The following is a 110948-nucleotide window of genomic DNA, read 5'->3' as shown; positions in this document are numbered from 1 at the left end:
TCTACGTCCGTCAGAAGGTTCATCAGGGGGCTTCCGCTATCGAATTATTCTGAGGCTACCATCTTTCCCTGATGACGAATCGCTCGCTGGCCAACGCTTTTCCTAACCGAGCGGGCCGGCCACCACACGCAGTGCAAGCGCCAGCAGCATCACGCCCGTGATGCGATGTATCCAATGTGCCCGCGCCTGAAGCCAGGGCAGGACGCGGGAGTGGGTCAACGACACGGCCACCAGCACGTACCAGGCGCCGTCGATGATCATCGCAGTCAACACGATCACCGCCTTGGCGGTCACGGACATGTCCGGCGTGACGAACTGACTGAGCAGGGCAATAAAGAACAGGATCAGCTTGGGATTGCCCAACGCAACCAGCATGCCTTCGCGCGCCGCCTGGCGGCGTGTGGTCGCCACCCCAGCGGCTTCCAACGCCGCCGCCCGGCCAGCGCGTAGCGCCTTGATGCCAAGCCAGGCGAGATAGGCCGCCCCGGCCCAGGTTATGGCCTGGAACAGCGTGGGAAAGCGCACGATGAGCGCACCGAGGCCCAGCACCGTGAGCAAGGCATAAAATCCCACGCCCAGGGCATGGGACAGCGCCGCCACGATACCGGGCGCCCGGCCACCGCCCAGGGTATGACGCAGCACCAGCGCCAGACTGGGGCCCGGCGACATTGCCCCCATGGCACATACAGCCACGAGTGACATCCAGAGTGAAAGCGGCATTCCCCTGCTCCTTTTCGACGATACTCGACGGCGCCGCCGTCACCTCAACGGTGGAACTGCCCTTCCCGCTCGGGCTGCCACAGGATCGCATCGATGCGCAGGCGAGCCTGGGTGCCACCCGGCAGCGGCCAATCGATCACATCACCGATGCGCAGCCCGATCAGCCCGGCACCGATGGGCGCCATGACCGAGATGCCATCCTCGACCGTCTCGAGCGAATGCGGGTAGACCAGGGTACGTATCATCTGCCGATCACGTGTCAGGTCGGTGAACTGGACCTGACTGTTCATGCTGACCACATCCTCGGGGATGTCTTCCGGATCGATTACCTCGCCGCGTTCGAGCTCCTCTTCCAGGCAGTCGGCCACGAAGCGATCCTTGTCGCCGGCCTGATCGATCAGGCGCTGCAACCGCTCGGCATCCAGGCGGTTGATGATGATGGGGGGACGAGACGACATACAACCTCCTTGGCACCGGCAGCGAGGTGCGCTGCCGGCCATGCAACAAAAACAGCCCTTCGCCCCATGGGGGGAGAAGGACTGTGACTCTCACTATCATAAGGCCATGCTCACGAATTGTCAGGCCCGGGCATCCGCTGCGGGAAGCTATCTGTGCGGGCGACGCCCGGACGTGGCCAGCACGACGATACCCACCACCGTCAGGGCCAAACCCACGAACGCTGCCGGATTCCATGCCTGCCAGCCGTACAACGCCATTGCCAGACCGAGTGCCACCAGCACCCCGGCGAATGTTTTCACGCCCATTCCGTAGTCCCTCAGCTCCAAGTATAGGCCTCAGCATGCAGCGGATAGGGAGGTACATCAAGGAAAGCGCAGATAGCGAAGCACACCTGGCGGCACTTCGCTCAGCTCCGACTGGCTTGCCATTGGCCTGCATGGCACCAGGCCGAACGCCACGGGTCCCTCAGTCAGCAGTGGTACGCATGCCAGGCCCTCTACGATTGCCACTTGCCCGGCTGACGATCGAGAGCTCTGAGAGCGCAGAAGGCAGGGATTCGTCGATATAGCTTGCGTCGAACTTGATGAGCTGCGCCAGAGCTTCTGGGTTGGGCAGCGTTATATGCTGCCGGTGGCGGACGACCAGCCCCTCCTTGCGCAGTATCGTGAATGTCCGGCTCACGTGTACCGGGCTCAGCCCCAGCGCGTCACCCATCTGCTCCTGAGATATCGGGATGAAAAACCCATTGTCCTCAACGGCCCCGATCCGCTTGAGTCGCAGGTAGAGCTCATAGAGGAAATGCGCTAACCGCTCGTGAGCGGCATGCCGGCCAAGATAGACCAGGCGTTCGGTGAGCAGCGCCTGCTGGCGCACCGCCGTAGCCATGATACCGACGGCCAGGGCCGAACTCCCAAAGAGCTCAAGCAGCTGCTGGTACGAGAAGGGGCATACGACTCCCTCGTTGATCATGGCCACACCGGCCAGCCGGCGGGAGAAGCCGAAATCGCGCATGCCGATGATATCGCCGGGAAGGTAGAACTTGAGGATCTGCTTCGAGCCGTTTTCCAGATTACGGTAGGAGTATGCCCAGCCCTCCTTGACCACGCAGAACAGATCCGCATCCGCATCCTCATGCCACAGCACCTCGCCGGCTGACATGCGCCTGGTATTGAGCTGAAGGCTCAGCAACAGCGCCTTGTCTTCAGGTGTAAGCACCCCCTGGAGGCTAAGACCCCGCATTACTACAGTATCGAGGAGATTCACCTTGCTACCTCTCAGGCCAATGCAAATCAGACTATACTAATTTACATTTTAGGAATAATAGTTTTACCCAAGGTCTAACTATTATGAGTAGCCTTTCAGTTTCTTGCCAGCCGCTTGGTTGCGCTTTGCCTTTTTAGGAGGAGATTCTGGCGATCGGGCACGAGCCGACAAGGGAGGGATGTCATGCCTTCGGTCAGCACAACGCGAAACAGCCGCCCATAGGCGACTGTTTCAATAACCATTTTTCGATGGTACCGGCGGTCGGACTCGAACCGACAAGGGCTTGCACCCGGCGGATTTTGAATCCGTATTTCGACAACCAAAGGCCGCGCTTGCTACGGGCTTTTGTCCATAAATCAATAGCTTGAGATTTTACACTGGTTACATACAACACGTGGGTTCGCTACGATCTGCGACCAAACTGCGACCACATTGAGCCAGCCACTGCAGCGGACCCTCGTCCGCTGCGGAGGTGACGGAGCTATGTCCCAGGCCATTTTCACAATTGATCCACCACGAAGGGATTATGAGTGCAACCAAGCTGAATCGCCCCGGGTTTCGTAGACACCTCCAGGCCTTATACTGAAGGCAGCCAGGAGGTCCCATGAGCCGTCAACGATACACTGAAGAATTCAAGATCGAAGCCGTCAAGCAGGTGACAGAGCGGGGCCATCCCGTCACCGAGGTAGCTGCCCGCCTGGGCGTGTCCGGCCACAGCCTATATTAGTGGATGAAGCGTAATGCCAAGCCCGCGGAGCAACGGCAGCAGGACGATGATCTTCAAGCAGAGAACCGGCGGTTGAGGACTGAGCTGATCCGCACAGCCCCTGGCAGCGAGGTTCCAACGAGAACACCAACGGGCTGTTGCGGCAGTACCTACCGAAGGGAACGGATCTGTCAGTCTACAGCCAGGAAGAACTCGACGAGATCGCTGACTCGCTGAACACGCGGCCGCGCAGGACACTGGACTGGCGCACGCCGCTGGAAGTTTACGCCGAGGTGCTCAAAAAGTCGGTCGCTGGCCCGAGCACTTTTCAATAGCGTTGTGCTTGGAACTTGAGACCGCCATAGCTGTTTTTATGTAAACACTTTATGGTACTAGCTTATATCAAAGTACCGGTATCGCCATGCAGACACTCACGATGGTCCTGGTCGAAGACGACCCCGGCGATGCCGGCCTGATCCGCTATGCGCTGAAATACAGCGGGACAGGTCACGCGCTTTCCTGGGTCACCTCGCTGAGCGCCCTGGCCGAGCATCTCGAAGCGAGTGACGCGCCTGACGTCGTTCTGCTCGACCTGAACCTGCCCGACTCAACGGGCATGGCGACCGTGGAGGGCTGCAAGTCGCTGGTGGGCGATATCCCCATCGTCGTCCTGACCGGCCACGACGATATGGCATTCTCTCTTCAGACGCTGGAGGCCGGCGCCCAGGACTATCTGATCAAGGGCAACCTGGATGCAGACAGCCTGCTGCGCAGCGTACGCTACGCCATCAGCCGGGCCCGGCTGGAGCAGCGGCTAAGGCTTTCAGAGGCGCGCATGGCCGCGGCCATCGAAGGGGCCAACCTCGGCCTCTGGGACTGGCTGCTGCCTGAGCGGCAGTTCGTGTCGCTCAACGAGCAGTGGCTGGCCATGCTGGGATTCTCGGCCGACGAGATCACGTTGCCCCAGCCCGTGGACGCCTGGTTGGAGCGCCTGCACTCTGACGATCGCTCCCATTTCAATGCGGCCCTGGCGGCGCATCTGGAGCAGCGCGTTCCTAATATTCAGTGCGAGGTGCGGATGCGCCACCGGAAGGGCCACTGGGTCTGGGTCATGGTCTCCGGCCACATGGCTAGCCGCACCCCGGACGGCAGCCCACAGCGTCTAGTCGGCGTGCAACAGGATATCAGCGAGCGCCGAGCCATGGCCGAACGCCTGGAGGCACAGGCTATGACAGATGCCCTGACTGGCCTGCCCAATCGGCGCCACTTCATGCAGGCCATGGACTACCAGTACGGGCGCATCAGACGCCACCCCGAGCTGTCGGTCTGCGTGCTAATGCTGGATATCGATCACTTCAAACGCGTCAACGACACCTACGGCCATGCCGGCGGCGATGTGGTGCTAAGCGCCTTTGCCGAAGCGATCACTGGCCAGCTGCGGGAAACCGACATCGCGGGCCGCTTGGGAGGCGAGGAGTTCGCCGTCGTGCTGCCGGAGACGGACGCCGTCGGCGGCCGTCGCGTCGCGGAAAAGCTACGCCAGGCGGTCGAGGCGATGCGCGTGACGCTCGAGGACGGCACCGTGGTGCAGATCACCACCAGCCTGGGGCTGACGCTGATGCAAGCCGACGATACTCGCCCGGACGGTGCCCTGGCACGGGCCGATGGCGCGCTCTATCGCGCCAAGCGAGAGGGACGCAACCAGGTCGTTGCCTGCCCGAACATACCAGAAGGGCAACCGATGCGGCCCATGGGAGACGCCTGATGCGCCGGTGTATTCTCAAGCTGTGTCTGACGTTGCTGCTGGCCTTGAGTGCCGTGCCCCCCGCCATTGCCGACGATGCGGTGACTCTGGGTGTCTTTGCCTACCGCGAGGCGGAAGAGGTAGAAGCGCGCTTTTCCCCGCTGACCGAGGTGATGTCGGCGGCGCTGGAGGGTCGCGAGGTGCGTCTCGAGGTGCTCGACCTCGAAGCCCTGGACGCCGCGGTCGATGCGGGGCGACTCGATTTCGTACTGACCAATCCGCGCCACGCCCTCAGCCTGCGCGCCGAGCGCCGGGTGGGGGGTGAGCTGGTTACTCTACTCAGACACGAGCAGGATCATGAGCTGGCCTATCTTGCCGGCGTGGTGCTCGCTCGGCGAGACGCTGGAATTCATGACCTCGAAGCGCTAAAGGGACAAACAATCGCCATTCCGGGGCAACGCTTCCTGGGTGGCTTCATGGCCCAGGCCCATGAGCTGTATCAGCGGGGGATCGCCCCCTATGGATTTGCGGAGTACCGCGAGCTGAGCGCCCACGACGCGGTGATGCGGGCGCTGCTCGACGGCGAGGTAGTAGCGGGCTTCGTGCGTAGTGGCATTCTCGAGGACTGGCAGCGCCGCGGCCACGACGTCTCGTCCCTCGAGGTGGTCTCGCCCAGGCAGCATGATGGCTTTCCCCTGGCGCACTCCACCGGGCTCTACCCGGAGTGGCCGCTCACCGCCCTGGCGCACGTGCCGGAAGACGACGTGCGCCGCGTGGCCGGTGCCCTGCTCGGCTGGGAAGGGGTAGCCGGCGACGGTGAGGGCCTGCGCTTTGCCCCGCCCAAGGATTACCTGGCGGTGGAGCAGGCGGCTCGCGCACTGCGCATTACCCCCTTTGCCGTCGAACCGCGCTCCCTGTTGGCCGAGCTGCACGACCGCTACGGCCTGCTTGTATGGCTCGTGCCCATCCTTTCCATCGCTCTGCTGGCGGCTATGGTCGGGTTGATTCTCCTTTATCGTCGTCAGTCGCTGCTGAACCGACACCTGGAGCAGGAGCGCCAGGCGCTAGAGCAGATTCTCTGGGGCACAGCGGCGGGCACCTGGCAGTGGAATGTCCAGACGGGCGAGACCCGCTTCAACGCGCGCTGGGCCGAGATGGTGGGCTATCACCTGGAAGAGATCTCGCCCACTACCATCGAGACCTGGATGGCCTTCTGCCACGACGATGATCTTGCACGTTCCAACGCACAGCTGGAGGCCCACTTTGCCGGCCAGCGTGACCGCTACGATATCGAGGTGCGTATGCGCCACCGTGACGGGCATTGGATCTGGGTGCAGGATCGGGGCCGCGTCATTTCTTGGGATGAGGCGGGCGAGCCGCTGTGGATGGCCGGGACCCATACCGATATCACGCCCCGCAAGGAGGCCGAGCTCAGGGCCGCCGAACTGATAGCGCAGATGCGCAAGCATGCGGCGCTGCTGCCTGGCGCGCTGTACCAGTACTGGCAGCACCCCGACGGCCGCCGCGCTTTCCCCTATGCCAGCGACGGCATCGAGGCCATCTACGGCGTGCTGCCCGAGGCGATCCGCGAGGATGCCGCCCCTGTCTTTGCCGTGCTGGCCTCCGACGACGTGCCACAGGTGGCCGAGACCATCGCCCGCTCCGAGCGCGAGCTGACTCTCTGGCGTGCCACCTTTCGTGCCAATCATCCTGAAAAAGGCACGATCTGGGTAGAGGGCATCGCTATGCCCGAGCGGCTGGAAGATGGCAGCACCATATGGCATGGCTACCTGCGCGACGTGACCGGCGAACATGCCACTCAGCGGCAGCTCATGGCGTCTCGTGAAGCGTTGGAGCGCTCCAATCAGGAGCTGGAGCAGTTCGCCTACGCCGCCTCCCACGACCTTCGCCAGCCGCTGCGCATGGTGACCAGCTATGCACAACTGCTGGAGCGCCACCTGGCGGATAAGCTCGACGACGACGGCAGGACCATGCTGCACTACATGCGCGACGGCGCCCAGCGCATGGACGGCATGCTGCTGTCGCTGCTCGACTACTCCCGGGTCGGCCGCAAGGGGCAGCCCCTGCAGCCCATGGCCCTGCGCGATGCCCTCGACGAGGCGCTGCACTTTCTCGCGCCCGAGATCCGCGAGGCCGAAGCCCAGGTCGAGGTGACGGGGGAATGGCCCCGCGTGGTGGCAAGCCCCGACGAGATGACGCGACTGTTCCAGAACCTGCTGAGCAACGCCATCAAGTACCGCGCCCCCGACCAGGCGCCCGAGATCACCGTGGCCGTCGAGGCGCTGCCCGAGTCGGCGGGCTGGCAGGTGAACATCCGCGACAACGGTATCGGCATCGCCGCCGACCAGCAGGGGCGGCTGTTCCAGGTCTTCCAGCGCCTGCATACCCGGGAGCAGTACGCGGGCACGGGCGTCGGCCTGGCCATCTGCCGCAAGATCGTCGAGCGCCACGGTGGCGAGATTCGTCTCGAATCACCCGGCGAGGGGCAGGGCAGCACGGTGATCCTGACGCTGCCAGCGCGCGCCGAGGCGTCGACCGCGGAGGGCAGCGACCATGGCTAGGCGTGACGCGTTTCGCCGGCTGGCCGGCGTGGCGGTGCTGGCCGGGACACTGCTGAGCCCGGCGGCCCAGGCAGAGCCCGGCTTCAGTGATTTCTTCGTATCGCACCCCACGCCCATGTGGATGATCGAGGTGGCGAGCGGCGATATCGTACGCGCCAATCCGGCCGCGCAAGACTTCTACGGCTATGACGACCTGACCGCGCTCAATATCCGCGATATCAATCTGCTCTCGCAATCGCAGATCGAACAGGAGATAGCACGGGCCGCCACCGCCGAGCGCAACCATCTCTTCATGCGCCACCGCCTGGCCGACGATAGCGTCAAGGTGATGGGCATCTATACGCAGCGTATGGACTATCGCGGCCAGGAGGTGTTGGTCTCCTCGCTCTACGACACCAGCGAGTTCGAGCGCAGCGCCGAGCGCCACTATATCGCCCAGGTGGAGGAGCAGGTCGACCTGCAGACGGCCCAGCTGCGCAACGCCAAGCGCCGTCAGGCGTGGCTGGCCTGGGGCGCCGCCCTGGCGCAGGGTGTGGCCATCGTCATCCTGCTGAGCGTGCTTGTCCGCCTGCGCCGGGCCCAGGCGGACAAGCGGCGCCTGATCGAGGAGCTCTCCTTTCGCAACCGCGAGCTCGAGCGACTGAGCCACGCTATGGCCCACCTCTTTCAGGAGCCCAGCCGGCGCCTAATCAGCTTTGCCCAGCAGCTGCAGCGCCGGCTGGGCGACAGCGACGACGACAGCACCCGGATAGCGGTAGACTTCATCGCATCGCAGTCGCGCAGGCTCAGCGCCCTGGTGGGCGACATGCAGCGCTACCTCAGCCTTGACCGCATGCCCTTCGAGCCGAGGCGCATTTCGCCCGGGGAGATACTCGACGATGTCTATCGGCGCAACGAGGCGCTGACGGAACTGCGCCAGGCCCAGGCGATGACGGTGGCATCGCCGCTGCCCGACGTCCACTTTGAGCCCAAGCGCTTGGCGCTGGTCTTTGGCGTGCTGCTGCACAACGCCTGGCAATATCGCGACGCCGAGCGCCCGCTGCGGGTCACGGTCAGCGCCACGCGGCTGAATCAGCGCATACGGTTCGCCGTCGAGGATAACGGCAGGGGCATCGCGCCCGAATACCGCGACCAGGCGCTGGAGATGTTTGCACGGCTGGTGCCCAACAGCGAGCAGACGCCGGGCACCGGCATGGGGCTGGCCCTAGTGACCAAAGCGCTGCGCTGCGTGCAGGGCAGCGTTTACATAGAGCCGGGGCCGCAGGGCGGTACCCGCGTAGTGTTCGATTTACCCACAGCCGAGTAGCGTATGTCCGAGAGCAAAAACTTCGTGGTACTGCTGGTGGAAGATGAGCCAGCCGACGTGCATCTGACCCGGCTGGCTTTCAGGGAGGGAAAGCTGCTGGTTGACGTGCACGACGTGTCAGACGGCGTCGAGGCGCTGGCGTTCCTGCAGCGAGAAGGGAAATACCAGGACGCGCCGCGTCCCGACCTGATTCTTCTGGATCTGAACATGCCCCGAATGGATGGCAAGACCTTTCTTCAGCGCTTCAAGACACTAGAGAGCCTGCGCCGCATCCCGGTGGTCATCCTGACCACCTCGGAGGCCGAAAGCGACATCGTCGACTCCTACGATCTGGGCGCTGCCGGCTTTATCGTCAAGCCGGTGGACATCGACCAGTTCATCGCTTCCATCCAGTCGCTGGAAGAGTACTGGCTGACGCTGGTCAGGCGCGCGGACGCTTAGCCTGATCAGGCCGTCAGCCAGCTGCTGGTGTTATGCAAGATTATGGCCCTTCTTGTTTCCGGCTTGGTCATGTAGAGGCCTGATGCCGACCTCTCCTCGAGACCTTGGTTTGGCAGATCCTCCAGTGTGGGCCGGCATGTAAAGAAAACCAAGGTTTGCTTATCACCAGCCGTGCTGAGTTTGTGGTTTCGCCGAAACGGCCGCTCCTGGCCGAAACCAGCCAATCAAAAAAATAAATGCCAGTGGTGATGCCGGTGCTGCCTCTATGGGCAGCACCGGCGCTATGACGTAGCCCACGGGTAGTGATCGCCAGGCAGAAGCCACTATAGATCTCCCTGCTCTGCCAGCGATACGCAATTATCGATGCCGACCACGATATGGTCGATAACCCGCACCTCGACCAGTCCCAGCGCTTCCTTCAGGCGCTGGGTAATGCGCCGGTCGGCATCGCTGGGCTCAGGGTTACCACTTGGGTGGTTGTGGACCAGGATGAGGGCAGCGGCGTTGTGCGCCAGAGCCTGCTTGACCACCTCACGTGGGTAGACGCTGGCCGCGTCGATGGTGCCGCGGAACAGCTCCTCGAAGCAGATCACGCGATGCTGGCTGTCGAGGAAGATGGCACTGAACACCTCATGCTCGTAGTCCTGCAGCAGGATCTGCAGGTATTCGAACGCCAGCGCTGGCTGGGTGATCTTGCGCCCCCTGGCCAGGCGACGACGGGCGAAGGCTTTGGCGATACTCAGCAGCTCCGCTTCGGTCACCGTATCGGTAATGCGATAGGTACCAGCGGTTTCGCCGGCACTCAGCTTGCGATGGTTCATGGTGTCTCTCCTCAGGCCGCCATCACTTGCGCCATGCGGCGCTCCATTTCTTCGTAGAACGCCTCGACCCGCTCGGCGATGGTCTTGATCAGCGCCTCGTCACGGTAGGCCCGCTTCACGAATAGCGGCATCCCCGGCCAGTAGCTGACGAAATCGATCCATTCCCGTTCACTGACCCACAGGCCGCCTTGGCATTGGGCCACGTGCTCCTGCGGTAGCTCACCCTCGAGTAATAGCTCGATCTGGTACTTGGGCAGCTTGGTCTTGATCTCGGCCAGGCCGTTGCTGTCCACCAGGCAGTCCGGCGAGTAGCCCACCCCGTGGTTGAGGATGATGCCGACCTGCTCGAGGCGAGGCAGGCCAGTCGCTTCCTGGTAGAGCTCGCGGGCTACCGGCTCGAGTTCGTGGCCACGCCGGGTGTGAGCATTACCCTGGAAGGCATCGCTGGGCTCACCGGTGATGCGCTCACCGATCAGCTGATGCATGTAGCTGATGGCGCCGGTACCGAAGCCTCCCGGTCCCTTGCCCTTGACCAGCAGGGTCTTCAGCTCGGACATGGTGACGATGCCGAGACGGGCGGCATGCCACTCGGGCGTGCCCTGGTCCAGTGTCAGGATCTGCATGACGATCTCCTTGATGACATGACGGCATAGCGGCGAGGGTTACCCCTCGCCGGTGGCTCAGTGACGTGGGTGATTGGGCAGTGCCCGCTTCTGCAGGGAGGCACGCAGTTTGTCGAAGTCGCTGCGGGGGACCCGCTCGACGTCGCCGTACTTGCCGACGAACCACTCTTGGGTAGTGACGGGACAGGCAGTGATCAGCTGCTTGAGCTGACTCGCCTGGAACGGCGTGACCACCTTCACCGGGGGTGCGGCGCCATGACCGTTGTCGTCCTGGCCGCGGGTGGTGATGTTGAGCAGTGCACACAGCACGTAGCGCTTGCCGTAGCTGGTGGAGGAGCCGAAGGCCTGGACGGCGTTCTTGTTACCGCTGACATCAGCCGGCAGCAGCATGCTGGTCTCCTCGCGGTGACCGTCCTGGTGCATCAATACGCCAGTCACCTGGATGCCCCGTTCCTGGGTCTGAATACGGAAGCTCACCGCAAAGCCGTGGCGCTGCATGATCGGCCGCACGGTATCGACGATATCCTCCAGCGTGGCGTAGGCGCCGTTGTTGCCCTGGCCGCGCTCGGCGATGCTCGGCATCTCCGTCTGCATCGCTGCCATGGCGGCGCTGTAGGCCATTAGCGCCTGGCGATCGAGGACACGCTCCTGCATCTGCAGCAGTCGCTCCATCTTGTCGATATCGACCTCGGGGTTGAGGGCGGCACGCTCGATCACCTGGATGATCGCGGTACTCTCCTGCAGTGGCGGGTCCGTCGGCACCTGGCCGTTGTGCCCAGATGGCTTAGGGGAAGGCGTTGGTTGAGTGGTGGTTGCCATGTTGGCCTCCTTACAGGTAGCGGTTGATGACCTCGTGGAGCTGCTCGGCAGGGACCGGCTCCAACGACACGACCACGCGGTAGACCCGGCCCTCGGCCAGCACGTGGGTATGGGTTTCACGTTCATTAGCCCCCAGCAGCTGGCGAGTCAGCTGGGTTAGGGCGCGGCAGATCTCGAATGACAATCGCGATGACATGAGTCCTCCAGAAACAGAAACGCCCGGCCTTGGTGGGGCCGGGCGCTATGCCGTGATGGGATTGGGATGGATGAAGATCAGGCGACCAGCGCCATGGCCGACGCCAGGGCCTTGTCCTTGAGGCTCGCCCCCTGACCGAACCAGGCGGAGTCCATGCGGTAGTCGTTGCTGCGGGCGCGCTTCTCGTGGTCGACGTACTCGGTGATGGCGTTGAGCAGGCCCCAGGCGGTGCCCTGGGCCGTGCAGAGCTGCGAGCCCCGCCCTTCGCCGTGGTAGAGCTTCTGGACGCGGTTGAGCGCGCGGACGTTGGGCAGCTTGGAGGGATCGTCCAGCGGCTCCTCGGCGTTGCAGATCACCGACTGGAAGTAGGTCTTGATTTCCTCCTGGCTGACCTTGCGCTCGGCCAGGGTCCTCATGCGGTACATGAAGTCGTCCCACTGCGAGACCGAGATACCCAGCTGCTGCTTGACTCGCTGCGGGTTGAACTCGGTGCTGTGCGGCACCTTCACGCCCTGGGCCATGCCGTCGACGGCGATGGTCAGGGTGTTGTTGCATACCACCCGTACCGACGTGGGTGTTGCCACCGTCGCAAGCGACCCGTCACAGGACGTGGCCAGCAGCAGGTAGGCGTTGACCTGGTCCTGGCCCTTGATCGCACTGCCCAGCCCACTGCGGGCCAAGGCCCAGAACTTGCGTCCACCCTTGAGCACTCCGGCCGTCTCCAGCTCATAGCCGGCGTACTCGGTCAGGTCGCGGTAGAACTCCAGCACCTCCTCGGGCTGGACTACCTTGTAGCGCTGCGAGACCACCGACAGTGGTGCCCGGGTATCCGAGCGATAGAGGACCTTCTGCTCCGAGAAGGAATGGATGCTGCCGAGGTGGCCGGCGCCATCGGCGATGAAGCGTACCGGGGAGGATTCGATGTGCCAGTCCATGCCGGCCTGTTGCCGCCAAACCTCCAGCGGTTGATGACGCGACAGCTGTTGCCCCAGGCCGTGCCAGGGGGTGTCGCCGACGTAAGCCATTTGCTCGATCAGATGTGCCATGGGTATAGCTCCTTGAAACGTGGTGATCACGGCATAGCAGCCCGCCACCCAAGGGCAGCGGGCCATGCTCGCGAGAGATGAGGAAAAACAGGAATGAGCGTAGGGATCAGTCCGCCACGAGGCGGAAACTGTGGCCGCAATCGCCGCACTGATGGTTGTCGAGCACCTTGTCGTCAAGCTGTGCGCCGAGACGTGCGCCGGTAACGCCGCCAGCGGCACAGCCGATCAGGCCGCCCAGGACAGCGCCAGTGATACTACCGACACTGATCCCGACAGGACCGGCCATTGCCCCCACGATGGCGCCCGTCTTGGCACCGCTGAGTGCTCCAGCCGATCCTGAGGCCATTCCGGCGGCAGCGCCGGTAACACCGCATACCTTGCGGCCGTGGTGTCGGGACATGACGTGATGTGAGCCACAGCTTGGGCAGCTTGTGGGCATGGCAGTACCTCCATGATGAACGCTGAGAACCCAGTCGTCTGGGGCTTCATCGTGGTAGTACAGGGCTGAGATTTTTTTGAATCGAGCCGGTGAGCAGGTAGTTGGCAACCCAGTGGTCTGCCTTGTCTACGACACTAACTTTTTCAATGACTTACTCGGAAAATTCCTGGCATTCACTGGGCGTTGGCTCTTCAGCCTCCGGTATGCTCCCCTCTGGGCGTGCTAGGCCATTTGGCTTTGTATGTTATTAGATAAACATTAGATATAACCATGGGTTCTATAAGGGGTGTTTAATAGCTATAAAGACAATGGGCTCACGTAGTAAGAGCCCAATAGGCAGCATCAGAGAGGCACCATAGATTGGGAGGGGAGATCCCCAAAAGGATCGAATCGACCTTCCAGTCTTTGACAGCATCACGTAGCCAACGAGACCTCGAAGTGGCCAGGCCTCTTGGAGATGGCCTGCCACGCCTCCCGGCGGTGACGTAAATTTCTACATGCCTCGGCGATGGTACGAGCGAAACGCTCCAACACCATCATAGAGAGGCAATCCCCATGTACGATGATGCTAACGACGACACCCTGAGCGAAGCGGAAATGCTGGCCATCTGCCAAGGCATGAGCAGCACCGTGCTGGAGACTTCCGCCTTAGGGCAGGAGATCGCCACGCTTTCCCACCACCTCTGGCGACAGGACTTGATCGAGGTGGATCGGCAGCTGAAATGCTTGGCCACCACAGGTACGCTGCTGCAGAGTGAACGGCTGATTCTGCCAGATGGATACGGCAGTGATGTCGTGGTGCTGGCACCGGACGCTCTGCTGGACACGCTGACGACGCTCTATACGGTGCTGGTGACGATGTTCCAGGAGACTGACATCGGTCAGCACTATCGGCCTAGCCCTCACGCCCAGCGTTTCCTTTGGGCGTTTGCGAGCTGTGCCTACCTGCGTGAGGCAGGATTCCATCAGCCACCGCCCATGAGCCGACAGGTAGCAGAGCAGACGGTCGTCGACCTCAATCAGCGACTGACGGCCTGGTACCAATGCATGAAGCAGCCGGACTTTGCCTACGAGTGCAACCGGAACCGCCGCAATAGCCGTAACAACTACCAGAGTCTCCGGGATCTGATGGATGCCCTATTCGCCTGCTATAGCCGCCTGACGGTACTGCGAGTAGATCTGAGCTATACCGAGATGGATGGGCCGTATATCAACTATGAGACGGCGCGCTACCATCGTGAACAGCTGTGCCGGATGTTTCACTCCCACGCGCTCTTTGATCACCTGCTTGGCTATGCTTGGAAGCTGGAATGGCGTCCTCAGAAAGGATTTCATTACCATTTCCTGTTCTTCTTCGATGGGCATCAGGTACAGGAAGACATTAACCAGGCTCGGCTTATCGGCGAGCTTTGGGTGCGCTCGATCACAGGAGGACAAGGGCATTTTTTCAACTGCAATCGCAATGCAGAGAACGTCTATCACTACAACGCCCTGGGGCGCATCAACTACCACGACTACAAAAAGCAGCGCGGCCTAGACTACATCGCTCGGTACCTGACAAAGATCGATGAGTACGCCGCCATGCTGGTCACTGGTCGTACATTCCAGACCAGCCCAACGCCAACCTTGCCCGACGGACCACGCCCAGGTCGACCTAGGAAGTTCTCAGCCGCCTAGGCCGAGCATCAGCGTCGGCACGTCATACACCTGCCCGCTGACCATTCATCTTGATGGTTATTCGCTCATGGTATGAGTCGTCACGGCAGTCACGGGAATAAGCCGGTGATTCCGTCTTGCGGCGGATAATGCCGGGCTACTTTCTCCCCGCTTTTCTACTGGGCCCGCCGTGATCATGGTAGGCCTTTTCGTCAATCCATTGGAGTAAAACGATGTCCATTTTCCCCCCGAAACATCATCCCAGCGATCCGCCTGAAGAGTCACGTCATCACGACGATAGTAGCAGGCCGCCCCTATTATCCTGGCAGGCAATCAGCAAGGCTGAGTGGGAAGCCCAGCAGCAGACTATCCATGCGCGCGATCCTGTCATCGAGCCATCGCCTCCAATCTGGCATACCCCACCATCGTATCCGCCCACGGTGGATAAACGCTTGGCTGAGATGGAGCGGAATGAGCCCAAACGACGGCTGATAAGTGATGCCAAGGAGCTGGCCAAGATCCGTAAGATCACCCAGGCGCAAATGGCCGAGGAGATGGGGGTGCCCCATCGCACCCTGGAGGAGTGGCTGCAATTCCGGCGCATGCCAAAAGCCCCGGGCACGACACTCCTGCAGCGGTGGGTAGCGGCGCATTCAAGGGCAGAGTAACGCACTCTTCTCCAAACCTGCCGAGTGTCAGCGGACGCCTAGGCTCAGCTAAAAGCAGGGTTACGCCGAACAGCAAGCAACGGAAAAAGAATAACAAACAGCCCGTTAATGCCAAATCGGTATTGATCACTTTTTGTCCAGAAACACCACCAGCAAGCCTTGCGAGGCGAGCGGGAAGCGCTTCGGCCCCTGATACCCGGCTAATTTGGCTACGAATAGCCTAAATAACCGCGCCAGAGGGGGCTGACTGCCCCAAAGCCACACTTGTAGATAGCAAGCCACCAAATATGTCAACCACTCTGCTTGATAACTTTCTCTCCGCAAGCAGAGCGGCATCCTTGCCGTTAGGAACGCGTCATTCTCTGCCCTGCCATCGGACGCGGTCAGGTGGCAAAACAACCCAAACAGGAGAGAGTGACAATGAACTACACCTTCCAGCCAGCGCTGCCAGCCCCCGGTCAATTCGATGCCCAGAGACTCGCTCCTACCTTGCTGTGGCGAGCCTCAAATGACCTACACCAGCACTGCCAGGTGTCGATGGAGCTCACTGTCCTGACCCTGCTGGCAGGCATCAGCATGGCAGCGCAAGGCCGCTACGACCTGAAGATGCCCTACGGAGCGATCAAGCCCACTTCGATCAACGCTCTGGCCGTGGCAGGCTCCGGTGAGGGCAAATCCCCTCTTTACGACAAAGTGCTGCACCCCATCCAAGATGAGCAGCGCAAGCAGCGTCGGGAGTGGCGCAAACGGCTGGATGCCTACCAGGGGGAGTTGGAGGAGTGGCGCACCGAGGAGAAGGTGCTGACCCAGGCGATCTACCGCAAACAGACCAAAGGCGGTACAGCGGAGCGTGACCGTCAATTGCTGCGAGAGCTGCATCAGCGTCGGCCCGAGCCTCCCCGCGAGTTTCGGCTTCTGTATGAGGACACCACTCCCGAAGCCCTCTTCTCGGGCCTGGAAAAAGCCACCCCTAGCGCCGCTCTGGCCACCGACGAGGCAGAAGTCTTCTTTAAGGGCGCGATGAACAGGGCACGCAGCCACATCAACTCCCTGTGGAGTGGCGGCAGCACGGTCATCACGCGGGCCACCAAAGAGGATATCGTGCTGGACGATGCGCGCCTGATGCTACTGCTGATGGTGCAGCCCGGCATACTTGAAACATACTTGGAGAACCAGGGACAACAGGCAAGGGATTCCGGCATGCTCGCTCGCTTCCTCGTCTGCGCCCCGCCGTCTGTTCGTGGTCAGCGGTTCTATTCGCTGCAAACCGCCTCCGCACGGGAGGCCTGGGAGCAGGCCGAGGCGCGCCTGGCCACCTTGACACGCGAAAACCTGATTCTGGCCCAAGCCCCGAACATGCCGCGTGAGGTGCTGGAGTTTACCGAGGAGGGAGCCGCCTGCTGGGTACAGGTGGCCAACGAGATCGAGCGACAAATGGGTCCTGGCGGGTATTTCGAAGCCTGCCCCGATCATGGCTCAAAGCTCGCGGAGAACGTGGCTCGCGTGGCAGCACTGATTCACCTGCTTGAGGATGAGGAAGAGGGAATCAGCGCCGAGACGGTGCAGATGGCGACCGACCTGTGCCTCTACTATTCCGGCAGCTTCCGGCAAGTGTTCATGCCGCCCCCTCAGGAAGAGCAGGATGCCTTCCGCTTGAACGAGTGGATCAATGAGCAACGGCAGTTCAACTGGCGGCTCGTGCGTTACAACGATGCACGACAGCGCGGCCCACGGCCGCTGCGTGATAAGAAACGCCTTAAGGCGGCGCTGGATGTGCTTATCGCCCAGCAGCAGGTGGTAGTGTTTACTCACCATCGAACGCGCTTTATCGACCTAATGCCTTGGATGGGGCCGCCGGACATGAGCACGCTCTGACCCGACTCCTTTGCCTTGCCGCCCGCCGGGGCGGCAAGCACTCTCTCCGTCAAGAGGCTGACTCAGGCTCCCGCAGTACCACTTGCCACACCGACGCCTTGGGCAACCGATCCAGGCAGGCCTGGAGGTCTTCAACGCGATCCATTGCACGGATCAGCTCCATCGCCTCAGCGGGCAGCGCCCCAAACCGCTCTTCTAGCAAGTAAACCAACGTCCCCTGCACTCCCTCAACAAAGCCGCGGGTATGTATCAGCTCTGACCCGATACGATCGGCCTCCTCACTGCGGAAGGCATCGCGCCGTTGTCGCAGCTGACGAGCCATCACACGCCGATGAATGTGTCGATCGCTGACGTCCTGGCCAGCTTTTAAGAGCTTAAGCAATAGCGTATGGATATCGGCTTGAAGATCGCCAAGAGAGGAGATGTTCAGGATCTCAAATTTGTCGTTGAATTTATAAATTCGCACAGCCCACTCATGCGCGACGGCCTCGGTTCTACTCTGGGTACGCTTAAACGCATCAGCATTTTTATACAGCATGCTCTTGACCATCACGGCCAATAGCGCCTGCTTATCCTGCTCCGACGCGGGCCGGGCGCGAGTGTGCCCGCCTTTGCGCGCCCGCTGACTGTAGTGTTTGCCTTCAAGGTTCTTCAGGATGTCCAGCGCGGCCAGGTGCCGCTGTGCTTCCAGCAGGGACAACTGCATGCGCTGAAAAGCATGCTGCAGACTGCTGTCAAATGCTCCCATACCGGGGACCGTCAGCGAAGAAAAAACCTTTTGGTATTCGTACACCACTGCCACCGCCTGGCACAGCGCGAGATCCGCATGGCGTTCACGTTGCTTATCGATGGCCACTTTCCCCTGGCGCAGTGAGATAGGCTCCATCGCTTCCTCAGGCCGAAAGCTCCCGCTCTCCATGTCAGCAAATAGTTCGCCAATGCGAACATCTCGCTCCTGAGCATCCGACATGCCCAGATGCTCAAAAACCCGCTCCACCACCTGGCAGGCGTGCCCATTTAATTCGTTACCGGCCCACCGCATGGCCACGGCAGTGTCCGCAAGCGCACGACGCCTACGCTCGCTCATGAGCGACTCTACTGGCTTATCCGACATCACATTGATCTCTATCTATACCCCCCCCAAGGATACCATCGCTCACCCAGGTCCTTTCCAATCTCTAGGTCGACACACCAGAAATCCAGCATTGCAACCTCGATTCATGCCCCGACGCCTTTCCCAGATAAAAACGACACCTGAAAAAAACGAATAAAAACAACATGCTGCACACAAAAACCAAAACCACATTGGGATAAATAAGTCAACGAATCTGCTTAGATAGATTTTCTCATCTAGCAGACAGCAAGATTGAGCTATGCCGCTCGGACGATGATTTGGCCATCAAGCCAGCCAATGGGGAGAGCAGCAATGGCCGAAGCACTACTACGACCCGAGCAGGTAGCTGAATGGCTGGGTATGAGCCCGAGCTGGGTGTACGGCAACAAGCATCGCATAGGCTTCGTTCAGATCGGCAGTGCGGTTCGCTTTGAGCGGAGCGCAGTGGAGAGGTACGCTGAGAGCTGCAAGCGCGGCCCTCTGCCTGAGGATCGCGAAACATGGGAATCACAGTCAGATACAGGGAAAAGAGGAACCGGTGGGTGGTCACGGAAACGTACCAGGGTCACCGATATCAACGAACGTTTGCGGGGAATCGAGAGGGGGAGCGCCAGGCGCGGGAATACGCAGCGAAGCGTCAGGCAGAGCTGAACGAAGCGGCTTTCCAGGGTGAAGCGATGGGGCGCCAACCGCGGCGCACCTTCATCGAGGGGCTTGAACGATGGATCGACGAGTACGACGTGGCCAGTCAGGCGAAGGCCATCCGCCCGGTGGCTCGCTACATGGGCGACCGGGTACAGCTCGGAATGGACAGCGTCGATAAGGCTCGCGAGATGGCCCGAGACCTTCGCAAGCAGGGGCGCGCGCAGAGCACCATCAACAATCATCTGCAGGTGGTCAAGCGGGTGCTGAACCTTGCCTATCGGGAATGGGGATGGCTGGATCGCCCCCTGGGCGACAAGATCCGCAAGAAGATGCCTAAGAACGAACGGCATGTGTACCTGACCATCGAGCAGGTAAGTCAGCTCCTGCAAGCCATCCCCGATCACTCGATTGTGGAGAAGCGGGTGATCGCCCTGGCAGCGCTCACCGGGCTACGTCAGGGTGAGCTGCTGGCTCTGGACCCTCAGAACGTCCAAGGTGGTCGCATTCTGCTGCGACCAGACCAGACGAAGAGCGGCAAGGCACGGGTGGTACCGGTACCAGAGGACGCCCGGGCATGGCTGGAGGAGCTGCCGTTCGCTACGACCTATCATCGGTTGCGAACGGTGTGGGAACATGCTCGCCAGTCCGTGGGGCGGCCCGACCTGCGCTTCCACGACCTGCGCCACAGCTATGCCAGCATGCTGGCCCAGGCCGGTGAGAGCATGACCACGGTGCGCGATCTGCTGGGGCATTCCAGCCTGATCGTCACCAGCCGCTACTCGCACGTGTTCGATGCGGGACTGGACGATATCGGCTCCCGCCTGCCGAGCTTGAGCGGGGCCTTCTGCGACCAAACTGCGACCACACACTAGAAATAGGGAGGGTAGAAACACAAACAGCCGCTCGTAAGCGACTGTTTTTCAAGTGGTACCGGCGGTCGGACTCGAACCGACAAGGGCTTGCACCCGGCGGATTTTGAATCCGCTGCGTCTACCAATTCCGCCACGCCGGCAGCGCCGAGCATTATACGTGGCCGGTGCGGCAGGTCAATCGGCAAGACCTGACGCGAGGGCCGTTTTTCGGTATCCTTGCCCGCTGTTTCCGGCTGCCCCGCGGCCGCCCCGATCGACCTCTTCTCGGATCCGACCTGCATGCAGCTCGCCGACTTCCACTATGAGCTCCCCGAAGAGCTGATTGCCCGCTACCCGTCCGAGCGGCGCAGCGACTGTCGTCTGCTATGTGTCGACGGCGAAACGGGTGGGCTTGCTCATCGCCACTTCACCGACCTGGTCGAGCTGCTCGAACCGGGCGACCTGCTGGTATTCAACGACACCCGGGTGATTCCGGCGCGCCTGCATGGCTACAAGGCCAGTGGCGGCAAGGTGGAGATGCTGCTGGAACGCCCGCTGGATGCACAGCGGGGGCTGGCCCACATTCGCGCCAGCAAGTCACCCAAGCCCGGTACCGAGCTGATCTTCGAGGGCGATATTCGAGCCGTGGTCGAAGGGCGCCGCGAGGCGCTGTTCGAGCTACGCTTCCTCGGCGAGACGCCGCTGATCGAGCTGCTGGAGCGCCATGGCCACATGCCGCTGCCGCCCTACATCGATCGTGAGGACGAGCTTGCCGACCGCGACCGCTATCAGACCGTCTACGCCCGTCGCGACGGCGCCGTGGCAGCCCCCACCGCCGGGCTGCATTTCGACGAGCCGCTGCTGGAGCGCCTGGCAGCGAAGGGGGTCGACAGTGCCTTCGTCACCCTGCACGTGGGTGCCGGCACCTTCCAGCCAGTGCGCACGGAGGACATCCGCGAGCACAAGATGCACAGCGAGTGGATCGAGGTGGGCGAAGCGGCCTGCGCCAAGGTACGCGCTGCCCAGGCGGCCGGGCGCCGAGTGATTGCCGTGGGCACCACCAGCGTGCGTTGCCTGGAGAGTGCCTGCGCCAAGAGCGCCGACGGCCGCATCGCGCCCTACAGCGGCGAGACCGACATCTATATCTACCCCGGCTACGAGTGGCGCTGCGTGGATGCGCTGATCACCAACTTCCATCTACCCGAGTCGACGCTGCTGATGCTGGTCTCCTCGTTCACCGGCTATGAGACCACCATGGCGGCCTATCGCGAGGCCGTGGCCGAACGCTACGCCTTCTTCAGCTATGGGGATGCCATGCTGTTGACCCGCAAGCGTTCCTGAGCCGCAAGCGCTCCTCGAACCCAGAATTCCTGACCCGCAGGGCCCGATGCCAGCGGCGCCTTGCAGAGAGAAGAGAACTTCATGCGTAACGAAAGCTTCATGTCCTTCGAGCGGCTCGCCAGCGATGGCCGAGCGCGGCGCGGGCGCCTCACCTTTCCCCGCGGCACGGTGGAGACCCCGGCCTTCATGCCGGTGGGTACCTACGGCACGGTCAAGGGCATGACGCCCGCTTCGGTGGAAGAGATCGGTGCCGAAATCATCCTCGGCAACACCTTCCACCTGTGGCTGCGCCCGGGTACCGAGGTGATCGAGGCCCACGGCGACCTGCACGACTTCGCCCAGTGGCACAAGCCGATCCTCACCGATTCCGGCGGCTTCCAGGTCTTCTCGCTGGGCGAGATGCGCAAGATCACCGAACAGGGCGTGCACTTCCGCTCTCCGGTGGATGGCGCCAAGGTGTTCATGGGCCCCGAGGAGTCGATGGCGGTGCAGCGCTCGCTGGGCTCCGACGTGGTGATGATCTTCGACGAATGCACCCCCTACCCGGCCACCGAGAAGGAAGCCGAGGTTTCCATGGAGCGCTCGCTGCGCTGGGCCAAGCGCTCTCGCGATGCCCATGGCGACTCCCCCTCGGCGCTGTTCGGCATCATCCAGGGCGGCATGTACCCGGAACTGCGCCGACGCTCGCTGGAAGGGCTGATGGAGATCGGCTTCGACGGCCTGGCCATCGGCGGGCTCTCCGTGGGCGAGCCCAAGGAAGAGATGATCAAGGTGCTGAACTATTTGCCCGGCTGGATGCCTGAGGAGTATCCACGCTACCTGATGGGGGTGGGCAAGCCCGAGGACCTGGTGGAGGGCGTGCGCCGTGGCGTCGACATGTTCGACTGCGTGATGCCGACACGCAACGCGCGCAATGGCCACCTGTTCACCGCCGCCGGTACGATCAAGATCCGCAACGCCAAGCACCGCCATGACACTCGCCCGCTGGAAGACGACTGCGACTGCTATACCTGCCAGAACTTCTCCCGCAGCTACCTGCACCACCTGGACCGCTGCGGTGAAATGCTCGGCTCGATGCTCAATACCATCCACAACTTGCGCTATTATCAGCGCCTGATGAGCGGTTTGCGCGGTGCCATCGAAGCGGGTACATTGGCTGACTTCGTGGCAGGCTACTATGCGCAGCGGGGGCTGCCGGTACCTGACGCACCAGATTGAACGACCGGCTGGTCGCCTGGATCGCTGAGCGCACCGGCCGTCTGCAGCACTCTCATTCGCTACCCAACTTACCTTCAGGAGATACGCTTCTCATGCTGGATTTCTTCATCTCTCCGGCCATGGCCCAGGATGCCGGCGCCGCAGGCGGCGGTATGGCCCAGATCATCATGCTGGTCGGTTTCGTGCTGATCTTCTACTTCCTGCTGTGGCGTCCCCAGGCCAAGCGGGCCAAGCAGCACCGCGAACTGGTCGGCGGCCTGTCCAAGGGCGACGAGGTAGTGATCGGCGGTGGCCTGGTGGGTCGCATTACCAAGGTGGGTGACGAATTCATCTCCCTGGAAGTGGCCGACAACACCGAAGTCAACGTGCAGAAGAATGCAGTGGCCAACGTACTGCCCAAGGGCACCATCAAGTCCATCTGACGTCGACGCTCCTCGCCCTTGCCGTTGGCTCTTACCGAGCCGGGTAACGGCGGGGGTCGCCTGGCGGCCGGATGCTCCTCGACCCCGCGGGTCGGGACATGCGGCCGCACTGCCGTCCTGTAGCCTTTTTTACGCAACCTAGGCAGGGCTCCCATGCTCAACCGTTATCCCTTATGGAAGTATCTGCTGATACTCATCGTGCTGCTCGGCGGCATCGTCTACTCGCTGCCCAACCTCTACCCCGAGGACCCGGCAGTGCAGATCAGCAGCGTCCAGGGCGATACCACCCTGGACGACACTCAGCTCGAACAAGTGCAGCAGACCCTGCGCGATGCCGGCATCGGCATCAGGGCCATCGAGCGCGAGGACACCAGCGTTCTGATCCGCCTCGATGACGCCGATCACCAGCTGCGCACTCGCGACCTGCTGAGCGAACAGCTCGGCGACGACTTCGTGGTGGCGCTCAATCTGGCAGAGTCCACGCCTGCGTGGCTGCAGAGCCTCGCTGCCACCCCCATGACCCTCGGCCTGGATCTACGCGGTGGCGTGCACTTCCTGCTCGAAGTGGACATGGACGCCGCCGTGACCCAGCGCCTGGAGGTCAATGCCAGCGCCATGCGCGAGCAGCTGCGCAGCGAGCGCATTCGCTACCGCGGCACGGATATCGACGGCCGCACCCTTACCATCACCTTCACCAATGACGAGGATCGCGACACGGCACGCCGGCTGATCAGCCGCGAGTTCCGCGACTTCGATTTCTCCAGCGAGGAGGAAGGGCGCGCTTCGCTGCTGGTGATGACGCTGACCGACCAGGCGGTCAACGAGATCCAGGACTACGCCATCAACCAGAACCTTACCACCCTGCGCAACCGGGTGGACGAGCTGGGCGTGGCAGAGCCGCTGGTGCAGCGCCAGGGGCCGGACCGCATCGTGGTCGAATTGCCCGGCGTACAGGACACCGTGGCCGCCAAGCGCGTGGTAGGTGCCACCGCCAACCTCGAGTTCCGCCTCGAGGCGCGCCCGGACACCCCCGACGCCGAGACCGAGACCTTCACCTTCCGCAACGACCCCAATCGCACCGCCGACCTGATGCGCGACGTGATCATCACCGGCGATAGCGTCTCCAGCGCCAACCGCAGCTTCGACGAGAACGGCCGTCCTCAGGTCAACATCAACCTTGACGGCACCGGCGGCACGCTGATGAACCGCGCCACCCGCACCAACATCGGCCGTAACATGGCGGTGCTGTTCATCGAGCACAAGACTCGCGACCGGGTAGTGATGGAGGACGGTGAAGAAGTCACCATTCGCGAGCCCTATACCGAACGCGGCCTGATCAGCCTGGCCACCATCCAGAGTGCGCTGGGTAACAGCTTCCGCATTACCGGGCTCGATTCCCCCACCGAGGCGGGCGAACTGGCCCTGCTGCTGCGCTCCGGCTCGCTGGCGGCACCGATCTACTTCGTCCAGGAACGCACCATCGGCCCGAGCCTGGGTGCCGAGAACATTGCCCGCGGGGTGATGTCTGTGCAGATCGGCCTGGTGCTGGTCGTGCTGTTCATGCTGATTCGCTACAAGGTATTCGGCATCTTCGCCAACGTGGCGCTGGCGCTGAACCTGACGCTGCTGATCGCCGCCATGTCACTGCTTGGCGCCACCCTGACCCTGCCGGGTATCGCCGGTATCGTGCTGACACTGGGTATGGCGGTGGACGCCAACGTGCTGATATTCGAGCGAATACGCGAGGAACTGAGGGGAGGCCTGTCGATACAGCAGGCGATCCACGCCGGCTACGAGCGCGCCTTCAGTTCGATCGTCGACGCCAACATTACCACCCTGCTGGTGGCGGTCATCCTGTTCTCGATCGGCACCGGCCCGGTCAAGGGCTTCGCCGTGACCCTGTCGCTGGGGATTATGACCTCGTTGTTCACGGCTCTGCTGGTGACCCGCTCGATGGTGAATCTCACCTATGGCGGCAAACCGGTCAAGAAGCTGTGGATCTAACGCTCACCAATCCGAGGTGGTTATGAAGACCCTCATCAACCGACAGTTCGACTTCATGGGCAAGCGCCGGGTCGCCTTCGCGATCTCGGCGGTGCTTATCGTGGCGTCGATCGTCTCGCTGCTGTTCCAGCAGCTCAACCTGGGGCTGGACTTCACCGGCGGCACGCTGGTCGAAGTCCGTTACGGCGTGGCTCCTTCGCTTGACGCCATTCGCCAGATCCTCGAGCAGGCCGGCTTCCGCGACGTTGCGGTGCAAACCTTTGGCGCCTCCACCGAGGTACTGATTCGCCTGCAGCAGGACTTCGACCCCGACGTCGGCGAGCAGGTGGTCGGCCTGCTGCGCGCCGAAGGCGATGCCGTGGAGCTGGTACGCGCCGAGTTCGTCGGCGCCCAGGTCGGCGAGCAGCTGCGCGACCAGAGCGGCCTGGGGCTGCTGGTGGCACTGGGCGTGGTGATGCTCTACGTCGCCTTCCGCTTCCAGTACAAGTTCGCCCTCGGCGCCGTGCTGGCGCTGTTCCACGACGTGATCATCGTGGTCGGCATCTTCTCGCTGTTCCAGTTCGACTTCGACCTCACCGTAATGGCGGCTCTGCTGGCGGTGATCGGCTATTCGCTCAACGATACCATCGTCGTCTACGACCGCATCCGCGAGACGATCCGCACCTCGCGAATCGACGACATGCCGGCGATATTCAATGAAGCGATCAACCTCACCCTGTCCCGCACGCTGGCAACGTCTGGTACCACCTTGCTGGTGCTGATGGCGCTGCTGCTGCTGGGCGGCGACATGATCCACTACTTCTCCATCGCCCTTATCCTCGGTGTGCTGGTGGGTACCTTCTCCTCCATCTACGTGGCGGCGGCCCTACTGCTGGCCGTGAAGCTGGAGCGCAAGGACCTCATTCCGCCGAAGAAGGAAGACCTGGAAGAAGGCGAGGAGGAGCTGCCGTAAGGTAGTGATCCCTGGCCAGAACGAAACCGCCCCCGCAGCGATGCTGCGGGGGCGGTTTCCTTTCAGGCCGGAGTGACGCTAGAAATGCGGCTTGAGCTGCTGCACCAGGGCCTTGTACAGGCGCGGGCCGGCGGCCATCAGCTGGCCTTCGGGCTCGACGCTGGGCTGGCCGTCGGGCGTGCCCATCAGCGCGCCAGCCTCCTTGAGCAACAGCGTGCCGACCAGGCGGTCCTGCTCCTCCAGACCCAGTACGAAGGCAGCATCGACGCGTCCCGAGGCCAACTCGGCTATGTCGAGCAGGCCACTACCCGTGGCCAGCTGCGTGTCGACCTGAGGGCCGAGCTGCTCGATCAAGGTGAGGTAGGCAGGCAGGTGGCGGGAACGCTGCCAGCTCTCGGGCAGGCTCATGGCGACGCGAGATCCCAGGATCGTGCTGGTCTTGGGCACACGGATACGCTTGCCGTTGTGCTGGGCACCGCGGCCGCGGCTGGTCAGGTATTCATTGTCGCTGTAGGGGCAGATCACCACCGCATGCTCCGGGCGACCCTTTACCAGGCATACCACCGACAGGGCAAAGCCGCTGCCGGCAACGCCCAGGCTGGAGTAGCCATGAAAGGGCTCGATACGCCATTCGATGTCGCGGCCCTCGCCTTCGCCGGCGCGGTGGGGCGTGAAACGGCCGATGACCCCGTGCTGGGGGTAGCCGCGGCTGAGCTGACGAACGATCAGCGTCTCGGCATTACGAGCGGTGTCTTCCAGCAAGCGCTCAATATTGTGTTCCTCGTGAGCATTCTCGATGCGCTCACGTATGCGCAGAAACTGTTCGGCGGCGCTGCGCGTGGCGCGCAGGGCGAATTGGACCATCGGATGCATGATCGGGCCTTGGAGCGTCGGTGATGTTAAAGAACAGGCTAGTTCGAACGTCGAGCCCGGGTCGAGCAGGGAGTACGGTCGAACGCGTGGCGCGCATCCTAGCAGAATCACGGCAGATGCGCCATTGGCAACCTCAGGCATGCTAGACTCACCCGTCCAAAGATTCCTCAATGCTAAAGGCAGTCCCGCATGCTCGAGCGCATTCGTATCGTGCTGATCGGCACCAGTCACCCCGGCAATATCGGTGCGACAGCCCGCGCCATGCACAACATGGGGCTTGGCGACCTGGCCCTGGTGGCGCCTCGCTGTCAGCCGCTGACCAGCGAGAGCATCTCGCGAGCGTCCGGGGCGGATCATATCGTCCACGCCGCTCCCGTGGTGGAGACCCTGGAGGAAGCGGTGGCCGACTGCACCCTGGCGGTAGGCGCCAGCGCTCGCTCGCGCACCCTGCCCTGGCCGATGATCACGCCGCGTGCGCTGGGAGAACGACTGCCGACGGAGCTCGCCGGCTCCGAGTCGCGGGTGGCACTGGTGTTCGGCCGCGAAGACAGTGGGCTCACCAATGCCGAACTGCAACGCTGCCACGCCCATGTTCACATCCCCACCAACTCGGACTTCAGCTCGCTCAACCTGGCTGCGGCAGTTCAGGTACTGGCCTACGAGTGCCGCCTGGCCTGGCTCGAAGCCGACAGCAGCGATGCCGGGCAGGAAGACGAACCGCATCAGCCGCTGGCCAGCCACGGGGAGCTGGAGGGCTACTTCGCCCACCTCGAGCGGACCCTGATTACCATCGGCTTTCACGACCCGGCGCTGCCGCGCCAGCTGATGGCCCGGCTGAGACGCTTCACCCTGCGCGCCCGCCCCGAGCGCATGGAACTCAATATCCTGCGTGGCATACTGACGGCAACGGAGAAGTCCGCCGGGGGAAGCACTCCGGAAGGCGGGCGCCAGCGCGACAACCGGCAAGCTTGAGTGCATGACGTCTGCCGCCGGGGCACGCATGCCCTTGCAAGGGAGCCTCGGTGCCCCCATATGGATGCATCACCGTTTCGAACTGCTTGCGCAACAGCCAGGCCGCTTCATCGCCACCAAGGACCGCTGCATGTTTCAACGACTGCGCGAGGACATCAATAGCGTTTTCGCCCGCGACCCGGCGGCACGCAACTTCCTGGAAGTACTGACCAACTACCCAGGACTGCATGCCCTGCTGCTGCATCGCATGGCCCACTGGCTGTGGGAGAAACGGCTCAAGTGGCTGGCGCGCACCCTGTCGACCTTCTCGCGCTGGCTGACCGGCATCGAGATCCACCCCGGGGCAAGGATTGGCCGACGCTTCTTCATCGATCACGGCATGGGCGTGGTGATCGGCGAGACCGCCGAGGTCGGCGACGATGTCACGCTCTATCAGGGCGTGACCCTGGGAGGAACCAGCTGGCACAAGGGCAAGCGCCATCCCACCCTGGAGGATGGCGTCATCGTCGGCGCGGGGGCCAAGATTCTCGGCCCATTTAGCGTCGGTGCGGGCGCCAAGGTCGGCTCCAATGCCGTGGTAACCAAGGAGGTACCTGCCGGCGCCACGGTGGTTGGCATTCCCGGCAAGATCGTCAAGCGCGCCGACCCGGACACTGCCGAGGCGCTGGAGGTCGACCCGGAGCGCCGCGAGGCAATGCGCCGCAAGTTCGGTTTCGATGCCTACGGCGTGAGCGAGGACATGCCCGATCCAGTGGCCCGCTCGATCCAGGCCATGCTCGACCACATGCATGCGGTGGACGAACGCATCGAGCGCATGTGCGGCACGCTGCGCAAGCTCGATGCCAGCTACCGTGAGGGCAAGCTGCCCGAACTGCGCGACGAGGACTTTGCCGACATCCTCTCCGACGTCGATGCCTGCTGCGGCCCCAAGGCCGGCTCCGGCACGGAGCATGATACAGGTCAAGGCCGGCAGGATGACCCGCGGGAGAATGGTTGACCTTCGCGCTCGGGCTTTACCATAATGGCGTATTGTTTTCTGGCCCGTCGCCTGCGATGAGCCCACGCCGATCGCAGCCCAGCCAGAGGGGCCGAGATCCGCTTCCCGATGCGCCTGAAGAGCCCGCCATGCGTTTGACTACCAAGGGACGCTACGCCGTCACCGCCATGCTCGACCTGACCCTCAACGCTGACAAGGGAGCCATCTCCCTGGCCGACATCTCGCGTCGCCAGGAAATATCGCTGCCGTACCTGGAACAGCTCTTCGCGCGTCTGCGACGTGCCGGCCTAGTCAACAGCGTTCGCGGGCCCGGGGGCGGCTACCTGCTGGCGTTGCCTGCCGAGGATATCTCGGTGTCACGGGTGATCGATGCCGTGGACGAATCCGTCGACGCCACCCGCTGCCAGGGGCTGTCGGATTGCCAGCAGGGCGACACCTGCCTGACCCACCACCTGTGGTGCGAGCTGTCCGATCAGATCCGCGGCTTTCTTGACAGCACCACCCTGGGCCAGCTGGCCAGGCATGGCGACGTCCGCCGCATCGCCGAACGCCAGCATGGCCGCCACTCCCATAACACCATCCTGACCTCTTCGCCCTGACCCTGCCGGAGGTACAGCCTGGAGACTCTCGCGAGACAATGAGCGCCCTCGTCTATCTCGACTATGCCGCCACCACCCCGGTCGACCCTCGCGTCGCCGAGGTCATGCAGCGCTATCTGACCCTTGACGGCACCTTTGCCAACCCCGCCTCGCGCAGCCACATGCTTGGCTGGCAGGCAGAGCAGGCCGTGGAAAGCGCACGCCGTCAGGTGGCCGACCTGATCGCGGCCGACCCGCGGGAGATCGTCTGGACCAGCGGCGCCACCGAGGCCGACAACCTGGCGCTGATCGGCTTCATGCGGGCCAACCGTGAGCGTGGTCAGCACCTGGTGACCTCGATCGTCGAGCACAAGGCGGTGGTGGATACCGCCTCGGCTCTGGAGAGGGAAGGCTTCGAGGTCACCTGGCTGACGCCGGGGGCCGACGGCCGCATCACCCCCGAACAGCTGCGCGAGGCAATGCGCCCCGATACCGCGCTGGTTTCACTGATGGCAGTCAACAATGAACTGGGCTGCATCCATGACCTGGCGGCGCTGTCGGAAGTCGCCCATGCCGGCGGCGCGGCGTTTCATGTCGACGCCGCCCAGGGGGTGGGGCGCATCGACCTTGACGTGGGCCGCCTGGGCATCGACCTGATGTCACTTTCAGGCCACAAGACATACGGCCCCAAGGGTATCGGCGTGCTGTATGTGCGGCGCAGCCAGGAGATCCGCATCGAGCCATTGATTCACGGCGGCGGCCATGAGCGCGGCATGCGCTCCGGCACCCTGGCCACCCACCAGATCGCCGGCATGGGCGAGGCCTTTGCCCTGGCCGAAGCCGAGGCCGAGGCCGACCAGGCACGTATCCTCGGGCTACGGAACCGCATGCTCGACGGACTGTCAGACCTGAGTGGCATTTACTCGAATACGCCGATTGACGTGGCGGTGCCCAACATCCTCAATCTGGCTTTCGAGGGCGTGGATGGTGAATCGCTGCTGATGGCGCTACGCAACATTGCCGTGTCGACCGGATCGGCGTGCAACTCTGCCAGCGTCGAGCCATCCTATGTATTGAAAGGGATCGGGGTGCCGCGCGCGCTGGCACTGGCTTCGCTACGCTTCAGCTTCGGCCGCTTCACCACCGAGGCCGACATAGACGCCGCGCTGCAAGCCTTGCATCATGCCCTTCCGGGCCTTCGCCGCTAGTTGCCGCCCGGCCACATTCGCTGCAGGAGAATCACCATGGCGAAAATTTCGATTACCAGTGCTGCCGCCCAGCAGATCCAGCATGCGCTTGACGAGCGCGGCCACGGCCTGGGGCTGCGGGTCTCGGTGAAGCCCAGCGGCTGCTCTGGCTACAGCTACGTACTCGACTTCGCCGACGAGGCCGCCAACGACGATGCGGTATTCGAAGCGCATGGCGCCACCGTCTTCGTCGCTCCCGAGGCGCTGGAGATGCTCGACGGCAGCGAGGTCGACTTTGTCTCGGAGGGGCTTAACCGCTTCTTCCGTTTCAACAACCCCAACGTGAAGGATCAGTGTGGGTGCGGTGAGAGCTTCACCGTGTGACGTCCTCCAGTCGGGTCGACGATTGTTCAACACCTCCCGGCAGCGGTATACTCTCGGCCCATTGATGCTTCCGCCGCCCTGGCGCTAGCCCCGGGCTTGCAGCACCGAGCGCATCAGAGATCCCTCAGCGCCGCGCCGTACCGACTCCCCTGCGAGCGGCTGCGGCGTGGCGCTGTACCATTCGATTCATTCGTTCATCACATCAACGAAGAGGCCCTCATGGCAACCGAACGCACCCTGTCCATCATCAAGCCCGACGCCGTCGCCAAGAACGCCATCGGCGAGATCATCTCCCGCTTCGAGAAGGCCGGCCTCAAGGTGGTTGCGGCCAAGATGCTGCACCTCTCCGAAGAGCAGGCCGGCGGCTTCTACGCCGAGCACAAGGAGCGCCCCTTCTTCAAGGACCTGGTGGGCTTCATGACCTCCGGCCCGGTGGTCGTCCAGGTGCTGGAAGGCGAAGATGCCATTGCCAAGAACCGTGACCTGATGGGTGCCACCAACCCCAAGGAAGCCGCCCCGGGCACCATCCGCGCCGACTTCGCCGAGACCATCGACGCCAACGCCGTGCACGGCTCCGACTCGCCGGCCTCCGCCGAGCGTGAAGTGGCCTATTTCTTCAGCGCCGATGAGATTTGCCCGCGCTGAGGAAACGCTGATTTATCGCGGCACTCGCGACATGCATCAGCCTGCTTTCCTTGGCAGCTCAAACTCCGAGCGGGGCCCTGCCCCGCTCTCGCCCTGCCCAACCTGCGTGACACCATGACCGCTACCACCGCCCAACGTACCAACCTGCTCGGCATGTCTCGCGAGGAGATGGAAGCCTTTTTCCTCTCCATCGGCGAGAAGAAGTTCCGCGCAGCCCAGGTGATGAAGTGGATTCATCACGAGGGCTGCGACGACTTCGAGGCCATGACCAACCTCTCCAAGGCGCTGCGTCAGCGGCTCGCCGAGGTGGCCGAGATTCGCGGCCCCGGCGTGGTCTATGAAGGCACCTCCAGCGACGGCACCCGCAAGTGGGTACTGGAGGTCGAGGACGGCAGCTATGTGGAGACGGTGCTGATCCCTGCCGACAACGGCAAGCGCCGCACGCTCTGCGTGTCGTCCCAGGTGGGCTGCTCGCTCGACTGCAGCTTCTGCTCCACGGGCAAGCAGGGCTTCCAGCGCAACCTCACCGCCGCCGAGATCATCGGCCAGGTATGGGTCGCCCAGCGCAGCGTGGGCCCGCGCAAGGACACCGCCAACCGGCCGGTGACCAACGTGGTGATGATGGGCATGGGCGAGCCGCTGCTCAATTACGACAATGTCGTCCCAGCCATGAAGCTGATGCTAGACGACAACGGCTACGGCCTTTCGAAGCGTCGCGTGACGCTGTCGACCTCCGGCGTAGTGCCGATGCTCGACAAGCTTGGCGACGAGCTCGACGTGAGCCTGGCCATCTCCTTGCACGCCGCCACCGACGAGCTGCGCAACGAGCTGGTGCCGCTCAACCGCAAGTACAATATCCGCATGTTGCTGGACGCCTGCCACCGCTACCTGGCCAAGTGCGACGACACGCGGATGGTCACCGTGGAGTACACGGTGATCAAGGACGTCAACGACCAGCAGGAGCACGCCACGCAGCTCGCCGAGCTGCTTCGCGAGCTGCCATGCAAGATCAACCTGATCCCGTTCAACCCGTTTCCCCACTCGGGCTACGAGAAGCCGTCGCGCAATCAGGTCATGCGCTTCCAGCAATGGCTCTACGAGCTGGGTTACACGGCACCGATTCGCAGCACCCGGGGTGACGATATCGATGCCGCCTGCGGCCAACTGGTGGGCCGGGTCAAGGACAGAACCCGGCGTCACGAGCGCTATATTCGCTCGATTCAGATCGACGCCGATTGAACGGGGTGCCGCCTTGACTTCAACTCGTCACGGCGCTTTGATGGACAGGCTTTTTTTTCCTGACCCACGGGTCCAGGGCGCCAGGCACGAGATGCCGACAGCTCGACAGCTTCAACCTTGAGGATGCCATGACGCGCTTCCCCCATTCGCAAAGCCGAAGCATGCCGCTGGTCGTCATGGTGGTTCTGTCGTGGTGGCTGTCCGGCTGCGCCGCCCAGCCCGAGCAGCAGACCGACACGGATCCCAGCGAGGCATTGACCCAGCTCGGCATGGCCTACCTCGAGCGTGACAACCTCCCGCGCGCCATGTCGGCGCTCAATCGCGCCCTGGAGCGCGCGCCGGACAATGCCGAGGCGCTGCAGGCGATGGCCATCGTCTATCAGCGTCAGGGCGAGATGCAGCAGGCCGAGGAGATGTTCGAGCGCGCCATCGCCGCTGCCCCGAACAACAGTCGCGCGCGCAACAACTATGCCGTCTTCCTTTACGAACATGGCAAGGTCAGGCGCGCCTGCGAGCAGCTCGAAGCCGCTTCCCTGGATACCCGCTACGCCAACCGCGCCCAGCTATTCACCAATCTGGGTCAGTGCCACTGGGAGCTGGGCGAGATCGACAAGGCGCGCCACAGCCTGGAGCGCGCTCGCAGCCTGGATCCACGCAACCCCCGGAGCTATTTCTCGCTGGCGGAGCTGGAGCTGGAACAGGGCAATCCCGATCGTGCCAGGCAGCAGTTGGAAGCTTTCGTAGGCCTTGCCGGCATGACGCCGGAGGCCCAGGCGCTGGCCCGGCAGATCGCCGCCAGTACCCCGAACATGACCGCCACGCCCGGTACCGACACCTCGCGTGACGCACCCTGATCAACGCTTTCATATGAAGGATGCTCAGCCATGAGCGACAACAACGATACCGATGCCGCCGGTTTCTCCTCCCCGGGTTCTCCCGGTGAGATGCTCCGCCGTGAGCGTGAGACGCAAGGCTTGTCCCTCGAGGAGGTCGCAACGGCGCTGAATCTCCGCCCTGCCGTCGTTGAAGGCCTGGAGGCGGACAACTATGAGCAGGTGCCGGTCGCTGCCTATCGCCGCGGCTACCTGCGCGCCTATGCGCGGCTGCTTGGCACGGATGACGGCCCGATACTGCAAGCCTATGCCAACCTCCACGGCAGCCAGGAAACCGAACAGCGCGTCACCCCGGTACAGGTCAAGCGGCCGCCTTCACGCATCGGTGCCTTGCTGTTCAAGCTGGTCACCCTGCTGGTGATCGCCGGCTTGATCGGCCTGACCCTGGTGTGGTGGCAGAGCCGCGACGGTAACGAGCCGCCGGACGTCGACCGCAGCGCTCCCGTCGAGGTCGAGACCCTGGATGGCACCACCACTCTCGAAGAGGAGCCGGCCGCCGAGGTCGAAGAGGCCTTGCCGCCGGTTCCGCTGGAGGGCGTCGACCCGATCGACGATCAAGCCGCACCCGGGCTCGGCGAAGTCGACCCCACCGGAGCCGAATTGATCGCGGGCATGGGTGGGGAAGCCCCGCTCGTGGAGGACGAAGCCAGTATCGAGGCAGCCGCCGAGCAGCCGATCGTGGAGGAGGACGAGCCGGAGGTAGCCGAAGTTCCGCCACCCGCCGACCGTACCGTGCTGGAGCTGACCTTCAACGAACAGTCCTGGACCGAGATCTTCGATGCCAACAATCAGCGGATTTTCGTGGGCCTCCAGGAACCCGGCACCACGGCGACCGTCGAAGGAGAGCCTCCGTTCCGCCTGACCATCGGCAATGCCACTGGCGTCGAGCTGAGCTGGGCCGGCGAGGCAGTCGACCTGAGCGCGCGCGCCGGGGCCAACAACGTCGCCCGTTTCACCTTGGGAGAGTGACATGCATTCCCCTTCGCCCATCGTTCGCCGCAAGTCACGCCAGATTCACGTCGGCCAGGTGCCGGTCGGCGGCGATGCACCGATCTCGGTGCAGAGCATGACCAATACCGACACCCTGGACGTGGCCGCCACCGTGGGTCAGATCGCTCGCCTGGAAGCGGCAGGCGCCGATATCGTCCGCGTCTCGGTGCCCTCCATGGAGGCCGCCGAGGCTTTCGGCAGCATCAAGCAGCAGGTCAACGTACCGCTGGTGGCCGACATCCACTTCGACTACAAGATTGCCCTGCGCGTCGCCGAGCTCGGCGTCGACTGCCTGCGCATCAACCCCGGCAACATCGGCAAGGAGGAGCGGGTACGGGCCGTGGTCAGCGCCGCTCGCGACAACGGCATTCCGATTCGCATCGGGGTCAATGCCGGCTCGCTGGAGAAGGAGCTGCAGCGCAAGTACGGCGAACCCACGCCGGAGGCGCTGGTGGAGTCGGCCATGCGCCACATCGACCACCTCGACCGCCTCGACTTCCAGGACTACAAGGTCAGCGTCAAGGCCAGCGACGTATTCATGGCCGTAGCCGCCTACCGCCAGTTGGCCAAGCTCATCGAGCAACCCCTGCATCTCGGCATTACCGAGGCCGGGGGCCTGCGCTCGGGCACCGTCAAGTCCTCCATTGGCCTCGGCATGCTGCTGATGGACGGCATCGGCGATACCATTCGCGTCTCGCTGGCCGCCGACCCCGTGGAGGAGATCAAGGTCGGCTACGACATGCTCAAGAGCCTGCGCCTGCGCAGCAAGGGCATCAACTTCATTGCCTGCCCCAGCTGCTCGCGCCAGAACTTCGACGTGATCGGCACCATGAACGCCCTCGAGGAGCGCCTCGAGGACATCATGACGCCGCTGGACGTCTCGGTGATCGGCTGCATCGTCAATGGTCCCGGGGAAGCCAAGGAGAGCGACATCGGCCTGACCGGCGGCAGCCCCAACAACCTGATCTACATCGACGGCAAGCCGGCCACCAAGCTGACCAACGAGCATCTGGTCGACGAACTCGAGGCCCTGATCCGCGAAAAGGTGCGCGAGAAGGAAGCGGCCGAGAAGGACGTGATCGCCCGCGGTGCCTGAAGCGCCGTCGACCATTCAAGGAGCAGCAGTTGAGCAAGCCCGAAAGCAGCAAGAAGAAAATCCAGGCCATCCGTGGCATGAACGACCTGTTACCGGGCCAATCCGCCCTGTGGCAGTACTTCGAGGGCACGGTCCAGGCACTGATGCAGCGCTATGGCTACGCCGAGATCCGCACGCCGATCGTCGAGCAGACCGCGCTGTTCGCCCGCTCCATCGGCGAGGTGACCGACATCGTCGAGAAGGAGATGTACACCTTCGAGGATCGCAACGGCGACAGCCTGACCCTGCGCCCGGAGGGGACCGCGAGCTGCGTGCGCGCCGCCATGGAACACGGCCTGCTGCACAACCAGACCCAGCGGCTGTGGTACCAGGGGCCGATGTTCCGCCACGAGCGCCCGCAGAAGGGCCGCTACCGACAGTTCCACCAGGTGGGCCTGGAGGCCTTCGGCCTGGATGGGCCTGACATCGATGCCGAGGTGATCCTGCTCTCGGCGCGGCTGTGGAAGGAGCTCGGCCTGCTCGACCACGTCACCCTTGAGCTCAACTCGCTGGGCTCCAACGAGGCCCGTGCCGCCTATCGCGACAAGCTGGTGGCCTATTTCGAGCAGCATCGCGACCAGCTCGACGAAGACTCCCTGCGCCGCCTGTCGAGCAACCCGCTGCGCATCCTCGACTCCAAGAATCCGGACATGGCTCCGATGCTGGCCGATGCGCCCAAGCTGATGGATCATCTCGATGCGGCCTCCCGCGAGCACTTCGAGGCGCTTACCGCCCTGCTCGAGGCTGCCGGCATCGACTACGTGATCAATCCGCGACTGGTGCGCGGGCTCGACTACTACTGCCGTACCGTCTTCGAGTGGACCACCACCGCGCTGGGCAGCCAGGGCACCGTGTGCGCCGGGGGGCGCTACGATGGCCTGGTAGAGCAGCTCGGCGGCAAGCCGACCCCGGCGGTGGGCTTCGCCATGGGCATCGAGCGCCTGATCCTGCTGCTCGACACGCTGGAGCTGGTACCCCAGGCCGCCCTTGGCGAGCTGGACCTTTACGTCTTGCCCATGGATGATGGCGCCACTGCCCAGGCCATGCTGCTCGCCGAGCAGGTAAGAAGTGAACTGCCCGAACTGCGCCTGCAGCTGCACTGCGGCGGCGGCAGCTTCAAGAGCCGCATCAAGAAGGCCGACAAGAGCGGTGCCCGGATGGCCCTGCTGCTGGGGGAGGACGAGCTGGCCGAAGGTCGCGTCACGCTCAAGTTCCTGCGTGAAGAGCGCGACCAGCTGAGCCTGGCCCAGGACGCTCTGGCCAAGACCCTCGCCAACCTGGCGAGTGACGTGCGCGCCTGACCGAACCGTATTTTGCTGTGAAAGGAGACCGCCCGTGGCGGAGCTGAGAACCGAAGAAGAGCAGCTGGATGCCATCAAGCGCTGGTGGAAGGAGAACGGCACCTCGCTGATCGCCGGCGTGGCCATCGCCGTTGCCGGCGTGGTGGGCTGGAACGCCTGGCAGAACTATCAGGAGAACCAGGCACAGTCGGCCTCCATGCGCTACCAGCACCTGGTCAGCCTGACCGATGGTGGCAACATCGATGAGGCCCGTAGCCTGGTCGTCGAAATCACCGACAATCATGGCCGCACGCTCTACGCCGATCTTGCCCGCCTGATCGACGCCCGCCTCGCCGTGGATACCGGTGACCTGGATGAAGCCCAGCGAGTTCTCGAGGGCGTGATCGACTCCAGCAATCGCGAGTACGTCCAGGGCCTGGCACGCCTGCGCCTGGCCCGGCTTCAGATAGCCGAGGGTAACGCCGAGACAGCCCTCGACACGCTGGCTCGGGACATCCCGGCGGCCCTGGCCGCACAGCAAGCGGACCTGCGCGGCGACGCAATGAAGGCACTGGGTCGGGAAGACGAAGCCCGCCAGGCCTGGCAGGAAGCGCTTGCCGTCGCCGAACAACGTGATCAGCCGATCTATGGCGTCCAGCTCAAGCTCGACGACCTGGGAGCCGAAGAGGTCTCACTATGAAGACGACACTCGCCCGCAAATCCAGCCTTGCTCTGCTGGCAACCCTGGCCCTCGGCCTGCTGGCCGGCTGTGCCAACAAGGCGGAGCCGCGCTACCCCCCCAAGGAGCTCCAGCGCTTCGAAGCAAGTGCCGAACTCGCCACCGACTGGCGTCAGCGGGTCGGCCAAGGCCTCGGCCGTGCCACCTATCCCATTGCTCCCTCGCTCGAGGGCGACGTCGTCTTTGCCGCCGACGAGCGCGGAAGGGTCATGGCCTTCAATGCCCGCAGCGGTGAGCGCCGCTGGCAAACCGACCTCGACGTGGGCGTCTCCAGCGGCCTGACCGCCGCCGCCGGCCAGGTCTATCTCGGTACGCGCAACGGCGAGGTACTGGCCCTGAGCCAGGCCGACGGCGACGTGACCTGGCGCGCCCGCGTCTCCAGCGAGGTGCTCGCACCACCGCAGCCCAACCAGCAGCTGCTGGTGGTGCAAAGCGTGGACGGTACCGTCACCGCGCTGGACCGGCGCTCCGGTGAGGAGCGCTGGGTACACACGGTGACCGAACCGTCGCTGACGCTGCGCGGCACCGGCACGCCATCCGTCATCGACCCGGTCACCTTCGCCGGCTTCGCCAACGGTCGCCTGGTCACCCTCGACAACCGCAGCGGCCAACCGCTGTGGGAGCGCCGCATCGCCGTGCCTCGCGGCCGCAGCGAAATCGACCGCATGGTAGACCTCAGCGGTCAGCCGGTCCTGACACCGGACGGACGGCTGTTCGTGACCAGCTACAACGGTCGCCTGGTCGCCCTGGAGGCGCCGACTGGCGATGTCCTGTGGGAGAGCGAGCTTTCCAGCTACCACACGCCGGTGCTGGTGGGCGACCGCCTGTTCACCGTCAATGAGGCAAGCCACGTGATCGCCTTCGACGCTCGCACCGGCGAGGAGCTGTGGCGCAGCAGCGATCTCGAGGGCCGCTGGCTGACCTCCCCGGCCTTTGCCGACGGCAGCCTGGTGGTGGGTGATTTCGAAGGCTATCTGCACCTGATCGATGCCCAGACCGGCCGCTTCACCGCGCGGACCCGTGTCGACAGCTCCGGGATCAGCGTGCGTCCGATCACCGACTTCCGCCGCATCTATGTGCTGGCCAACAATGGCCGCCTGGAAGCCCTGGAAATCAAGCGATGACCCCTGTGATTGCCCTGGTCGGCCGCCCCAACGTGGGCAAGTCGACCCTGTTCAACCGCCTGACCCGCTCACGCGATGCGCTGGTGGCGGACTTCCCCGGGCTGACCCGTGACCGCAAGTACGGCAACGGGCTGCTCGGCGGCAAGGCCTACACGGTCATCGACACCGGCGGCATCAGCGGCGACGAGGAGGGCATCGACGCGGCCATGGCCGAGCAGTCGCTGGCCGCCATCGACGAGGCCGACATCGTGCTGTTCATGGTCGATGCCCGCGCCGGCCTCAACGTGGCCGACGAGGCCATCGCCAACCACCTAAGGGTCAACCAGAAGAAGACCTGGCTGGTGGTCAACAAGACCGATGGGCTGGAAGAGAACGCGGCCATGGCCGACTTCTGGCAGCTCGGCATGGGCGACCCGCACCCCATCGCCGCCGCCCACGGCCGCAATGTCACCACGCTGATCGAGGAGGTGCTCGCGCCCTTCCCCGAGCGCGACGACAGCATTCCCGCAGACACCGGCACCAAGGGCATCCGCATCGGGGTGATCGGCCGCCCCAACGTCGGCAAGTCGACGTTGGTCAATCGCCTGCTCGGCGAGGAGCGCGTGGTGGTGTTCGACGAGGCGGGCACCACCCGCGATGCCATCGAGATTCCCTTCGAGCGGCGCGGCAAGCCTTACGTGCTGATCGACACGGCAGGGGTGCGGCGGCGCAAGAACGTGCGCGAGATTGCCGAGAAGTTCTCCATCATCAAGACGCTGGAGGCAATCAAGGAGTGCCATGTCGCGATCATGGTGCTCGACGCGCGCAGCGGCCTGGTGGAACAGGACCTGCACCTGCTCGACTATGTGCTGACCACCGGCCGCGCCCTGGTACTGGCGGTCAACAAGTGGGACGGCCTCGAACAGGAAGCCAAGGAGAAGATGCGCGCCGAGATCAAGCGTCGCCTGGGCTTTGCCGACTATGCCGACCTGCACTTCATCTCGGCGCTGCACGGCACCGGCGTGGGCGACCTCTACCCCTCCATCGAGCGCGCCTTCGCCTCGGCCAACAGCCACTGGTCGACCAATCGACTCACTACCCTGCTGCAGGACGCCGTCAGCCAGCATCCGCCGCCCCTGGTGCACGGACGTCGGATCAAGCTGCGCATGGCGCACCAGGGTGGCAGCAACCCGCCGATCATCGTGGTCCACGGCAACCAGACCGAGGCGCTGCCAGAGGCCTACAAACGCTTCCTGACCAATACCTTCCGCAAGGTGCTCAATGTTCGCGGCACGCCGATCCGCTTCGAGTTCCGCTCCGGACGCAACCCGTTCGATCCGTTGGCCGACGCCAGCGACCGGGAGAAGGCCAAGCAGCGCGAGCTGGGCCGCACCCGCGCCGCCCGCAACAAACGCCGCTGACGCCTGTCCAAGCGCTCGACCGCCAGGTTGAGCGCCAGTTCCCTGCCTCCAAGGGATCGTGCTGGTCTAGCCTGCCGGCAGTTTCCCCAGACTCGCCACGTTCCACAGGAGGAACCCAATGTTCCTGAGTCGCGCGCTGTCGTTCGCCCTTCCGCGTCGCCGCTGGCGCCTGTTCGCTCCGCTTGGCCTGGCCATGCTGCTCACCGGCTGCCTGGCAATGCCGCAGACCGGGCTGTTTGCCTTCCGTCTGGCGGTCACTTCGCTGGGCGTGGAAGAGGTACGCATCGGCCCCTATTCGATCCAGGCGGGCCTCGACACCAGCGACGTCGCCTCGCTGATCGCCTCCAGCCTGGGTACGGGCAGCCTGCCGGTGCAGGCGACCCTGGCCATGGGCCTGTCGCTGCCTGTCGGCATGCCGGCGGTGGAGATGTCGGGGTTCCGCTGGACCCTGGACGTACCCGGCGCCGAGCCGGTCAGCGGCAACTATCAGCAGGACGTCACCCTGACCTCAGGTGACGATACGCGCCTGCGCCTGCCGGTCGCCTTCGACGTGCTGGCCACCGACCACCGCCGCCTGGGCCCCATGGTGGAACTGGCCACGCAATTGGCCAGTCAGGGTGAGCTGCCCGCCGGCAGTGAGCTGGCCATTACCCCGGGCAGCCTGCGTGGCCTCGGCGTGACCCTGCCGGCCGGGCTGTGGACCCCGACACTGCGTTTCGCCGTTGGCCAGGATGGGGAGCTGACCCCACAGCGCTGATCCCGGCACGCCGGACCGACTCGCAACTGGCGCCACCTATCCCCCGTGCAGTCGCCGGCGACCCACCCACTGGCAGGCGAACTGCCAGGCACCGCGGCCGCTGCGTCCACCGCGCAAGGTGGCGTAGCGGATCGCCTCGGCGCGGGCCTCAGGGTTCCAGTCCTTGGCGCTGCCGAGCTGGGTGACCCAGTGGCAGCATGCCTCGAGGTAAGTATCCTGATTGAACGGGTAGAAGCCGAGCCACAGGCCGAAGCGGTCGGAGAGAGAGATCTTCTCCTCCACTGCATCGCCGTGGTGAAGCTCCTCACCCACCAGGCGCGAGCCCTCGTTGTCGGCCATCGATTCCGGCAACAGGTGGCGACGGTTGGAGGTGGCATAGAGCAGCACGTTGGGGGGCGGGCCGGTGAGCGCGCCGTCGAGTACGCTCTTGAGCGCCTTGTAGGCGTCGTCATGGCCCTCGAAGGAGAGATCGTCGCAATAGACCACGAAACGATGCGGCTGCTCGCGCAGCTGTTCTACCAGCATGGGCAGCCCGGCAAGGTCGTGACGGTCGACCTGCACCAGGCGCAGCCCCTCCGCCGCCAGGCTGTTGAGCAGCGCCCGGATCAGCGACGACTTGCCGCTACCGCGCGAACCCCACAGCAGCGCATGGTTGGCCGGCAGCTTCTGCAGAAAAGCCCGGGTATTGTCGACTAGCGCCAGCTTCTGTCGCTCGATGCCCAGCAGGTCGTCGAGCGACAGGGAGTCCCGAGGTGGCACCGGCAACAGGCGACCACCGAGGAGATGTCGCTGCCACAGCGCGGCGACATCCCGATCCCAATCCACCTCCTGCGGGGCAGGCGGCAACCAGTGCTCCACATGATCCAGCAGGCGGCCAAGGCGTCTGCTCAGTTCGTCGTCCATCGCTTTCTCCTAGGACTTCAGGGGTTAATGGTTGACCTGCTGGGGGTTCGGGGTATCTTGTGGCGAACTGACACGCCCGCCCAGGGTCTCAAGGGACTGAACAAGAGAGGATAAAGAAAATGCGCTGGATTCGCTTGATCACCGTGGCCACCCTGGCCCTGACCCTTACCGCCTGCGCTACCTCGCCGACCGGACGCCAGCAGCTTACGCTGATGTCGGATGCCCAGCTCAACGAGATGGGCCAGGAAGCCTTCTCGCAGTACCAGCAGGATCTGCCCCAGGCAGGCCAGGCCTACCAGCGCTACGCCCAGTGTATCGCCGAAGCGCTGATCGAGGTGCTGCCGGAGCGTGAGCGCGATCAGGACTGGCAGATTCTCGTGTTCGAATCCGAGCAGGCCAACGCCTTTGCTCTGCCCGGAGGCTACATGGGCATCAACACCGGACTGCTCCGCGTGGCGCAAAACCAGGATCAGGTCGCCGCCGTGGTAGGCCACGAGATCGGTCATGTACTGGCTCGCCACGCCAATGAGCGGGTGTCCACCCAGACCTCGACCCAGTTGGCCCTTTCGGTGCTAGGCTCCGCCGCCGGCATGCAGGGCCCTGGCGGCGAGCAGCTGATGGGAGCGCTCGGCCTCGGCGCCCAGTACGGTATACTGCTGCCTTTCTCGCGCCGCCACGAAACCGAAGCCGATATCATCGGCGTGCGACTGATGGCAGATGCCGGCTTCGACCCGCGTGCCAGCCTCGAGCTGTGGGAAAACATGAGCGCCGAGGGCGGCGCCCGCCCACCGGCGTGGATGTCGACCCACCCCAGCCATGGCCAACGCACCCAGGTGCTGGAGTCCGAGATACCGGGTGCCCTGGCACGCTACGAAGAGGCCCGCGGGGCGGGGCGGCAGCCGAATTGTCCGCGCCCCTAAACGAACCCCAAGCCCTACCTCACTATTGGAAGACTGATGTTAAGACTCGGACTGCTGCTGTTGATCCTGCCCGTCATCGTGCTGATGGGCCTCTACTTCTGGGAACTCAGCAGCGTACGCGAATGCACCCTCATCCAAGAGGGCTACTGGGACTACATCGACGGTGTCTGCCGCAACACGCCCCAGCCCTTCGTGCCCTGGGTGGAGCGTCAGCCCTGGCTGGTCAACGGCGGCATGCTGCTGTCTGTGCTCGGGGTCTTCATGTGCATGGCGGGGCTCTACGTCAAGCGACGCTGAAGGCAAGCACCGCGTACGGCGGCTACGACCGTACGCGGTTTCCCCTGCTACTCGTAGAGATAGCACGCCACCGAGTGCTCGCGGGCGATCAGCCGACGCTGGGGTGATACCTGGGCCTCGAAGCGCACCACCAGTTGCCCCTCCGTATCCCGCTCGACCGTGGCGGCATCGGCCAGGGAGGGATGCTTGCCCCCCATCACTGCCATCAGCTCGTGCTCGGCCTCCTCGGGATTGTCATTGCGCACCTGGATGTACACATCGAGCCCGGCCACCTCGGCGCTGCCCAGATGCTCGAGTTCATGGCCGGCGATGCGCCACTCGCTCATCGCCGTGACCACGTCGCGCCCCTCCCAGCCGCAGTGAGGCATGGCCCGGGGGCAGCGGGTATGAAAGTGGCAGCCGTTGGGCGGCACCACCGCGCTGGGTATCTCCCCGGCGCTCTCCAGCGGCGGCTTGACCACCCCCGGGTCCGGCTCGGGGCTCGCCTCCAGCAACAGCTGGGTATAGGGGTGCTTGCGCTCGCGCACCACCTGTTCGGTGGGCCCCACCTCGACGATCTCGCCCAGGTACATGATCGCCGTGCGATCCGCCACGTAGCGGATCGTCGGCAGGTCGTGGCTGACATAGACGAAGGAGATGCCCAGCTCATTGCGAAAGCGGTGCATCAGATTGAGCACCCCGGCACGAATCGAGACGTCGAGCATCGACACCGGCTCGTCGGCGACGATGAAGCGCGGCTCCAGCACGATGGCCCGGGCGATGGCGACCCGCTGACGCTGACCGCCGGAGAGCTCGTGGGGGAAGCGCTCGGCGTAGACTTCGGCCGGCTTGAGCCCGGCCCGCTCCAGCGCCTCGACCACCTGTTGCCGCAGCGCCTCGCCTTCGGCCAGGCGATGGATGATCAGCGGCTCGGCGACGATGTCGAAGATGGTGAAGCGCGGGTTGAGGGTCTGGTAAGGGTCCTGAAAGATCATCTGCGCCCGGCGCCGGAACGTCTTCAGCTCGCTCCCGGTCAGCTTGGCGATGTCGCTCCCCTCAAAGCGGATCTCACCGTCGGTGATATCGAGCAGCCGCACCAGCATCTCGCCGGTGGTGGTCTTGCCCGACCCCGACTCGCCGGCCAGGCCCAGGATCTCGCCCTCGCGCAGGTCGAAGGAGATGCCGTCGACGGCATGTACCTTGCGATCCTTGTTGCGCCCGCGCAGGCTATCGAGGAAGCCCTGCTCCACCGGAAAGTGTTTCTTGAGCTCCTTGACCTCGAGCATCAGGGGCGTCTCGGCATCGATGTGTTCGATGCTGCCGGCGCCCTGCACCGGCTCGTTGAGCCGCTCGCCCACCACCGCCCAGGTCTCGTTGAGCGCCGCCTTGACGCGAAAGGCCGCGGCCTGACCCGGGTAGTGGCAGGCCGACTGGCGATCCGGGCCCACGCTGTGCAGCGGCGGCGTCTCCCGCACGCAGCGCTCGGTGGCAAACGGGCAGCGCTCGGCGAAGCGGCATCCGGCCGGCGGATGCAGCAGGTCGGGCGGGCTGCCGGGAATCGAGATCAGCTCGCGCTGGGCCCCCTCCAGGGTCGGGAAGGCGTTGGTCAGGCCCATGGTGTAGGGGTGGAACGGGGTGCCGAACACCTCCCGCACCGGCCCGGTCTCCATGATATGGCCGCCGTACATCACCGCCACCCGGTCGCAGGTCTGAACCACCACCGAGATGTCGTGGGTGATGAACAGAAGCCCCATGCCGCGCTCGCGGCGCAGCTTGGAGAGCCGCGCCAGGATCTGCGCCTGGGTCACCACGTCGAGGGCGGTGGTCGGCTCGTCGGCGATGATCAGCTTCGGGTCCAGCGCCAGGGCCATGGCGATCACCGCGCGCTGCTTCATGCCACCGCTCATCTCGTGGGGATAGGCGGAGAGCCGACCCGGGTCGATGCCCACTGCGCGGAACAGCTCCTCGGCGTGGGCCCAGGCGGCCTTGCGGTCGATCTTGATGTGGGCGTTCATCGCCTCGAGGATCTGGTCGCCCACGGTGTAGACCGGGTCCAGCGCGTTCATTGCCGCCTGGGAGATCCAGGCGATCTCCTTCCAGCGCACCTTGCGCATGCTCTCGTCGTCGAGCCCCACCAGGTCACGCCCGTCGAAGTCGATGCGCCCCCGCGGCACCTCGCCGTTGGGCGGCAACAGCCGCAGCATCGCCTTGGCCGCGGTGGTCTTGCCGCAGCCCGACTCACCCACCAGCCCCAGCGCCTCGCCGGGACGAAGGTCGAAGTGAATGCCGTCGACGGCCTGCACCGGACCCGCGCCGGTGCGGTAGTGAATGGCCAGGTCCTCGACCTTCAGCAGTCGTTGATCGGTCATCGGCGTGCCCTCAGACGTGGGTTGGCGACCAGCTCCAGCGAGCGGGAGATGAAGAACACGGAGAGCACCGTGATCATGATGAACAGCCCCGGCGGCAGGTTCCACCACCAGGCGTCGCGCCAGGCGCCGGAGAGCCGCGCGTTGTGCAGGATGCCACCCCAGGAGATCGACTGGGGCGGCCCCAGGCCGAGGAAGGAGAGCGTGGCCTCGGCGATGATCGACACGCCGACGATGATGGCGAGCTCGAGGAACACCAGCGGCATCACGTTGGGGAAGATATGCAGGTACATGATGCGCAGGTCCGAGGCCCCCGCCACCCGCGCTGCCTTGACGAAGGGCCGCTCACGCAGGCTGAGCACCTGGGAGCGGATCAGTCGCGCCACGGTGCGCCAGGTGAGCAGCGACACGGCGAGGATGACGATCAGCAGGCTCGGCTCGAACAGCAGCACCAGAATCAGCGCGAAGGGCTCGAAGGGGATGCCGTACATGACGTCGACGGTACGCATCAGCACGGTCTCGGTACGCCCGCGGAAGTAGCCGGCGATCAGCCCCACGTTGGCACCGATCAGCACCACCAGGGCGGCGCCGATGAAGCCCACCAGCAACGCGATGCGCGAGCCGTGGACGTTCTGGCTGTAGAGATCGCGGCCGAGGTGGTCGGTACCGAACCAGTGCTCCCCGGAGGGCGGCGCCAGGCGGTTGACGAAGCGGTCCGAGCCCAGCGCGAAGTAGCCCTCCTCGGTGACCATCAGCGCGCGCAGATGGCGCTCCTCCTCGCTCGGCACCAGCTGCCACTCGTCCGCCTCGCGCTCGAACACGATACCGCTGCGGCCCACGGCGAAGGCGTGGCCCTCGTCGGTGACCCAGCCGGCGCGCATGGCGCGGGAGTCGGGCGCACTCTGGCTCTCCCAGCCGTCGTCGACGGCGCTGCGTGAGAGCAGCGTGCCGCGTTCGCCGACGATCAGGCCATGGCCGCTGTCGGCCAGGTGGATGTGGTTGAGGTCGCGGTTGGTGGGCATGCGCTCCAGCGACAGGCTGTCGTCCTCCGGGTCGAGGCGCAGGGTGAGGCCGCGCTCGCCCACCAGCCAGGCGCTGCCGTCCACGTCCAGCGCCACCGAATTGAGCGTCATGCCCCGCCCCAGCGGGCTTTCCAGCGCCTCGAACTCGCCGGAGACGGTGTCGAGACGCAGGATCGTCTCGTCGACGCCCACCAGCAGCGCCGTGGTGTCATCGAGCCAGGCCACCCCGGTCAGGGCACTGGCTACCGGCGCCTCGAGCGTCTGCCACTCGCCGCCTGCCGCGGCATCCTCGAGCAGGGCGACGCTGCCGCCCACGCCCACCGCCAGCGCGGCGCCGCCGGGACCGATGGCAACATCGATCAGGGTGGCGGCCAGCGGCGCCTCGAGCTCGGTCCACTCGCCGTCGAGATAGCGCCAGGCGGCACCGTCGCGGCCCACGGCCAGGCCGACGCCGTCGCGATAATCCGCCGCATTGAGGGTACGCTCGCCGAGGGCGGGCCGCTGCACCCAGTGCGCGCGCTCGCCGTCGACGCTGCGCGCCAGCAGCGAACCCTCTTCACGCTCGTTGACCGCCAGCGGCTCGTGGGTGGAGAGGAATGGCGCAAACAGCGCCATGCAGATGATCGACAGCAGCACCACGACCCCGATCAGGGAGAGGCGGTCGCCGATCATCGCACGCAGCGGTTCCTGCGCGCTCTTGAGTACTCGGGTTCCGATCATTTGAAGCTCACCCTCGGGTCAAGCAAGGTGTAGAGAATGTCCACCAGCAGGTTGAGGGTGACCACGAAGGCCGCCATCACCAGGAAGCTGGCCTGGGCCAGGGGGAAGTCGGAGGTGCGCACCGAGTTGAGGATCTCGCGCCCCAGCCCCGGCCAGGAGAACACCACCTCCACCACCACCTGGCCACCCGCGGCCAGGCCCACGGTCACCGCCAGCTGGGTCACCACCGGCAGCAGCGCATTGCGCGCGGCGTGGGCGTAGAGGATGCGTCGCTCGGGGAGGCCCTTGGCGCGGGCCATCTCGATGAAGTCCTCGCCGTAGACCTCGAGCATGGTGTTGCGCATGATCAGCAGCGGTGAGCCCAGGTAGTAGAGCGCCACCACCATCATCGGCAGGATCAGGTGATGCAGGAAATCGAGGGTGAAGATCTTGTCGAAAAAGCCGGTGGCCTCGTAGGGCAGCGTGCGCATGCCGCTGGTGGGCAACCAGCCCAGCGCAATGCCGAACACCAGAATGGCGATCATCCCGGTCCAGAACATCGGCGCCGAACGGAACATCAGACCGACGAAGATGCCGCTGGTGTCGGTGCGGCTGCCGCGACGCCAGGAGAGCCAGGCACCCAGCGGGGCTCCGATGGCATAGGCCAGTACGATCGCCGGCAGCATCAGCACCATGGTATTGCCCAGCCGTTCCCAGATGATGTCGGCTACCGGCGCCCGGTAGTGGAACGAGTAGCCGAAGTCGCCCTGGAGGATGTTGGCCAGGTAGATGAAGTACTGCTCCCAGATCGGCCGGTCGAGGCCGAAGCTGGCGCGGATGCGCTCGCGCTCCTCGGGACTCAGGCCCTCGGTGATCAGGGCGGCGGTGGGATCGGGCAGCCCCAGGCGGAACAGGAAGAACAGCAGCGTGGCGATGATGAACAGCGCCATCAGGCCGTGCAGTACACGGCGAATCAGGTAGCTTCTGCGTGACGACATGAAGGTCTCGCTCTTGACGACTGGCACCCCCTCTCACCGCCTTGTGAGCGATGAGAGGGGTAACGTACACGGCTCGGAAAAGGCTTACCTGACCAGGCGGCCTTCGTCGTCCCAGGAGTAGCCGGCTTCCTCGAGCTCGGCCCGGGCGGCCTCCATGTCGAAGTCGAAGCGCTCGACGAAGGGGTCGTGCCAGAAGGTGTTGACCGGTGCGATCACGCTGGAGCCCACCTCGCCGCGACCGTCGAGCAGCACGTTGACCATGCGCTCGCGGTCGGTGGCCATGGTCAGCGCACGGCGCACGGCGCGGTCGTCAAACGGCTCGTGACGCAGGTTGTAGGTCATGTGGAAATAGCCGAAGTCCGGCACGTTGACCACGGTGAGATGGTCCTCACCCTCGGCCAGGCCGATCTGACCGGGCTCCATGCGCCAGGCGGTCACGTCGATCTGGCCGGTCTGCAGGCCGGTATAGACCCCCTCCATGTCGGCATAGATGATGAACTCGACGCCATCGATGGCGATCTCGTCGGCGTGGAAGTGGTCCTCGAACTTGCTCAGCGCCATGAACTCGCCGCGATCGAAGCGCTCGTGCACGAAGGGCCCGGAGCCGACGGTGGGAACCTGCGAGGGTGACAGGGTGGAGGCATCCTCGATCTCCTCCCACAGGTGCTTGGGCAGGATGGGGATCTGCGATAGCGAGATGCTGGCGAAGGAGGCGGAAGGCTCGCTCAGGTGGAAGTGAACGGTGCGCTCGTCGACCAGTTCGGCCCGATCCAGCGCCGCCAGGTAGGAGTTGAAGTAGCTGTAGTCCTGGTCGAGGTAGTAGTTCCAGGTAAAGGCAACATCCTCGGCGGTGACCGGCTCGCCGTCGTGGAAGGTCATGCCTTCGCGCAGGGTAACGGCCACGGTATTGTCGTCGACCTGATCCACCGACTCGGCGGCCCAGGGCAGCGGCTCGACATCGGCGGAGAGGCGTACCAGGCGATCGTAGTAGAGGCGCATCCACTTCCAGCCCCACACCGAGGTGGAGGCCAGCGGGTTGAGGTTGTCCGGCTCCTGGGGGCCGCCGATGCGCAGGGTGGCGCGATCACCCACCGGGCGCGCTTCCATCGGGCCCCACTCGCTGTAGAGCCCCTCGCCGGCCATGGGGTTGATGCCCTCGAAGGCATCGTGGTTGTAAGCGACTACCTCATCGCGATGGAACAGCACGACGAGAGGGGCGTCGGGCTTGTAGAGCTCCTGCATCTCGTGAACGATGCGCTGGCGCTCGTCCATGTCGAAGGCCTGGGACTGCTGGTCGAAGAGTGCGTCGAACTCCGGATTCTCGTAGCCCCCCGGGTTGTTGCCGCCAAGGTTGGACTGGCGTGAATCGAGGGTACTTAGGAAGAACTGCGGGTCGAGGCGATCGGTGCGCCCGCTCCAGCCGAGGATGGTGGCGTCGAACTCCTGGCGATCGTAGAAGCGCTCCAGCGCGGTACTGAACTCGGTGGGCTGGACGTTGACCTCGAAACCCAGCTCGCGCCAGCGATCGGCGATGATGAAAGCGGCCTCGTAGCGGATGGGATCGTAGGATTCGGTGGTGGTCATCAGATCGATGGAGGCGACTCGCTCCTGGGCCAGTGCGTGACCGGCGGCCGCCATCAATCCCAGACTCAGTGCAGCGGAAACGAGTTTGGTGGGCGCTCCGGCCCTGAACTTGTTATTCACTGAATTTTCCTCGGTTTGTAGTTGTTATTCATGCACAAGGCACCGCTTGGCATGAATATCTCCAAACAACACTAGGAAGCAGCGTTTAACTCGTCAACTTTTCGCTTCAACGTTTTTCCTCGAGCTCACGCCGGAGTGCCGCCCGCACCTGCCCCGTCTCGGGGCGCTTGTTACGCCACAGGAAGAACGACTCCGCCGCCTGCTCCACCAGCATGCCGAGTCCGTCGATAACCCGCGCCCCACGGGCCTCCGCCCAGCGCAGGAAGACGGTGGGCTCGGCGCCATACATCATGTCGTAGGCGCTGGCGCCGGGAGCAAAAAGCGCATCGGGCAACGGCGGCAGCTCGCCGGAAAGACTGGCACTGGTACCGTTGACCACCAGGTCAAACGGCCCCACGACCGCGTCGAAACCACCGCCCTGGATCACACCCAGGTCGGCGAAATCCGCCGCCAGCGCCGCGGCCTTGGCCGCCGTACGGTTGGCGATAAAGACCGACTTGGGTCGCGTGGCCAGCAGCGGCTCCAACACCCCGCGCACCGCGCCGCCCGCCCCGAGCACCAGGATGCGGGCGCCTTCCAGCACCACGCCGTGGTGCTTAAGGTCGCGCACCAGGCCGACGCCGTCGGTGGTATCGCCATAGGTGAGGCCGTTCTTGCCCAGCAGCAGCGTATTCACCGCTCCGGCCCGCCGGGCACGCTGGCTCAAGGTATCGCAGAGCCGAAAGGCCTCCTCCTTGAACGGTACGGTGACGTTGGCGCCGCATCCGCCCTGCGCCACGAAGCGCTGCCAGGCGCCGGCAAAGTCCTCCAGCGGCGCCTCGATCGCCGTGTACTCGAGCGCCTCGCCGGTCTGCGCGGCAAAGGCGGTGTGGATCAGCGGCGACTTCGAATGCGAGATGGGGTTGCCGAAGACGCAGTAGCGGTCAGTCATCAAGAAGCTCCTCATACATGGGGAAGCGTCTGAATAGCTATCGAGCGACATGAAGCTCAAGGCGCCCGGAGCGCAGCAACCGGAGCCTATGGGTTATAGGTGAGGATTGCGAGCACCGCGTAACGCAGCGATTCGGTCGCGCAGATGCTTAGTCAGCGCTTTCCCCCAGCCAGTCGCGGGGACGCAGATACTCTTCATAAAGTCGCGCCTCCGGGCTACCCGGCTCGGGCGTCCAGCCATACTCCCAGCGCGCCAGCGGCGGCATCGACATCAGAATCGACTCGGTGCGCCCGCCGCTCTGCAGGCCGAACAGGGTGCCGCGGTCCCACACCAGGTTGAACTCCACGTAGCGACCGCGACGATAGAGTTGGAAGTCGCGCTCGCGCTCGCTCCAGGGCGTGTCGCGGCGGCGCTGGACGATGGGCAGGTAGGCGTCGAGGAAGGCATCGCCCACCGCGCGCTGGAAGGCAAAACTCTTGTCGAAGCCCCACTCGTTGAAGTCGTCGAAGAACAGCCCGCCCACGCCGCGGGTCTCCTCGCGGTGCTTGAGATAGAAGTACTCGTCGCACCAGGCCTTGAAGCGCGGGTAGACTTCCTCTCCGAACGGCGCACAGGCATCTTGAGCGACCCGGTGCCAATGCATCACGTCCTCATGCACGGGATAGTAGGGGGTCAGGTCGAAGCCGCCGCCGAACCACCACACCGGCGCCTCGCCCGCCTTCTCGGCGATGAAGAAGCGCACGTTGCCGTGACTGGTCGGCACGTGGGGGTTCTCGGGGTGCAGCACCCAGGAGACCCCCACCGCATGGAAGCCGCAGCCAGCCAGCTGGGGTCTTGCGGCAGTGGCCGAGGGCGGCAGCCGGTCACCGAAGACGTGGGAGAAGTTGACCCCGCCCTTCTCGAACACGCGGCCGTGCTCCATCACCCGTGAGCGACCGCCACCGCCGGCCTCGCGCTGCCAGCTCTCCTCACGAAAGTCTGCGCCACCGTCCGCGGCGGCCAGTCCGTCACACAGCCGATCCTGCAGATCGAGCAGGTAGTGCTTCACCGTCTCGAGATTGGCCTGCGCCATGTCTCCTCCGTTATTCATGGAATGCAGCAGGTGACCGACAGCGGTTCAGCCGCGCAGCACCTGCCCGGTACGCAGATCGCGAATGGTGCTGGGCCGCTTGAGCCCACCGAGCTCCCCTTCGAGGATGGCATCGAGCTCGTCGCCGAAGGTCTCGCTAACCTCCTCGGCGCTCATGGCCGAGGGCTCGCTGGCCTTGTTGGCCGAGGTCGAGACGATCGGCCCGCCAAAAGCCTGGCACAGGGCAGTGACCCCGGGGTGGTCGCTGACGCGCAACGCCACGCAGTCGTGACCACCGCGTACCAGCGCGTGGGTGCGACCATTGTCGGGGACCAGCCAGGTGTTGGGGCCCGGCCAGCTGGCTACCAGCGGGGCATGCAGCTCTGGCGCCAACCCCTCGAGCCAGGGCGCGAACTGCCCGATGGATGCTGCCACCAGAATCAGGCCCTTGGCCGGATCTCGCTGCTTGAGGCGCAGCAGGTGCGCTACCGCCTCGTCATTGTCGGGATCACAGCCCAGTCCCCACACGCCTTCGGTGGGGTAGGCAATCACGCCGCCGGCGCGAAGTGCTGCAACGGCAGCTTCCAGGGAGTCGGCCAAGATCATGGGTCTCCTGCAAGGTCATGCGGTATCCCGCGGGCGCGGGGCATCGAAAAGCGTCTAATGCTAGCACGCCTGGGCGCTGCCCGGCAGGCGCACCCAGCCGCCTGGCGCCTGGGCCGCGCGGCCTTCGAGTTCAAGCTCCAGCAGGCGCCGCTGACACTCGGGCACGGCCAGGCCGGTCAGGTTCACCAGAGCGTCGAGAGGCGAGGGAGAATCGCTGAGCCAGCGCAGCAGCGGGTCGCCTTGGGCATCCGTGGGGCGAGAGTCTTGCGCGGCCGGCCGGGAGGGTGTCGGCACGGCCCAATGCGCTAGCTCTTCGAGGATGTCATCGACATGGCGCACCAGCACCGCCCCCTGGCGAATCAAGTTCAGGCAGCCTCGCGCCTGCTGATTGTTGATCGACCCGGGCAGCGCGAAGACCTCGCGATTCTGCTCCATGGCAAGCCGAGCGCTGACCAGCGAGCCGCTCTTCTCGGCCGCCTCCACCACCAGCACCCCTAGCGACAGCCCGGTGACGATGCGGTTACGCCGAGGAAAGTAACCGGCCCGGGCCCGGGTTCCAGGTGAATATTCCGAAAGGATCAGCCCGCCGTGCTCGATCAACTGGTGATAGAGCTTGGCATGGCGCGGTGGGTAGATGACGTCGACGCCACACCCCAGTACCGCCACGCTGCGGCCTCCGGCTTCGATGGCAGCCTGCTGGGCAGCACCATCGACGCCCAGGGCGAGGCCGCTAATCACACACCAGTCACGACTGGCCAGCTCGCGCCCGAAGGCTGCGGCGTTGGTCAGGCCGTCGCGGGTGGGCCGGCGCGAGCCAACGATGGCAAGCCCGGGCGGCTCGAGGGCGGCCAGGTCCCCCAGGCCCCAGAGCAGCGGCGGCGGGTCGGCAATCTGATCCAGCAACGCCGGCCAGGCTGGATGCCCCCGATGCAGCAGGTGACGGCCAGGCGCGGCAGCCAGCCAGGCCAGGTCGGCCTCGATAGCCTGAGTCAGCGGACTGCGTGCCGGATGATCGAGCCAAAGCCGCAGTGCCGTGGCGGCTTGACGCGGCAGCCGGGCCAGCCACCCCGCTGGCCAATCCGGCGCGGCTGCAATGAATTCGGCCAGCCGCGCCGCGCCCATGCCCGGCAGTTTCGCCAGCGCCAGCCAGTCCTTCTGGTTCGGCGCGCTGAGCTTCGCCTTCACTGCTGAGCCACCTCCATCCCGCGCCGGGGGTTATGCACACGATCACCGACCTCGAGGGTGCGAACGGCGCGCATCACCAATCCGTAGCTCACCTTCTCGTAGGGCCGAAACACCATGACCAGGCCGGCATCGGTGCCGGGCAGGCGCAGCGACTCGCCGGTGCGCGGATCGACGACCCGCTCGCCCTGCTGCTCGACCTGGAGCACATGTCCCGTTTCCAGGCCGTCACGCCGCCCACGGTCCAGTGCCACCACCTGAAGCCGGCCGATGAAGCGCACGCCGCCCGGCACCGCCAGGATGGTGCCATCGACGTCGTGGTCCGGCGCCCGCGGCAGAAATTCGCTGACCAGCTCGTACTCTTCCAGCGGCAGCACGATATCATCGTTGCGTACCTCCTGGTTGGCGGAGAGCAGCTCCATTACCGCGATGTCCCCTTCGCTGCGCTCGGCCCTGGCGCGCCCGATGCTGACCAGCTCCAGGCCCAGCAGTTCGCCGGTGGCGGCATCGCTGTAACGGTCGCCGACGCGATAGATTCCATAGCGCAGCCCGCGCTGCAGGTCACCGCGCACATAGATCCGGTCCCCGGCGCCGCTGATGATGCGCCGGTCGTCGCCGGCCACCACATAGGCCAGCTCATCCAGCGCCTCGGGGTCCTCGATGACGCGATGATCGCGCAGGAAATGGCGCACCGCGTCGAGGGGAATGGGCTCGATCGCCTCGCGCGCCGGAATTCGGCGCACTTCGGGCGACAGCCGCACTTCTCCCTGGCCGCGTTCGAGCCCCAGGCAGGGGCGACCGTTGCAGTCGTAGAGGTAGATCACGTCGCCGGGATAGATCAGGTGCGGGTTACGGATCTGCGGGTTGACCTGCCACACCTCGGGCCACTGCCAGGGATGGCTCAGGAAGCGCCCGGAGATGGCCCACAGGGTATCGCCCCGCACCACCGTGTAGCGCTCCGGCGCATCACTGCGCAACCCCTGGTCCCAACTCAGGCTCTGGGCCTGGGCGGCCGCCATCGACAGCAGCAACAGCGCAGCTGCACTGCTCCATGCAAGAACCCGCTTCAGCGGACTGCCTCGCTGCTGCTTGCAATCATCAACCATTCCCTCACTCCCCCTGCCCTTGGCTCTGCCCCGCCCGCTGCAGACTGCGCCGGGAACCGGCGTAACATGATATAGTCTAATTCTATCGAGTTGATATGCGTGCCAGCGGTTTTCCCCTGGCCCACTGCCCCCTAGAATAGGGGCAATCCCCGAATGACAGCATAACGGTGGTTCCAACGCCATGGCCAAAATGACTATCCTCGAGTTTCCCGACGAGCGGCTGCGCACCAAGGCAACGCCGGTCGATGCGGTCGATGACGAGGTCCGCCGGCTGGTCGACGACATGCTTGAAACCATGTACGACGCCGCCGGTATCGGCCTGGCCGCAACTCAGGTCGACGTCCATCGCCGCGTCATCGTCATGGATGTCAGCGAAGAGCGCGCCAATCCCCTGGTGCTGATCAACCCCGAGTACACGCCCATCGGCGAGGAGCGCGAGCTGATGTCCGAGGGCTGCCTGTCGATTCCCGAGTACTACGCCGAGGTGCCACGCGCTCTCAAGGTGCTGCTCAAGGCCCTGGACCGCGACGGCAAGCCCTACGAGCTCGAGGCCGAAGGCCTGCTGGCTCACTGCATCCAGCACGAGTGCGACCACCTCGAAGGGGTACTGTTCGTCGACTATCTCTCGCCGCTCAAGCGCGACCGCGTGCTGAAGAAGATGCAGAAACGCCACAAGCTGATGCAGACCGCCTGACCCAGCCTGGCAGGCATCCGAAGGCCGACGCTTCCGCGTCGGCCTTCGTCGTTTGCGGTCGCCTCCGTTATGATGGGGGCAACCGTCCATTGGCAAGGCTCGACCCATGTCCCGACCCCTGCGCGTCATTTTCGCCGGCACGCCCGACTTCGCCGCTACCAGCCTGGCTGCCCTGCTGCAAAGCCGGCATCAGCTAGCTGCCGTCTATACCCAGCCCGACCGACCGGCCGGCCGCGGCCGCAAGCTGACCGCCAGCCCAGTCAAGTCCCTCGCCCTGGAGCATGGCCTGCCGGTACGCCAGCCCGAGACGCTCAAGAGCACCGAAGCACAGGCCGAACTGGCTGCCTTCGAGGCCGACATCATGGTGGTCGTCGCCTATGGCCTGATCCTGCCCCAGGCGGTGCTGGATATCCCACGGCTCGGCTGCCTCAATGTCCACGCCTCGCTGTTGCCGCGCTGGCGCGGGGCGGCGCCGATCCAGCGCGCCATCGAGGCCGGTGACGGCGAGAGCGGCGTGACAATCATGCAGATGGACGCCGGGCTGGATACCGGCGCCATGCTGCTGATCAAGCGCACGCCCATTACTGCGGCAACGACCGGCGGCGAGCTGCATGACGAGCTGGCCCAACTGGGCGGCGAAGCGATCGTCGAAGCGCTGGATGCGCTGGCAGGCGAAGGGCTTGCCGCCACACCGCAGCCCGAGGCGGGCGTGACCTATGCCGCCAAGCTCTCCAAGGCCGAGGCCGAGCTGGACTTCGGCCGCCCCGCCACCGAGCTCGCCGCCAAGGTACGCGCCTTCAACCCCTGGCCGGTGGCCTGGTGCCACCTGGGCAGCGAGCGCCTGCGCCTGCTGATGGCCGAGGTCGGCACCGCACGCGATGACGAGCCCGGCAGCGTGCCGGGCACCCTGCTGGCGCCCGATGCCGATGCACTGCGCATCGCCTGCGGTGCGCGAGGCGACGAAGTACTGCGGGTGACCCAGGCGCAGCTGCCGGGAGGCAAGCCGCTGGCGGCCCGCGACCTGCTCAACGCCCGCCACGAGCGACTCCATCCCGGACACATCCTTGGACAGACCAACGAGGAGAGCGCCTGATGCATCGTTCCACGCCATCTACCCGCTCCGGCAAGTCGGTGCAGGACGGCGGCCAGGCGGTTCGCGCCAGTGCCGCCCGCGCCCTGGCGCCCGTGATCACCGCCAAGGGCTCACTCAGCGACCTCGACGACCATCAGGTGGTGATACGCGACCGCGCGCTGTTCAAGGCAATGTGCTACGGGGTCTGCCGCACGCTGCCCCGTCTCGAGGCACTGGCAGCGAAGCTGCTCAAGTCCCCGTTCAAGGCCCGCGACGCCGACGTTCAGGCGCTGCTGCTGCTGGGCATCTATCAGCTGCTCTATCTGCGCATCCCGGCCCACGCCGCCGTGGGCGAGACTGCCGGCGCCGCCCGCGACCTGGGCAAGGAGTGGGCAACCAAGGTCATCAATGGTTGCCTGCGCCGTCTCACCCGGGAATCCGCTGCGCTGCAGGCAGAGGTCGACAAGGATCCGGCGGTGGCGCTGCTGCATCCCCGCTGGCTGCTCAAGGCATTGCGACAGGCCTGGCCCGATGACTGGCGCGCGGTCTGCGATGCCAACAACCAGCCCGGGCCGATGACCCTGCGCATCAACCGGCGCCGCGGCGACCGTGAGGCCTATCTCGCCAGGCTGGTCGAGAGCGGTATCCAGGCCCGGCTGTGCACCCACTCCCCCGATGGGCTGGTGCTGGAGAAACCGTGTGATGTCCAGGCGCTGCCCGGCTTCGCCGAGGGCGACGTCAGCGTGCAGGACGAGGCGGCACAGCTCGCCGCCGAGCTGCTGGGTCCGGCGCTGGCCCCGCGACCGGGCGGCCGCGTGCTGGATGCCTGCTGCGCCCCCGGCGGCAAGACGGCGCACCTGCTCGAGCTCTTCGATATCGAGCTGATCGCACTCGACAGCGACGCCGTGCGTCTGGCACGAGTCGAGGACACGCTCGAGCGGCTCGGCCTCTCGGCCTCGTTGGTACATGCCGACGCCACCGCGCGCGACTGGTGGGACGGGACCGCCTTCGACGCCATCCTGCTCGATGCCCCCTGCTCCGGTACCGGCGTGATCCGCCGCCACCCCGACATCAAGCGGCTGCGGCGCCCTTCCGACATCATCAAGCTCGCCGAGCTGCAGGCGCGCCTGCTCGACAACCTGTGGCCGCTGCTGCGCCCCGGCGGCTCGCTGCTGTATGCCACCTGCTCGGTGCTGCGCGAGGAGAACGACGAGCAAGTTCGGGACTTCCTGGCCCGGACCCCGGACGCCAGCGTCACCACCCCCGAGGAGGTGAGCTGGGGGCACCCGGCGGGGGCCGGCCGCCAGCTGCTGCCGGAGCCCGACAGTCACGATGGGTTCTTTTATGCCAGACTGAAGAAGCAGGGTTGAACGCACCCTGCCATCGATCACTTGAGCAAGGAGCACCCATGAGCGATCACGTCTACAAGCATATCGAGCTGACCGGTTCCTCGGAGAAGGGCATCGAGGACGCCATCCAGCGAGCCCTCGAGAAAGCGTCTCACTCTCTCCACGGTATGCGCTGGTTCGAGGTGACCGATACCCGCGGCCACATCGAAAACGGTCGTGTCGGCCACTGGCAGGTCACCCTCAAGGTGGGCTTCACCCTGGACTGACTCCTCGCCGTGCACACCAACCTGTAACATCACCTTCGGCTGGTTTATGCTAGCCACGGATGCTGCGGCGCCATATCGGCGTCGCAGAGTCGTTTTGACGGGCCACACGACATATGAAGATCATCATCCTGGGCGCAGGCCAGGTCGGCGGCACGCTGGCCGAACATCTCGCCCGCGAGGAGAATGACATAACAGTGGTGGATACCGACGGGGAGCGGCTGCGCGAGCTGCACACCCGACTCGATATTCGCACCGTGGTGGGGCCCGGCTCCTATCCGGTGGTGCTGCGCCAGGCCGGCTGCGAGGACGCCGACATGCTGATCGCGGTGACCAGCGCCGACGAAGTCAACATGATCGCCTGCCAGGTGGCCCATACGCTGTTTCGCACCCCCACCAAGATCGCCCGGGTGCGCGCCACGGCCTACCTCACCCGCAAGGGGCTGTTTGCCCACGAGGCGGTGCCCATCGATGTGCTGATCAGCCCCGAACAGGTGGTCACCGACCATATCCGTCGCCTGATCGAACATCCGGGCGCGCTGCAGGTGCTCGAATTCGCCAGCGGCCTGGTACAGCTGGTGGCGGTGAAGGCCTACTACGGCGGCCCGTTGGTGGGCCAGGATCTTGGCTTCCTGCGTCGGCACATGCCCAGCGTCGACACCCGCGTGGCGGCCATCTATCGCCGCAACCGGCCGATCATCCCCAGCGGGGACACCGTGATCGAGGCCGACGACGAGGTGTTCTTCATCGCTGCCCGACGCGATATCCGCGCGGTGATGAGCGAGCTGCGCCGGGTCGACCGTGACTTCCGCCGGGTGGTGATCGCCGGCGGCGGCAACATCGGCGAACGCCTTGCCGAACACCTCGAGCACAGCCACCAGGTCAAGCTCATCGAGCATGGGCTGGAGCGCTGCACGGTACTCTCCGAGCGCCTCAACCGCACCGTGGTGCTGCACGGCAGCGCCACCAACAAGCGGTTGCTGGAAGAGGAGAACATCGAGGACTGCGACATCTTCTGCGCGCTGACCAACGACGACGAGGTCAATATCATGTCGTCGATGCTGGCCAAGCGCATGGGCGCCAAGAAGGTGCTGACACTGATCAACAACGCCGCCTACGTCGACCTGGTGCAGGGTGGCGAGATCGACATCGCCATCTCGCCGCAGCAGGCCACCATCGGCAGCCTGCTCACCCATGTACGCCGTGGCGACATCGTCAACGTGCACTCGCTGCGCCGCGGCGCAGCCGAGGCGATCGAGGCGATCGCCCATGGCGACATGCAGTCGTCGAAAGTGGTGGGGCGCGCCATCGGCGAGATCGACCTGCCCCGCGGCACCACCATCGGTGCCATCGTGCGCGGCAAGGAGGTACTGATCGCCCACGACGACGTGGTGGTAGAGTCCGGCGACCATGTGATCCTGTTCGTGATCGACAAGCGCCGCATCCGCGACGTCGAGCGCCTGTTCCAGGTCGGGCTGACCTTCTTCTGATGGGCGGCTCGATGACACCCCGCGTTACAGGGAACGGCACCCGATGAGCCTGCGAGTGATCCTGCGCATACTTGGCCTGCTGCTGATGATGTTCAGCCTGACCATGATGCCGCCGATCCTCGTCTCGCTGCTGTTCGGCGACGGCCAGTGGCAGGCATTCAGCATCGCCATCCTGATCACCGTGGTGACCGGCCTGGTGATGTATCTGCCCAACGCCAAGGCGCGCAAGGAGCTGCGCATTCGCGACGGCTTCCTGATCGCCGCGCTGTTCTGGAGCGTACTGGGGCTGTTCGGCTCGCTGCCGTTCATGTTGACCGGCGATGCCGCGCTTGCGCCGACCGATGCCGTTTTCGAGTCGTTTTCGGGGCTGACCACCACCGGCGCCACGGTGATCACCGGCATCGAGTTTCTGCCCGAGTCGGTGCTCTACTACCGCCAGCAGTTGCAGTGGCTGGGCGGCATGGGGATCGTGGTCCTGGCGGTGGCAATCCTGCCAACGCTCGGGGTCGGCGGCATGGCGCTCTATCGCACCGAGATCCCGGGGCCGCTCAAGGACTCCAAGCTGACCCCGCGCATCACTGAAACGGCCAAGGCGCTGTGGTACATCTACGCCGCGCTCACCCTGACCTGCTTCCTGGCCTATCTGGCCGCCGGCATGAACTGGTTCGACGCCCTGGGTCACAGCTTCTCCACCGTGGCCATCGGCGGCTTCTCCACCTACGACGCCAGCATCGGCCACTTCGACAGCGCCGCGATCGAACTGATCTGCATGCTGTTCCTGATCGTCTCGGCGATGAGCTTCAGCCTGCACTTCCTGGCCTGGCGCGGGCGTCAGCTCAGTCACTACCTGCACGATCCGGAAGCACGCTTCCTGCTGCTGTTCCTTGCCGGCCTGGCGCTGATCGCCGTGGTCTCGCTGTGGTTGACCGGCACCTACGATACCGAACGCGGACTGCGCCACGGCCTGTTCCAGGTGGTTTCCGTCGCCACCACGGCGGGCTTCGGCGTCGCCGACTTCGCCGCCTGGCCGGGGGCGCTGCCCTTCCTGCTGTTCATGGCGGCCTTCGTCGGCGGCTGTTCCGGCTCCACCGGTGGCGGCATGAAGGTCATCCGCATCATCCTGATCCTGAAGCAGGGCATGCGCGAGGTAATGCGCCTGATCCACCCCAGCGCCGTGATCGCAGTCAAGGTGGGCAAGGTCAGCGTACCCGACGGCATCGCCCAGGCGGTGTGGGGCTTCTTCTCGGTTTACCTGATGCTGTTCTTCCTGATGATGGTGGGCGTGATGGCCACCGGCGTCGATCAGGTCACCGCCTGGTCCACGGTGGCTTCGGCGCTGAACAACCTGGGCCCTGCCCTCGGCGAAGCCTCCGAAAACTACGGCGAACTGCCGCAGCTCACCAAGTGGATCCTGGTGGTCGCCATGCTGCTGGGGCGCCTGGAGATCTTTACCGTGCTAGTGCTGTTTACCCCCGCCTTCTGGCGTCGCTAGAAAAACGAGGATTCGCTACTGCACCTGTTATCCCACGTTTGGCCAGCCCGGGCGCATCGTGGATAATCGAACCTTCACTCTCTGCATCTTGAGCGTCCATGACCGATTCCCAGGACTCCATGACCGACCCGCGCCAGGAAGGCGCCTTCAGCGGTCCCCATCGCGTCGTCGAGGTGGGGGAAACCCGCTACACCCTGCTGGGTACCGCACACGTCTCGGCCGAGAGCGCCGAGGACGTGCGCCGCATGATCCGCTCCGGCGAGTTCGACGCCGTGGCCATCGAACTGTGCGATGCACGCCATCACAACATCAGCAACCCGGACGCCTTGGCCCAGCAGGACCTGTTCGAGATATTCCGCCAGGGCAAGGCTGGGATGGTCGCGGCCAACCTGGCCCTGGGGGCCTTCCAACAGCGCGTTGCCGAGCAGTCCGGGATCCAGCCCGGGGCCGAGATGCACGCGGCCCTGGAGGAAGCGCGACGCCATCAGCTGCCGCTGCTGCTGGTGGACCGCGACGTGGGCATCACGCTCAAGCGCATCTACGGCAACGTGCCCTGGTGGCAACGCATGTCACTGCTCACCGGCCTGCTCGGCAGCGTGATGTCCCGCCAGCAAGTCAGCCCCGAGGAGATCGAGCGCCTGAAGGAAGGCGACGTACTGGAGTCGACCTTCAGTGAGTTCGCCGCCGAGTCGGAAGCTCTGTACACCCCGCTGATTTCCGAGCGCGACCGCTACATGGTGCTGCGCCTGGCGGAGCAGGCCCCGCCTGGCAGCTACCGCAACGTGCTGGTGGTGATCGGCGCCGGCCACATGAAAGGCATGGTCGAGCACCTCGAAGCCCCCCTTCCCGAGGCCCCTCAGCCGGAGCGAGAAGCGCTGGAAGTGACTCCGCCGCCGTCGAAGGTGTGGCGCGCCCTGCCATGGCTGATCACGGTGCTGGTACTGACCGGCTTCGCCATCGGTTTTTCACGTAATACCGAGCTCGGCTGGCAGCTGGTCGGCGAATGGTTCCTGATCAACGGCGTCCTTTCGGGAGTGGCCACGCTGGCGGCCCTGGCCCACCCGATCACGGTGGTGGCCACCATGTTTGCCGCCCCACTGACCTCGCTCAACCCCACCATCGGCGCCGGCTTCGTCGCGGCGGGGGTCGAGCTGTGGCTGCGCAAGCCCAAGGTGCAGGACTTCTCGACCCTGAGGCACGACGTCACCAAGCTCAGGGGCTGGTGGCGTAACCGCGTCTCGCGCACCCTGCTGGTGTTCATGTTCGCCACCCTGGGTTCAGCCGTCGCCACCTGGGTGGCAGGCTTCAGGATTGCCGGCGCTTTGATGGGTGGGCCGGCCTAGCCGGCGCCCCCTCGCCGGGCTTTCGCTAACGCTTTCCCCCCTCTTCGCCCGAGCCGGCTTTGTCGGCATGGGCGAAGGCTTCGATGACCTGCGCCACCACCTTGCGCTGCTCTACCGGCAACGCAAGGTAGCGCTGCAGCACGCGGCGCTCCTCGGCGCTGATCGATGCATCCCAGGCGCCACGCGGCTCGTTGACCCGCTGGCGGCTCCCCTGGCCGTAGCGCAGCTCCTGTGGCTCGACGCCCAGCCACTCGGCCAGTACCTGTAGCTTTTCCTGCTGGGGCAGGGTTTCGCCGCACAGCCAGCGGCGTACCCCCTGTAGTGTCACAGGCTTGCCCCAGTAGCGCAGATTGAATTCCCGCTCCAGCACGGCTGGACGCGGTTCGTAGCCAGCAGCTCGCATGGACGCAGCCAGTCGCTCGGCAAAGGCGGTCTTTTCGTTCATCGATGGAATGTGCCGCGCGCACCGCACTCGCAGTTAAACCGCGGTTGAAATAATATCGCAACCAGTGGTTTACTTTAGTGATATCGGGTGCCTGGAAGCCCCGTGCCACCTTCCCGGGTGACACGGGGCGATACAGGGAGCGGCAGCCAACCCTCGCTGCCGAATACATAACAGGAAAAACCATGTCTTTCTCGCTTGAAAGGGAACTCGAGGCGAGCTTATCCCCCTCCGTGCCAGCTTCCGTCGGCACGGTGCAGCCGCATGGCTGCCTCATCGCTTTCGACAGTGACTGGCAAGGCATTTGCCTGGTCAGCGCCAATCTTTATCCCTTCTTCGGCCTGGCCCCCGCCAAAGCGCTCGGGAGGCCGCCCGAAACAGTGCTGGGCGCCAAAACCGCAACGGCCTTGGCAAGCGCATTGGCCAAGGGCGCTCCCGGAGTGACGATTCCCTCCGGTCGGGCGGCCTCGCAGTCTCTGTATGCCTCTACCCATACGACAGGCCAGCATGTCATTCTGGAAGTTGAGCCTCAGGCCGGCGAGAGCCATGAGCTGCCGGGGCTCGGCTACGCTTGGGGGGCACGCATCGCTCAAGCCGGTAGCGTTGATGAACTCCATGCTCAACTGCTCAGGGCCATGCATGTGCTGAGCGGTTTCGAAACCTGCATGCTGTCCAGTTCAGAACATGGCATGCGCAGCATGACGCATTGCACCAATGCACCGCTGATGATGATCGACAGCCAGGCGAGGCCCGTCGAGCTGCTTGCGACACCCGGCCCGCTCCCCGACCTGTCGTCCTGTCCGCTATGCCTGCCACCCTCCAAGCTACGCCCCTGGCTGACTCGCCGACAAGCTCGCGCGGCTCTCATCCTCGGACTCCAGAAGGCAGCTCCGGGTCGGCGCATGGTGGTGTGCCATGATCGTCAGCCACGCCATCTCGACCCACCGCGAAGGCACCTGCTGCTACAGCTCGTCCAGTTGGCTGCGCTACGCGAAGCGCTACTTCAGGAAAAACAGACCACCCGACAGCGCTACCGCATCCTGCACCAGCGCAATACCAGACTGCAGTGGCTGGCCAACACCGACCCGTTGACCCGGATTGCAAACCGGCATCGCATCGAACAGCTGCTCGAGACCAAGCTGGCCATGAGCCATCGCAACTCCAGCCCCTTGGCACTGCTGCTGTTCGATGTCGACCACTTCAAGCAGATCAACGACCTTCACGGCCATGAGGCCGGTGACCGGGTGCTGTTCGAAGTCGCTCAGCGGGCTCAGGCACAGCTTCGCGACAGCGATCATCTGGGCCGCTGGGGTGGCGAGGAGTTCGTTGTCGTCGTACCCGATTGCGACCTCGCGCAGGCACAGGAGCTGGCTTGGCGCCTGTGCCACGCCTTGGCTCGGCACCCAATCGAGCCGGCAGGACCGGTTACTGCCAGCTTTGGTGTCACCGTCAGCCAATCCGGGGATACTTCGCGAAAGCTGGTTCAACGTGCAGATCTCGCCATGTATCGCGCCAAGCGCGCGGGGCGTGCCTGCGTGCGAACCCAGGATACCGACCCTTGAGCCCCTTCAGCCTGTACGCCTGGCCACCAGCCGCAGCATGGCGGGCGTCGACACTTCGATTTTCTCGTAGCGCCGGCTGGCGGCATAGCTGACGTTGAAGGTGTCGAAGTAGTCATCCAGTACCTGGGCCGCATCGACGTCCCCGCTCTGGCGCAGCAGCTCGACGGCAACCTCGGCGGTACACAGGTGGGCCCGGGAGGCGGGCTTGCGCAATTGGTAGCGGGTCTGCCGGGTGGTGCTCAACGGCAGCACCGGCAAGGCATCGAGATAGGGGCTCTTGCGAAAGATCCGCCGCGCCTGACGCCAGGTACCGTCGAGCAGGATGAAGACCGGCGTCCTCCCGCTCACCTTGACCTCGCTTACCGCCTGGATGTCTACCACGCGATCGGCGTAGTCGGGCTGATCGTCGGGGAAGATCACGAAAGGCACCAGGTCGGGGTCCTCGAGCAGCTCAAGCAACCGCGCATCCGGCACCGTACGATACCAGGTGAACACCTCGGTGCCCGGCAGTACGTCACGAATCAAACGCCCGGTATTGGTCGGCTTGAGATGCTCCAGCGGGTGAGTGATCAGCCAGACCCGGGCCTCGCTCTCGGCCCTGGCCTGATAGGGGCACAGACAATTCAACGCCGGCAGGTTGCAGCCAGGACAGCGCTCGACGAAGCTGCCTCGCGCCTTGAACTCGCGCCGCGGCGGGCGGGGATGGCCTGTCGCGGGATCATGAGAAAGCCTGGCGGCGGCATGAGAAAACCCAGCGCGGGAGTCACAGTGGTCGGCCTGGCAGGTCTGGTCCGGCATCGGTTCGCCATCAGGAAAAACGGGCGGGCATTCTAGCATGCCCTGACACTCAGCCAAGCCATTCAGCCAAGCAGGGTTTGCGGCAACCACAGCCGCCCTTCCCGCCGCCAGTGACGCACCAGCGCCGGTACGCCCTTGCCGGCGGGCTGGCAGATACGTGTCACTCCAGGTGGCGCCAGGGCATGGGCCTCGGGGTCGATCAGCACGCTGGGCACATCGAGCGGGGCATGTTCGAGGAGCGACGCCGCCGGCATCACCGCCAGCGAGGTGCCCACCACCAGCAGCAGGTCCGCCTCGGCGACGATGTCGCAGGCTTCGCCGAAATGCGGCACGCTCTCGCCGAACCACACGACGTCGGGGCGCAGCTGGCTACCCTTATCGCAGATGTCGCCCAGCGCGATGCCGCCGCGCGGCAGCGGGTACTGCATGCGCGCATCCACCGTCGAGCGCGCCTTGAGTATTTCGCCGTGCAGGTGCAGCACGTTGCGCGAGCCGGCCCGCTCGTGGAGGTCATCGATGTTCTGGGTGATGATGCTTACGCGAAACCCGCGTTTCTCAAGAGCAGCCAACGCCTTGTGGGCGGCGTTGGGCCGCGCCCGGCGCACCTGCTCACGGCGCAGGTTGTAGAACTGAAGTACCCGGGCGGGGTCGCGGCGCCAGGCCTGGGGCGTCGCCACCTCCTCGATGGGGTGCTCGGCCCACAGCCCGTCGCCGGCGCGAAAGGTCTGGATACCGCTCTCGGCGCTGATGCCGGACCCGGTGAAGACCACCAGGTGGGGCCTGTCGTCTGCCATGGGCTCCTCGCGTGGGACGAGGCGAGTGGGACACTCGCCTCTTCGACTAGTAAACCAGGCCGTTGCTGTCGCTGGCGTTGAAGCGCTGCTTGTTGCGATAGGGGTAGACGTCGATCACCCGTCCGTCGACGATCGCCTGCTGCAGCGACTTCCAGTAGTCGGCGTCGAACAACTCGCCGTGCAGTTGGTAGAAGAGCTTGCGCAGCCTCAGGTCGGCAAACAGGAACGGCCCGAACTCCTCGGGGAAAATATCATTCGGACCCACCGAGTACCAAGGCTCGCCGGACAGCTCCTGCTCCGGGTACATCGGCTCGGGAATGTGACGAAAGTTGCATTCGGTGAGGTAGCACACCTCATCGTAGTCGTAGAAGATCACCCGGCCGTGGCGGGTGACCCCGAAGTTCTTCAGCAGCATGTCGCCGGGGAAGATGTTGGCCGCCGCCATCTGCTTGATAGCGTTGCCGTAGTCCTTGAGCACCGCACGGACTTCGCCTTCCTCGCACTGCTCCAGGTAGAGGTTGAGCGGGGTCATCATGCGCTCGGTGTAGCAGTGCTTGATGATCACCTTGTCACCTCTGAGGTAGACCGTGGAGGGCGCCACCTCCAGCAGGTGTTCGAGACACTCCGGGGCGAAGTGATCCTTGCGCGCGATGAAATTGGAAAACTCCTGGGTATCGGCCATGCGCCCGACCCTGTCGTGCCGTTTCACCAGCCGGTACTTCTCGCGCACGGTATCGTGGCTCATCTCCTTGGAGGGGTCGAAGCGATCCTTGATGATCTTGAACACGGTGCGAAACGAGGGCAGCACGAACACCGCCATCACCATGCCCCGCACCCCCGGGGCGATGATGAACTTGTCCTCACGCTTGGCCACCTGGCGATTCAGCGCTCGGAAGAATTCGGTCTTGCCATGCTTGAAGAAGCCGATCGCCGAGTAGAGCTCCCCCTCGGGCTTGTCCGGCATGAGCTCCTGAAGGTAGTCGACGAACTCCCCAGGCACCTGCACCTCGACCTGGAAGTAGGCACGAGTGAAGGAGAAGATGATCGAGACCTCGTCCGACTCGATCAGCACGGTATCCAGGTGCAGGCCCTCCCCCTGCTCGTGCAGGATTGGCAGTACCAGCGGCACCTGCTCGCCAGCGCCGCGGATCCGACCCACCAGATAGGCGCCCTTGTTGCGATAGAACACGCTCTTGAGCAGCTCGACTTCGGTATCCGGCGAATCGAGGATCGCCCGGGGCAGATGGCCGCGCAGGAAGTCTCCCCCCAAGCGCACGTCCCGCTCCAGATCCTCGAAGGGGGTCTCGAACGGCGCCTCGGCCAGCGCCCAGCGAATCGCCGTTTCCCAGTCACCTTTGACGGTCAAGTGGCGGCAAGGCTCGAGGCCCGAGTGGTGGGCCGCCGCGTCCCGCGAACTGTAGACGAACATCCAGTCATTGCGTATGTGACGGTGGTGAAAGATCGAGCAGAACAGCGAGTTGAAGTAGGTTTCCGCCAGCTCATAGTCGAGCCGCTCGCTGATCAGCTCGGCGTAGTGGTTGCGCGCCTCGCGCCAACACTCGCAGTGAGTCAGCTCATCCTCGTCCAGCGCCCGCTTCAGCCGCCCCAGCGTCTCGCTGACCTTCTCCTCGTAGAGATTGATGCGTTCGGCCGAAGCCTGCTGTGCCTCGCGCCAGGCGGCATCGCGGAAACGCCGGCTGGCATCGGCGGTGATCTCCTTGAACCTGGTGCGGTACTCGTCGAAGCCGTGCAGGATCGTGGCGGCGAGACGATAGGCAGGCGAGTGCTTCATGGACGGACTCCGGGCAGCGTAGGCCACCAGCTTCGCCAATTCTCGACTGCAGCGCGAGCCGACCATGGTGGGGCCCACTGTAGTTTCACAACAGCTTGAACCCCAGGTCGTCACAAGACTGTTAACTTTGTGAAACAGTCTTGTCATCTCGCATTGGCAGGGTATGACCACCCAGCTCCCACCCTGTTCCAATCACTCGAGGTGACTCATGTTCAAGCACTTGCTCCCACTTGCTGCGATTGGTGCCCTGGCCATTGCTTCCCAGGCCCAGGCTGCCGAGTCCTGCCCCACCACCCTGCGCTTCGCCGACACCGGCATCGAGGGCACCGAAGAACTCCAGCGTGCTTTCGGTGATTTCGTCGAGGAAGTCGAATCGCGCCTGGGGGTCGAGGTGGAGTTTTTCCCGGTGGGCAACCGCACCACCGCCATCAACGCCCTGCGTTTCGAGCAGGTCGACATCGTGCTGGCCGGCCCCTCCGAGTACGTGCTGATGGCCGAGCGCGTCGAGGGCGTGCAGCCGATCACCGCCATCGTGCGCCCTGAGTACTACTCGGTCTTCATCGCCCCCACCGACAGCGATATCGAGACCCTGGAGGACCTCAAGGGCAAGCACGTGGCCATGAAGGACCACGGCTCCACCACCGGCCACATCATGCCCAGCTACATGCTGCACCAGGCCGGCCTGGACATCGACCGCGACCTGCGCATCTCGCTGCTGGATGGCGCCCGCATGCAGGCCCTGGCCTCCGGCGAGGTCGACGCCGTAGGCACTGGCGTTCGTGATTTTGCTCCCTTCGCTGCCCAGCACGGAGAGGATAACTATCGCATCATCGAGCGCGGCCAGGATATGCCGGGTGACCCCATGGTAGCCGGCCCGCACATCTCAGCCGAGTGCGTGAGCGAGATTCAGGAGGCCTTCATGGCCGATCCAGAAGGCCTGCTGCAGGCGATCCTCGCCCCGGGCGAGCGCGACAAGTACGTCGGCGCCGAAATGGTGCACGTGGATGACGCCGAGTACGACATGGTTCGCGAATCCTATGCCCTGCTGGGCCTCAACGACTGAGTGTGAGCTGTATGCAAGTGACCGTAAGCGACCTAACCAAGGTCTACCCGGACGGCACCCGTGCCATCAACGGACTGTCGTTCGAGGTGGCTCCAGGGGAGGGCGTGGTGATCCTCGGCCACAACGGCTGCGGCAAGTCGACGCTGATGAAATGCCTGACCGGTCTCGAGCGTCCCACGACGGGGCGCCTCGAACTGGATGGCGTCGACCTCGCCCGGGCCTCCCGTCGCCAGCTGCGGCCGCTGCGCCAGCGCATCGGCTGCGTCTTCCAGAAGTTCAACATGGTCGGCAACCTCTCAGTGCTGCAGAACGTGCTGTTCGGCCTGATGGGTCGCCGAGGGATCCTCGCAAGCCACGCACTGACCGCCAGCCGCGAATCGCGCATGGCTGCCATGGAAGCCCTGGAGCGAGTCAACCTCGCCCACCTGGCAGCGCGCCGCACCGACACCCTCTCCGGCGGGCAGCAGCAGCGCGTGGCCATCGCCCGCATGTTGATGCAGGACGCCGAGATCGTGCTTGCCGACGAACCGGTGGCAAGCCTCGACCCCAAGGCCGGCCGCGAGGTCATGGAGTTGCTTTGGTCGGTGGTGCGCGAGCGCGGCATGACCGTGCTCTGTGTGCTGCACCAGATCGATTTCGCCCGCGAGTTCGGCGAGCGGCTGGTCGGACTCAAGCAGGGCCAACTGGCCTTCGACCTACCGAGCACCGCCGTCAGCGATGACGACATCACGGCCCTCTATCAAATCGACAGTCACCAGGAGGCCGATACGGATGACCGTACCTTCGTCCCGACACACCGCACCGCCCAGGCTTGAGCGCCCCTCCGCCATCGCCTTTATTCTGCTGATCGGATTGGCGGCCTTCTTCCTGGCCGGCCTGCAAGGCGCCAATATCAGTCCGGACCGGCTGATCCGAGGCGTGTCCAACCTAGGCACGTTCTTCGGCGAGGCGATGCCGCCGAATTTCTCGCGCTGGGACGTGATTGCCACCGCCATGCTGGAGACCTTCCAGATGGCTATCGTCGGCGTGGTGTTCGGTGTCATCCTGAGCCTGCCCATGGCCCTGCTGTGTGCGCGCAACACCAGCCCCCACCCTGTGGTCCGGGTCATCTCGCGCAATATCGTCGCCACACTGCGCACCGTGCCGGACCTGGTATGGGCGCTGATATTCGTAGTCGCCGTGGGGCTCGGCCCCCTGGCAGGGATTCTTGCCATCATCATGGACACCATCGGCTTCTGTGCGCGTTTCTTCTCCGAACGTATCGAGGAAGTCGACCCCGGCCCGGGCCAGGCACTGGCCGCTACCGGCGCCTCGCGTGGCGGCGTAGTCTGTGGGGCCATTCTGCCTGAGTGCACCCCCTCGTTCGTCGCCACCAGCCTGTTCTCTGTGGAAAAGGCGGTACGCAGCGCCGTGGTGCTCGGCCTGGTGGGTGCAGGCGGCATCGGCGTGGAACTATCCGCCTCGATGAACCTGTTCCGCTACGACCAAGCCCTGACCGTCATTCTCGCGATCCTCGTGGTAGTGATAGGCGTCGAGCAGATAAGCGCCTGGATCCGCAAGCGGGTGATGTAGCACGCGCGACTCGCTCAGCCAGTGCTCATGACCAGGCTCAAGCCCCATGCAACTTCTTCGTCACGCCTAGTAACGAGGCAAGCCGGAACTGCAGCCCGATAGTGCCATCAACACCGTGGGCTATCATCCGCGACGACAGATGCTGCAGGGGGCACCGGGAGCCGTGTCACACCGCCCTCGTAAAGCGGCCCGATGCGCACCTCCTCACCGTCGTTGGCCAGCCGTACATGTGGAGGTAGCTGGTCCGGCGAACGAAGCATATCCGCCGCCAGTTCATGACTCATATGGGTCAGAAAGGCACGTGGAGCGCCGAGCCTCTCGATGATCTGCAGGGCCATGGGGAGGCTGTTATGGTTTCGCGGCGCCGTGAGCGAAGCCGGATAGGTAGCATCGAGCACCACCACATCGGGCACCCACTCACGCAGGAAGCGCTCCGTTTCAGGCGGAAGCCCCAAGGTGTCGGTGAGGTAAGCCAGTTTGCTGCCGCCGTCATCCAGGCAGTAGCCAAGCGTCGGCTTGCTGTGAACCAGAGGTACGGGGATGGCGGTCATGCTGTCGAGATGCAGGGGCCTGAAGGGCTTCAGGCCAGGACGAAAGTCGAGAATCCCGGGGTTGCGATAGAGATCTGCACAGCCACGGGCATCCTTGGGCCCGAGAACGGGAATGGGCTCCCCTCTCCCCCAGCGCAGGTGCAGCAGTCCCTGGACGTGGTCGGCATGATAGTGGGTCAGCAGGATCGCCGCGGGGCGTTCCTGCTCGCAGCTCTCCGCCAGGTCCGTGCGCCCGGCGTCGAGCAGATAACGGCGCCCATCCACCCAGAATTCAGCGCTGCACGGACCACGTCGAGCGCTGGTGAAGACTCGGGCCTGCGCACAGGCGGGGCAGTCGCAGCCGAAGCATGGCGTCTGCGCGCTATCGCCAGTACCCACAAAGCGAAACCTCATGGCACGCACCTCGCCGTCACCAGCCGGGCCAGAGCGGCAAGGCTCGCCGCAGGCGTACCGGCGTTGTCGACCCGCGGCACCTCGGGCAGGGCGGTGGCCAACTGGCGATGACGCACCAGGCGCGCCTCGATGGCCTCTGGCGTCTCCCTGCCGCGTGCCAGCAGACGCTGGCGCAGCAGCCCCTCCGGCGCGGTGATCAGAATCGGCAGCAGCCGTTCACCGAAGCGACGGCAAGCATCGGGCAGCGCCCGACGGCTGCCGTTGACCAGCACCATGGTCTCGCAGCCTAGCCAGGCCTCCAGCTCTATGCCCAGCCCGTAGCTGAGGCCGTGGGCTTCCCAACTGAGGCAGAACAGCCCCGCGCGGCGACGAACCGCAAACTCCTCGGCGCTAAGGGCGATGCTGTTCTCGCTGGCGCCGCTCTCCCGGGTGATATAGCGGTGCGCCACCAGCCACTCGGGGTACCGGTTGCGCGCCGTTGCCAGCAGGGTGTCCTTGCCGACCCCGCTGGCCCCCATCAGGTAGACGAGCCTGGCCATCAGTGCACCTGCCTGCCGGCGCACCAGACGCGCTGCACCAGCGGATGGCTATCGCATAGCCTGACCCGTATGAGGTCGGCACGCTGTCCGACGGCCAGGCGACCGCGGTCGTGCAACCCCACCGCATCGGCGGGATGACTTGTGGCCGTGGCGACTGCCCGGGGCAAGCCATAGCCCTCCTCCAAGGCGGCAATCCGAAATACCGCGTCCAGCAGCGACGCCGGATAGTAGTCGGACGACAGCACATCGAGCACGCCGCAGCGGACCAGGTCTGCGGCGGCGATATTGCCGGAGTGTGAGCCGCCTCGCACCACGTTGGGCGCTCCCATCAGCACCGCCATGCCAGCGCGGTGGGACGCTTCGGCCGCCTCCAGTGTGGTGGGAAACTCCGCCACGCGAATGCCATATTCGCGGCTTTCAGCCACGTGCTCGATGGTTGCGTCATCATGGCTGGCCAAGGCCAGGCCGCGCGCTCGGCAGCGTGCCGCAATTTCCCGGCGCTGCTCGCCGCTGTGGCGCTGGCTGTTGGCCTGCTGCTGCTCGATAAAGGCTGCCATCTCGGCATCAGTAAAACCGAACTTGCCCTGATAATAGGTACGATAGGCCACCAAACTAACGAACTGCCGCTGACCGGGTGCATGGTCCATCAGCGATACCAGCCCCAGCAGCGGTGACGCCTCCATGGCCTTGAAGGTTTCCAGCGTATCGGGGTGACTCACCTCGCAACGCAGGTGCAGGCGATGGTCGACCCGCGCCAGGCCGCGCTGCTGCATGTCCAGAAGGGCGTCATGCATGCCGTTCAGCGCCCTGGCACGCATGCTATTGATCTCAACGGTGCCAATCGAGAGCGAATCGAACACCGTGGTAATGCCGCTGGCAGCCATTTGTGCATCGTGGGCCAGCGCAGCCTGGCGCGATGGCCAGGCGACCTTGGGCCGCGGCTGGAAATACTTTTCCATGTTGTCGGTATGCAGCTCGACCATGCCCGGCATCAGGTAGTCACCCTCACAGTCCACGGCCGAGGCCAGTTGGCTCGGGGCGGTATCCAGCGCGGCGATGCGACCGTTGCGTATCACCAGGGAGCCCTGAATCACCTCATCGTCGAGGATCAAGCGGACGTTGGTCAGCACCTGTTCAGTTGCACTCATCGACGCATCTCCTCGGTAGCAGGTTGTGCAGTGACAACGTTCGCGCCCATGTGGGGCGTCAGCGGCAGCAGGCGGTCGGCCACCCGCTCGCGCACGTCTTCGTCGTGGAAGATGCCCAGCAGGGCGGCACCACGCGCCTTGGCCTCTTCGATCAGGCCGACCACCACCTCGCGGTTGGCGGCATCCAGAGACGCAGTCGGCTCATCCAGCAGCAGCAGCGGATGCTCGGCAATGAAGCCGCGGGCGATATTGACCCGCTGCTGTTCTCCGCCGGAAAAGGTGCCCGGGGACAGGTTCCACAGACGCTCGGGCAGGTTGAGCCGAGCCAGCATCGCCTCGGCCCGAAGGCGGGCCTCGGCCTCGTCCACGCCTCGGGCCAACAGCGGCTCCATTACTACCTCCACCGCCGGCACTCGCGGCACCACGCGCAAGAACTGGCTGACGTAGCCGATCACGTCGCGGCGCAGGGTATGCCAGGCGTGGGCCGGCAGCGCCTCCAGCGACAGGTCACCGTCCTCGAAGTGCAGCGTCAGGCGCCCGGCGGTAACCCGATAGCTGCCGTGGAGCATCTTGAGCAGCGTGCTCTTGCCGATGCCGCTGGGTCCGGCCAGCACCAGGCACTCCCCAGGAGACAGGGTCAGCGACAGGTCACGCATCACCTCAAGGGTCATGCCGCCCTGGCCGTGGAGCACGAAAGCCTTGTGCAGGGCGTCGACGCTGAGAAAGGGTTGCTTCAGGGATGTCATGGCAAGCCTCCTCATGGGGTCAGGACCGACGACACCAGCAACTGCGTGTAGGCATGCTGCGGGTCGTCGAGAATTTGGTCGGTCAATCCGGTCTCCACCACCTGGCCACGGCGCATCACCATCAGGCGATGGGCCAGAAGGCGGGCCACCGCCAGATCATGAGTGACCAGGATCACCGAAAGCCCGAGCTCGCGTACCAGGGTGCGCAGCATGTCGAGCAGCCGGGCCTGCACGGAGACATCCAGCCCCCCGGTGGGCTCGTCCATGAACACCAGGTTCGGTCGAGTGACCAGGGTGCGCGCGATCTGCAAGCGTTGCTGCATGCCGCCCGAGAAGGTCCGCGGGGCATCGTCGATGCGCTCGGGGTCAAGCTCGACCCGCCCCATCCAGTCCTGTCCGGCGGCACGTAGCTGGCCGTAGTGGCGCTCGCCAAGTGCCATCAGTCGTTCACCGATATTGGCCCCGGCCGACACGCCCAGCCGCAGGCCGTCTCGTGGGTTCTGGTGCACCAACCCCCACTCCATGCGCAGCAGCGCCCGGCGACGGGCCTCGCCGATGGCATAGAGGTCCAGCTCGCCTTCGTGGCCTGCCGCGTCGAGGCCCTGGGCGACGGAGGCGCGGTAGATCACCTGGCCGGCATCGGGGCGCTCCATGCCGGCGAGCAGGCGCAGCAGCGTCGACTTGCCGGAGCCGGACTCGCCGACGATGCCGAGCACTTCGCCGCGATGCAGGCGAAGGCTGACCGCCTCGCAGCCCTTGCCGGGGCCATAGAGCCGTGAGACGCCGCGCGCTTCCAGCAGCACGGCGCGATTCAGGTCGGGACGCTTCATGCCACCTCCTCGGCGCGTGACTGGCAGTAGTCGGTATCGGAGCAGACGAACATCCGCCCGCCCTGGTCATCGGTAATCACCTCATCAAGAAAGGTGTCGCGGGCTCCACAGATGGCACAGGGCACGTCCCACTGCTGGACCTCGAAGGGATGGTCCTCGAAGTCCAGACTCTCCACCCGCGTGTAAGGCGGAATGGCGTAGAGGCGCTTTTCGCGCCCGGCCCCGAACAGCATCAGCGACTCGGCCATGTGCAGCTTGGGATTGTCGAACTTGGGAATCGGCGAAGGATCGGTGACGTAGCGCCCGTCGACCTTGACCGGATAGGCGTAGGTGGTGGCGATATGGCCATGCCGCGCGATGTCCTCGTAGAGCTTGACGTGCATGACCCCGTACTCCTCCAAAGCATGCATCAGCCGGGTCTCCACTTCGCTGGGCTCGATGAAGCGCAGCGGCTCGGGAATCGGCACCTGGAAGATCAGGATCTGCCCCTGGCGCAAGGGCTGCTCGGGAATACGGTGACGGGTCTGTATCACGTCCGCTTCGGTGGTAGTGGTGGTCGTGGCCACGCCAGCCACCCGCTCGAAGAAGGCGCGGATGCTGACCGCATTGGTGGTGTCGTCGGCGCCCTGGTCGATCACCTTGAGCACGTCGTCCTGGCCCAGGACACTGGCGGTAAGCTGCATGCCACCGGTTCCCCAGCCATAGGGCATCGGCATCTCACGCCCTCCAAAGGGCACCTGATAGCCGGGAATTGCCACCGCCTTGAGCAGCCCGCGGCGAATCATGCGCTTGGTCTGCTCGTCGAGATAAGCGAAGTTGTAGCCGTCGGCTGGCGGGCCTTCACGCCGGTCTACGCTGTTCATGAATGCTCCTCCCCAAGGGCCGCATTGCTCCCCACTGGGGCACTGGTGTTATCGGCGTCTGCATGGCTATCGGCAGCGTCTGGCGGTGTGCCGCCATGGCGCCTGGCATGATTCCGGCGCAGGCGACGCAGCAGCTCGAGCTCCGACTGAAAGTCGACGTAGTGGGGCAACTTGAGGTGCGAGACGAAGCCCGCCGCCTCGACGCTGTCGGCGTGGGCGAGTACGAACTCGGCCTGCTGGGCGGGCCCTGTCACCGGCTCGCCGAGCTCCTCCGCGCGCAGTGCACGGTCAACCAGCGCCATGGCCATGGTCTTGCGCTCGTTATGGCCGAAGGCCAGGCCATAGCCGCGGGTAAACTGGGGAGCAACCTCTCGCGAACCGCCGAACTGATTGATCATCTGGCACTCGCTGATCTCGATCTCACCGATGCAGACCGGCCCCTCGTGCTCTTCCACGGCAATCTCGACCTCCACGTTCCCCAGGCGAATCTCGCCGGCGAAGGGATGGTTGCGGCCATAGCCGCGCTGGGTGGAGTAGCCCAGTGCCAGCAGATATCCCTCGTCGCCCCGGGCCAGCATCTGCAAGCGGGTGGCGCGGTCCACCGGGAAGTCGGGCGGGTCGCGGGTGATGTCGTAAGGTTCGCTGCCGTCATCCGCCTCGCGCTCGATCAGCCCTTCGGCATCGAGAAGCTCCAGCACCTGGGGACAGTCGGCCAAACGCTGCTCGGCCGCGGCCGGGGTGTCCACCTCGGCATTGGCCAACTGCAGAAAATCCAACAGGCGATGGGTGTAGTCGTAAGTGGGGCCCAGCACCTGGCCGCCGGGAATATCCTTGTAGGCGGCACTGATTCGTCGTTCGATGCGCATCGAGGAGGTGTCCAGCGGCAGCGTCTCGGCCAGTCGTGGCAGCGTGGTGCGGTAGGCGCGCAGCAGGAACACCGCCTCGACCATATCGCCGCTGGCCTGCTTGATCGCCAGCGAAGCAAGCTCCGGGTCATAGAGCGAGGCCTCTGCCATCACACGCGCTACCGCCAGACGCAGCTGCTGTTCCACCTGGGTGACCTCCAGCTCTGGCGTGTTGCGCTCTCCTCGCCGCCGATCGGCCAGCCAGCGGTGGGCATTGGCGATGGCCTGCTCGCCCCCCTTTACGGCAACATACATGACACGCCCTCCTCGATCTGAACCTGGGTGATACAGGTGCTGCGCGGCACCGCAGTCAGGCGCTCTTCGCAGGTCAGGATGGCATCAAGGCCTCGCGGGAAGCGCGCTCGGTTGGCAGCGAGCCGTGTCATCAGCGCCTCACCGCCCTGTCCCACGTCCAGGTTTCGCACGTCGGCAATACCGGGGCCGCTCAGGCACCAGGGGCCGTCAGCCTCCAGTTCGGCCAGCACCACCACCAGGGTGGTGCTGCGGTCGGGGTGAGTGTCACTTCCCTCACGGAAGGCCGGCGCCTGGCCGCTCAGCGTCGCAGGCAGGACCAAGGCAAAATCCGCCTCGGCCGCAGAGGGCGCCATTCTTGCTCCGGTATGGAAGGTCAAGGCGTCGGCCAGACCCCCGGTGTTCAACTCAGGCGCTATCCAGACACTGGTTTCCAGGTCACACAGCGTGAGCAGCGTGGCCCAGCCGGCAGCGCCAACGGCAGACCCGGCAGGTGGCAAAATGTGCCGGACTGTGATGTCACTCACTGCGGCCAGGGTGCCCGGCTCGGACATGGCAGACAGCAGCTGGCGGAACATGCGCTGGCTGTCGTGCACAGGACTCTCGAAGGCATGCCACTGCATGGTCACTCCCCTCTCACCAGCGTGAAGAAATCGACGCGGGTCGCGGCAGCCTGCCGCCCATGTGCGTCACGTTCGACGGCCAGCGCCGCGTCCAACGGCGCCACCAGCCCCTCATCGATGGCCACCGCCCAGTCACCACGCTGGGCACAGGCATCCACCAGGGCGATCAGCTCGGCGTGGCGGGCATGGCGCCCCTTCACCCAGCCGTGACCCAGCGGTGCATCGGGGACGACTTCATCGGTCAACTGGACGCTTGCCCGGGTCAGGGTCATCTCCCCCAGGTTGAACGCCCGGCCGGTGCCCCCCATGCGTCCACGCACCATGGCCATACCAACTTCGGGGCCCCGCACGCAGCGATACCCGGGGCGAATTCCCAGGCGCTCCCAGTGCTCGGCGAGACGCTCCCAGGGAGTCAGTGCCAGAATGCGCTGGCGACGTTGGGAATCCGTCATGACATCTCCTTCACAGAGTCTGGAAAATCAATGTGGTATGAAAACCTATCGGCGCGAGCACGGCTCACTGATACCTCGACCAGGGCACCGGTCGAATCGATGTTGTCGCTGGTGATCTGCAGCAGCGGCGCATGCTGGGCGCATAGCAGCCAGCGTGAATCGTCCGCACCGGCGGCCAACGCTTCGATACGTGCCTGGCGACGCTTCAGGCGCAACCCATAGTGCTGGTCCATGAACGCTCGAGTGGAGCCCCCCCGATAGCGCTCGCGCCATGCCGGTACTCGCCTGGGATCGAACCAGTGACTGATCCGCACCAGCGGAGCTCCTTCCACATAGCGCAGCGTCTCCACACGCAACAGACAGCCTTGCTGCTGCAGGGCAAAGCGCTGGGCGATGGCACCGGGCGGCAGCTCGAGGTTCTGCGACAGACAGTGCGTTTCGCTGGGCATGCCCAACTCGGCCAGATTGTGGGTGACCTTGCTGCCCGCGCTGAGCCGATAATCGAGCCTCCGGTCCACCACCTGGGTACCGCGCCCCTGATGCCGCGTCACCAGCCCCGCCGTCACTAGTTCATCCAGCGCACGGCGCACCGTATGGCGATTGACTCCGAAGCGCTCGGCCAGCTCGCTTTCGGAGGGCAGCAGGTCCCCGGCGGCGAAGTCATGCCGCACCTGATCGGTCAGCGTGTCCGCCAGCTGGCGATAGACGGGGGGCTCTTTTTGTCTAGACATGTTGAATGACGCCTCCTTGGCAACCAACGGCTCAACAATGGGTGATCACACTTGGCCAGGGGAGATCACTCCCCCTCGATCAGGCGACCACGGATTTTTCCGGATACCCAATCGATCAGGTAAACCGTGACCAGAATCAGAATCAGGATGGTGGCAACCTCTTCCCAGTGATGGCCACGAATGCGCTCGGACAGCTGGTAACCGATGCCGCCGGCACCGACGATACCCAGAATGGTGGCGCTGCGGACGTTGGACTCAAAGATGTAGAGGGTCGACGAGATGAACATCGGCAGCACCTGGGGAAGAATGCCGAAACGAGTACACTGCAGAGTATTTCCACCGCTGGCGGCCACCCCTTCACCAGGCTTTCGGTCACACCCTTCCACCGCTTCCGAGAACAGCTTGGCCAGAGTACCGATATCGGAAATGATGATCGCCAACACCCCGGCCAGCGGCCCAAGACCTACCGCACGCACGAAGACCAGCGCCCAGACCAGCTGATCCACGCCGCGCAGGAAGTCCATGCCACGACGCACCCCGAAACGACCGAGCCGAAAGCGAAAGACATTGCGTGCCGACAGGAAGGCAAAGGGAATGGCCAGCAGGGCCGCAAACAGGGTACCGAGGAAGGCCATGGCCAACGTTTCGAAAATCGCCTGAAGAAACTCCCAGACCACGCTGGGGGCGGTGGCCGGCGGCACCATGAAGCGCACCAGCATGCCCAATTGGCCGATGCCGTTCCAGATGCGCACGGGCGAGAAATCGAATATCACCAGTCCATAGAGCAGAGCGGCCAGGGCCGAGCCCCAGGCCAGGCTCTGCATGGCACGCTGTCGCCAACGTACGGAGAATATCTCGGGGTAGCGCTGCGCAGCTTCCAGCGTCGAGATGCCATGCTGATTCAATCGCATCATGAGAGGTTCTCCTTGCCGATAAACCCGTGACGAATGCGTTCGCAAACCATGTCGGTAAGGGAGACGGTAATCACGATTAGCAAGATCAGTGCGCTGACGTCTTCGTAATAGAGCATGCGAATGGCGGTAATCAGCTCCTGCCCGATGCCGCCAGCACCCACGATTCCCATGACCGTGGCGGTTCTGACGTTGATCTCGAATCGCCACAGTGTGTAGGAAACCAGCGAGGGCAGAACCAGCGGAAATACGGCGAAACGCATGCCTTGCACCCAGTTGCCCCCCGCCGCCTTGAGGCCATCCAGCGGTTTCAGGTCAACATTTTCGATCGCCTCCGAAAACAGCTTGCCCGACGCTCCCATCGAGTGAACGGCAATGGCAAGAATCCCGGCCAGGGGGCCCAGGCCGAAGGCGAACACGAAGATCAGCGCATAGACCAGATCAGGCACGGTACGCGCCACTTCCAAAAGGCGCCGAGACAGCGCCGTCAGCCAGCGACTGGGCCCGACGTTGCGCGCTGCCACAAAGCCCAGGACAAGGGCGCCCAAGGTACCGAGCAGCGTGGCCACATAGGCCATCAGCAGCGTTTCGCCAAGCAGCTTCACCCAGTCGGGAAAGGCGTAGAACCAGTACGCCATATCGTCACGAAACGTCGTGACCCCAAGCTCTGGAAGAATCTTGACGATATATTCATGAACCTTTGGCACCCCCTCGGCGATACGTCCGGGGCTGAAGTGGCTCAGATAGGCCGAGGTCAGGAAGAGTGCAAGAAATACTCCACTTCCCACCATCCAGACGCGATACTGTTCGACCCTCGCCCGCTGCTGTTGGGCGCAGAAGTCCTGCCAGGCACCGGAGCCCGGATGACCATGCTGTGGTGACATCTTCAGTTTCCTCAGCCCGGCCGCCGACAGGCGGCCGGACTACCCGCTAGAGGGAGTGTTTTCAACGCTGACGGCGAGAGTCGCGAAGCTCCTGCACGGCGCCAAGGATCGGCTCATACATCTCATGAGTGGCAGGCACGAAACCCGAGGTGCGGCCTGACGCTGCGGCGTCTGCCAGATCCGGACGCTTCTCGTGGAGGGTCATGAAGAAGTCGGCGATTTCCTGCTTCATCTCCTCCGGCAGCGCACCGTTCACCACATAGGGCGGGTTGGGAATAAGCGGAGACTCCCAGATCACGCGGATATCTTCGCGATCCAGCATGCCGCGATCGATCATCATGCGCAGCTGGCCGGTATTGTCACCGCGGGATGTCCAGGTGAAGGCCGAGTCCAGAGAGCCATTCAGCACGCCGATAACGCTCTGCTCATGGCCGCCCGAGAATACGGTATTGCCGAAGAAGTCATTGGGCTCGATACCGTCCTCCCGCAGGCTGACCAGCGGCACCAGATAACCGGAGGTGGAGTTGGGGTCGGCCCAGGCCAGCGACCTGCCCTGCAGGTCGTCGATGCTCTCGAACTCGCTGTCGGAGCGGACGATCAGCACGGAGTGATAGCCCAGCTCACCATCCAGCTCGGCCGGGACCACCAGGGGCTCGACGCCTCCGTCACTGTCGATCCAGCCCGCCGCATAGGAAGAGCCACCAAGGCGTGCCAGCTGCACGTGTCCGGCCGTCAGCGCCTGAACAACTGCGGAGTAGTCGCTGGCCTGCTGAATCTGCATCTGGACGCCCAACTGCTCTTCGAAATAGTCGGCCAAGGGCTGAAAACGGTCGATAGTTGCCGCCTGACTTTCCGCGGTGGTTGCACCGATAGTCACGACAGGGTAGTTGCCTCGCCAGTCAGCCTGAGCTGCCGTTATGGCAAGAGGAAAAAGCAGAGCGGAAGCCGCAGCGCGCTTGAGTGTAGTATGAATCATGATTTTCTCTCAGTCAGTTTGACAAGTTACAGTTGATTTAATTATGCGTATGCAGGAGCTGAAGGAGGGTTTCGGGACCAGACTTCAGCAGAAGTTACTGTCTCATCCACCGCTTTCTCATTATCATTAACGCCGTATATGCGCTGAACCGTATCGTGATCTAGTTGGGAAGGGGGGCCGTCAAAGACCTTCTCGCCATGCAGCATGCCAATGACGCGATCACAATACTGCCGCGCTGTTTCCAGGGAATGGAGATTACACATTACCGTGATGCCCCTGGACTGATTGATCTCCTTCAGTGCGTCCATCACCATGGCAGCGCTGCGTGGATCCAGAGAGGCAATCGGCTCATCGGCCAGCATGATGCGAGGGGACTGCATCATGGCCCGAGCTATAGCGACCCGCTGCTGCTGACCACCCGACAGGTTTCCCGCACGCTGCAGCGCCTTGTCCGCCAGGTCCAGCTGCTCCAGTGCCTGGATGGCCTGGGCCTTTTCCTCGCGACTGAACAGCTTGAACATGGAGGGCACGGTCCCATGATGAGCAATGCGGCCCATCAATACGTTGGTGATAACATCCAGGCGAGGAATCAGGTTGAATTGCTGAAAAATCATAGCGGTTTGCCCACGCCATTTTCTCAGCGCCTTACCTTTGAGTCGGCTGACCGGCTGCCCGCCAAAATCAATGCGCCCACCGGAGACATCGGTAAGCCGGTTCACCATCCGAAGCAGCGTCGATTTACCTGCACCAGAACGGCCGATGACCCCGACCATCTGGCCCTCCGGAACATCGAAGCTGAGATCACGGATCACTCGGGACTTTCCATAGCTCTTGCTGACATTTCCCACACGTAGCATTGGTCGACTCCCTTGCCACATTTGATGGCGTCATGTGGTAGCTGTATGAAAGCAAGAGTACCCGGCTCGGATGACCGCAACTTGTCTAGATGATTTCATTGCTGTGAATTAAGCCGGCGATGATCGAGCATTTTTCGTCCAACTCACTGCACTGCATTCGACAAATCAACCTCTTACCTCCCTTCCCAACAAAACCGAAACAAAACTGAAGAATTTATGTCATGGTTGAACAGATCCATTCGTCATTCATGGACGCTCGCCACGCATAAGGCGAGCGTTGATTTCCTTAACTACACCTGGCAATTCGGCGATTGTGTCGATCAGAAAGTGCGGCTGAGCAGGGGCAAAATGCCTCTCGATGGACGAGCGCTTCATCTCCAGAACAGCTTCGGGCAGCTCCCTGTAGGCCTCGTAGCTGATCCCCATGGCGTTGCCGGAGCAGGTCAACCCGACGGTCCACATGCCAGCCCGGCGTCCCTCCAAGATGCCCGGCAGGGTATCGTCCACCTTGACACAAGCGGCCACGTCCTCGATGCCAAGGGCGATTACATTGGTCAGTGCCTGGGACGGATGGGGGCGCCCGTTGGGCACCTCGTCGCTGGCCACCACATGGTCGGCTTCAAAGCCCTGCTCCCTCGCGCGCACCACTACCTGCTCCATCACCACGGCGGGATAGCCCGAGCAGGATCCGACCTTCATCTCTTGTTCACACAGAACAGCGATGGCCTCAAGAGCGCCGGGGATCAGAGCCGAGTGCTCGCCGATCTTGGCGATCTGAAGCGGCATGAAGCGTTCGTAGAGCGCCGTAACGTCTTCATCGGAGGGAGCGTGTCCCACAGCTTCCTCGAAGCGAGCGGCGATTAACCGATCGTCGCAGAGCATGCGAATATGGTCCCTCTTGCCAACACCCATGGGGCCGCGGGCCTCTTCCAGGCTGAGCGCGACGCCGAGCTCGGCGAAAGCCTCGACAAAGATCTGAGTGGGGGCGAAGGAGCCGAAGTCCACTACAGTGCCAGCCCAATCCAGGATGACGGCTTCGAGTCGCTCCGGGGTACGGTATTTCATGACGCTCTCTCCTATCGCAATATCAAACGGCGGGACGGCAATCGTTCACACGCATGGCGGACAAGGCTTCATCTACCGCGTTTAGCAATCGCTCCATCACGGCAATGTCCAGGTGCCCGATACTCTCAATGCGGGAACTCTTCACTTCGGTAAGCTTGCCGGGATAATTGATGAAGCTGCGGGTCTTGGGTTCTTCGTAAAAGTGGGAAAAGCAGATGCGGAGTGGGCTGGGCTCAGAGAGGAAGTAATGATCAGCAACAGCCAGCGATCCTCCAGCAAGGAAAAAGTCCCCGGCGACACATGCCGGTCACCAGACACTTCCGGTTTCGAATGTGCCATGCAGGCAACGCGGCAAGCCGGTCAATCTGGTATACATGAGAAGCTTCACCCACACGCATGACAGTCAGGTGACGGTCATTTGACGTCCTGTTGAACATCCAGAGGAAGACAGATTGAGGTACGGTCAGATATCCACCGCTATGCACATCGCATCGTGCAACCAGTGCGCTTAATCCGCTATCCCCGTGATGCACCAATGACAAGCAAGCTGTTCCACTCGGTGGTACTTCGACATATTGCAATGAAGCGTCTTGTCACGACTTCATCATTACACTGTCGTCTTGACGTCATCCCCGCACTGCACCCTTGACCCTACAGCAGCTGTATGCTCAGCCTACGTCGAGGGCCCCATGCGAATCTGTCTTGTCAGCGAAACTTGGTCACCCGAGATCAACGGGGTTGCTCATACCCTCAACCAGCTCAGCCGCGAATTGCAGAAGCGAGGCCTGGCGCTGCAGCTGATCCGCCCGCATCCGCCCCAGGCTGACGCTCCGCTGCGCACGCCAGGCATGCAGAGTGAGCTGCGCGTTAGAGGCCTCGCCATACCCGGCTACCATGCCGTACGTATCGGCCTGCCCGCTGCCAGGCGCATCCAGAGGCTGTGGCGAAAGCAGCGCCCCGACGTGGTCTATCTGGCGACCCAGGGGCCGTTGGGTTGGTCGGCACGGCGTGTGGCCAGGCGCATGGGTATTCCGCTGGTGGCGGGCTGGCACACCAATTTCGACCATTACTGCGGCGATTACGGCATGTCCTGGCTCGCGCCTGCCCTGCTGCGCACCTTGCGCCACTTCCACAACGGCTGCCAGGCCACCCTGATTCCCACGCGACAACAGGCAGAGGGGCTCATGCGGCAGGGCTTTCAACGCCTCGAGGTCATGGGCCGAGGTATCGACCATCAGCACCTCGATCCCACCTTGCGTTCAAGCGAGCTGCGTCGAAGCTGGGGCGCCAATGAGCACACGCCGGTGGTATTGCACGTGGGTCGCCTGGCGGCAGAAAAAAACCTCTCCCTGCTGCGCGAGACCCTGGATGCCATGCGCAGCACCCGCCCCGATATCGTACAGGTCATCGTGGGTGACGGTCCGGCACGCCGCTCGCTGGAAAAAGCCCTGCCCGAGGTGCACTTCACCGGATTCATCTCGCCGGAGGCATTGGCCCGCCACTATGCCAGCGCCGACCTGTTCGTTTTTCCTTCGCTTTCCGAGACCTGGGGCAACGTGGTACCGGAGGCCATGGCTAGCGGCCTGGCCGTGGTGGCTTATCGCCACGCCGCTGCCGCAGAGCTGATCGAAAGCGGCATCAACGGCGTGACGGTAACCGCCGGTGATGCCGAGGCATTTCGCGATGCCGCCGTGACCCTGAGCCAGCAACCCGCCCGCTACGCACGAATGGGAAGAGCCGCGCGCCTGCGCACGCACTCCTGCCGCTGGCCCGCCATTGCCGACAAGTTCCTGTCCGTCCTTGAACAGGCCCGGGAGGTAGACCATGAGACCACGCGCCCCTGCGGTGTTTGACCGCCTCGACCTGATGGAATGGCGGCTATGCCAACGCTTCGTCAGCCTCAGCCTCTACGCCCCCTGGCTTGCGACCCTGCGTCTGGCCAGCCGCCTGGGTGACTGGCCGCTGTGGGTGGCACTGATCGCCGCCCAGCCGCTGCTGCAGCCCCAGGCAGGCCCTGCCTTCTTCCTCCAGTATGCCGTGACGGGGCTCGTCGCGGTCCTGATCTATCGCCTGATCAAGACCCGCCTGTGCCGGGAGCGGCCCTTCATTACCTTCGTCAACCTGATCCAGTGCGGTGAACCCGCTCGCGACCGCTACAGCTTTCCCAGCGGACACACCATGCATGCGGTGATGTTCTGTGTCATGACGGCGGCCCATGCCCCGTGGCTATTGCCGCTGCTGGTACCGCTGGCGGCGCTGATCGCCCTTTCGCGGGTGGGCCTGGGGCTGCACTACATCAGCGATGTCGCCGCCGGTGCGCTGATCGGCATCGCCTTCGCCCTGCTCAGCCTCAGGCTGGTTGGCTGACCTCGAAACGACGCACCACAGGCGCTGTAAAGGCCGCGTCATCAGCTCTTAACCACTCTGTCATTGCATCGACCGCGGGCTGTCATGCTCACAGGCGAAAGTGGGTGCCGTTCCGATTATCCCCGTCATTCATTGCGCCCTGGAGCCAACATGACCCTCTCGACCCTGAACCGCACCCTGCTGGCCAGCACCGTTGCCGGCCTGTTCGCTGCCACCGCCATGCAGGCCAGCGCCGACCTGTCGTCACGCTACAGCGATACCGATGGCGACATGGTCGCCGACATCCCCAGCGACGAATCCCGGTGGGTCGACCCCAGCACCCTGGTGTTCGCCTACACCCCGGTGGAGGACCCGGCGGTCTACGCCGACGTGTGGGCTGACTTCCTCGACCACCTCAGCGAAGTGACCGGCAAGCGGGTGCAGTTCTTCCCGGTGCAGTCCAACGCCGCCCAACAGGAGGCGCTGCGCGGCGGTCGCCTGCACGTGGCCGGCTTCAACACCGGCGGCGTGCCGGTAGCGGTGAACTGCGGTGGCTTCCGCCCCTTCGCCATCATGGCCTCCGAGGACGGCAGCTACGGCTACGAGATGGAGATCATCACCCACCCGAACAGCGGCATCGAGAGCATGGAGGACCTGGCCGGCCGCCAGTTGGCCTTCACCTCGCCCACCTCCAACTCCGGCTTCCGCGCCCCCTCGGCGCTGCTGCGCAGCGAGTACGGCCTGGAGGCCGACGAGGACTTCGAGACCGCTTTCTCAGGTTCGCATGACAACTCCATCCTGGGTGTGGTCAACCGCGACTACGACGCTGCCGCCATCGCCAACTCGGTGGCCACCCGCATGCTGGCGCGCGGCGTGATCAACGAGGGCGACTACGAGATCATCTATACCTCCGAGACCTTCCCCACCACTGCCTACGGCACCGCTCACAACCTGCACCCGGAGCTGCAGGAGAAGATTCAGGAAGCCTTCTTCAGCTACGACTGGGCGGGCACCCCGCTCGAGACCGAGTTCGCCAACTCCGGCGAAGCCCAGTTCATTCCCATTACCTATGAGGAGCACTGGTCGGTGATTCGAACCATCGCCGAGGCCAATGGCGTGACCTACGACTGCGACTGATAGCCTGGACTGACTACGCTCGGTCGGGAGGTTCTGCCTCCCGACCGAGTGCATGAGAGGAGAACCTTCATGCTGACGCTCACCGGGGTCAACAAGCGCTACCCCACCGGGGATCGCGCCCTGACCGACATCGACCTGAACCTCCCGCGCGGCCAGGTCATGGCTCTCATCGGCCCCTCCGGGGCCGGCAAGAGCACCCTGATTCGCTGCGTCAACCGCCTGGTGGAGCCTACCAGCGGCAGCATCCGCCTGGAGGAGACCGAGCTAACCCGACTCTCCGGCAATGCCCTGCGTCGGGCGCGCCGCGCCATGGCGATGATCTTTCAGGAGTACGCGCTGGTGGATCGTCTTACGGTGATGGAGAACGTGCTCTCCGGCCGGCTCGGCTACGTGGGCTTCTGGCGCAGCTTCACGCGCCGCTACCCTCAGGAGGACATTGCCGAGGCATTCCGCCTGCTCGACCGGGTGGGCCTGCCGCACGCCCTGGACAAGCGCGCCGACGCCCTCTCCGGCGGCCAGCGCCAGCGAGTCGGCATTGCCCGGGCACTGATCCAGCGACCGCGTCTGCTGCTGGTCGACGAGCCCACCGCGAGCCTCGACCCCAAGACCTCACGGCAGATCATGCGCCTGATCCGCGAACTGTGCGCCGAGCGCGAACTGGCCGCCATCATCAACATCCACGACGTGGCCCTGGCCCAGCAGTTCGCCGATCGTATCGTCGGCCTGCGCGCCGGTGAGATCGTCTTCGACGGCAAGCCCCATGAGCTGGATGCTGACACCCTCACGACCATCTATGGCGAGGAGGAGTGGGATACCCGAGTTAACGAGGAGGATGCGGAGAGCGAGCCCGCCAGTGCGGAGCCGGTACCCCGCATGGCGCTGGCCACCGGAGGCGCCTCATGACCCGCCAGGCTGAGGCCCGTGAGGGCCAATGGCGACGGCTGCCGATGATCGAGAACCCCAGGCTGCGCTGGGGATTGGTCGTGGGCCTTGCGGTCTACCTGGTGCTGGCCCTGGCCTCGGTGGAGGTCAACTGGGCAAGGGTCGCCGAAGGCGCCAGCCGCGGCCTGAACTTCATTGCCGCCTTCGCCCAGCCCGACTTCGTCTCACGCCGCGGCGACATCATAGACGGCATCCTCGAGAGCCTGACCATGACCGTCACCTCGACGGTGATCGGCGTGGCCCTGTCGATTCCGGTGGGACTGGGCGCGGCACGCAACATCGCCCCCTGGCCCATCTATTATCTTTGTCGCGGCATCATCACCGTGTCACGCACCTTTCAAGAGATCATCATTGCCATCCTCTTCGTGGTGATGTTCGGCTTCGGCCCCCTGGCCGGCATGATCACCCTGGCCTTCGCCACAATTGGCTTCATGGCCAAGCTGCTGGCCGAAGACATCGAGGACCTGGATTGGCGCCAGGTTGAGGCGGTTCGTGCTACCGGGGCGAGCTGGTGGCAGACCATGAACCATGCCGTTCAGCCCCAGGTGATGCCTCGTTTGATTGGGCTCTCGATGTACCGCCTGGACATCAACTTCCGCGAGTCGGCGGTGATCGGCATCGTCGGTGCGGGCGGCATCGGCGCGACGCTGAATACCTCGATCAGCCGCTACGAATACGACACCTCGGCGGCGATCCTGCTGATCATTATCGCCATCGTGCTCTTGTGCGAGTACAGCTCGAGCCATATCCGCCGCTGGACCCAATAGGACATCCCCCATGCCCGTTTCGACGTCACCGCAGGGCACGCCGATCTGGCGCCTGCGCACCACCCGCTCCCAGTGGCTGGGCTATCTCGGCTGGCTGGCCGGTGCCTGCCTTTTCCTGCTGTGCTGGAAGGTTATCTCCGACAACACCATGTGGGTGTTCGTCGAGGATGCCGGCCGCCAGGGCGGCGACCTGATCAGCCGCATGCTGCCGCCTCAGTGGGCCTATGCCCATCGCCTGTGGAAGCCCATGTGGGACACCCTCAACATCGCCACCCTGGGCACCCTGCTGGGCATCGCCATGGCCTTTCCGGTGGCCTTCCTGGCCGCCCGCAACACCACGCCCCACCCGCTGGTGCGCAGCGCCGCCCTGGTAATCATCGTCGCGTCGCGCTCCATCAATTCGTTGATCTGGGCCATGCTGCTGGTCACCATCCTGGGCCCCGGGGTACTGGCCGGCATCATCGCCATCGCCCTGCGTTCCATCGGCTTCATCGGCAAGCTGCTCTATGAGGCCATCGAGGAGATCCACCCCACCCCGGTGGAAGCGATCAGCGCCACCGGCGCCGGGCGGATGCAGGTGATGAGCTACGGCGTGCTGCCCCAGGTGATGCCCGCTTTCGCCGGCATCAGCGTCTACCGCTGGGACATCAATATCCGTGAGTCCACGGTGCTGGGACTGGTGGGGGCCGGCGGCATCGGGCTGCAGCTCAATGCCGCCATCAACAGCCTGGCCTGGAACCAGGTCAGCGTGATCTTCGTGATGATCTTCGTCACCGTGCTGGCCTCGGAGTGGATCTCCGCCCGGGTGCGCCACGCTATCATTTGACGCTCACCTCGACAGGAGACCGACCATGCGCTTTACCGATGCCGAGGTGACCACCCTCGATCTGATCCGCCACGGTGAGCCGGTAGGCGGCCGCATGCTGCGCGGCACAACCAACCACCCTCTCAGTGAGCAGGGCTGGCAACAGATGCGAGCCGCCATCGCCGACCTGCTGATCGATGGCGACCCGCCCTGGGACGCCATCGTCACCTCACCGCTCGACCGCTGTCGTGAATTCGCTCTGTGGCTGGGCGAGGAACACGACCTGCCGGTAACGGTGGAGCCGGGGCTAGCCGAGATGGGCCTGGGCGACTGGGAAGGCAAGACCCACGCCGAGGCTCGCGCCATGGAAGGCGATGTGGACCGCCAGGCTGAACTGTGGGCCGATCCCAGCCGGACCTCGCCGCCCGGCGGTGAAAGCGTCGAAGGCTTCGATGCACGCGTCGGCGCGGTGTGGCAAGCGCTGCTGGCAGAGCCGCCCGGGCGGCATGTGCTGGTGGTATGCCATCTGTTCGTGACCAACGCCGTGCTGCGTCAGGTACTCGAGCAGCCCCTCTCGCGCATCCTGGCCTTCGACCTGCCCTACGCCGCCACCTGCCGCATCCACCATGAACGCCACGCCCTCGGCGAGACCAGCCTGGTGGAGTGGGTCGGGCGCTGAGCTGTCTCAGGCACTTCGGATAGAGGCATCGCTACGCACGCAGTTCAGGAGGCAGAAGACGGCCAGCGCGCCGGTCGCCGTGGGCAGCAGGAAGCCCACGGCATAGCTGCCGGTGAGCCATACGATCAGGCTGAACAGCGCCGGGCCTACCAGCACCCCCATGTAGGTGAGCACCAGCACGGCGGCGGTGGCCTCGCCCACCTCGCCGGGCTCGCAGCGCCGCGCCACCTCGCCCAGGTAGACCCCGTTCCAGGCCACCGCCGTGCCGCCGGCCATCACCATCAGCGTAATCGTCATCCAGGTCGGCACCGCGGGACCGAGCACCGCCAGCAGGAAGAAGATCACACTGATGATGCCGGCCAGACCAAACAGCACCGGAAGGCTGCCGCCCAGGCGGTCGGCCAGCGCCCCCCAGACCAGGCGGCCCGTGACCCCGGCCACATGCACCAGGGAGACCACGGCGCCGGCCAGCACCAGGCTCAGCAGCAGCTCCTCCACCATGTAGGCCACCGCGAAGCTGAGCAGCGAGAGCTGTGCGGCGGAGAGGCAGAAGCCGGTAGCCCCCAACCAGCGCATGGACGAATAGCGGCGCAGCACGCCCAGGCTGCCGGCCCGCTGCATGCGCACGCTGGCATCCCGGCTGGCATCCCAGCGTGAGCGGCGCAGCTGAAGCAGCAGCAGGGTGGCAAGGCACGCCGCCCCCACCGCCAGGAAGGCCGCCTGCCAGTTCCAGATGGCCGCCAGCGGCGGCGCCATCAGCCCGGCCAGCACGCCACCCAGGGGCACGCCGGTCTGCTTGATGGAGTAGACGAGGTTGCGCCGTTCCGGTGGGGTAAAGCGGGAGAGCAGCTCAGCCGCCGCGGGGCTGGTGAGGCCGTAGGCCAGGCCCAGCAGCAGGGTGGTGGCCAGCAGCGCCAGGGGCGTGCCGATCAGCGCCAGCGCACAGCCCCCCATCACCAGCGCCATGGCCATCTGGCTGGCCCGGCAGCCCCCCAGACGCCTGGCCAGCACCGCCGACTGCAGCGAGGCAAGCATCGCCACCCCGTAGAGCAGGCTGACCTGCAGCCCCACCCAGCCGGTGGGTATGCCGAAGGCCGCTGCCACCTGGGGCGCCAGGGTCGGCACCAGTAGCATGCCCCCGCTGCACAGGACCTGCACCCAGGTCGTTGCCGCCAGCACCCACCAGCCCTCCACTCGGGAAGAAGCCGGCATCTCGGTGGGTGGCGGGGTGGGCATGGAGCGACTCCGGTCTCGTCAAGGAAACCGTTAGCCTACACACAAAATTCAATCTTTTGCCAACGTCAATGACGAAGGCGGCTTTCGCCGTTGCCTGGCCAGCCTACCAGGGCAGTGGCTCGCCGTTGCTGTGCCAGAAGCCACCGGTGGTCTCGAGGGTTAGCGCGGCGATGCGCTCGGCGATGCCGGCGGCGGCCTCTTCCGGCGAGATCAGCCCACCGAAGTTGACCATGCGGGTCTGAACGAAGCCGGGATGCAACTGGGCCACGGCAATGCCACGCGGCTTGAGATCCATGGCCAGCGACTTGCCGAAGGCGTTGAGCGCCGCCTTGGAGGCGCGGTAGCCGTAGCGGCCGCCGGAATCGTTGTCGGCGATCGAGCCCATGCGACTGGTGATATTGGCAATCTTGCTGCCAGCACCAAGGTTGTCCAGCAGTGCCTCGCTCACCCGCAGTGGGGCATAGGCGTTGATTTCCATTTGCTCGCGGATCGAATCGAAGTCGAGCGCTCCCAGGGACTCGTCGCACAGCAGCCCGGCGTTGTTGATCAACAAATCCAGCCGCTGTCCGCGAACGGCCTCGACCAGGCGGGCGATACCTTCGGCCCGGGTCACGTCGATACCTTCGATGACCCGATCGGCCACTTCGTCGAGCTCAGACGAGGTGTTTCGGCAAATACCGCACACCCACCAGCCCTCCTGTTTGTAATGGCGAGCCAGTGCTAGCCCGATGCCTCGGTTGGCACCGGTAATCAGAACCGTGGAAGACATGCCGACTCCTTGTTTCATTCAGCTGATAACGCCAACAGTGTGGATGTCGCCCGGCGTAGTGCAAGTGCCGATTCAGCACATATCCCTCAACGCATACCCGGCATATAATGGTTACGCAATGTAACCCCCTCCGAGTCCTCTTACCCGATGCCTGCCATCGAACAAGGATGCTTTCATGGCCATTCGCGCCTCTACTGTGACTCTCGCCGCCCTGGGCGGCACCGCCATCGGCATGCTCGTCGGCTGGCAAATGTCTGGCTCCAGCCTGGCTACCGCCCCGGCCATCGAAACGGCCGAGGCCGCCACCGAGAGCCACGCTCCGCCTATTCTGAAGCTAGGCGAAAGGCTGCGCGGCGAGATCACTTCGACCAGTGAACTCAATGGCAAGGATGGAAGCCGATTCGAGCGCTTCACCCTGCCGCTGGAAGGGGAAACACTGGTCGAGATCGAGCTTGCCGGCCCCCTCCAGGGAGTCCTCTCGCTGTATGACCCGGAAGAGCAGATCCTCGTCGCCAGTGACGGACCCAACGTTTACGACACTTCAGCTGCCGTCGCCCTGCGGCGTCGAATCGATGAGAGCGGCGATTATCTGCTGGTAATCAGCGGCCTCGACCTTCACAGCTATGGGCCGTTCTCGCTGACCACGCGAGAGATGGAGCTCACCTCCAGCGACACCCTCGCCATGCCTTCCCGCGCCGATGGCTGGCTTCAGGGAGACGGCGACACATACACGCTGACCATCGAGGAGAGTGGCCTCTACCAGATAGAGATGCGTTCCAGCGACGTGGATGCCTACCTGGTGCTGGAAGGTCCCAATGACTATCACCGCGAGGACGACGACAGCGCCGGCAACCTGGATGCACGCATCGCCGATTTCCTCGAGCCCGGCGAGTATCGACTGACTGCGCGCACCGCCTTCGGGCAGGGCAGCGGGCTGTATACCCTGGAGCTCGGCCCCCACGAACTGGCCAGCGGCGAGACGCTGCGCAACAGCGGCGAGCTCACGGCCGGCGAGCCCCTCTTCGGCTGGTTCACCGGAAATGGCCTCGAATATCGTCTGACTCTCGCGGCTCCGGCGCTGGTCACCCTGGACATGCTCTCAGACGACTTCGATGCCTACCTGGAACTCCATGGCGAGGGTGTTGCCACCAGCGACGACGACGGTGGCGAAGGGCTCAACGCACGCCTCGTTCGCCCGCTGGAAGCCGGGCAGTATGTCGTGACGGCTCGCAGCCACGGCGGCCACGGCAGCGGCCTGTTCGAGCTGCGCACCAGTGCCATCGAGCTGGAGGATATGCCTAGCGAAGGACAGCTCGAGATTGGCGGAGCCCTGCAAGCCTGGCTGGAACCAGGTGCCCGAGACTATTACGAGGTATCGGTCGAGGAGCCTGGCCGTTTTCGCCTGGACCTGCTCTCGGACGACTTCGACGCCTTTCTCGAGCTCGAAGGGAACGGGCTGTTCCTCAGTGACGATGACGGTGGCGAAGGGCTCAATTCGCGTATCGACACTCACCTGGATGCGGGGACCTACCGCGTGACCGCGCGGTCGTTCGGCAACAGCGAGAGCGGCCGCTATACGCTGCAGCTTACCCGCGACTGAGCTGGGCGCTACCAAGGCGCCGACCGTTTTGCCTGAAGGCAGTCGCCGCCGCTGAGCGGCCACGAGGTTGACCGCTCATGGACTCTTCATATCAGTGAAATCGAATTGACATGCTGTTCCCTTAGCGTTGTCGACGACATCACCAAGGAGAGTCTCATGTCGTCTCGTTCAACCGCACTCATGTCAGGCGCCCTCGCCGCGTCACTGTCCATCTCCGTCCATGCCGCCACCGAGGTTCAGTGGTGGCACGCCATGGGCGGCGAGCTGGGCGAGATGCTCGAGTCCGTTACCGAAGCGTTCAATGCCTCCCAGGACGACTACCGGGTACGTCCCAGCTATCGTGGCAACTACACCGAGACCATGACGGGGGCCATTGCCGCCTTCCGCGCCGGCCAGCAGCCCCATATCCTGCAGGTGTTCGAGGTGGGTACCGGCACCATGATGGCCGCCGAGGGTGCCGTCTACCCCATTCATCAGCTGATGGAGGATCACGGTCGCGCCTTCGATCGCGAAGCCTTCCTGCCGGCAGTGGTGGGCTATTACACCGACACCCGCGGCAACATGCTCTCCTTCCCCTTCAACTCCTCCACACCGATTCTCTACTACAACCGCGACGCCTTCGCGGCGGCTGGACTCAAGGGCGCACCGCAAACCTGGGAAGACGTCGCAGCCTACTCGCGCCAGCTCCACGAGCAGGGTGCCGCTCGCTGCGGCTTCACCACCTCCTGGCCGAGCTGGATCATGCTGGAGAATTTCTCCGCCATGCACGACTCGCCGCTGGGTACCCTGGAGAACGGCTTCGGCGGCCTCCAAACCGAGCTTGCCTTCGATAACGGGCTGGTGGCCAGCCACTGGGACAATCTGAAGGCATGGCAGGACGAGGGCGTGTTCCGCTGGGGAGGTCCGGGGCCGGGCAATGACGCCGCTCCAATGTTCTATTCCGGCGAGTGCGCCATGTTCTTCGGCTCTTCCGCAGCACGCGCCGGCGTGCTGGCCAATACCGACTTCAGTGTGGGCTACGGCATGCTGCCCTACTACGCCGACGTCGAGGGCGCACCGCAGAACTCGATCATCGGCGGTGCCACCCTGTGGACCCTGCGCGGCCATAGCGACGAAGAGTACGCTGCCGTGGCGGCCTTCTTCGACTATCTCTCACAGCCGGAAGTCCAGGCCGACTGGCATCAGCGCACCGGCTACCTGCCGATCACACATGCCGCCTGGGAATTGAGTGAGGCCCAAGGCTTCTATGCCGACAACCCGGGCACCGAGATCTCCATCGAGCAGATGACGCTCAACACGCCTACCGAAAATTCCAAGGGGCTGCGCTTCGGCAACTTCGTGCAGATCCGCGACCTGATATCCGAAGAGATGGAAGCCGTGATGGCAGGTCGCAAGAGCGGTGAGCAGGCCGCTGCCGATGCCGTCCGGCGCGGCAATGCCCTGCTGCGTGATTTCGAGCAGGCCAACCAGTAGCAGCCAGTCATGGCGCCGCCTTTCATTGTGGAAGGCGGCGTCTCACCGTTCCGCCGAGTAGAAGCATGCAAACCAAACGCATGACGTTTCCCGGTCGCTGGCTGCCCTATGCGCTGCTGGCGCCCCAGATCATCATCACCCTGATCTTCTTCATCTGGCCGGCGAGCCAGGCACTCTATCAGTCGCTGCTGCGTGAAGACGCCTTCGGCTTGAGCACCACTTTCGTCGGGCTGGCCAACTTTTCGCGGCTGTTTGCCGATGCTTATTACCTCAACTCCTTGTCGGTGACCGCCGTGTTCGCCATCGGCACCACCCTGCTGTCGATGAGCGCGGCCCTGCTGCTGGCTGTCACCGTCAACCGAATGCTGCGCTCACGCGATGGCTACACCACCCTGCTGGTGTGGCCCTATGCCATCGCCCCGGCGATTGCCGGCGTGCTTTGGTGGTTCATCTTCAATCCCTCCATCGGCATCGTGCCCTACGTTCTCGACATGCTGGGCTACCGCTGGAACCACCGCACGTCCGGGGCGGACGCCATGATCCTGGTGATCATTGCAGCGGCCTGGAAGCAGATCGCCTACAACTTCCTGTTCTTCCTGGCTGGGCTGCAGTCGATCCCGCAGTCGCTGATCGAAGCCGCCGCCATCGACGGAGCCGGACCGGCCAAGCGTTTCTGGACCATCGTCTTCCCGCTGCTCACGCCGACCACGTTCTTCCTGCTGGTGGTCAACGTGGTCTACGCCATGTTCGATACCTTCGGCGTCATTCACGCCACCACTCAGGGCGGGCCCGCCCAGGCAACCAACATCCTGGTCTACAAGGTCTACGCCGACGGCTTCGTCGGCATGAACATCGGCAGCTCCGCGGCCCAGTCGGTAATCCTGATGGCCATCGTCATCGCTCTGACGGTGATCCAGTTCCGCTTCATCGAGCGCCGCGTCAACTACTGAGAGGCACGCAACGTCATGGTCGAAAACCGGCCCTTGGGCAACCTGGTTGCCCATCTGATTCTCATCCTCGGCGTGGCCCTGGTGCTGTTTCCGGTCTATGTGGCCATCGTCGCCTCCACCCAGGGGCCAGGCGAGTTCCTGCGCGGCACGCTGCCGCTGGTACCGGGAAGCCACGCTCTGGAGAATTACCGCGCCATGTGGGAGGCCGGGCTCTCCCGCGCAGGTGCTCCGCCGGCAGGCCAGATGCTGTGGAACAGCCTGGTGATGGCGCTGGCCATCACCTTCGGCAAGCTGTCCATCTCGCTGCTGTCGGCTTTTGCCATCGTCTATTTTCGCTTTCCGTTCCGGCTGTTCTTCTTCTGGATCATCTTCATTACGCTGATGCTGCCGGTGGAGGTACGCATCATCCCGACCTTCCGCGTGGTGGCGGATCTCGGGATGCTCAACAGCTTCGCCGGCCTCTCCATCCCGTTGATCGCCTCGGCGACCGCCACTTTCCTGTTCCGTCAGTTCTTCATGACGATACCGGAGGAGTTGCTCGAAGCGGCCCGGGTCGACGGCGCCGGGCCGCTGAAGTTCTTCAAGGACATCCTGCTTCCGCTGTCGATCACCAACATCGCTGCGCTGTTCGTGATCATGTTCATCTACGGCTGGAACCAGTACCTGTGGCCGCTGCTGATCACCACCGACCCCGATTACTACACCATTGTCATGGGTCTGCAGCGCATGACCACCGCCGCCGACGGCGACCCGCAATGGCACTTGGTGATGGCCGCTGTCGTCATGGCCGCGCTGCCCCCGGTGCTGGTGATCCTGTTCATGCAGAGATTGTTCGTGAAGGGCCTGACCGAGACGGAGAAGTAAGATGGCACGCATCAAATTGGAAGGCCTGAAGAAGACCTATGCTGGTGGCGTCCAGGCGGTAAAGGGCATCGACCTGGAAGTCGCCGATGGAGAATTCGTAGTCCTTGTAGGCCCCTCGGGCTGCGGCAAGTCGACCCTGCTGCGCATGGTGGCGGGGCTGGAGACGATCAGTGAGGGACGCCTGGAGATTGGCGATCGTGTGGTCAACGACCTGGAACCCGCCGAGCGTGACATCGCCATGGTGTTCCAGAACTACGCGCTCTACCCCCATATGACGGTCTTCGACAACCTGGCCTATGGCCTCAAGAACCGCGGTTTCAAGCGCGACGAGATCGAGCGGCGAGTGCAGGAAGCGGCACGCATGCTGGAAATCGAGGAGTTTCTCCCGCGCAAGCCACGCAAGCTCTCCGGCGGCCAGCGCCAGCGGGTGGCCATGGGCCGGGCGCTGGTGCGCGAGCCCGCCGCTTTCCTGTTCGACGAGCCGCTCTCCAACCTCGATGCCAAGCTGCGCGTGCAGATGCGGGTCGAGATCAAGCAGCTCCAGCGTCGCCTCAAGACCACCAGCCTTTATGTCACTCACGACCAGCTCGAAGCCATGACACTGGGCGACCGCCTGGTGGTGCTCAATGGTGGGCGCATCGAGCAGGTCGGCACCCCCATGGAGATCTATGCACGCCCCGCGTCGATCTTCGTGGCGACCTTCATCGGCTCGCCGGCGATGAACTTGATTCCACTGGACTATCTGCGTGAGCGGGGCAATGGCCTACTCGACGACCTGCCCGAAGGTACCGACATCGTCGGTATTCGCCCCGACGACCTGCACATGCAGGCGCCGAGCGGCCCTCACCTGGTGGTGGAGTCCAAGCTGGAGCTGTTCGAGGCTGCCGGGGCCGAGAGCCACCTCTATGTACGCCTGGCCGGCAGCGAGCAGCCCACGGTGATCCGCACCGCCGGCCAGCCGCCGGTGTCAGAAGGCGAAACCTTGCGCTTCCACGTGCGCCGCGAGGCGCTGCATCCCTTCAACCACGAGAGCAACAAACGTATGGGGGGTTGAGATGGCCGATAACAGACTTGCTCACTTGGGCGATTACGAACAGCTATTCACACTCTATCGGGAACTCAACCCCGAAGACCCCATTCCGGATGAGAGGACTCGATGCGCCTTTGAACGCATCCTGGAAAGTCCCGGCCTGGTCATCTTCGTCGCCGAGTCGAACAGGACACTGCTGGCGACCTGCTATCTCAACATCGTGCCCAATCTCACCCGAGGGGCACAGCCCTACGCCTTGATCGAGAATGTGGTGACTCGAGCCACACATCGAGGTCAGGGCCTCGGCAAGCGGCTCATCCGTCATGTCCAAGAATATGCCTGGTCACGGGGTTGTTACAAAATCATGCTACTAACGGGTTCTGAAGAGCCAGCGACTCATGCCTTCTACCGAGCCTGTGGTTTCTCCGGCGATAGCAAGCATGGTTATATCATCCACGCTCCGCATAGCCGTTAGAAAATCGCGAGCCTCGTACCGCACAACTTATCAAAGTGCGTCGTTGTGCAGCGACATTCTCTGCCCCCATCTCGACACTTGGATTGAACCGAGCCCACGATAGCATTGATACCCGGGCAACAATCACTCCTCACCAAGTTGACTTGATTAGCCGCAAGGGGTGGACATCAAAGGAAAATTAATAATTCTCGGGAAACAGCTCCCGTTCCACCAGCTCAATCAGGATGTGAATGACCTTGATATGCAGCTCCTGCACCCGGTCGGCATACTGACCTGCCGGCGTGCAAAGCTCGATATCCGCCAGGTCGCCAAGTACGGACCCCTTACGCCCCGTTAGCGCGATGACATGGATGCCATGACGCTTGGCATGCTCCGCCGCGGCGAGCACATTGGCACTAGTACCACTGGTGCTGATAGCCAACAGACAATCGTCCTCACGACCATGGGCCTCCAAGTAGCGAGCGAACACTCGATCATAGCCATAATCGTTACCAACACAGCTCAAGTGACTCGGGTCACTGATGGCAGCCGCGGGCAAACCCTTGCGATGCAACCGGTAACGGCCCGACAGCTCTTCGGCGAAGTGCATGGCATCGCACATGGAACCACCGTTGCCACAACTGAATACACGCCCACCACGACGAAACGTATCGCTAAGCTGCTGCCCGGCCGCTGCAATAGTGCGTAGGGTCTTTTTATCCTTCAGCAAGGCATCAAGTGCCGCTCGCGCCTCGCTCAGACTGTGGTAGATGTGCTGTTCCATTTCACTCATGTCGCTTTTCTGCCTTGTGGATGCATGAAAATAGATAGAGAGTGCCAGTTTGGCTCGTCAAAGTGACAAGGCGATAACGTGCCGTTTTCAAGGGTAGGTCGATCCGTTGAGCGAAAGCAGCCGCTCTCGCCCGGGCAGGAAGTACGCCCCGCCTTGTCACCATGGCGTCACTCCACTTACGCAGAATGATGGCGTAACCTCCATGGCGAGCCGAACCATGAACATATTGATGCTTTCCGACGTCTACTTCCCCCGCATCAACGGTGTCTCCACCTCGATCGCCAGCTTCCGAGATGCGCTGCAAAGGCTCGACCATTCCGTCACCCTGATCTGCCCCGGCTATCCCGTGGGGCAAGTGGATGAACCGGACGTACTGAGGGTCTCCTCGCGCGGCGTGCCTGGCTCCCCCGAAGATCGCATGATGCACTATCGCGAGGTGATGAGGCTGGCGCCGCGGCTCGCCGAGGAGCACTTCGACCTGGTGCACATTCACACCCCCTTCGTCGCCCACTACACCGGCGTGGCGCTGGCAGGGCGGCTAGGCATACCGGCCCTGGCCACCTACCACACGCTGTTCGAGGAGTATCTCCCCCTCTATGTTCGCGGCGTACCCAGCCGTTGGCTGCGTTTCCTCGCCCGGCGCTTCTCGGTGTGGCAGTGCCGCCGGCTGGCAGCGCTGGTGGCTCCATCGAATGCCATGCACGACACACTCCTGCGCTATGGCGTCAAAACACCCATGGCAATCATCCCCACCGGGTTGGCGCTGGAGCGCTTCCGTCTCCCCGTCGAGGACGCTGACTTCCGCGACCGCTACCACCTGCCGAAAAAAGCCCGTCTGCTGTTGTTCGTCGGACGCCTCGCCTTCGAGAAGAACATTGCCTTTCTGATCGACCTGCTGCCCCGTGTGCTGGCCGAACATCCCAATACGCGCCTGATCATTACCGGCGAAGGACCGGCCCGAGCGGCCTTGGCACGCCGGGCACGGCAGATCGGCATGGAGTACGCCGTGTACTTTCTTGGCTACCTGGGCCGCAACGGCCCTCTGCAGGCCGCCTACCGTGCGGCCGATGCCTTCATCTTCGCCTCCCGCACCGAAACCCAGGGGTTGGTGCTGCTGGAGGCCATGGCGCTGGGCACCCCGGTCGTCTCCACCGCCATAATGGGCACCCGCGACGTACTGCTGGATGGTGAGGGCTGCCTGATCGCCGAGGAAGATCTCGATGATTTCGCTGCCAAGGTGAGCCAACTGCTCGGCGATGAAGCGTTGCGTAGTGAACTGGCGCAGCGTGCCGTGACCTATGCAGCAAGCTGGCACGAGGATACTAAGGCCGCAGAACTGGCCGGGCTTTATGCTCGAGCAGCAGGGAGCGGCAACGCCAGGGCGGTGCCACTCGCCACGCTCACGGCCTGCAGTACCCAGCAGACGGTATCGTCTGCGACAGAGGTATTACCCCCCGAAGCCAATGAAAAGGAGCAGACGCCGGTCATGTGAGACAGCGGCAGGTGTCAATTTCCCGACATCTTCAGGCAATAACATGTTGGCTTTGGCCATGATTCAAGAGGCTCAGCATGACAAACGTTTCCTCACTCACTCTGATCGACACGCTCAAGCAAGCCGCTCAGGCAGCGGGCGAGATCCTGCGAGAGGGCTATCGGGCCGCCGGCACGATCGACTTCCAGTGCAAGGGCGCCTCGGACTTCGTGACCGACTACGACCGGGCAGCAGAGCGGGCCATCATCGACACCGTGCGCCGCCACCATCCAGAGGTGGGTTTTCTGGGGGAGGAAACGGGCGCAACGCCGGCTCAAGACAGCCCCCTCGAGGTGGTCATCGACCCGCTGGACGGCACCAACAACTTCCTGCACCGAGTGCCCCACTTCTCGGTATCCATCGCCGTGCGCCAGGGCGACCAGCTGACCCATGGGGTGGTCTACCAACCACTGCTCGACGAGATGCTGTGGGCGGTCCATGGGCAAGGCGCTTACCTGGGCAGCCGCCGTATCGTCGCCTCTCCGGCCCGCCCCATGCCGGAAATGCTCCTCGCCACCTGCCTGCCCTATCATGCCAAGGGCGACTGCCCTACCAGCCTGCGCCAGCTCACGGCAATGATGCCGGCCGTGGCCGGGATTCGGACCCCCGGCTCGGCAGCGCTGGAGATCGCCTACACCGGCCTTGGCCGCTTCGATGCCTTTTGGTCTCAAGGCGCCAGGCTCGACCTGTGGGACGTGGCCGCCGGGATCGTCTTCGCCCGGGAGGCAGGCCTTGTCGTGACTGACCTCGAGGGCAACACCAATCCCGCCGAATGGCACAGCCTGCTGGTGGCCCATGCCGAGCGGCACGATGAGCTGCTCGATGCCTTGCTTCAGGTAGGCTGACCACCTCGGCAAACGTCAAATTAGCCCGGCCCGGGTCGTCACCCTGCTGTCATCATCCGTCGTTAACGTCGGAGAGACCTAGCGCTTCGACAGGAGAAAGCCCGATGCCACGGCCCCCCCGCGAGCCGCTCAGTGACGAGGAGATCGAATTCCTGGTCCAACTGGCAAACGGCAATGCCCTGGCCCGTCATCGTCGCCATGAGCGCGAACAACGGCGTGCGGCGCAGCAGCGCCGGCACGAGAAGCGTGACTGAAGGCAGCTGCCCTGGAGCGAGGCGTAAGCCGTCACAGCGTAGTGACACCCCGGATGCATTGAAGATTGTGCAGAGCAAAATAGAAGTCGCTATGCTTTGAGTAGCATCGGCAACAGGAGCACGGCCACCAGGGCCCTTCGCATATGGACGTGAGAGTGAAGCGCAGGCTTCGCCTGCGCCCCGCGACAACCCGGGACCAGCCACTGCTCGAGCGCTGGTCCTTTCAGCCTCATGTCGAGGCCGCAAGCCCGAATACCAGTTGCAGTAGTAGGCTCGAGCAGCCGCCCGGGTGGCGCCAAAGGTTCATAGGCGAACTCGACCGCCACCCCATCGGGTATATCCAGCTCACCGAGCCGGCCCGCGAGAATCGGGGCGCCTCTTGGGCCGAGGAAGGCGACGCCAGGCGCAACATCGACCTGTGGATCGGCGAGCCTGGGTATCTTGGCCAAGGCTACGGCTCAACCATGCTGCAATTGGCCCTGGCGCACTGCTTCAGCGACCTGCGGATCACAACAGTGTGGCTCGACCCGCCAGCCGACAATCACCACGCCCATCGCTTCTGCGAGCGCCTGGGCTTTCGCTTCATCGAGCAGCGTCGGCTGGGCGAAAGTCACAGCCGCTCCTACTGCATGGAGCGCCGTGACTGGCTTGGGTGAAACACTATCCAATGCCCCCGAGCCTGGTGGGACGCTGGCGTGCCCAGGCATCACCACGCCAGCCACAGCGCCAACAGCACCACGATCAGCAGTAGCAGGCCACTGGCCACGCTACCAGCCCATTTGGCGATGACATGCAGCATGCGCTCCTCCTAGACAATGTCGAAGCGGTCGGAATAGATCCGCGTGGGCGACGCCCCCAGTTTGAGTAGTGCCCTCTCGGCGGCATCCATCAGCGGCTCCGGCCCGCAGATGAAGTACTCCCGGCGCCCGTCGTCGGGCGGCAGGCGACGCCGCACCAGGGCATCGTCGATCTTGCCCCTCTCCCCGCTCCACTCCGGCTCGGGATCGCTGATGACGTGGATGACATCAAGGTCCAGCGTCTGCTCGAGTTCACTGAGCTCGTCGCGGAAGGTAGCGTCCTCCCAGGTCTTGTTGGCGTACAGCAGCCACAGCGGCCGGGTGTCCCCCTGGTCGCGCAGCGAGCGCAGGATACTCATGATTGGAGTGACGCCGATGCCACCGGCGATGAGCACCGCACCCGAAGCGTTGTCGGGCTCGGGCACGAAGGCACCGTAGGGGCCCTCGACGAAGGCGCGCGTACCCGGCGTTACATCAGGGAGCCTGTTGGTGAAGTCGCCCAGGCGCTTGGCCGTGAAGGCGAAACGCTTGCCGTCTGTGCTTGAAGAGGCCACCGAGAACGGGTGCTGCTGCAGCGAGAACGGCGTCTCCCCCACGGTGATCCAGAAGAACTGCCCGGGGGCGAAGTCGAGTCGATGCCCTCCTGCGGCCTCCAGGGTCAGGGTGGCAGCGTCGCCGCGTTCAGGTTCATTGGCCACGACCTTCCAGGGGCGCTGGCGCAGGCGCCATGGCCTGAGCAGGCGAGACTCGACCACCAGCAGCAGCGACAGGCAGACCAGTGCCCCCAAGGCCAGGGTAGTGATCACGCCCTGCGTGTAGTGCTGCACCATGACCGCATGCCCCAGCCCGCCAGCCACGACGAACAGTGTCAGCCCGCCGTGCAGAGCCCGCCACCACTCGTAGGAGAGCCCGAAGCGCGTACGCCATAGCGAACTCGCCACCAGCACCAGCATAGCCAGCAACAGGAGTATCAGCGTGATGGCACGCAGGGTGTCCTCGCGGGGGTCGAGATACTCGATCCAGGCCGGCCGGGTGGCGAGCATGACCAGCGGATGCGCCAGCACCAGGATCAGGGCGAAGATGCCGGTCTGGCGGTGAAACTGCAGAATGTTGTCGTGGCCCACCGACTCGGCGAACCAGCGATGGCGACCCGAGATCACCGCCTGACAGGCAAGCACCCCGAGCGCCAGGAATCCCAGAAACGCGCCGAGCTCGGCCCCGAATTCCCTCACCTCATCAGGTCGAATCGCTACGGCAATGCCAAGGGGCAGCAGGGCCAGCAACAAGTAGGCTCCACACCACAGCATCGCGCTCCGGGCCAATCGACTCACACCAACCTCCCTGTCAGCCATCCAAGTCTCTGACCAAGATAGTGCTTCGCCATGTAATCTTTTGAAATTTTATGTTTTTTCACCCTCGGCTCAATAATCAGTCGAGGCTGCTACGCTGAATCAGGCAAAGACGGATCACCACCATCAGGAGGAAGCCGATGTCCGGGCAAATGGATCATGCCAACCTGTTCGACGATGCACGCACACGTCTCGTGGAAGTGTGCCAGGCCATCGAGATACAAGGCGATGCCAGGGAGCGCTTGATGCAGCCCAGCCTCTCACTGCAGGTCAGCGTACCGGTACGCATGGACGATGGCAGCCTCAAGGTCTTTCCCGGCTGGCGAATTCAGTACAACACCACGCTGGGGCCCGCCAAGGGCGGTATCCGCTTTCACCCGGATGTCAGCCAGGAAGAAGTCACCACCCTGAGCTTCTGGATGGCAGTCAAGTGTGCCGTCGTCGACCTGCCCTACGGGGGCGGCAAAGGCGGTGTGAAGGTCGACCCCAAGAAACTCTCCAAGCTGGAGCTGGAGCGCCTGGCACGCGGCTATATCCGTGCCATTGCCGATGTCATGGGCCCAGAGCGCGACATCCCCGCACCGGACGTCAACACCAATGCCACCGTGATGGGCTGGATGGCCGACGAGTTCGACCATCTGGCCCGCGGCAAGGTACCCGCTGCGATCACCGGCAAGCCCCCTGAGCTAGGAGGGTCGCTGGGGCGCGTGGCCGCCACTGGGCGCGGCGCCCTGCACGTTCTAGACCTGTGGGCGGCTCGCGAAAAGCGTAAGCCCGAGGAGACCCGCGTGGCGGTCCAGGGCTTCGGCAATGCCGCCTATCATTTCGCCCGGTTGGCATATGAGCAGGGCTACCGCATTGTCGCGGTGTCCGACTCCAAGGGAGCGATCTACAGCCAGGATGGGCTCGATCCCGATGCCATCAAGGAGCAGAAGGAGCGTAACCGGCGCCTGCATGACATGGTCTACTGCGACGACTCGGTGTGCGTTGCCGAGGACGTCGAGAAGATCGATCGCGACGAGCTGCTCACCCTGGAAGTGGACGTGCTGGCTCTGGCGGCCCTGGAAGACCAGATCCACGAAGAGAATGTCGATGAGGTCAGGGCCGGGGCACTGCTCGAGATCGCCAACGGGCCGGTCAGCAGTCGCGCCGATGAACGGCTCGAGGAACGCGGCATTCCGGTGCTGCCCGACGTGCTGGCCAATACCGGTGGCGTCATCGTCAGCTACTACGAGTGGGTGCAGAACCGCAGCGGCGAACGCTGGTCGGAGGAGGACATCAATCAGCGGCTGGCCCAGCGCCTGGAGCGCCAGAGCGAACTCGTCTTCAAGCGTGCCGAACGGGAGGAAATATCCTATCGCCGCGCGGCGTATCGCCAAGGCATCGAGCGTATCGCCCACGCCATCGAGCTGCGCGGTAACTGTCAGGATAGCGAGTGAGCGAGACGGCCAGCCGCGGCCCGGGGTGACAAGGATGGCGCCCAAGGCGACAATGGCCGCCTTTCGTTGCCGAACCGGGCCATCATGACGAACCCTCTGAGCCTCCTCTACCGGGACGACCACCTGGTCGCGGTGCACAAGCCATCGGGGCTGCTGGTGCATCGGTCGAAGCTTGCTGGCGGCGAGCGTGAGTTTCTGCTGCAGCGCCTGCGAAACCAGCTCGGCCAGCGCGTCTATCCGGTACATCGCCTCGACCGGCCCACGTCCGGCGTCATGATCTTCGCCCTGGACAGCGCCACCGCAGCCCGGCTGGGCGAAAGCTTTGCCGCACGGCAGGTCGCCAAACGCTACCTCGCCGTGGTGCGCGGCGTCGGGCCCGGGCAGGAGCGGCTCGACTACGCCCTGCGCGAGGAGGATGGCAGCCGGCCCAAGGCAGAGATGCCGGCACTGGAGGCGCTCACCGAGGTGAAGCGGCTCGACAGCGTCGAGCTGCCGGTCTCGGTGGATCGCTACCCCACGAGTCGCTATTCGTTGATGGAGGTGCGACCGCTGACCGGCCGGCGCCATCAGATCCGCCGCCACCTGTCGCGGCGAGGCTATCCGATCATCGGCGACGCCAAGCACGGCAAGGGCAACCACAACCGCTTTTTCGCCGGGCGGCTGGGCTGCCCTCGGCTGCTGCTGGCCGCCGTGGAATTGAGCTTCGAGCATCCCGTCGAAGGCGGGTGGATCGACATTTCCTGCGGCCTGGATAGCGGCATGACTGCCCTGTTCCAACGCTTTGGCTGGGCCGGCCACCTGCCGCTCGACGGGGCCCGCCAGCGGCAGGCTCCCCTCCTCGCTTCGACCTGACCGGAGACTCGAGACGCACCATGACTGTTCCCCCCCTCTCCCAGGATGTTGCAGCGCCACAGCAAGACGACTACGACCTCCGCTTCGGCGGGATTCGCCGCCTCTATGGCGCTCGTGCCCTCCAGCGCTTTCGCCAGGCCCATGTGGTGGTGGTCGGCGTGGGCGGGGTCGGCAGTTGGGCGGTGGAGGCCCTGGCCCGCTCGGGAATCGGCCGGCTCAGCCTGATCGATCTCGACGACGTCTGCGTTTCCAACGTCAACCGTCAGCTGCCCGCTCTCGACGGCACCATCGGCCGCCCCAAGGTGGAGGTGCTTGCCGAGCGCTGTCGGGCGATCCAGCCCAGCATCGAAGTCATCGCCGATACCGCCTTCGTCACGCCCACCAACCTGGCGCAACGTATTCCCGAAGAGGCCGACTACGTGGTCGACGCCATCGACAGTGTGGTTGCCAAGGCTGCGCTGATCGCCTGGTGCAAGCGGCGCAAGCTGCCCATCGTGGTGGCCGGGGCCGCCGGCGGGCAGAGCGACCCCACGCGCATCAAGGTGGCGGACCTTGCTCGCACCGAGCACGACCCGCTGCTGGCCAAGGTGCGCGCCCGGCTGCGCCGGGATTACGGCTTCTCGCGCAACCCGAAGCGGCGCTTCTCGGTGGAGTGCGTCTATTCTGAAGAGCAGCTGGTCTATCCTGACGCAGAGGGCGAGATCTGCCTGCAGAAGCCCGCCGCCGGCGTGCCGACCCGCCTCGACTGCGCTTCCGGCGTGGGAGCAGCCACCTTCGTCACCGGCAGCTTCGGCTTCTTGGCCGCCTCCCGGGTCCTCACCCGCCTGGCAAAACGCGCTGCCGAGAGTGGCAGCCGAGAACGATAACGACTGAACTGGAGCCCTGCGCGATGTCCCACCCCCTCCCCGTTCCCGGCATCTACTGCCATTACAAGGGCAACCGCTACGAAGTGCTCGGCGTCGCCCACCACAGCGAGACCGAGGAGCCGCTGGTGGTCTATCGCGCCCTGTACGGCGACTACGGCCTGTGGGTACGCCCGCTGGCCATGTTCACCGAAACCGTCGAGGTGCGCGGCGAACCAGTGCCGCGCTTCGACCTGGAGAAGGCATTCTAGCCCCTCCTCTCAGCGCTGGCCTCGATGCGCCCATCCGGTCATCCGCTTCTCCAGAATCGCAAACAGCTCGTACATCACCATGGCCATGGCACTGATCACGATCAGGCCGGCGAACACCAGCGCCATGCGCATCTGCGAGCCGGCGCTCATCATCAGGTAGCCGATGCCCTGGTTCGACGCCACCGTCTCGGAGACCACGGTACCGACGAAGGCCAGGGTGATGGCGATCTTCAGCGAGGCGAAGAAATAGGGCAGCGAGCGCGGCAGGCCCACCTTGAGCAGCACGTCCATGCGCCGGGCGCCGAGCACCCGCAGCACGTCCTCCATTTCCGGCTCCAGCGTGGCCAGGCCGGTGGCCACGTTGACCACGATGGGGAAGAAGCAGATCAGGAAGGCGGTGAGGATCGCCGGCACCGAGCCGATGCCGAACCACACCACCAGGATCGGCACGAAGGCCACCTTGGGGATGGCGTTGAAGCCCACCAGCAGCGGATAGCAGGCATGGTAGAGAAAACGCGAGGAGCCGATGATGAAACCCAGCGCCAGCCCTACCGCCACGCCCAGGGCGAAGCCCGCCATGGTGGTCCACAGTGTCTGCCACGAATGCATGCCGATGGGGCCGGCGAAGGTCACCAGGGCCTGGGCGGTGGCCGAGGCGCTAGGAAAGATGAACTCCGGCACCTGCAGCAGGCGCACAGTGACTTCCCAGATCACCACCAGCGCCAGCACCGCGACCCAGGGCGCCAGCCGCTCGATCAGCTTGTCTCTCTTGGTCATGCTCGCTCCTCAGGCGCTGCGGATGTCGCCGATCAGGTTGCGCAGCTCCTGCACCATATCGATGAAGGGCTTTTCATAAGTGACCGCCAGGTCGCGGGGGCGCGGCAGGTCGATCTCACGACGCTCGATGATGCGCCCCGGCCGGCGGCTCATGACGTAGACGGTATCGGCCAGGAACGCCGCTTCGCGCAGATCGTGGGTCACCAGCACCACGGTAAAGCGCTGGGCCTCCCACAGGTCGCGCAGCACGCACCACAGCTCCTCACGGGTGAAGGCGTCCAATGCACCAAAAGGCTCATCCAGCATCAGCAGGCGGGGACGGTGGATCAAGGCGCGACAGATCGAGGCGCGCTGCTGCATGCCGCCGGAAAGCTGCCACGGGTACTGGTCCTCGTAGCCCTCGAGCCCCACGGTACGCAGCAGGTCGCGAGCCCAGCCGACGAACTCCGCCCGGCGCTGGCGAAACTGCGAGCGGTAGGGCTTGACGATCTCAAGCGGCAACAGCACGTTGTCCAGCGTGGTACGCCACGGCAGCAGGTTGGCGCTCTGGAACGCCATGCCGCAAATCTTCAGCGGCCCGCCCACCTCGACGCCATCCACCTTGACGCTGCCGCCAGTGGGGGCGTGAAGCCCGGTGCACAGCTTCATGAAGGTCGACTTGCCGCAGCCGGAGGGGCCGACGAAGGCGACGAACTCGCCCTCCCCGATGGAGAGCGAGATATCCTCGATGGCGTTGCCGGAATCGTCGTAGGCCAGGCTGACCTGCTGGAAGTCGACGAAGGACGTGGAGTCTGCCAAAGCCGTCACTCCCCGCTCTCCGGGAAGATCATGCGCTCCTCCTGGGGCGGCAGGAAGCGTGAGGTGAAGACGTGCTCGGGCTCGGGAATCTCCGGCAGGTCGTAGGCGTCGGCCACCAGCTGTATCGCCTCGCGCAGTCGCGTCTCGTCGACGGCCCCGGCACCGTGGGCGCGGGCATCCTCGGTATCGATGACGCTGTCGATGGCCAGTTTGAGCCGGCGGGTCTCCATTTCCACGTCGATCAGTGAATCGCGACTGCGCACATAGTCGATGGCGGCCTCGGGATCGGCCAGGGTTTCCGCCAGAGCCCGGTTGAAGGCGCGCAGGAAACCCTCCACCGCCTCGGGGTTCTCTTCGGAGAATGCCTCGCTGGCGATGATGGCATTGCCGTACAGCGGCACGCCATAGTCCGGGAAGGGCAGGATGGTCAGCTCCTCCTCGCCCATGCCGCGCCCCTCGAGGTTGAGCAGGCTGGTGAAGTAGAAGCCGGTGATGGCATCGACATCGCCGCGCACCAGCAGCGTCTCGCGCAGCGTGGGGTCGACGTTCTGCCACTCGACTGCGTCCGCCTCGATGTCGTTGGCCGCGGCGAAGATGCCCCAGGCACGGTAGCCGGTATCGAAGGCCGGCGCGGCCAGCGACCTGCCGGCCAGGTCCTCCACGCTCTCGATGCCGCGATCCTTGCGCGCGAATACCGTGGCCGGCGTCCCGTCATAGACCACGTAGACGCCCTGGATGCCGGGGCTACCGGGATTCTCGGCGAGAAACTCCACCAGCGCATTGAGATCGCCGAAGCCCATCTCGTAGGCCCCCGAAGCGACCCGGTTGATGGCCCCGGCGGAACCACTGCCGGAGTCGATCTGGACATTGAGCCCTTCCTCGGCGAAGTAGCCGCGTTCGACTGCCATGAGGAAGGGCGCCGACGGGCCTTCGAAGCGCCAGTCGAGCTGGAATCGAATCCGAGTTTCATCTGCCTGCGCCAGGCTGCCGGCGATCAGGGACAGGCCAAGTGCGCCGGCCAGCAGGCCAGAGGTACGACAGAGGTGACGGCTCATGAAGGATGACCTCGCGATGTGTGGTTGTAGTTGTTCTATGCAATCGCCCTGCCAAAGCCTCCCCTGGTGGCAATGAAGCCCGATCGGATGAGCCATATCAGGGCATGGCGCCAGGACCGACCGCACCATTTCGACGCATGGCAGGCGGATTGCCGCGCCTCCTGCACCAGCTTAGTTCATGACTCAGAGGTTCAAGCGCCGCCCTGCTACGCTCCTTCAACGCCAGGGGGCCATAATACAGAACGGCACCGACCTGGGTCGGTGCCGTTCGAATGACAGCGGGGCCGGCGGGGCGCTATTCGTCGCCGGCTTCCTGCATCTGCTTGAGGATGTAGTTCTCGATGCCCACCTTGTCGATCAGGCCAAGCTCGGTCTCGATATGATCGATGTGTTCTTCCTCATCGGCGAGGATATGGCGGAACAGGTCACGCGACACGTAATCCTTGACCTGCTCGCAGTAGGCAATGGCTTCGATGTAGTCCTGGCGGCCCTCGTGTTCAATCTTGAGATCGGACTCGAGCATCTCGCGCACGTTCTCGCCAATGTGCAGCTTGCCGAGGTCCTGCAGATTGGGAACACCCTCGAGGAACAGGATACGCTCGATCAGCTTGTCGGCGTGGTTCATCTCGTCGATGGATTCGTCGTACTCCCACTTGGCCAGGGCCTTCATGCCCCAATCCTTGTACATCTTGGCATGCAGGAAATACTGGTTGATCGCCACCAGTTCATTGCCGAGCGCCTTGTTGAGGTGCTCGATGACCTTGGCATCGCCTTTCATTGCCTTCTCCCTTTCGTCAGTCTCTTCGCTGGTCGGTCCATGCCTTGCCTGTCGTCGCATGATACTCAGCTGTTCATGCTAGACAGTATTAGCGCAGGAATCGAGTAGGAGGGGGAGTCGCCTCCCCCGTCCTCTCACACCACCGGGCATACGGGTCCGTACCACGGCGGTTCACG

The 110948-nt window shown here is 64.3% G+C and carries 114 protein-coding genes, 1 tRNA gene and 2 pseudogenes (1 of these 117 running past the window's edge); 65 read left to right on the top strand and 52 right to left on the bottom strand.

Annotation, left to right across the window (positions count from 1 at the left end):
- The 5 genes from H1D44_RS10940 to H1D44_RS10920 form a co-directional block, all read right to left on the bottom strand.
- Positions 1-23, bottom strand: partial view of an EAL domain-containing response regulator gene (locus H1D44_RS10940; RefSeq protein WP_181514894.1) — the 5' portion only. Its footprint begins 1213 nt before the window's first position; 23 of the gene's 1236 nt are visible here — the first part of the coding sequence; its start codon is at positions 21-23; its stop codon lies off the left edge, out of view.
- Between the two features lie 79 nt (positions 24-102).
- Complete coding sequence (locus H1D44_RS10935) at positions 103-720, bottom strand: LysE family translocator (RefSeq protein WP_181514893.1); 618 nt, start codon at positions 718-720, stop codon at positions 103-105.
- A gap of 44 nt (positions 721-764) precedes the next feature.
- Positions 765-1178, bottom strand: coding sequence for a nucleoside diphosphate kinase regulator (gene rnk, locus H1D44_RS10930; RefSeq protein ID WP_181514892.1), 414 nt, complete (start codon positions 1176-1178; stop codon positions 765-767).
- 147 nt (positions 1179-1325) lie between these two features.
- Positions 1326-1478 (bottom strand): hypothetical protein, encoded by a 153-nt coding sequence (locus H1D44_RS10925; RefSeq protein ID WP_181514891.1) that lies wholly within the window; start codon positions 1476-1478, stop codon positions 1326-1328.
- Between the two features lie 166 nt (positions 1479-1644).
- The gene (locus tag H1D44_RS10920; RefSeq protein WP_181514890.1) at positions 1645-2418 is read right to left on the bottom strand and encodes a Crp/Fnr family transcriptional regulator; all 774 of its coding nucleotides are present in this window, start codon (positions 2416-2418) and stop codon (positions 1645-1647) included.
- 628 nt (positions 2419-3046) lie between these two features.
- Between H1D44_RS10920 and H1D44_RS10915 the strand changes: the two are divergent.
- The 6 genes and pseudogenes from H1D44_RS10915 to H1D44_RS10890 all read left to right on the top strand — a co-directional run.
- A pseudogene (locus H1D44_RS10915) lies at positions 3047-3283 on the top strand (transposase); the annotation flags it as partial.
- A pseudogene (locus H1D44_RS10910) lies at positions 3256-3483 on the top strand (IS30 family transposase); the annotation flags it as partial. The pseudogenes H1D44_RS10915 and H1D44_RS10910, both read left to right, overlap by 28 nt.
- Positions 3484-3569: 86 nt before the next feature.
- Positions 3570-4913 (top strand): GGDEF domain-containing response regulator, encoded by a 1344-nt coding sequence (locus H1D44_RS10905; protein WP_181514889.1) that lies wholly within the window; start codon positions 3570-3572, stop codon positions 4911-4913.
- Positions 4913-7474: a PhnD/SsuA/transferrin family substrate-binding protein gene (locus H1D44_RS10900; RefSeq protein WP_181514888.1), complete on the top strand. Its 2562-nt coding sequence runs from the start codon at positions 4913-4915 to the stop codon at positions 7472-7474. Before H1D44_RS10905 ends, H1D44_RS10900 begins: the two co-directional genes overlap by 1 nt.
- The gene (locus H1D44_RS10895) at positions 7467-8780 is read left to right on the top strand and encodes a sensor histidine kinase (RefSeq protein ID WP_181514887.1); all 1314 of its coding nucleotides are present in this window, start codon (positions 7467-7469) and stop codon (positions 8778-8780) included. The genes H1D44_RS10900 and H1D44_RS10895 overlap by 8 nt, the downstream gene beginning before the upstream one ends.
- 3 nt (positions 8781-8783) lie before the next feature.
- Positions 8784-9221, top strand: coding sequence for a response regulator (locus H1D44_RS10890; RefSeq protein WP_181514886.1), 438 nt, complete (start codon positions 8784-8786; stop codon positions 9219-9221).
- A 323-nt stretch (positions 9222-9544) separates the two neighbouring features.
- Here the strand turns inward: H1D44_RS10890 and radC are convergent, their stop codons facing one another.
- The 6 genes from radC to H1D44_RS10860 all read right to left on the bottom strand — a co-directional run bounded on the left by radC (position 9545) and on the right by H1D44_RS10860 (position 13165).
- A complete protein-coding gene (gene radC, locus H1D44_RS10885; protein WP_181514885.1) occupies positions 9545-10042 on the bottom strand; it encodes a RadC family protein in 498 nt (165 codons plus the stop codon).
- Between the two features lie 11 nt (positions 10043-10053).
- Positions 10054-10665 carry a lambda exonuclease family protein gene (locus H1D44_RS10880; RefSeq protein ID WP_181514884.1) on the bottom strand — a complete coding sequence of 204 codons (612 nt, stop codon included), beginning with the start codon at positions 10663-10665 and terminating at the stop codon, positions 10054-10056.
- A gap of 57 nt (positions 10666-10722) precedes the next feature.
- On the bottom strand, positions 10723-11484 hold the full coding sequence (locus tag H1D44_RS10875; protein ID WP_181514883.1) for an ERF family protein: 762 nt from the start codon (positions 11482-11484) through the stop codon (positions 10723-10725).
- 10 nt (positions 11485-11494) lie between these two features.
- Positions 11495-11680 (bottom strand): hypothetical protein, encoded by a 186-nt coding sequence (locus H1D44_RS10870; RefSeq protein ID WP_181514882.1) that lies wholly within the window; start codon positions 11678-11680, stop codon positions 11495-11497.
- Between the two features lie 77 nt (positions 11681-11757).
- Complete coding sequence (locus tag H1D44_RS10865) at positions 11758-12726, bottom strand: DUF932 domain-containing protein (protein ID WP_181514881.1); 969 nt, start codon at positions 12724-12726, stop codon at positions 11758-11760.
- A 106-nt stretch (positions 12727-12832) separates the two neighbouring features.
- Positions 12833-13165 (bottom strand): hypothetical protein, encoded by a 333-nt coding sequence (locus H1D44_RS10860; RefSeq protein ID WP_181514880.1) that lies wholly within the window; start codon positions 13163-13165, stop codon positions 12833-12835.
- A 555-nt stretch (positions 13166-13720) separates the two neighbouring features.
- Here H1D44_RS10860 and H1D44_RS10855 point away from each other — a divergent pair.
- From H1D44_RS10855 to H1D44_RS10845, 3 genes are all read left to right on the top strand, one after another.
- Positions 13721-14842: a YagK/YfjJ domain-containing protein gene (locus H1D44_RS10855; RefSeq protein WP_181514879.1), complete on the top strand. Its 1122-nt coding sequence runs from the start codon at positions 13721-13723 to the stop codon at positions 14840-14842.
- A 212-nt stretch (positions 14843-15054) separates the two neighbouring features.
- Positions 15055-15489, top strand: coding sequence for a helix-turn-helix domain-containing protein (locus H1D44_RS10850; RefSeq protein ID WP_181514878.1), 435 nt, complete (start codon positions 15055-15057; stop codon positions 15487-15489).
- Between the two features lie 420 nt (positions 15490-15909).
- Entirely contained in the window at positions 15910-17364 is a 1455-nt protein-coding gene (locus H1D44_RS10845; protein ID WP_181514877.1) for a YfjI family protein, read from the top strand.
- 49 nt (positions 17365-17413) lie between these two features.
- Here the strand turns inward: H1D44_RS10845 and H1D44_RS10840 are convergent, their stop codons facing one another.
- Complete coding sequence (locus tag H1D44_RS10840) at positions 17414-18451, bottom strand: hypothetical protein (RefSeq protein WP_181514876.1); 1038 nt, start codon at positions 18449-18451, stop codon at positions 17414-17416.
- 300 nt (positions 18452-18751) lie between these two features.
- Between H1D44_RS10840 and H1D44_RS21315 the strand changes: the two genes are divergently transcribed.
- Together H1D44_RS21315 and H1D44_RS21250 are read left to right on the top strand one after the other, a co-directional pair.
- Positions 18752-19129: a helix-turn-helix domain-containing protein gene (locus H1D44_RS21315; protein ID WP_422671663.1), complete on the top strand. Its 378-nt coding sequence runs from the start codon at positions 18752-18754 to the stop codon at positions 19127-19129.
- The gene (locus H1D44_RS21250) at positions 19021-19995 is read left to right on the top strand and encodes a tyrosine-type recombinase/integrase (RefSeq protein WP_238984490.1); all 975 of its coding nucleotides are present in this window, start codon (positions 19021-19023) and stop codon (positions 19993-19995) included. The genes H1D44_RS21315 and H1D44_RS21250 overlap by 109 nt, the downstream gene beginning before the upstream one ends.
- Positions 19996-20048: 53 nt before the next feature.
- On the opposite strand, the gene H1D44_RS10825 is transcribed toward H1D44_RS21250, so the two are convergent.
- Positions 20049-20135: transfer RNA gene (locus tag H1D44_RS10825), tRNA-Leu, on the bottom strand.
- Positions 20136-20274: 139 nt separating this feature from the next.
- Between H1D44_RS10825 and queA the strand changes: the two genes are divergently transcribed.
- The 5 genes from queA to secF all read left to right on the top strand — a co-directional run bounded on the left by queA (position 20275) and on the right by secF (position 25911).
- Entirely contained in the window at positions 20275-21315 is a 1041-nt protein-coding gene (gene queA, locus H1D44_RS10820) for a tRNA preQ1(34) S-adenosylmethionine ribosyltransferase-isomerase QueA (RefSeq protein WP_181514873.1), read from the top strand.
- A gap of 99 nt (positions 21316-21414) precedes the next feature.
- Complete coding sequence (gene tgt / locus H1D44_RS10815) at positions 21415-22533, top strand: tRNA guanosine(34) transglycosylase Tgt (RefSeq protein WP_220128051.1); 1119 nt, start codon at positions 21415-21417, stop codon at positions 22531-22533.
- A gap of 92 nt (positions 22534-22625) precedes the next feature.
- Entirely contained in the window at positions 22626-22955 is a 330-nt protein-coding gene (gene yajC, locus H1D44_RS10810) for a preprotein translocase subunit YajC (protein ID WP_181514871.1), read from the top strand.
- A 153-nt stretch (positions 22956-23108) separates the two neighbouring features.
- On the top strand, positions 23109-24959 hold the full coding sequence (gene secD, locus H1D44_RS10805; protein WP_181514870.1) for a protein translocase subunit SecD: 1851 nt from the start codon (positions 23109-23111) through the stop codon (positions 24957-24959).
- 22 nt (positions 24960-24981) lie between these two features.
- Positions 24982-25911 (top strand): protein translocase subunit SecF, encoded by a 930-nt coding sequence (gene secF, locus H1D44_RS10800; RefSeq protein ID WP_181514869.1) that lies wholly within the window; start codon positions 24982-24984, stop codon positions 25909-25911.
- Positions 25912-25989: 78 nt separating this feature from the next.
- On the opposite strand, the gene H1D44_RS10795 is transcribed toward secF, so the two are convergent.
- Positions 25990-26784 carry an inositol monophosphatase family protein gene (locus H1D44_RS10795; RefSeq protein WP_181514868.1) on the bottom strand — a complete coding sequence of 265 codons (795 nt, stop codon included), beginning with the start codon at positions 26782-26784 and terminating at the stop codon, positions 25990-25992.
- 189 nt (positions 26785-26973) lie between these two features.
- On the opposite strand from H1D44_RS10795, the gene trmJ reads away from it, so the two are divergent.
- The 15 genes from trmJ (at position 26974) to H1D44_RS10720 (ending at position 41104) form a co-directional block, all read left to right on the top strand.
- The gene (trmJ, locus tag H1D44_RS10790; RefSeq protein WP_181514867.1) at positions 26974-27756 is read left to right on the top strand and encodes a tRNA (cytosine(32)/uridine(32)-2'-O)-methyltransferase TrmJ; all 783 of its coding nucleotides are present in this window, start codon (positions 26974-26976) and stop codon (positions 27754-27756) included.
- A 130-nt stretch (positions 27757-27886) separates the two neighbouring features.
- Positions 27887-28753: a serine O-acetyltransferase gene (cysE, locus tag H1D44_RS10785; RefSeq protein ID WP_181514866.1), complete on the top strand. Its 867-nt coding sequence runs from the start codon at positions 27887-27889 to the stop codon at positions 28751-28753.
- A gap of 128 nt (positions 28754-28881) precedes the next feature.
- Positions 28882-29352 (top strand): Fe-S cluster assembly transcription factor, encoded by a 471-nt coding sequence (locus H1D44_RS10780; protein WP_181514865.1) that lies wholly within the window; start codon positions 28882-28884, stop codon positions 29350-29352.
- A 38-nt stretch (positions 29353-29390) separates the two neighbouring features.
- A complete protein-coding gene (locus tag H1D44_RS10775) occupies positions 29391-30539 on the top strand; it encodes an aminotransferase class V-fold PLP-dependent enzyme (protein WP_181514864.1) in 1149 nt (382 codons plus the stop codon).
- Positions 30540-30575: 36 nt separating this feature from the next.
- Positions 30576-30902 (top strand): HesB/IscA family protein, encoded by a 327-nt coding sequence (locus H1D44_RS10770; protein WP_181514863.1) that lies wholly within the window; start codon positions 30576-30578, stop codon positions 30900-30902.
- A 219-nt stretch (positions 30903-31121) separates the two neighbouring features.
- Positions 31122-31547 (top strand): nucleoside-diphosphate kinase, encoded by a 426-nt coding sequence (gene ndk, locus H1D44_RS10765; RefSeq protein ID WP_181514862.1) that lies wholly within the window; start codon positions 31122-31124, stop codon positions 31545-31547.
- A 114-nt stretch (positions 31548-31661) separates the two neighbouring features.
- Entirely contained in the window at positions 31662-32786 is a 1125-nt protein-coding gene (gene rlmN / locus H1D44_RS10760; RefSeq protein WP_181514861.1) for a dual-specificity RNA methyltransferase RlmN, read from the top strand.
- Between the two features lie 128 nt (positions 32787-32914).
- A complete protein-coding gene (gene pilW / locus H1D44_RS10755; RefSeq protein ID WP_181514860.1) occupies positions 32915-33640 on the top strand; it encodes a type IV pilus biogenesis/stability protein PilW in 726 nt (241 codons plus the stop codon).
- Between the two features lie 30 nt (positions 33641-33670).
- Complete coding sequence (locus tag H1D44_RS10750; protein WP_181514859.1) at positions 33671-34648, top strand: RodZ domain-containing protein; 978 nt, start codon at positions 33671-33673, stop codon at positions 34646-34648.
- A gap of 1 nt (position 34649) precedes the next feature.
- Entirely contained in the window at positions 34650-35765 is a 1116-nt protein-coding gene (gene ispG, locus H1D44_RS10745) for a flavodoxin-dependent (E)-4-hydroxy-3-methylbut-2-enyl-diphosphate synthase (protein ID WP_181514858.1), read from the top strand.
- 29 nt (positions 35766-35794) lie between these two features.
- Positions 35795-37105 carry a histidine--tRNA ligase gene (gene hisS / locus H1D44_RS10740; RefSeq protein ID WP_275299090.1) on the top strand — a complete coding sequence of 437 codons (1311 nt, stop codon included), beginning with the start codon at positions 35795-35797 and terminating at the stop codon, positions 37103-37105.
- A gap of 34 nt (positions 37106-37139) precedes the next feature.
- Positions 37140-37784, top strand: coding sequence for a tetratricopeptide repeat protein (locus H1D44_RS10735; protein WP_181514857.1), 645 nt, complete (start codon positions 37140-37142; stop codon positions 37782-37784).
- Complete coding sequence (gene bamB, locus H1D44_RS10730) at positions 37781-38947, top strand: outer membrane protein assembly factor BamB (protein ID WP_181514856.1); 1167 nt, start codon at positions 37781-37783, stop codon at positions 38945-38947. The genes H1D44_RS10735 and bamB overlap by 4 nt, the downstream gene beginning before the upstream one ends.
- A complete protein-coding gene (gene der / locus H1D44_RS10725) occupies positions 38944-40347 on the top strand; it encodes a ribosome biogenesis GTPase Der (RefSeq protein ID WP_181514855.1) in 1404 nt (467 codons plus the stop codon). Before bamB ends, der begins: the two co-directional genes overlap by 4 nt.
- Before the next feature lie 118 nt (positions 40348-40465).
- Positions 40466-41104: a hypothetical protein gene (locus tag H1D44_RS10720; protein ID WP_238984491.1), complete on the top strand. Its 639-nt coding sequence runs from the start codon at positions 40466-40468 to the stop codon at positions 41102-41104.
- A gap of 36 nt (positions 41105-41140) precedes the next feature.
- Here H1D44_RS10720 and H1D44_RS10715 read toward each other — a convergent pair whose 3' ends face one another.
- The gene (locus H1D44_RS10715) at positions 41141-42007 is read right to left on the bottom strand and encodes an ATP-binding protein (RefSeq protein WP_181514854.1); all 867 of its coding nucleotides are present in this window, start codon (positions 42005-42007) and stop codon (positions 41141-41143) included.
- 119 nt (positions 42008-42126) lie between these two features.
- Between H1D44_RS10715 and H1D44_RS10710 the strand changes: the two genes are divergently transcribed.
- Both H1D44_RS10710 and H1D44_RS10705 read left to right on the top strand, forming a co-directional pair.
- Positions 42127-42927 carry a M48 family metallopeptidase gene (locus tag H1D44_RS10710; RefSeq protein ID WP_181514853.1) on the top strand — a complete coding sequence of 267 codons (801 nt, stop codon included), beginning with the start codon at positions 42127-42129 and terminating at the stop codon, positions 42925-42927.
- A 36-nt stretch (positions 42928-42963) separates the two neighbouring features.
- Positions 42964-43224 carry a hypothetical protein gene (locus H1D44_RS10705; RefSeq protein WP_181514852.1) on the top strand — a complete coding sequence of 87 codons (261 nt, stop codon included), beginning with the start codon at positions 42964-42966 and terminating at the stop codon, positions 43222-43224.
- 47 nt (positions 43225-43271) lie between these two features.
- On the opposite strand, the gene H1D44_RS10700 is transcribed toward H1D44_RS10705, so the two are convergent.
- The 9 genes from H1D44_RS10700 to H1D44_RS10660 form a co-directional block, all read right to left on the bottom strand.
- Positions 43272-45572 (bottom strand): dipeptide ABC transporter ATP-binding protein, encoded by a 2301-nt coding sequence (locus H1D44_RS10700; protein WP_181514851.1) that lies wholly within the window; start codon positions 45570-45572, stop codon positions 43272-43274.
- Positions 45569-47311: an ABC transporter permease subunit gene (locus tag H1D44_RS10695; RefSeq protein ID WP_181514850.1), complete on the bottom strand. Its 1743-nt coding sequence runs from the start codon at positions 47309-47311 to the stop codon at positions 45569-45571. Before H1D44_RS10695 ends, H1D44_RS10700 begins: the two co-directional genes overlap by 4 nt.
- Positions 47308-48288, bottom strand: coding sequence for an ABC transporter permease (locus H1D44_RS10690; protein ID WP_181514849.1), 981 nt, complete (start codon positions 48286-48288; stop codon positions 47308-47310). The genes H1D44_RS10695 and H1D44_RS10690 overlap by 4 nt, the downstream gene beginning before the upstream one ends.
- Positions 48289-48372: 84 nt before the next feature.
- Positions 48373-49992: an ABC transporter substrate-binding protein gene (locus tag H1D44_RS10685; RefSeq protein ID WP_181514848.1), complete on the bottom strand. Its 1620-nt coding sequence runs from the start codon at positions 49990-49992 to the stop codon at positions 48373-48375.
- Between the two features lie 106 nt (positions 49993-50098).
- Positions 50099-50923, bottom strand: coding sequence for a shikimate dehydrogenase (gene aroE / locus H1D44_RS10680; protein ID WP_181514847.1), 825 nt, complete (start codon positions 50921-50923; stop codon positions 50099-50101).
- 148 nt (positions 50924-51071) lie between these two features.
- Positions 51072-51995 (bottom strand): oxygen-dependent coproporphyrinogen oxidase, encoded by a 924-nt coding sequence (gene hemF / locus H1D44_RS10675; RefSeq protein ID WP_181514846.1) that lies wholly within the window; start codon positions 51993-51995, stop codon positions 51072-51074.
- Between the two features lie 45 nt (positions 51996-52040).
- Positions 52041-52598 carry an L-threonylcarbamoyladenylate synthase type 1 TsaC gene (gene tsaC / locus H1D44_RS10670; RefSeq protein WP_181514845.1) on the bottom strand — a complete coding sequence of 186 codons (558 nt, stop codon included), beginning with the start codon at positions 52596-52598 and terminating at the stop codon, positions 52041-52043.
- Positions 52599-52658: 60 nt separating this feature from the next.
- Positions 52659-53720, bottom strand: a complete 1062-nt coding sequence (gene dprA / locus H1D44_RS10665; RefSeq protein ID WP_181514915.1) for a DNA-processing protein DprA — start codon at positions 53718-53720, stop codon at positions 52659-52661.
- 59 nt (positions 53721-53779) lie between these two features.
- Positions 53780-54799, bottom strand: a complete 1020-nt coding sequence (locus H1D44_RS10660; RefSeq protein WP_422671662.1) for a LysM peptidoglycan-binding domain-containing protein — start codon at positions 54797-54799, stop codon at positions 53780-53782.
- 268 nt (positions 54800-55067) lie between these two features.
- Here H1D44_RS10660 and def point away from each other — a divergent pair, with 268 nt between their 5' ends.
- From def to H1D44_RS10625, 7 genes are all read left to right on the top strand, one after another.
- On the top strand, positions 55068-55580 hold the full coding sequence (gene def, locus H1D44_RS10655; RefSeq protein ID WP_181514843.1) for a peptide deformylase: 513 nt from the start codon (positions 55068-55070) through the stop codon (positions 55578-55580).
- A gap of 106 nt (positions 55581-55686) precedes the next feature.
- Positions 55687-56673, top strand: a complete 987-nt coding sequence (gene fmt / locus H1D44_RS10650) for a methionyl-tRNA formyltransferase (RefSeq protein WP_181514842.1) — start codon at positions 55687-55689, stop codon at positions 56671-56673.
- A complete protein-coding gene (gene rsmB / locus H1D44_RS10645) occupies positions 56673-58022 on the top strand; it encodes a 16S rRNA (cytosine(967)-C(5))-methyltransferase RsmB (protein ID WP_181514841.1) in 1350 nt (449 codons plus the stop codon). Before fmt ends, rsmB begins: the two co-directional genes overlap by 1 nt.
- A gap of 38 nt (positions 58023-58060) precedes the next feature.
- Entirely contained in the window at positions 58061-58267 is a 207-nt protein-coding gene (locus tag H1D44_RS10640) for a dodecin (RefSeq protein ID WP_181514840.1), read from the top strand.
- Between the two features lie 113 nt (positions 58268-58380).
- Positions 58381-59754 (top strand): Trk system potassium transporter TrkA, encoded by a 1374-nt coding sequence (trkA, locus tag H1D44_RS10635; RefSeq protein WP_181514839.1) that lies wholly within the window; start codon positions 58381-58383, stop codon positions 59752-59754.
- 43 nt (positions 59755-59797) lie between these two features.
- Positions 59798-61246 (top strand): TrkH family potassium uptake protein, encoded by a 1449-nt coding sequence (locus H1D44_RS10630; RefSeq protein WP_181514838.1) that lies wholly within the window; start codon positions 59798-59800, stop codon positions 61244-61246.
- A gap of 98 nt (positions 61247-61344) precedes the next feature.
- Positions 61345-62589, top strand: a complete 1245-nt coding sequence (locus H1D44_RS10625; protein ID WP_181514837.1) for a TraB/GumN family protein — start codon at positions 61345-61347, stop codon at positions 62587-62589.
- Positions 62590-62614: 25 nt separating this feature from the next.
- Here the strand turns inward: H1D44_RS10625 and H1D44_RS10620 are convergent, their stop codons facing one another.
- Entirely contained in the window at positions 62615-63034 is a 420-nt protein-coding gene (locus tag H1D44_RS10620) for a transcriptional regulator (RefSeq protein ID WP_181514836.1), read from the bottom strand.
- Between the two features lie 182 nt (positions 63035-63216).
- Here H1D44_RS10620 and H1D44_RS10615 point away from each other — a divergent pair, with 182 nt between their 5' ends.
- Entirely contained in the window at positions 63217-64593 is a 1377-nt protein-coding gene (locus tag H1D44_RS10615; protein ID WP_181514835.1) for a sensor domain-containing diguanylate cyclase, read from the top strand.
- A gap of 6 nt (positions 64594-64599) precedes the next feature.
- Here the strand turns inward: H1D44_RS10615 and H1D44_RS10610 are convergent, their stop codons facing one another.
- The 3 genes from H1D44_RS10610 to aceK all read right to left on the bottom strand — a co-directional run bounded on the left by H1D44_RS10610 (position 64600) and on the right by aceK (position 67977).
- Entirely contained in the window at positions 64600-65391 is a 792-nt protein-coding gene (locus tag H1D44_RS10610; RefSeq protein ID WP_181514834.1) for a tRNA-uridine aminocarboxypropyltransferase, read from the bottom strand.
- Between the two features lie 62 nt (positions 65392-65453).
- On the bottom strand, positions 65454-66185 hold the full coding sequence (locus H1D44_RS10605) for an SIR2 family NAD-dependent protein deacylase (protein ID WP_181514833.1): 732 nt from the start codon (positions 66183-66185) through the stop codon (positions 65454-65456).
- A gap of 46 nt (positions 66186-66231) precedes the next feature.
- Positions 66232-67977, bottom strand: coding sequence for a bifunctional isocitrate dehydrogenase kinase/phosphatase (aceK, locus tag H1D44_RS10600; RefSeq protein ID WP_181514832.1), 1746 nt, complete (start codon positions 67975-67977; stop codon positions 66232-66234).
- Between the two features lie 208 nt (positions 67978-68185).
- Between aceK and phnD (H1D44_RS10595) the strand changes: the two genes are divergently transcribed.
- From phnD (H1D44_RS10595) to phnE (H1D44_RS10585), 3 genes are read left to right on the top strand one after another with little or no spacing between them, the layout of a single operon-like run.
- Positions 68186-69040, top strand: coding sequence for a phosphate/phosphite/phosphonate ABC transporter substrate-binding protein (gene phnD, locus H1D44_RS10595; RefSeq protein ID WP_181514831.1), 855 nt, complete (start codon positions 68186-68188; stop codon positions 69038-69040).
- Positions 69041-69051: 11 nt separating this feature from the next.
- Positions 69052-69855 (top strand): phosphonate ABC transporter ATP-binding protein, encoded by an 804-nt coding sequence (gene phnC / locus H1D44_RS10590; RefSeq protein WP_181514830.1) that lies wholly within the window; start codon positions 69052-69054, stop codon positions 69853-69855.
- Entirely contained in the window at positions 69812-70612 is an 801-nt protein-coding gene (gene phnE, locus H1D44_RS10585) for a phosphonate ABC transporter, permease protein PhnE (protein ID WP_181514829.1), read from the top strand. The genes phnC (H1D44_RS10590) and phnE (H1D44_RS10585) overlap by 44 nt, the downstream gene beginning before the upstream one ends.
- Positions 70613-70719: 107 nt before the next feature.
- Here phnE (H1D44_RS10585) and phnP read toward each other — a convergent pair whose 3' ends face one another.
- The 15 genes from phnP to phnX all read right to left on the bottom strand — a co-directional run bounded on the left by phnP (position 70720) and on the right by phnX (position 83338).
- Positions 70720-71556, bottom strand: coding sequence for a phosphonate metabolism protein PhnP (phnP, locus tag H1D44_RS10580; RefSeq protein ID WP_181514828.1), 837 nt, complete (start codon positions 71554-71556; stop codon positions 70720-70722).
- On the bottom strand, positions 71553-72095 hold the full coding sequence (gene phnN / locus H1D44_RS10575; protein ID WP_181514827.1) for a phosphonate metabolism protein/1,5-bisphosphokinase (PRPP-forming) PhnN: 543 nt from the start codon (positions 72093-72095) through the stop codon (positions 71553-71555). Before phnN ends, phnP begins: the two co-directional genes overlap by 4 nt.
- Positions 72095-73243 (bottom strand): alpha-D-ribose 1-methylphosphonate 5-triphosphate diphosphatase, encoded by a 1149-nt coding sequence (locus H1D44_RS10570; RefSeq protein WP_181514826.1) that lies wholly within the window; start codon positions 73241-73243, stop codon positions 72095-72097. The genes phnN and H1D44_RS10570 overlap by 1 nt, the downstream gene beginning before the upstream one ends.
- A complete protein-coding gene (gene phnL, locus H1D44_RS10565) occupies positions 73240-73989 on the bottom strand; it encodes a phosphonate C-P lyase system protein PhnL (RefSeq protein ID WP_181514825.1) in 750 nt (249 codons plus the stop codon). Before phnL ends, H1D44_RS10570 begins: the two co-directional genes overlap by 4 nt.
- Before the next feature lie 11 nt (positions 73990-74000).
- A complete protein-coding gene (gene phnK, locus H1D44_RS10560; RefSeq protein WP_181514824.1) occupies positions 74001-74819 on the bottom strand; it encodes a phosphonate C-P lyase system protein PhnK in 819 nt (272 codons plus the stop codon).
- The gene (locus H1D44_RS10555) at positions 74816-75682 is read right to left on the bottom strand and encodes an alpha-D-ribose 1-methylphosphonate 5-phosphate C-P-lyase PhnJ (RefSeq protein WP_181514823.1); all 867 of its coding nucleotides are present in this window, start codon (positions 75680-75682) and stop codon (positions 74816-74818) included. Before H1D44_RS10555 ends, phnK begins: the two co-directional genes overlap by 4 nt.
- Positions 75679-76842 carry a carbon-phosphorus lyase complex subunit gene (locus H1D44_RS10550; RefSeq protein WP_181514822.1) on the bottom strand — a complete coding sequence of 388 codons (1164 nt, stop codon included), beginning with the start codon at positions 76840-76842 and terminating at the stop codon, positions 75679-75681. Before H1D44_RS10550 ends, H1D44_RS10555 begins: the two co-directional genes overlap by 4 nt.
- The gene (gene phnH, locus H1D44_RS10545) at positions 76827-77462 is read right to left on the bottom strand and encodes a phosphonate C-P lyase system protein PhnH (RefSeq protein ID WP_181514821.1); all 636 of its coding nucleotides are present in this window, start codon (positions 77460-77462) and stop codon (positions 76827-76829) included. The genes H1D44_RS10550 and phnH overlap by 16 nt, the downstream gene beginning before the upstream one ends.
- A 2-nt stretch (positions 77463-77464) precedes the next feature.
- Positions 77465-77914, bottom strand: coding sequence for a phosphonate C-P lyase system protein PhnG (gene phnG, locus H1D44_RS10540; RefSeq protein ID WP_181514820.1), 450 nt, complete (start codon positions 77912-77914; stop codon positions 77465-77467).
- Entirely contained in the window at positions 77911-78645 is a 735-nt protein-coding gene (gene phnF / locus H1D44_RS10535) for a phosphonate metabolism transcriptional regulator PhnF (RefSeq protein WP_181514819.1), read from the bottom strand. The genes phnG and phnF overlap by 4 nt, the downstream gene beginning before the upstream one ends.
- 65 nt (positions 78646-78710) lie before the next feature.
- Positions 78711-79559 carry a phosphonate ABC transporter, permease protein PhnE gene (gene phnE, locus H1D44_RS10530; RefSeq protein WP_181514818.1) on the bottom strand — a complete coding sequence of 283 codons (849 nt, stop codon included), beginning with the start codon at positions 79557-79559 and terminating at the stop codon, positions 78711-78713.
- Positions 79556-80440 (bottom strand): phosphonate ABC transporter, permease protein PhnE, encoded by an 885-nt coding sequence (gene phnE, locus H1D44_RS10525; protein ID WP_181514817.1) that lies wholly within the window; start codon positions 80438-80440, stop codon positions 79556-79558. Before phnE (H1D44_RS10525) ends, phnE (H1D44_RS10530) begins: the two co-directional genes overlap by 4 nt.
- A gap of 61 nt (positions 80441-80501) precedes the next feature.
- Positions 80502-81416 carry a phosphonate ABC transporter substrate-binding protein gene (gene phnD, locus H1D44_RS10520; RefSeq protein ID WP_181514816.1) on the bottom strand — a complete coding sequence of 305 codons (915 nt, stop codon included), beginning with the start codon at positions 81414-81416 and terminating at the stop codon, positions 80502-80504.
- 41 nt (positions 81417-81457) lie between these two features.
- Positions 81458-82273, bottom strand: coding sequence for a phosphonate ABC transporter ATP-binding protein (gene phnC, locus H1D44_RS10515; RefSeq protein ID WP_181514815.1), 816 nt, complete (start codon positions 82271-82273; stop codon positions 81458-81460).
- A 246-nt stretch (positions 82274-82519) separates the two neighbouring features.
- The gene (gene phnX / locus H1D44_RS10510; RefSeq protein ID WP_181514814.1) at positions 82520-83338 is read right to left on the bottom strand and encodes a phosphonoacetaldehyde hydrolase; all 819 of its coding nucleotides are present in this window, start codon (positions 83336-83338) and stop codon (positions 82520-82522) included.
- Positions 83339-84027: 689 nt separating this feature from the next.
- On the opposite strand from phnX, the gene H1D44_RS10505 reads away from it, so the two are divergent.
- The 7 genes from H1D44_RS10505 (at position 84028) to H1D44_RS10475 (ending at position 90014) form a co-directional block, all read left to right on the top strand.
- Positions 84028-85191, top strand: coding sequence for a glycosyltransferase family 4 protein (locus H1D44_RS10505; RefSeq protein WP_181514813.1), 1164 nt, complete (start codon positions 84028-84030; stop codon positions 85189-85191).
- Positions 85163-85705 (top strand): phosphatase PAP2 family protein, encoded by a 543-nt coding sequence (locus H1D44_RS10500; RefSeq protein WP_181514812.1) that lies wholly within the window; start codon positions 85163-85165, stop codon positions 85703-85705. The genes H1D44_RS10505 and H1D44_RS10500 overlap by 29 nt, the downstream gene beginning before the upstream one ends.
- 150 nt (positions 85706-85855) lie before the next feature.
- On the top strand, positions 85856-86821 hold the full coding sequence (gene phnD / locus H1D44_RS10495; protein WP_181514811.1) for a phosphate/phosphite/phosphonate ABC transporter substrate-binding protein: 966 nt from the start codon (positions 85856-85858) through the stop codon (positions 86819-86821).
- A gap of 69 nt (positions 86822-86890) precedes the next feature.
- Positions 86891-87724, top strand: a complete 834-nt coding sequence (gene phnC, locus H1D44_RS10490) for a phosphonate ABC transporter ATP-binding protein (RefSeq protein ID WP_181514810.1) — start codon at positions 86891-86893, stop codon at positions 87722-87724.
- A complete protein-coding gene (gene phnE, locus H1D44_RS10485) occupies positions 87721-88530 on the top strand; it encodes a phosphonate ABC transporter, permease protein PhnE (protein WP_181514809.1) in 810 nt (269 codons plus the stop codon). Before phnC (H1D44_RS10490) ends, phnE (H1D44_RS10485) begins: the two co-directional genes overlap by 4 nt.
- 10 nt (positions 88531-88540) lie before the next feature.
- Positions 88541-89356 carry a phosphonate ABC transporter, permease protein PhnE gene (gene phnE, locus H1D44_RS10480; RefSeq protein WP_181514808.1) on the top strand — a complete coding sequence of 272 codons (816 nt, stop codon included), beginning with the start codon at positions 88541-88543 and terminating at the stop codon, positions 89354-89356.
- 25 nt (positions 89357-89381) lie between these two features.
- Positions 89382-90014: a histidine phosphatase family protein gene (locus tag H1D44_RS10475; protein WP_181514807.1), complete on the top strand. Its 633-nt coding sequence runs from the start codon at positions 89382-89384 to the stop codon at positions 90012-90014.
- Between the two features lie 6 nt (positions 90015-90020).
- Here H1D44_RS10475 and H1D44_RS10470 read toward each other — a convergent pair whose 3' ends face one another.
- On the bottom strand, positions 90021-91250 hold the full coding sequence (locus H1D44_RS10470; RefSeq protein ID WP_181514806.1) for an MFS transporter: 1230 nt from the start codon (positions 91248-91250) through the stop codon (positions 90021-90023).
- A 103-nt stretch (positions 91251-91353) separates the two neighbouring features.
- Positions 91354-92019 carry an SDR family oxidoreductase gene (locus H1D44_RS10465; protein WP_181514805.1) on the bottom strand — a complete coding sequence of 222 codons (666 nt, stop codon included), beginning with the start codon at positions 92017-92019 and terminating at the stop codon, positions 91354-91356.
- Positions 92020-92194: 175 nt separating this feature from the next.
- Here H1D44_RS10465 and H1D44_RS10460 point away from each other — a divergent pair, with 175 nt between their 5' ends.
- The 6 genes from H1D44_RS10460 to H1D44_RS10435 all read left to right on the top strand — a co-directional run bounded on the left by H1D44_RS10460 (position 92195) and on the right by H1D44_RS10435 (position 98411).
- Positions 92195-93619, top strand: coding sequence for a hypothetical protein (locus tag H1D44_RS10460; RefSeq protein ID WP_181514804.1), 1425 nt, complete (start codon positions 92195-92197; stop codon positions 93617-93619).
- A 156-nt stretch (positions 93620-93775) separates the two neighbouring features.
- Complete coding sequence (gene ugpB / locus H1D44_RS10455) at positions 93776-95092, top strand: sn-glycerol-3-phosphate ABC transporter substrate-binding protein UgpB (protein WP_181514803.1); 1317 nt, start codon at positions 93776-93778, stop codon at positions 95090-95092.
- 65 nt (positions 95093-95157) lie between these two features.
- On the top strand, positions 95158-96042 hold the full coding sequence (gene ugpA / locus H1D44_RS10450) for a sn-glycerol-3-phosphate ABC transporter permease UgpA (protein ID WP_181514802.1): 885 nt from the start codon (positions 95158-95160) through the stop codon (positions 96040-96042).
- A 15-nt stretch (positions 96043-96057) separates the two neighbouring features.
- A complete protein-coding gene (gene ugpE / locus H1D44_RS10445; RefSeq protein WP_181514801.1) occupies positions 96058-96906 on the top strand; it encodes a sn-glycerol-3-phosphate ABC transporter permease UgpE in 849 nt (282 codons plus the stop codon).
- A gap of 1 nt (position 96907) precedes the next feature.
- Entirely contained in the window at positions 96908-97960 is a 1053-nt protein-coding gene (locus H1D44_RS10440; RefSeq protein ID WP_181514800.1) for a sn-glycerol-3-phosphate import ATP-binding protein UgpC, read from the top strand.
- Between the two features lies 1 nt (position 97961).
- Complete coding sequence (locus H1D44_RS10435; RefSeq protein ID WP_181514799.1) at positions 97962-98411, top strand: GNAT family N-acetyltransferase; 450 nt, start codon at positions 97962-97964, stop codon at positions 98409-98411.
- A 178-nt stretch (positions 98412-98589) separates the two neighbouring features.
- Here H1D44_RS10435 and gmhA read toward each other — a convergent pair whose 3' ends face one another.
- Positions 98590-99183, bottom strand: a complete 594-nt coding sequence (gene gmhA, locus H1D44_RS10430) for a D-sedoheptulose 7-phosphate isomerase (protein WP_238984493.1) — start codon at positions 99181-99183, stop codon at positions 98590-98592.
- Between the two features lie 217 nt (positions 99184-99400).
- Here gmhA and H1D44_RS10425 point away from each other — a divergent pair, with 217 nt between their 5' ends.
- From H1D44_RS10425 to H1D44_RS10410, 4 genes are all read left to right on the top strand, one after another.
- On the top strand, positions 99401-100675 hold the full coding sequence (locus H1D44_RS10425; RefSeq protein WP_238984494.1) for a glycosyltransferase: 1275 nt from the start codon (positions 99401-99403) through the stop codon (positions 100673-100675).
- 77 nt (positions 100676-100752) lie between these two features.
- The gene (locus tag H1D44_RS10420) at positions 100753-101559 is read left to right on the top strand and encodes an inositol monophosphatase family protein (RefSeq protein WP_181514797.1); all 807 of its coding nucleotides are present in this window, start codon (positions 100753-100755) and stop codon (positions 101557-101559) included.
- Positions 101560-101663: 104 nt separating this feature from the next.
- Positions 101664-101813, top strand: a complete 150-nt coding sequence (locus H1D44_RS10415) for a hypothetical protein (RefSeq protein ID WP_181514796.1) — start codon at positions 101664-101666, stop codon at positions 101811-101813.
- 155 nt (positions 101814-101968) lie between these two features.
- Positions 101969-102469 (top strand): GNAT family N-acetyltransferase, encoded by a 501-nt coding sequence (locus tag H1D44_RS10410; protein ID WP_238984495.1) that lies wholly within the window; start codon positions 101969-101971, stop codon positions 102467-102469.
- 50 nt (positions 102470-102519) lie between these two features.
- On the opposite strand, the gene H1D44_RS21245 is transcribed toward H1D44_RS10410, so the two are convergent.
- Both H1D44_RS21245 and H1D44_RS10405 read right to left on the bottom strand, forming a co-directional pair.
- The gene (locus H1D44_RS21245; RefSeq protein WP_338073471.1) at positions 102520-102612 is read right to left on the bottom strand and encodes a hypothetical protein; all 93 of its coding nucleotides are present in this window, start codon (positions 102610-102612) and stop codon (positions 102520-102522) included.
- Between the two features lie 9 nt (positions 102613-102621).
- On the bottom strand, positions 102622-103941 hold the full coding sequence (locus H1D44_RS10405) for a ferredoxin reductase family protein (RefSeq protein ID WP_238984496.1): 1320 nt from the start codon (positions 103939-103941) through the stop codon (positions 102622-102624).
- Positions 103942-104099: 158 nt separating this feature from the next.
- On the opposite strand from H1D44_RS10405, the gene H1D44_RS10400 reads away from it, so the two are divergent.
- From H1D44_RS10400 to H1D44_RS10385, 4 genes are all read left to right on the top strand, one after another.
- Positions 104100-105398 (top strand): Glu/Leu/Phe/Val family dehydrogenase, encoded by a 1299-nt coding sequence (locus H1D44_RS10400; protein WP_181514794.1) that lies wholly within the window; start codon positions 104100-104102, stop codon positions 105396-105398.
- A gap of 84 nt (positions 105399-105482) precedes the next feature.
- A complete protein-coding gene (locus H1D44_RS10395; RefSeq protein ID WP_181514793.1) occupies positions 105483-106250 on the top strand; it encodes a pseudouridine synthase in 768 nt (255 codons plus the stop codon).
- A gap of 20 nt (positions 106251-106270) precedes the next feature.
- A complete protein-coding gene (tcdA, locus tag H1D44_RS10390; RefSeq protein WP_181514792.1) occupies positions 106271-107116 on the top strand; it encodes a tRNA cyclic N6-threonylcarbamoyladenosine(37) synthase TcdA in 846 nt (281 codons plus the stop codon).
- Between the two features lie 23 nt (positions 107117-107139).
- Positions 107140-107364, top strand: coding sequence for a DUF1653 domain-containing protein (locus H1D44_RS10385; protein WP_181514791.1), 225 nt, complete (start codon positions 107140-107142; stop codon positions 107362-107364).
- A gap of 9 nt (positions 107365-107373) precedes the next feature.
- On the opposite strand, the gene H1D44_RS10380 is transcribed toward H1D44_RS10385, so the two are convergent.
- From H1D44_RS10380 to bfr, 4 genes are all read right to left on the bottom strand, one after another.
- Positions 107374-108141, bottom strand: a complete 768-nt coding sequence (locus H1D44_RS10380) for an ABC transporter permease (RefSeq protein WP_181514790.1) — start codon at positions 108139-108141, stop codon at positions 107374-107376.
- A 9-nt stretch (positions 108142-108150) separates the two neighbouring features.
- Complete coding sequence (locus tag H1D44_RS10375) at positions 108151-108948, bottom strand: ABC transporter ATP-binding protein (protein WP_340162529.1); 798 nt, start codon at positions 108946-108948, stop codon at positions 108151-108153.
- Entirely contained in the window at positions 108945-109994 is a 1050-nt protein-coding gene (locus tag H1D44_RS10370; RefSeq protein WP_181514788.1) for an ABC transporter substrate-binding protein, read from the bottom strand. The genes H1D44_RS10375 and H1D44_RS10370 overlap by 4 nt, the downstream gene beginning before the upstream one ends.
- A 295-nt stretch (positions 109995-110289) precedes the next feature.
- Complete coding sequence (gene bfr, locus H1D44_RS10365; RefSeq protein ID WP_181514787.1) at positions 110290-110772, bottom strand: bacterioferritin; 483 nt, start codon at positions 110770-110772, stop codon at positions 110290-110292.
- Positions 110773-110948 lie beyond the last annotated feature (176 nt).

It is taken from the genome of Billgrantia kenyensis, assembly GCF_013697085.1.
Taxonomy (GTDB): Bacteria; Pseudomonadota; Gammaproteobacteria; order Pseudomonadales; family Halomonadaceae; genus Halomonas; species Halomonas kenyensis.
This window is presented reverse-complemented; position numbering and strand designations above follow the sequence as displayed.

Excerpts from the sequence above, each read along its gene's own strand:
- H1D44_RS10935 (WP_181514893.1), bottom strand. The coding sequence starts at position 720 with ATGCCGCTTTCACTCTGGATGTCACTCGTGGCTGTATGTGCCATGGGG.
- rnk (WP_181514892.1), bottom strand. The coding sequence starts at position 1,178 with ATGTCGTCTCGTCCCCCCATCATCATCAACCGCCTGGATGCCGAGCGG.
- H1D44_RS10920 (WP_181514890.1), bottom strand. The coding sequence starts at position 2,418 with ATGCGGGGTCTTAGCCTCCAGGGGGTGCTTACACCTGAAGACAAGGCG.
- H1D44_RS10905 (WP_181514889.1), top strand. The coding sequence starts at position 3,570 with ATGCAGACACTCACGATGGTCCTGGTCGAAGACGACCCCGGCGATGCC.
- H1D44_RS10900 (WP_181514888.1), top strand. The coding sequence starts at position 4,913 with ATGCGCCGGTGTATTCTCAAGCTGTGTCTGACGTTGCTGCTGGCCTTG.
- H1D44_RS10895 (WP_181514887.1), top strand. The coding sequence starts at position 7,467 with ATGGCTAGGCGTGACGCGTTTCGCCGGCTGGCCGGCGTGGCGGTGCTG.
- H1D44_RS10890 (WP_181514886.1), top strand. The coding sequence starts at position 8,784 with ATGTCCGAGAGCAAAAACTTCGTGGTACTGCTGGTGGAAGATGAGCCA.
- radC (WP_181514885.1), bottom strand. The coding sequence starts at position 10,042 with ATGAACCATCGCAAGCTGAGTGCCGGCGAAACCGCTGGTACCTATCGC.
- H1D44_RS10880 (WP_181514884.1), bottom strand. The coding sequence starts at position 10,665 with ATGCAGATCCTGACACTGGACCAGGGCACGCCCGAGTGGCATGCCGCC.
- H1D44_RS10875 (WP_181514883.1), bottom strand. The coding sequence starts at position 11,484 with ATGGCAACCACCACTCAACCAACGCCTTCCCCTAAGCCATCTGGGCAC.
- H1D44_RS10870 (WP_181514882.1), bottom strand. The coding sequence starts at position 11,680 with ATGTCATCGCGATTGTCATTCGAGATCTGCCGCGCCCTAACCCAGCTG.
- H1D44_RS10865 (WP_181514881.1), bottom strand. The coding sequence starts at position 12,726 with ATGGCACATCTGATCGAGCAAATGGCTTACGTCGGCGACACCCCCTGG.
- H1D44_RS10860 (WP_181514880.1), bottom strand. The coding sequence starts at position 13,165 with ATGCCCACAAGCTGCCCAAGCTGTGGCTCACATCACGTCATGTCCCGA.
- H1D44_RS10855 (WP_181514879.1), top strand. The coding sequence starts at position 13,721 with ATGTACGATGATGCTAACGACGACACCCTGAGCGAAGCGGAAATGCTG.
- H1D44_RS10850 (WP_181514878.1), top strand. The coding sequence starts at position 15,055 with ATGTCCATTTTCCCCCCGAAACATCATCCCAGCGATCCGCCTGAAGAG.
- H1D44_RS10845 (WP_181514877.1), top strand. The coding sequence starts at position 15,910 with ATGAACTACACCTTCCAGCCAGCGCTGCCAGCCCCCGGTCAATTCGAT.
- H1D44_RS10840 (WP_181514876.1), bottom strand. The coding sequence starts at position 18,451 with ATGAGCGAGCGTAGGCGTCGTGCGCTTGCGGACACTGCCGTGGCCATG.
- H1D44_RS21315 (WP_422671663.1), top strand. The coding sequence starts at position 18,752 with ATGATTTGGCCATCAAGCCAGCCAATGGGGAGAGCAGCAATGGCCGAA.
- queA (WP_181514873.1), top strand. The coding sequence starts at position 20,275 with ATGCAGCTCGCCGACTTCCACTATGAGCTCCCCGAAGAGCTGATTGCC.
- tgt (WP_220128051.1), top strand. The coding sequence starts at position 21,415 with ATGTCCTTCGAGCGGCTCGCCAGCGATGGCCGAGCGCGGCGCGGGCGC.
- yajC (WP_181514871.1), top strand. The coding sequence starts at position 22,626 with ATGCTGGATTTCTTCATCTCTCCGGCCATGGCCCAGGATGCCGGCGCC.
- secD (WP_181514870.1), top strand. The coding sequence starts at position 23,109 with ATGCTCAACCGTTATCCCTTATGGAAGTATCTGCTGATACTCATCGTG.
- secF (WP_181514869.1), top strand. The coding sequence starts at position 24,982 with ATGAAGACCCTCATCAACCGACAGTTCGACTTCATGGGCAAGCGCCGG.
- H1D44_RS10795 (WP_181514868.1), bottom strand. The coding sequence starts at position 26,784 with ATGCATCCGATGGTCCAATTCGCCCTGCGCGCCACGCGCAGCGCCGCC.
- trmJ (WP_181514867.1), top strand. The coding sequence starts at position 26,974 with ATGCTCGAGCGCATTCGTATCGTGCTGATCGGCACCAGTCACCCCGGC.
- cysE (WP_181514866.1), top strand. The coding sequence starts at position 27,887 with ATGTTTCAACGACTGCGCGAGGACATCAATAGCGTTTTCGCCCGCGAC.
- H1D44_RS10780 (WP_181514865.1), top strand. The coding sequence starts at position 28,882 with ATGCGTTTGACTACCAAGGGACGCTACGCCGTCACCGCCATGCTCGAC.
- H1D44_RS10775 (WP_181514864.1), top strand. The coding sequence starts at position 29,391 with ATGAGCGCCCTCGTCTATCTCGACTATGCCGCCACCACCCCGGTCGAC.
- H1D44_RS10770 (WP_181514863.1), top strand. The coding sequence starts at position 30,576 with ATGGCGAAAATTTCGATTACCAGTGCTGCCGCCCAGCAGATCCAGCAT.
- ndk (WP_181514862.1), top strand. The coding sequence starts at position 31,122 with ATGGCAACCGAACGCACCCTGTCCATCATCAAGCCCGACGCCGTCGCC.
- rlmN (WP_181514861.1), top strand. The coding sequence starts at position 31,662 with ATGACCGCTACCACCGCCCAACGTACCAACCTGCTCGGCATGTCTCGC.
- pilW (WP_181514860.1), top strand. The coding sequence starts at position 32,915 with ATGACGCGCTTCCCCCATTCGCAAAGCCGAAGCATGCCGCTGGTCGTC.
- H1D44_RS10750 (WP_181514859.1), top strand. The coding sequence starts at position 33,671 with ATGAGCGACAACAACGATACCGATGCCGCCGGTTTCTCCTCCCCGGGT.
- ispG (WP_181514858.1), top strand. The coding sequence starts at position 34,650 with ATGCATTCCCCTTCGCCCATCGTTCGCCGCAAGTCACGCCAGATTCAC.
- bamB (WP_181514856.1), top strand. The coding sequence starts at position 37,781 with ATGAAGACGACACTCGCCCGCAAATCCAGCCTTGCTCTGCTGGCAACC.
- der (WP_181514855.1), top strand. The coding sequence starts at position 38,944 with ATGACCCCTGTGATTGCCCTGGTCGGCCGCCCCAACGTGGGCAAGTCG.
- H1D44_RS10720 (WP_238984491.1), top strand. The coding sequence starts at position 40,466 with ATGTTCCTGAGTCGCGCGCTGTCGTTCGCCCTTCCGCGTCGCCGCTGG.
- H1D44_RS10715 (WP_181514854.1), bottom strand. The coding sequence starts at position 42,007 with ATGGACGACGAACTGAGCAGACGCCTTGGCCGCCTGCTGGATCATGTG.
- H1D44_RS10710 (WP_181514853.1), top strand. The coding sequence starts at position 42,127 with ATGCGCTGGATTCGCTTGATCACCGTGGCCACCCTGGCCCTGACCCTT.
- H1D44_RS10705 (WP_181514852.1), top strand. The coding sequence starts at position 42,964 with ATGTTAAGACTCGGACTGCTGCTGTTGATCCTGCCCGTCATCGTGCTG.
- H1D44_RS10700 (WP_181514851.1), bottom strand. The coding sequence starts at position 45,572 with ATGACCGATCAACGACTGCTGAAGGTCGAGGACCTGGCCATTCACTAC.
- H1D44_RS10695 (WP_181514850.1), bottom strand. The coding sequence starts at position 47,311 with ATGATCGGAACCCGAGTACTCAAGAGCGCGCAGGAACCGCTGCGTGCG.
- H1D44_RS10690 (WP_181514849.1), bottom strand. The coding sequence starts at position 48,288 with ATGTCGTCACGCAGAAGCTACCTGATTCGCCGTGTACTGCACGGCCTG.
- aroE (WP_181514847.1), bottom strand. The coding sequence starts at position 50,923 with ATGACTGACCGCTACTGCGTCTTCGGCAACCCCATCTCGCATTCGAAG.
- hemF (WP_181514846.1), bottom strand. The coding sequence starts at position 51,995 with ATGGCGCAGGCCAATCTCGAGACGGTGAAGCACTACCTGCTCGATCTG.
- tsaC (WP_181514845.1), bottom strand. The coding sequence starts at position 52,598 with ATGATCTTGGCCGACTCCCTGGAAGCTGCCGTTGCAGCACTTCGCGCC.
- dprA (WP_181514915.1), bottom strand. The coding sequence starts at position 53,720 with ATGGGCGCGGCGCGGCTGGCCGAATTCATTGCAGCCGCGCCGGATTGG.
- H1D44_RS10660 (WP_422671662.1), bottom strand. The coding sequence starts at position 54,799 with ATGGCGGCCGCCCAGGCCCAGAGCCTGAGTTGGGACCAGGGGTTGCGC.
- def (WP_181514843.1), top strand. The coding sequence starts at position 55,068 with ATGGCCAAAATGACTATCCTCGAGTTTCCCGACGAGCGGCTGCGCACC.
- fmt (WP_181514842.1), top strand. The coding sequence starts at position 55,687 with ATGTCCCGACCCCTGCGCGTCATTTTCGCCGGCACGCCCGACTTCGCC.
- rsmB (WP_181514841.1), top strand. The coding sequence starts at position 56,673 with ATGCATCGTTCCACGCCATCTACCCGCTCCGGCAAGTCGGTGCAGGAC.
- H1D44_RS10640 (WP_181514840.1), top strand. The coding sequence starts at position 58,061 with ATGAGCGATCACGTCTACAAGCATATCGAGCTGACCGGTTCCTCGGAG.
- trkA (WP_181514839.1), top strand. The coding sequence starts at position 58,381 with ATGAAGATCATCATCCTGGGCGCAGGCCAGGTCGGCGGCACGCTGGCC.
- H1D44_RS10630 (WP_181514838.1), top strand. The coding sequence starts at position 59,798 with ATGAGCCTGCGAGTGATCCTGCGCATACTTGGCCTGCTGCTGATGATG.
- H1D44_RS10625 (WP_181514837.1), top strand. The coding sequence starts at position 61,345 with ATGACCGATTCCCAGGACTCCATGACCGACCCGCGCCAGGAAGGCGCC.
- H1D44_RS10620 (WP_181514836.1), bottom strand. The coding sequence starts at position 63,034 with ATGAACGAAAAGACCGCCTTTGCCGAGCGACTGGCTGCGTCCATGCGA.
- H1D44_RS10615 (WP_181514835.1), top strand. The coding sequence starts at position 63,217 with ATGTCTTTCTCGCTTGAAAGGGAACTCGAGGCGAGCTTATCCCCCTCC.
- H1D44_RS10610 (WP_181514834.1), bottom strand. The coding sequence starts at position 65,391 with ATGCCGGACCAGACCTGCCAGGCCGACCACTGTGACTCCCGCGCTGGG.
- H1D44_RS10605 (WP_181514833.1), bottom strand. The coding sequence starts at position 66,185 with ATGGCAGACGACAGGCCCCACCTGGTGGTCTTCACCGGGTCCGGCATC.
- aceK (WP_181514832.1), bottom strand. The coding sequence starts at position 67,977 with ATGAAGCACTCGCCTGCCTATCGTCTCGCCGCCACGATCCTGCACGGC.
- phnD (WP_181514831.1), top strand. The coding sequence starts at position 68,186 with ATGTTCAAGCACTTGCTCCCACTTGCTGCGATTGGTGCCCTGGCCATT.
- phnC (WP_181514830.1), top strand. The coding sequence starts at position 69,052 with ATGCAAGTGACCGTAAGCGACCTAACCAAGGTCTACCCGGACGGCACC.
- phnE (WP_181514829.1), top strand. The coding sequence starts at position 69,812 with ATGACCGTACCTTCGTCCCGACACACCGCACCGCCCAGGCTTGAGCGC.
- phnP (WP_181514828.1), bottom strand. The coding sequence starts at position 71,556 with ATGAGGTTTCGCTTTGTGGGTACTGGCGATAGCGCGCAGACGCCATGC.
- phnN (WP_181514827.1), bottom strand. The coding sequence starts at position 72,095 with ATGGCCAGGCTCGTCTACCTGATGGGGGCCAGCGGGGTCGGCAAGGAC.
- H1D44_RS10570 (WP_181514826.1), bottom strand. The coding sequence starts at position 73,243 with ATGAGTGCAACTGAACAGGTGCTGACCAACGTCCGCTTGATCCTCGAC.
- phnL (WP_181514825.1), bottom strand. The coding sequence starts at position 73,989 with ATGACATCCCTGAAGCAACCCTTTCTCAGCGTCGACGCCCTGCACAAG.
- phnK (WP_181514824.1), bottom strand. The coding sequence starts at position 74,819 with ATGAAGCGTCCCGACCTGAATCGCGCCGTGCTGCTGGAAGCGCGCGGC.
- H1D44_RS10555 (WP_181514823.1), bottom strand. The coding sequence starts at position 75,682 with ATGAACAGCGTAGACCGGCGTGAAGGCCCGCCAGCCGACGGCTACAAC.
- H1D44_RS10550 (WP_181514822.1), bottom strand. The coding sequence starts at position 76,842 with ATGTATGTTGCCGTAAAGGGGGGCGAGCAGGCCATCGCCAATGCCCAC.
- phnH (WP_181514821.1), bottom strand. The coding sequence starts at position 77,462 with ATGCAGTGGCATGCCTTCGAGAGTCCTGTGCACGACAGCCAGCGCATG.
- phnG (WP_181514820.1), bottom strand. The coding sequence starts at position 77,914 with ATGACGGATTCCCAACGTCGCCAGCGCATTCTGGCACTGACTCCCTGG.
- phnF (WP_181514819.1), bottom strand. The coding sequence starts at position 78,645 with ATGTCTAGACAAAAAGAGCCCCCCGTCTATCGCCAGCTGGCGGACACG.
- phnE (WP_181514818.1), bottom strand. The coding sequence starts at position 79,559 with ATGATGCGATTGAATCAGCATGGCATCTCGACGCTGGAAGCTGCGCAG.
- phnE (WP_181514817.1), bottom strand. The coding sequence starts at position 80,440 with ATGTCACCACAGCATGGTCATCCGGGCTCCGGTGCCTGGCAGGACTTC.
- phnD (WP_181514816.1), bottom strand. The coding sequence starts at position 81,416 with ATGATTCATACTACACTCAAGCGCGCTGCGGCTTCCGCTCTGCTTTTT.
- phnC (WP_181514815.1), bottom strand. The coding sequence starts at position 82,273 with ATGCTACGTGTGGGAAATGTCAGCAAGAGCTATGGAAAGTCCCGAGTG.
- phnX (WP_181514814.1), bottom strand. The coding sequence starts at position 83,338 with ATGAAATACCGTACCCCGGAGCGACTCGAAGCCGTCATCCTGGATTGG.
- H1D44_RS10505 (WP_181514813.1), top strand. The coding sequence starts at position 84,028 with ATGCGAATCTGTCTTGTCAGCGAAACTTGGTCACCCGAGATCAACGGG.
- H1D44_RS10500 (WP_181514812.1), top strand. The coding sequence starts at position 85,163 with ATGAGACCACGCGCCCCTGCGGTGTTTGACCGCCTCGACCTGATGGAA.
- phnD (WP_181514811.1), top strand. The coding sequence starts at position 85,856 with ATGACCCTCTCGACCCTGAACCGCACCCTGCTGGCCAGCACCGTTGCC.
- phnC (WP_181514810.1), top strand. The coding sequence starts at position 86,891 with ATGCTGACGCTCACCGGGGTCAACAAGCGCTACCCCACCGGGGATCGC.
- phnE (WP_181514809.1), top strand. The coding sequence starts at position 87,721 with ATGACCCGCCAGGCTGAGGCCCGTGAGGGCCAATGGCGACGGCTGCCG.
- phnE (WP_181514808.1), top strand. The coding sequence starts at position 88,541 with ATGCCCGTTTCGACGTCACCGCAGGGCACGCCGATCTGGCGCCTGCGC.
- H1D44_RS10475 (WP_181514807.1), top strand. The coding sequence starts at position 89,382 with ATGCGCTTTACCGATGCCGAGGTGACCACCCTCGATCTGATCCGCCAC.
- H1D44_RS10470 (WP_181514806.1), bottom strand. The coding sequence starts at position 91,250 with ATGCCCACCCCGCCACCCACCGAGATGCCGGCTTCTTCCCGAGTGGAG.
- H1D44_RS10465 (WP_181514805.1), bottom strand. The coding sequence starts at position 92,019 with ATGTCTTCCACGGTTCTGATTACCGGTGCCAACCGAGGCATCGGGCTA.
- H1D44_RS10460 (WP_181514804.1), top strand. The coding sequence starts at position 92,195 with ATGGCCATTCGCGCCTCTACTGTGACTCTCGCCGCCCTGGGCGGCACC.
- ugpB (WP_181514803.1), top strand. The coding sequence starts at position 93,776 with ATGTCGTCTCGTTCAACCGCACTCATGTCAGGCGCCCTCGCCGCGTCA.
- ugpA (WP_181514802.1), top strand. The coding sequence starts at position 95,158 with ATGCAAACCAAACGCATGACGTTTCCCGGTCGCTGGCTGCCCTATGCG.
- ugpE (WP_181514801.1), top strand. The coding sequence starts at position 96,058 with ATGGTCGAAAACCGGCCCTTGGGCAACCTGGTTGCCCATCTGATTCTC.
- H1D44_RS10440 (WP_181514800.1), top strand. The coding sequence starts at position 96,908 with ATGGCACGCATCAAATTGGAAGGCCTGAAGAAGACCTATGCTGGTGGC.
- H1D44_RS10435 (WP_181514799.1), top strand. The coding sequence starts at position 97,962 with ATGGCCGATAACAGACTTGCTCACTTGGGCGATTACGAACAGCTATTC.
- gmhA (WP_238984493.1), bottom strand. The coding sequence starts at position 99,183 with ATGAGTGAAATGGAACAGCACATCTACCACAGTCTGAGCGAGGCGCGA.
- H1D44_RS10425 (WP_238984494.1), top strand. The coding sequence starts at position 99,401 with ATGAACATATTGATGCTTTCCGACGTCTACTTCCCCCGCATCAACGGT.
- H1D44_RS10420 (WP_181514797.1), top strand. The coding sequence starts at position 100,753 with ATGACAAACGTTTCCTCACTCACTCTGATCGACACGCTCAAGCAAGCC.
- H1D44_RS10415 (WP_181514796.1), top strand. The coding sequence starts at position 101,664 with ATGCCACGGCCCCCCCGCGAGCCGCTCAGTGACGAGGAGATCGAATTC.
- H1D44_RS21245 (WP_338073471.1), bottom strand. The coding sequence starts at position 102,612 with ATGCTGCATGTCATCGCCAAATGGGCTGGTAGCGTGGCCAGTGGCCTG.
- H1D44_RS10400 (WP_181514794.1), top strand. The coding sequence starts at position 104,100 with ATGTCCGGGCAAATGGATCATGCCAACCTGTTCGACGATGCACGCACA.
- H1D44_RS10395 (WP_181514793.1), top strand. The coding sequence starts at position 105,483 with ATGACGAACCCTCTGAGCCTCCTCTACCGGGACGACCACCTGGTCGCG.
- tcdA (WP_181514792.1), top strand. The coding sequence starts at position 106,271 with ATGACTGTTCCCCCCCTCTCCCAGGATGTTGCAGCGCCACAGCAAGAC.
- H1D44_RS10385 (WP_181514791.1), top strand. The coding sequence starts at position 107,140 with ATGTCCCACCCCCTCCCCGTTCCCGGCATCTACTGCCATTACAAGGGC.
- H1D44_RS10380 (WP_181514790.1), bottom strand. The coding sequence starts at position 108,141 with ATGACCAAGAGAGACAAGCTGATCGAGCGGCTGGCGCCCTGGGTCGCG.
- H1D44_RS10370 (WP_181514788.1), bottom strand. The coding sequence starts at position 109,994 with ATGAGCCGTCACCTCTGTCGTACCTCTGGCCTGCTGGCCGGCGCACTT.
- bfr (WP_181514787.1), bottom strand. The coding sequence starts at position 110,772 with ATGAAAGGCGATGCCAAGGTCATCGAGCACCTCAACAAGGCGCTCGGC.